This window comes from Eggerthella sp. BIOML-A4, assembly GCF_009875575.1.
GTDB classification, from domain to species: Bacteria; Actinomycetota; Coriobacteriia; order Coriobacteriales; family Eggerthellaceae; genus Eggerthella; species Eggerthella lenta.
In genome coordinates this window covers 1-115343 of record NZ_WWRX01000007.1, presented here as the reverse complement: position 1 = coordinate 115343, position 115343 = coordinate 1, and the positions used below count along the sequence as shown (strand labels likewise).

At 63.7% G+C, this 115343-nt stretch carries 98 protein-coding genes; 28 read left to right on the top strand and 70 right to left on the bottom strand.

Annotated features, from left to right (window positions below; all coding sequences use genetic code 11):
* Positions 1-25: 25 nt before the first annotated feature.
* The gene (locus tag GT613_RS08655) at positions 26-1504 is read right to left on the bottom strand and encodes a helix-turn-helix transcriptional regulator (RefSeq protein WP_226844383.1); all 1479 of its coding nucleotides are present in this window, start codon (positions 1502-1504) and stop codon (positions 26-28) included.
* Between the two features lie 283 nt (positions 1505-1787).
* Between GT613_RS08655 and GT613_RS08650 the strand changes: the two genes are divergently transcribed.
* Positions 1788-3284 (top strand): FAD-dependent oxidoreductase, encoded by a 1497-nt coding sequence (locus GT613_RS08650; RefSeq protein ID WP_009305188.1) that lies wholly within the window; start codon positions 1788-1790, stop codon positions 3282-3284.
* Between the two features lie 63 nt (positions 3285-3347).
* Here the strand turns inward: GT613_RS08650 and GT613_RS08645 are convergent, their stop codons facing one another.
* The 10 genes from GT613_RS08645 to GT613_RS08600 form a co-directional block, all read right to left on the bottom strand.
* Positions 3348-4979, bottom strand: coding sequence for an FAD-dependent oxidoreductase (locus GT613_RS08645; RefSeq protein WP_009305189.1), 1632 nt, complete (start codon positions 4977-4979; stop codon positions 3348-3350).
* 204 nt (positions 4980-5183) lie between these two features.
* The gene (locus GT613_RS08640; protein ID WP_009305190.1) at positions 5184-6719 is read right to left on the bottom strand and encodes an FAD-dependent oxidoreductase; all 1536 of its coding nucleotides are present in this window, start codon (positions 6717-6719) and stop codon (positions 5184-5186) included.
* Between the two features lie 159 nt (positions 6720-6878).
* Entirely contained in the window at positions 6879-7721 is an 843-nt protein-coding gene (gene nadE, locus GT613_RS08635; protein WP_009305191.1) for an NAD(+) synthase, read from the bottom strand.
* 197 nt (positions 7722-7918) lie between these two features.
* Positions 7919-8569 carry a hydrogenase nickel incorporation protein HypB gene (gene hypB, locus GT613_RS08630; protein ID WP_009305192.1) on the bottom strand — a complete coding sequence of 217 codons (651 nt, stop codon included), beginning with the start codon at positions 8567-8569 and terminating at the stop codon, positions 7919-7921.
* Between the two features lie 2 nt (positions 8570-8571).
* Positions 8572-8943, bottom strand: a complete 372-nt coding sequence (gene hypA / locus GT613_RS08625; RefSeq protein WP_009305193.1) for a hydrogenase maturation nickel metallochaperone HypA — start codon at positions 8941-8943, stop codon at positions 8572-8574.
* A gap of 156 nt (positions 8944-9099) precedes the next feature.
* Positions 9100-9930, bottom strand: coding sequence for a twin-arginine translocase subunit TatC (gene tatC, locus GT613_RS08620; RefSeq protein ID WP_009305194.1), 831 nt, complete (start codon positions 9928-9930; stop codon positions 9100-9102).
* A 3-nt stretch (positions 9931-9933) separates the two neighbouring features.
* Positions 9934-10671, bottom strand: coding sequence for a twin-arginine translocase TatA/TatE family subunit (locus GT613_RS08615; protein WP_009609086.1), 738 nt, complete (start codon positions 10669-10671; stop codon positions 9934-9936).
* 198 nt (positions 10672-10869) lie between these two features.
* The gene (locus tag GT613_RS08610; protein ID WP_009305196.1) at positions 10870-11070 is read right to left on the bottom strand and encodes a hypothetical protein; all 201 of its coding nucleotides are present in this window, start codon (positions 11068-11070) and stop codon (positions 10870-10872) included.
* Positions 11071-11073: 3 nt separating this feature from the next.
* The gene (locus GT613_RS08605) at positions 11074-12429 is read right to left on the bottom strand and encodes an amidohydrolase family protein (RefSeq protein ID WP_009305197.1); all 1356 of its coding nucleotides are present in this window, start codon (positions 12427-12429) and stop codon (positions 11074-11076) included.
* 137 nt (positions 12430-12566) lie between these two features.
* On the bottom strand, positions 12567-14717 hold the full coding sequence (locus GT613_RS08600; RefSeq protein WP_009305198.1) for a UvrD-helicase domain-containing protein: 2151 nt from the start codon (positions 14715-14717) through the stop codon (positions 12567-12569).
* Positions 14718-14871: 154 nt separating this feature from the next.
* On the opposite strand from GT613_RS08600, the gene GT613_RS08595 reads away from it, so the two are divergent.
* The 3 genes from GT613_RS08595 (at position 14872) to GT613_RS08585 (ending at position 16433) form a co-directional block, all read left to right on the top strand.
* Positions 14872-15618: a class I SAM-dependent methyltransferase gene (locus tag GT613_RS08595; protein ID WP_009305199.1), complete on the top strand. Its 747-nt coding sequence runs from the start codon at positions 14872-14874 to the stop codon at positions 15616-15618.
* Between the two features lie 237 nt (positions 15619-15855).
* Complete coding sequence (locus tag GT613_RS08590; RefSeq protein WP_226844386.1) at positions 15856-16143, top strand: GMP synthase; 288 nt, start codon at positions 15856-15858, stop codon at positions 16141-16143.
* On the top strand, positions 16131-16433 hold the full coding sequence (locus GT613_RS08585) for a hypothetical protein (protein WP_009305201.1): 303 nt from the start codon (positions 16131-16133) through the stop codon (positions 16431-16433). Before GT613_RS08590 ends, GT613_RS08585 begins: the two co-directional genes overlap by 13 nt.
* 52 nt (positions 16434-16485) lie before the next feature.
* Here GT613_RS08585 and GT613_RS08580 read toward each other — a convergent pair whose 3' ends face one another.
* Positions 16486-16851, bottom strand: coding sequence for a hypothetical protein (locus GT613_RS08580; protein WP_009305202.1), 366 nt, complete (start codon positions 16849-16851; stop codon positions 16486-16488).
* Positions 16848-17405 carry a helix-turn-helix transcriptional regulator gene (locus tag GT613_RS08575; RefSeq protein WP_226844389.1) on the bottom strand — a complete coding sequence of 186 codons (558 nt, stop codon included), beginning with the start codon at positions 17403-17405 and terminating at the stop codon, positions 16848-16850. Before GT613_RS08575 ends, GT613_RS08580 begins: the two co-directional genes overlap by 4 nt.
* 608 nt (positions 17406-18013) lie before the next feature.
* On the opposite strand from GT613_RS08575, the gene GT613_RS08570 reads away from it, so the two are divergent.
* On the top strand, positions 18014-19390 hold the full coding sequence (locus GT613_RS08570) for a helix-turn-helix domain-containing protein (protein ID WP_009305204.1): 1377 nt from the start codon (positions 18014-18016) through the stop codon (positions 19388-19390).
* 80 nt (positions 19391-19470) lie between these two features.
* Here the strand turns inward: GT613_RS08570 and GT613_RS08565 are convergent, their stop codons facing one another.
* The 9 genes from GT613_RS08565 to tsaE all read right to left on the bottom strand — a co-directional run bounded on the left by GT613_RS08565 (position 19471) and on the right by tsaE (position 31787).
* A complete protein-coding gene (locus GT613_RS08565) occupies positions 19471-20178 on the bottom strand; it encodes a response regulator (RefSeq protein ID WP_035584758.1) in 708 nt (235 codons plus the stop codon).
* Positions 20171-22951 carry a sensor histidine kinase KdpD gene (locus GT613_RS08560; protein ID WP_009305206.1) on the bottom strand — a complete coding sequence of 927 codons (2781 nt, stop codon included), beginning with the start codon at positions 22949-22951 and terminating at the stop codon, positions 20171-20173. Before GT613_RS08560 ends, GT613_RS08565 begins: the two co-directional genes overlap by 8 nt.
* Before the next feature lie 31 nt (positions 22952-22982).
* Positions 22983-23597, bottom strand: a complete 615-nt coding sequence (kdpC, locus tag GT613_RS08555; RefSeq protein ID WP_009305207.1) for a K(+)-transporting ATPase subunit C — start codon at positions 23595-23597, stop codon at positions 22983-22985.
* A 17-nt stretch (positions 23598-23614) separates the two neighbouring features.
* Positions 23615-25741: a potassium-transporting ATPase subunit KdpB gene (gene kdpB / locus GT613_RS08550; protein ID WP_114516497.1), complete on the bottom strand. Its 2127-nt coding sequence runs from the start codon at positions 25739-25741 to the stop codon at positions 23615-23617.
* A gap of 49 nt (positions 25742-25790) precedes the next feature.
* Entirely contained in the window at positions 25791-27566 is a 1776-nt protein-coding gene (gene kdpA, locus GT613_RS08545; protein ID WP_009305209.1) for a potassium-transporting ATPase subunit KdpA, read from the bottom strand.
* Positions 27567-27827: 261 nt separating this feature from the next.
* The gene (locus GT613_RS15760) at positions 27828-28151 is read right to left on the bottom strand and encodes a type II toxin-antitoxin system HicB family antitoxin (protein ID WP_009305210.1); all 324 of its coding nucleotides are present in this window, start codon (positions 28149-28151) and stop codon (positions 27828-27830) included.
* Between the two features lies 1 nt (position 28152).
* The gene (locus GT613_RS08535) at positions 28153-28401 is read right to left on the bottom strand and encodes a toxin-antitoxin system toxin component HicA family (RefSeq protein WP_021410031.1); all 249 of its coding nucleotides are present in this window, start codon (positions 28399-28401) and stop codon (positions 28153-28155) included.
* 219 nt (positions 28402-28620) lie between these two features.
* A complete protein-coding gene (gene tsaD, locus GT613_RS08530; RefSeq protein WP_009305212.1) occupies positions 28621-31296 on the bottom strand; it encodes a tRNA (adenosine(37)-N6)-threonylcarbamoyltransferase complex transferase subunit TsaD in 2676 nt (891 codons plus the stop codon).
* Positions 31293-31787, bottom strand: coding sequence for a tRNA (adenosine(37)-N6)-threonylcarbamoyltransferase complex ATPase subunit type 1 TsaE (tsaE, locus tag GT613_RS08525; protein WP_009305213.1), 495 nt, complete (start codon positions 31785-31787; stop codon positions 31293-31295). The genes tsaD and tsaE overlap by 4 nt, the downstream gene beginning before the upstream one ends.
* Positions 31788-31963: 176 nt before the next feature.
* Here tsaE and GT613_RS08520 point away from each other — a divergent pair, with 176 nt between their 5' ends.
* On the top strand, positions 31964-33040 hold the full coding sequence (locus GT613_RS08520; RefSeq protein WP_009305214.1) for a Xaa-Pro peptidase family protein: 1077 nt from the start codon (positions 31964-31966) through the stop codon (positions 33038-33040).
* Positions 33041-33432: 392 nt separating this feature from the next.
* On the opposite strand, the gene GT613_RS08515 is transcribed toward GT613_RS08520, so the two are convergent.
* The 9 genes from GT613_RS08515 to GT613_RS08475 all read right to left on the bottom strand — a co-directional run bounded on the left by GT613_RS08515 (position 33433) and on the right by GT613_RS08475 (position 42941).
* Positions 33433-33954 carry a 4Fe-4S dicluster domain-containing protein gene (locus GT613_RS08515; protein ID WP_009305215.1) on the bottom strand — a complete coding sequence of 174 codons (522 nt, stop codon included), beginning with the start codon at positions 33952-33954 and terminating at the stop codon, positions 33433-33435.
* Entirely contained in the window at positions 33954-34580 is a 627-nt protein-coding gene (locus GT613_RS08510; RefSeq protein WP_009305216.1) for a 4Fe-4S dicluster domain-containing protein, read from the bottom strand. The genes GT613_RS08515 and GT613_RS08510 overlap by 1 nt, the downstream gene beginning before the upstream one ends.
* Positions 34577-37003, bottom strand: coding sequence for a formate dehydrogenase subunit alpha (fdhF, locus tag GT613_RS08505; RefSeq protein WP_009305217.1), 2427 nt, complete (start codon positions 37001-37003; stop codon positions 34577-34579). The genes GT613_RS08510 and fdhF overlap by 4 nt, the downstream gene beginning before the upstream one ends.
* 4 nt (positions 37004-37007) lie before the next feature.
* Positions 37008-37649 carry a 4Fe-4S dicluster domain-containing protein gene (locus GT613_RS08500; RefSeq protein WP_015761434.1) on the bottom strand — a complete coding sequence of 214 codons (642 nt, stop codon included), beginning with the start codon at positions 37647-37649 and terminating at the stop codon, positions 37008-37010.
* Positions 37650-37652: 3 nt separating this feature from the next.
* On the bottom strand, positions 37653-38522 hold the full coding sequence (locus tag GT613_RS08495; RefSeq protein ID WP_009609033.1) for a bifunctional 5,10-methylenetetrahydrofolate dehydrogenase/5,10-methenyltetrahydrofolate cyclohydrolase: 870 nt from the start codon (positions 38520-38522) through the stop codon (positions 37653-37655).
* Between the two features lie 37 nt (positions 38523-38559).
* Positions 38560-39171, bottom strand: coding sequence for a cyclodeaminase/cyclohydrolase family protein (locus GT613_RS08490; protein ID WP_009609036.1), 612 nt, complete (start codon positions 39169-39171; stop codon positions 38560-38562).
* A gap of 128 nt (positions 39172-39299) precedes the next feature.
* A complete protein-coding gene (locus tag GT613_RS08485; protein ID WP_015761435.1) occupies positions 39300-39959 on the bottom strand; it encodes a hypothetical protein in 660 nt (219 codons plus the stop codon).
* A gap of 244 nt (positions 39960-40203) precedes the next feature.
* Complete coding sequence (locus GT613_RS08480) at positions 40204-41871, bottom strand: formate--tetrahydrofolate ligase (RefSeq protein ID WP_015761436.1); 1668 nt, start codon at positions 41869-41871, stop codon at positions 40204-40206.
* A 287-nt stretch (positions 41872-42158) separates the two neighbouring features.
* The gene (locus GT613_RS08475; protein ID WP_114516494.1) at positions 42159-42941 is read right to left on the bottom strand and encodes a type III pantothenate kinase; all 783 of its coding nucleotides are present in this window, start codon (positions 42939-42941) and stop codon (positions 42159-42161) included.
* Between the two features lie 124 nt (positions 42942-43065).
* Between GT613_RS08475 and GT613_RS08470 the strand changes: the two genes are divergently transcribed.
* Together GT613_RS08470 and GT613_RS08465 are read left to right on the top strand one after the other, a co-directional pair.
* Positions 43066-43761, top strand: a complete 696-nt coding sequence (locus GT613_RS08470) for a response regulator transcription factor (RefSeq protein WP_009305225.1) — start codon at positions 43066-43068, stop codon at positions 43759-43761.
* A 230-nt stretch (positions 43762-43991) separates the two neighbouring features.
* Positions 43992-44789: a cell wall metabolism sensor histidine kinase WalK gene (locus GT613_RS08465; RefSeq protein ID WP_226844391.1), complete on the top strand. Its 798-nt coding sequence runs from the start codon at positions 43992-43994 to the stop codon at positions 44787-44789.
* Between the two features lie 92 nt (positions 44790-44881).
* Here the strand turns inward: GT613_RS08465 and GT613_RS08460 are convergent, their stop codons facing one another.
* Entirely contained in the window at positions 44882-45373 is a 492-nt protein-coding gene (locus GT613_RS08460; protein ID WP_009305227.1) for an HsmA family protein, read from the bottom strand.
* A 191-nt stretch (positions 45374-45564) separates the two neighbouring features.
* On the opposite strand from GT613_RS08460, the gene GT613_RS08455 reads away from it, so the two are divergent.
* The 3 genes from GT613_RS08455 to GT613_RS08445 are packed head-to-tail and all read left to right on the top strand — an operon-like array spanning position 45565 to position 46789.
* Entirely contained in the window at positions 45565-46143 is a 579-nt protein-coding gene (locus GT613_RS08455) for a TetR/AcrR family transcriptional regulator (protein WP_114516493.1), read from the top strand.
* Positions 46144-46173: 30 nt separating this feature from the next.
* Positions 46174-46461, top strand: a complete 288-nt coding sequence (locus GT613_RS08450; RefSeq protein WP_009305229.1) for a nucleotidyltransferase family protein — start codon at positions 46174-46176, stop codon at positions 46459-46461.
* Positions 46451-46789: a DUF86 domain-containing protein gene (locus GT613_RS08445; RefSeq protein ID WP_009305231.1), complete on the top strand. Its 339-nt coding sequence runs from the start codon at positions 46451-46453 to the stop codon at positions 46787-46789. Before GT613_RS08450 ends, GT613_RS08445 begins: the two co-directional genes overlap by 11 nt.
* Before the next feature lie 81 nt (positions 46790-46870).
* On the opposite strand, the gene GT613_RS08440 is transcribed toward GT613_RS08445, so the two are convergent.
* The 4 genes from GT613_RS08440 to rpoN form a co-directional block, all read right to left on the bottom strand.
* Positions 46871-47788 carry an electron transfer flavoprotein subunit alpha/FixB family protein gene (locus GT613_RS08440; protein WP_114516492.1) on the bottom strand — a complete coding sequence of 306 codons (918 nt, stop codon included), beginning with the start codon at positions 47786-47788 and terminating at the stop codon, positions 46871-46873.
* A 10-nt stretch (positions 47789-47798) separates the two neighbouring features.
* On the bottom strand, positions 47799-48566 hold the full coding sequence (gene fixA, locus GT613_RS08435) for a putative electron transfer flavoprotein FixA (protein ID WP_009305235.1): 768 nt from the start codon (positions 48564-48566) through the stop codon (positions 47799-47801).
* Between the two features lie 78 nt (positions 48567-48644).
* Positions 48645-50687: a sigma-54-dependent Fis family transcriptional regulator gene (locus tag GT613_RS15755; RefSeq protein ID WP_015761437.1), complete on the bottom strand. Its 2043-nt coding sequence runs from the start codon at positions 50685-50687 to the stop codon at positions 48645-48647.
* A 30-nt stretch (positions 50688-50717) separates the two neighbouring features.
* Positions 50718-52142 (bottom strand): RNA polymerase factor sigma-54, encoded by a 1425-nt coding sequence (rpoN, locus tag GT613_RS08425; RefSeq protein ID WP_009609088.1) that lies wholly within the window; start codon positions 52140-52142, stop codon positions 50718-50720.
* A 196-nt stretch (positions 52143-52338) separates the two neighbouring features.
* On the opposite strand from rpoN, the gene GT613_RS08420 reads away from it, so the two are divergent.
* Positions 52339-52767 carry a GNAT family N-acetyltransferase gene (locus GT613_RS08420; protein ID WP_009609080.1) on the top strand — a complete coding sequence of 143 codons (429 nt, stop codon included), beginning with the start codon at positions 52339-52341 and terminating at the stop codon, positions 52765-52767.
* Positions 52768-52815: 48 nt separating this feature from the next.
* On the opposite strand, the gene GT613_RS08415 is transcribed toward GT613_RS08420, so the two are convergent.
* The 7 genes from GT613_RS08415 to GT613_RS08385 form a co-directional block, all read right to left on the bottom strand.
* Entirely contained in the window at positions 52816-53613 is a 798-nt protein-coding gene (locus GT613_RS08415) for a TIGR03084 family metal-binding protein (RefSeq protein ID WP_009609094.1), read from the bottom strand.
* A 13-nt stretch (positions 53614-53626) separates the two neighbouring features.
* Complete coding sequence (locus GT613_RS08410) at positions 53627-54802, bottom strand: acyl-CoA dehydrogenase (protein ID WP_009609067.1); 1176 nt, start codon at positions 54800-54802, stop codon at positions 53627-53629.
* A gap of 27 nt (positions 54803-54829) precedes the next feature.
* On the bottom strand, positions 54830-57418 hold the full coding sequence (locus GT613_RS08405; protein WP_009305241.1) for an AMP-binding protein: 2589 nt from the start codon (positions 57416-57418) through the stop codon (positions 54830-54832).
* Positions 57419-57439: 21 nt separating this feature from the next.
* Positions 57440-58294 (bottom strand): enoyl-CoA hydratase/isomerase family protein, encoded by an 855-nt coding sequence (locus tag GT613_RS08400; protein ID WP_009305242.1) that lies wholly within the window; start codon positions 58292-58294, stop codon positions 57440-57442.
* Between the two features lie 14 nt (positions 58295-58308).
* On the bottom strand, positions 58309-60405 hold the full coding sequence (locus GT613_RS08395) for an FAD-dependent oxidoreductase (protein WP_161172585.1): 2097 nt from the start codon (positions 60403-60405) through the stop codon (positions 58309-58311).
* A gap of 103 nt (positions 60406-60508) precedes the next feature.
* Positions 60509-61774 (bottom strand): MFS transporter, encoded by a 1266-nt coding sequence (locus GT613_RS08390; protein WP_009305244.1) that lies wholly within the window; start codon positions 61772-61774, stop codon positions 60509-60511.
* 223 nt (positions 61775-61997) lie between these two features.
* Positions 61998-63239 carry a CaiB/BaiF CoA-transferase family protein gene (locus GT613_RS08385; RefSeq protein WP_035584703.1) on the bottom strand — a complete coding sequence of 414 codons (1242 nt, stop codon included), beginning with the start codon at positions 63237-63239 and terminating at the stop codon, positions 61998-62000.
* A gap of 130 nt (positions 63240-63369) precedes the next feature.
* Between GT613_RS08385 and GT613_RS08380 the strand changes: the two genes are divergently transcribed.
* Positions 63370-64131: an Hsp70 family protein gene (locus GT613_RS08380; protein WP_009305246.1), complete on the top strand. Its 762-nt coding sequence runs from the start codon at positions 63370-63372 to the stop codon at positions 64129-64131.
* Between the two features lie 301 nt (positions 64132-64432).
* On the opposite strand, the gene GT613_RS08375 is transcribed toward GT613_RS08380, so the two are convergent.
* The gene (locus GT613_RS08375) at positions 64433-65707 is read right to left on the bottom strand and encodes an MFS transporter (protein ID WP_161170774.1); all 1275 of its coding nucleotides are present in this window, start codon (positions 65705-65707) and stop codon (positions 64433-64435) included.
* A 152-nt stretch (positions 65708-65859) separates the two neighbouring features.
* Complete coding sequence (locus tag GT613_RS08370) at positions 65860-67104, bottom strand: CoA transferase (protein ID WP_009609038.1); 1245 nt, start codon at positions 67102-67104, stop codon at positions 65860-65862.
* 258 nt (positions 67105-67362) lie between these two features.
* On the opposite strand from GT613_RS08370, the gene GT613_RS08365 reads away from it, so the two are divergent.
* Both GT613_RS08365 and GT613_RS08360 read left to right on the top strand, forming a co-directional pair.
* Positions 67363-68169 (top strand): gamma-glutamyl-gamma-aminobutyrate hydrolase family protein, encoded by an 807-nt coding sequence (locus GT613_RS08365; protein WP_021409991.1) that lies wholly within the window; start codon positions 67363-67365, stop codon positions 68167-68169.
* Positions 68170-68339: 170 nt separating this feature from the next.
* The gene (locus tag GT613_RS08360; RefSeq protein WP_009305250.1) at positions 68340-69452 is read left to right on the top strand and encodes a 3-oxoacyl-ACP synthase III family protein; all 1113 of its coding nucleotides are present in this window, start codon (positions 68340-68342) and stop codon (positions 69450-69452) included.
* Between the two features lie 113 nt (positions 69453-69565).
* Here GT613_RS08360 and GT613_RS08355 read toward each other — a convergent pair whose 3' ends face one another.
* Both GT613_RS08355 and GT613_RS08350 read right to left on the bottom strand, forming a co-directional pair.
* Positions 69566-70159 carry a biotin transporter BioY gene (locus tag GT613_RS08355; protein ID WP_009305251.1) on the bottom strand — a complete coding sequence of 198 codons (594 nt, stop codon included), beginning with the start codon at positions 70157-70159 and terminating at the stop codon, positions 69566-69568.
* A gap of 124 nt (positions 70160-70283) precedes the next feature.
* Positions 70284-71792: an MATE family efflux transporter gene (locus tag GT613_RS08350; protein WP_009305252.1), complete on the bottom strand. Its 1509-nt coding sequence runs from the start codon at positions 71790-71792 to the stop codon at positions 70284-70286.
* A gap of 162 nt (positions 71793-71954) precedes the next feature.
* On the opposite strand from GT613_RS08350, the gene GT613_RS08345 reads away from it, so the two are divergent.
* Positions 71955-72752, top strand: a complete 798-nt coding sequence (locus tag GT613_RS08345) for a MerR family transcriptional regulator (protein WP_086414262.1) — start codon at positions 71955-71957, stop codon at positions 72750-72752.
* 71 nt (positions 72753-72823) lie between these two features.
* On the opposite strand, the gene GT613_RS08340 is transcribed toward GT613_RS08345, so the two are convergent.
* From GT613_RS08340 to GT613_RS08310, 7 genes are all read right to left on the bottom strand, one after another.
* The gene (locus tag GT613_RS08340; RefSeq protein WP_009609084.1) at positions 72824-73192 is read right to left on the bottom strand and encodes a cytochrome c3 family protein; all 369 of its coding nucleotides are present in this window, start codon (positions 73190-73192) and stop codon (positions 72824-72826) included.
* Complete coding sequence (locus GT613_RS08335) at positions 73189-74919, bottom strand: FAD-binding protein (RefSeq protein WP_015761441.1); 1731 nt, start codon at positions 74917-74919, stop codon at positions 73189-73191. The genes GT613_RS08340 and GT613_RS08335 overlap by 4 nt, the downstream gene beginning before the upstream one ends.
* Before the next feature lie 130 nt (positions 74920-75049).
* Positions 75050-76063, bottom strand: coding sequence for a biotin--[acetyl-CoA-carboxylase] ligase (locus GT613_RS08330; protein ID WP_009609083.1), 1014 nt, complete (start codon positions 76061-76063; stop codon positions 75050-75052).
* A gap of 14 nt (positions 76064-76077) precedes the next feature.
* Positions 76078-77385, bottom strand: coding sequence for a dihydropteroate synthase (gene folP, locus GT613_RS08325; protein ID WP_015761443.1), 1308 nt, complete (start codon positions 77383-77385; stop codon positions 76078-76080).
* A complete protein-coding gene (gene ftsH, locus GT613_RS08320; protein ID WP_015761444.1) occupies positions 77382-79634 on the bottom strand; it encodes an ATP-dependent zinc metalloprotease FtsH in 2253 nt (750 codons plus the stop codon). Before ftsH ends, folP begins: the two co-directional genes overlap by 4 nt.
* 148 nt (positions 79635-79782) lie before the next feature.
* The gene (hpt, locus tag GT613_RS08315; RefSeq protein WP_009305259.1) at positions 79783-80325 is read right to left on the bottom strand and encodes a hypoxanthine phosphoribosyltransferase; all 543 of its coding nucleotides are present in this window, start codon (positions 80323-80325) and stop codon (positions 79783-79785) included.
* A 355-nt stretch (positions 80326-80680) separates the two neighbouring features.
* Positions 80681-81358 (bottom strand): nucleoside triphosphate pyrophosphatase, encoded by a 678-nt coding sequence (locus tag GT613_RS08310; protein ID WP_086414261.1) that lies wholly within the window; start codon positions 81356-81358, stop codon positions 80681-80683.
* 313 nt (positions 81359-81671) lie between these two features.
* On the opposite strand from GT613_RS08310, the gene GT613_RS08305 reads away from it, so the two are divergent.
* Both GT613_RS08305 and GT613_RS08300 read left to right on the top strand, forming a co-directional pair.
* Positions 81672-82055 carry a helix-turn-helix domain-containing protein gene (locus GT613_RS08305; RefSeq protein WP_009305261.1) on the top strand — a complete coding sequence of 128 codons (384 nt, stop codon included), beginning with the start codon at positions 81672-81674 and terminating at the stop codon, positions 82053-82055.
* Positions 82055-82669: a zeta toxin family protein gene (locus tag GT613_RS08300; protein WP_114551700.1), complete on the top strand. Its 615-nt coding sequence runs from the start codon at positions 82055-82057 to the stop codon at positions 82667-82669. Before GT613_RS08305 ends, GT613_RS08300 begins: the two co-directional genes overlap by 1 nt.
* 6 nt (positions 82670-82675) lie before the next feature.
* Here the strand turns inward: GT613_RS08300 and tilS are convergent, their stop codons facing one another.
* From tilS to GT613_RS08280, 4 genes are read right to left on the bottom strand one after another with little or no spacing between them, the layout of a single operon-like run.
* Positions 82676-83791, bottom strand: a complete 1116-nt coding sequence (tilS, locus tag GT613_RS08295) for a tRNA lysidine(34) synthetase TilS (RefSeq protein ID WP_114551709.1) — start codon at positions 83789-83791, stop codon at positions 82676-82678.
* Positions 83791-86448: an EAL domain-containing protein gene (locus GT613_RS08290; protein ID WP_009609097.1), complete on the bottom strand. Its 2658-nt coding sequence runs from the start codon at positions 86446-86448 to the stop codon at positions 83791-83793. The genes tilS and GT613_RS08290 overlap by 1 nt, the downstream gene beginning before the upstream one ends.
* Positions 86445-87761: a 23S rRNA (uracil(1939)-C(5))-methyltransferase RlmD gene (rlmD, locus tag GT613_RS08285; protein WP_057385074.1), complete on the bottom strand. Its 1317-nt coding sequence runs from the start codon at positions 87759-87761 to the stop codon at positions 86445-86447. The genes GT613_RS08290 and rlmD overlap by 4 nt, the downstream gene beginning before the upstream one ends.
* Entirely contained in the window at positions 87739-88389 is a 651-nt protein-coding gene (locus GT613_RS08280; protein ID WP_035584686.1) for a GntR family transcriptional regulator, read from the bottom strand. The genes rlmD and GT613_RS08280 overlap by 23 nt, the downstream gene beginning before the upstream one ends.
* Positions 88390-88690: 301 nt before the next feature.
* Between GT613_RS08280 and GT613_RS08275 the strand changes: the two genes are divergently transcribed.
* The 5 genes from GT613_RS08275 to GT613_RS08255 all read left to right on the top strand — a co-directional run bounded on the left by GT613_RS08275 (position 88691) and on the right by GT613_RS08255 (position 93182).
* The gene (locus GT613_RS08275) at positions 88691-89467 is read left to right on the top strand and encodes a dimethylarginine dimethylaminohydrolase family protein (protein ID WP_015761450.1); all 777 of its coding nucleotides are present in this window, start codon (positions 88691-88693) and stop codon (positions 89465-89467) included.
* 261 nt (positions 89468-89728) lie between these two features.
* Entirely contained in the window at positions 89729-91231 is a 1503-nt protein-coding gene (locus tag GT613_RS08270; protein WP_035584683.1) for a basic amino acid/polyamine antiporter, read from the top strand.
* A 153-nt stretch (positions 91232-91384) separates the two neighbouring features.
* Positions 91385-91753 (top strand): phage holin family protein, encoded by a 369-nt coding sequence (locus tag GT613_RS08265; protein WP_009305269.1) that lies wholly within the window; start codon positions 91385-91387, stop codon positions 91751-91753.
* A 221-nt stretch (positions 91754-91974) separates the two neighbouring features.
* A complete protein-coding gene (locus GT613_RS15650) occupies positions 91975-92478 on the top strand; it encodes a CidA/LrgA family protein (protein WP_009305270.1) in 504 nt (167 codons plus the stop codon).
* Positions 92479-92483: 5 nt separating this feature from the next.
* The gene (locus tag GT613_RS08255; protein WP_009305271.1) at positions 92484-93182 is read left to right on the top strand and encodes an LrgB family protein; all 699 of its coding nucleotides are present in this window, start codon (positions 92484-92486) and stop codon (positions 93180-93182) included.
* 570 nt (positions 93183-93752) lie between these two features.
* Here GT613_RS08255 and GT613_RS08250 read toward each other — a convergent pair.
* The 3 genes from GT613_RS08250 to GT613_RS08240 form a co-directional block, all read right to left on the bottom strand.
* The gene (locus GT613_RS08250; RefSeq protein ID WP_015761453.1) at positions 93753-94925 is read right to left on the bottom strand and encodes an iron-containing alcohol dehydrogenase; all 1173 of its coding nucleotides are present in this window, start codon (positions 94923-94925) and stop codon (positions 93753-93755) included.
* A 109-nt stretch (positions 94926-95034) separates the two neighbouring features.
* On the bottom strand, positions 95035-95829 hold the full coding sequence (locus GT613_RS08245; protein ID WP_009305273.1) for a ZIP family metal transporter: 795 nt from the start codon (positions 95827-95829) through the stop codon (positions 95035-95037).
* A 562-nt stretch (positions 95830-96391) separates the two neighbouring features.
* Positions 96392-98143, bottom strand: coding sequence for an FAD-dependent oxidoreductase (locus GT613_RS08240; protein WP_009305274.1), 1752 nt, complete (start codon positions 98141-98143; stop codon positions 96392-96394).
* A 201-nt stretch (positions 98144-98344) separates the two neighbouring features.
* On the opposite strand from GT613_RS08240, the gene GT613_RS08235 reads away from it, so the two are divergent.
* Positions 98345-99232: a LysR family transcriptional regulator gene (locus GT613_RS08235; protein WP_021410023.1), complete on the top strand. Its 888-nt coding sequence runs from the start codon at positions 98345-98347 to the stop codon at positions 99230-99232.
* A gap of 55 nt (positions 99233-99287) precedes the next feature.
* Here the strand turns inward: GT613_RS08235 and GT613_RS08230 are convergent, their stop codons facing one another.
* The 7 genes from GT613_RS08230 to GT613_RS08200 all read right to left on the bottom strand — a co-directional run bounded on the left by GT613_RS08230 (position 99288) and on the right by GT613_RS08200 (position 106616).
* On the bottom strand, positions 99288-99806 hold the full coding sequence (locus tag GT613_RS08230) for a ferritin (protein WP_009305276.1): 519 nt from the start codon (positions 99804-99806) through the stop codon (positions 99288-99290).
* A 150-nt stretch (positions 99807-99956) separates the two neighbouring features.
* Positions 99957-101153, bottom strand: a complete 1197-nt coding sequence (locus GT613_RS08225) for a hypothetical protein (RefSeq protein WP_009608431.1) — start codon at positions 101151-101153, stop codon at positions 99957-99959.
* 228 nt (positions 101154-101381) lie between these two features.
* Positions 101382-102275, bottom strand: a complete 894-nt coding sequence (nrfD, locus tag GT613_RS08220; RefSeq protein ID WP_009305278.1) for an NrfD/PsrC family molybdoenzyme membrane anchor subunit — start codon at positions 102273-102275, stop codon at positions 101382-101384.
* Positions 102276-102281: 6 nt separating this feature from the next.
* Complete coding sequence (locus GT613_RS08215; protein ID WP_161172584.1) at positions 102282-102824, bottom strand: 4Fe-4S dicluster domain-containing protein; 543 nt, start codon at positions 102822-102824, stop codon at positions 102282-102284.
* A complete protein-coding gene (locus tag GT613_RS08210) occupies positions 102824-105025 on the bottom strand; it encodes a molybdopterin-dependent oxidoreductase (protein ID WP_009608439.1) in 2202 nt (733 codons plus the stop codon). Before GT613_RS08210 ends, GT613_RS08215 begins: the two co-directional genes overlap by 1 nt.
* A gap of 14 nt (positions 105026-105039) precedes the next feature.
* Positions 105040-105774 carry a molecular chaperone TorD family protein gene (locus tag GT613_RS08205; protein WP_114548007.1) on the bottom strand — a complete coding sequence of 245 codons (735 nt, stop codon included), beginning with the start codon at positions 105772-105774 and terminating at the stop codon, positions 105040-105042.
* A gap of 80 nt (positions 105775-105854) precedes the next feature.
* Positions 105855-106616, bottom strand: a complete 762-nt coding sequence (locus GT613_RS08200) for a ferredoxin-like protein (RefSeq protein WP_009305282.1) — start codon at positions 106614-106616, stop codon at positions 105855-105857.
* A 382-nt stretch (positions 106617-106998) separates the two neighbouring features.
* On the opposite strand from GT613_RS08200, the gene GT613_RS08195 reads away from it, so the two are divergent.
* Entirely contained in the window at positions 106999-109128 is a 2130-nt protein-coding gene (locus tag GT613_RS08195) for an aldehyde ferredoxin oxidoreductase (protein WP_114519806.1), read from the top strand.
* A 242-nt stretch (positions 109129-109370) separates the two neighbouring features.
* On the opposite strand, the gene GT613_RS08190 is transcribed toward GT613_RS08195, so the two are convergent.
* Both GT613_RS08190 and GT613_RS08185 read right to left on the bottom strand, forming a co-directional pair.
* Positions 109371-109964 (bottom strand): iron-sulfur cluster assembly scaffold protein, encoded by a 594-nt coding sequence (locus tag GT613_RS08190; RefSeq protein WP_114519807.1) that lies wholly within the window; start codon positions 109962-109964, stop codon positions 109371-109373.
* A gap of 97 nt (positions 109965-110061) precedes the next feature.
* The gene (locus GT613_RS08185) at positions 110062-111060 is read right to left on the bottom strand and encodes a hypothetical protein (RefSeq protein ID WP_192935129.1); all 999 of its coding nucleotides are present in this window, start codon (positions 111058-111060) and stop codon (positions 110062-110064) included.
* A 396-nt stretch (positions 111061-111456) separates the two neighbouring features.
* On the opposite strand from GT613_RS08185, the gene GT613_RS08180 reads away from it, so the two are divergent.
* The 3 genes from GT613_RS08180 to GT613_RS08170 all read left to right on the top strand — a co-directional run bounded on the left by GT613_RS08180 (position 111457) and on the right by GT613_RS08170 (position 115259).
* On the top strand, positions 111457-112809 hold the full coding sequence (locus tag GT613_RS08180) for a helix-turn-helix transcriptional regulator (RefSeq protein ID WP_227111356.1): 1353 nt from the start codon (positions 111457-111459) through the stop codon (positions 112807-112809).
* Positions 112810-112887: 78 nt separating this feature from the next.
* The gene (locus GT613_RS08175; protein ID WP_240132876.1) at positions 112888-114153 is read left to right on the top strand and encodes a 4Fe-4S binding protein; all 1266 of its coding nucleotides are present in this window, start codon (positions 112888-112890) and stop codon (positions 114151-114153) included.
* A gap of 68 nt (positions 114154-114221) precedes the next feature.
* A complete protein-coding gene (locus tag GT613_RS08170) occupies positions 114222-115259 on the top strand; it encodes a low specificity L-threonine aldolase (RefSeq protein WP_015761460.1) in 1038 nt (345 codons plus the stop codon).
* Positions 115260-115343 lie beyond the last annotated feature (84 nt).

Here is a 115343-nt window from a genome sequence, read left to right as displayed (position 1 = left end):
TGTATGTTCGCCCGATGGCGACCTTTCAACGCTCCAGAAGGTCAAGCAGTTCCTGGCGCGTGTGCACGTCGAGCTTGGAATAGATGTTGCGCACATGGCTGCGCACCGTGTTCTCGGTGACGAACAGCGCGTCGGCGATGTACGCCTTCGTCCTGCCACGTGCAAGGTAGACGAGGATCTCGGCCTCACGCTCGGTCAAGCCCCCTTCCCGGGCGACGCTTGCACAGCACGCGTCAAGCGTCGAGTCGATCTCGGGCACCGAAACCGAATCGGTTCCAACCGCGCTCTCGTTCGGCGCATCGGCAGAAGCCTCTTCGGCGCGTCGTCGCTTGCGGTCGCGCGAGAAGAACACGAGCGCCATGCACAGAGCATACAGCACCACGACGATGATCACGAGATAGCGCATCGTATGCTCGGCCTCGTCGCCCGGACCGCCGCCGGCGACCCCGGCCGCGTACCCCGACAACAGCGTCACGGCCAGGCATACGCGCGCGACGCCCATGGCCACGCCCATCAGCACGTAGGGCGATACCTTGCGCGTCTGTGCCGCCTCGGCGATAAGATAGGTGATGAGCAGCGCGACGAAGTAGTAGCTGCCGAGCAACAGCATGGAGAACACCAGGTTGTAGCGCTCGCTGAGAAACGGCAGGAACACCAGCATGGCCGCGAGCACGGGCATGACCACACGCGATACCGTGGACACCTTGGGGATGCGATGCGCAACGAACACGATGAAGCAGAACACGACGATTGCGCCCACAATGGCCGCAGCCGACACAGCTCCCGAGCCCTCGAAATCGATGGATCCCGCCAGCATGAAGCTGTTGAGCAACCCGATGACGGCTTCCAGCACGAAAAACGCCACCAGCGAGTCGCCCAACTCCAAAAACGCATCGCGATACGCGCCCCATCGAGCCCGCAAGGAAGTTTTCGAAGAAAGCGCTTCGGCAGGTTCGGCGGATACCGTTTCGGCGATCGGCCGTTCGTTATGCGTTTCCACCTCGCAGGAAGCGGCCCGCAACCGACGGCGCACGAACCACGCGCACAGACCCGAAACGAGCAGCAAAACGCAGCTCGAACGCATCTGGACGTCTCCGGGCAACGGAGATAGCACCGAGGAAACCACCACGTTCAGCAACATGCCGAGCGCAATCTGCACCACGATGGAGCTGGGCCGGCTCGCCGAGAGCACCTCGATCCAGAACAGCGACAGCATGACGCTGCCCGCACCGTACAGCAAGCCGGGAACCAGCAGCGCTAGATCAGGCGGCAGCGACAAGACCACGCCCAGCAACGCAGCGAGGTTCCCCGCCAACAACAATGCCGTCGGCAGCACGTATGGCATGGTGTTCGCCTTGAGACGCCCCGTCCAGGCAAGGGTGACAGCGACGGCCGAGCACACGATGATGGAACATGCCACCACTACGTTGAAGAACAGATCGGGCACGAACATGAAGGGCGCCTTCACGAACGCGTATGCGGAGAGGTAGACGTTCGAATTCACGCCGCGATACAATCCGAAACCCAAAATGACCACGGCTGAGTATACAGCGGGATGAGCCCACGCGCGCGACGGCTGCTTTTGTCTGTTCCCTCCCGTTTCCCTCATAGGGGCATCATACCGGAAACGTCGGAAGCGCACGAAGCAAACATGCAGGATTCCGGCCTTCCACAGCAATTTAGTCCGAAACGGACGGTGACGATTCCCCAGATCGAACGTAGGGTGAACCAGTCGTCGCTCAACCGCGACGCAAAGGAGCCATCATGCGACAACAGGGAGGAACAGTATGGAATCAGCAATGAATCGCCGCAATTTCCTGAAGGCAGCCATCGCCTCGGGTGCGGTTATCGCCGCAGGCGGCGCACTGGCAGGATGCTCGCCGAACGGCGGCTCGACCGGCGGATCCGGCGAGGCCGAACAGGTGGTTGGCACCGCCCCCGTCTCGTTCAGCGAAGAAACCGACGTTCTCATTCTGGGCACGGGCATCGCCGGCATGTCGGCAGCCATGGATCCGGTCGAAGCCGGCCATAAAGTGATGCTCGTGGACAAGCTCGACCGCGTGGGCGGAGAGAGCTTCATCGCTTGCGGCGTCATGAACGTCGTTGGATCAAAAATGCAAAAAGACGCCGGCATCGAGGGCGACCCCGAGCAAATGTGGGAGAAGTTCCTGCCCGTGCTCGAGAAAAAGGGCGAGACCGATGACATGGACTACAAGCACAACGTCTACGTCTACCAAACCGAATGGGCGAACCGCGTGGCCGCCGACTACGGTTCGGTATTCCAGCCCATCACCGACTACATGAACACGGGCGCGCCCACGTCCATGCTGTTGCCCGGCAACGGCATCGGCGACATGCAGGCGGTGCTGACGCCGCTGCAGAAGGGCTTGGAGCAGAAAGGCGCCACGTACAAGCTGAACCTGCGCGCCACGAACTTCATCGTGGACGGAGAGGGAGCGCCCATCGGCGTGCGCTTCAACGACGAGAAGAACAACAAGACCGTCGATATCCGCGCAAAGAAGATCATCGTGGCCACGGGCGGTTTCTCCTGCAACCAGGAGATGGTGTCCACGTACTTGCCCAGCCAGGCTCGCTTGGGGCCGCTGACCGTGAACTCCATGGGCGAAGGCCACCAGCTGTGCAAGGCCATCGGCGGCGTGTACACCCACATGGACATGGAAGCGAACCGCATGAGCGACCTCGCTCAGGTGACGGTGTGGGGCTACTTCTCGCCGCAGGTCCAAGTAACCCCGCAGGGCCGCCGCTTCATCAAGGAGGATCAGAGCCACGACTCGCCCGACAAGGCCGTCGAGTTGGGCTTGGGCTTCTGGTGGACCATCTTCGACGATCAAGCCATCAACAGCAGCCAGAAATGGAACGTCGAGATGAACATGAAGAGCAACGCCGACCGCCTCGTGGGCCCGTGCAACTCGCTCGATGAGCTGGCGGCAGCGATGGATGTTCCGGCCGACACGCTGAAGGCCACGTTCGAGACCTACGACGCCATGGTGGCCGCAGGCGAGGACACCGAGTTCGGCAAGAAGCTGTTCCTGCAGTCGCTTTCCGCACCGTATTACGCGATGAAGCACTTCCCGTACCGCTACAAGACGCACGGCGGCATGAAGATCACGACCGACAGCCAGTTGACGGACAAGGACGGCAATCCCATCCCCAACGTCTACTGCGCCGGTTCGACCGTGGCCGATAGCGGCAGCGATCTCTCTCCGAACGCGGGCAGCGGCCTCATCTCCGGCAAAGCCGTAGTCGAAGCGCTGAAGGCGTAAAGCATCCTGCCCCCTCCCTCAACGCCGGAAGGCTCCCGCTCCGGGAGCCTTCCGGCGCATTCTCTACCGATCTAGATATTCCAACACGGCATTCGCCGCCTCGCGGCCGCTGTTCACTTGATGGCCGAACGCGACGCCCGGCATGTTGACGGTGTACACGTTGCGGTACAGCATATTGCCGTCGTTGCCGATGGCATAGAGACCCTCGATAGGGTTGCGGCGCCCGTCCAGCACGCGATGCCGCCCGTCGGTGGTGATGCCGCCAACCGAGAAGAAGTAGTTGTACGACAGTTTTGCCAGGTAGAACGGAGGCGTCTCGATGGGCACCATGAGGCCGGCCGCCTTGCCGAAGTCGCTGTCAGCCCCCTCTCCGCACAGTTCATTGTAGCAATCGACCGCAGCCTTGAGCGCATCGGCGTCGAGGTTGAATCTTCCGGCGAGATCGGCCAAGGAATCGCTCTGGTAGATGCTGCCTCCGCCGTTAGCCTTGATCGCGTCGTAGAAGGCTTTCTTCGCATCGTCGTTTTTACCGAAAAACCGATCGAAGATGGCCTGGTCGAAAACCACGTAATTCCCCTTGTTGCCCTTACCCGGAAGGCACTGCAACGCGAGGTTGTCGTTCGCGAGGTCCTCGCGCGTGTAGCGCCGGCACGCCTCGTTCACCCACAGCACGGGGCCGCCCGAGGCGATGCCGAAATAGCCGTAGAGCGGGTTTTCAGCCGCATCGTGGAAGTCGATGGGAGGAAAAGCCTCGATAGCGTACAGGATGGACTGAGCCGAATCGGCCATGAAGCTGCATGCGCCGTTGTCCATGGCTATGCGATAGCCGTCTCCTGCAGCGTTCGGCGAGCCCACGATGCGCATGCCATCGGTGTTCCAACCCTGCTCGGCGACGATCTCCTCGTTGCCGCCGAAGCCGCCGGTTGCGAGCACCACCGCCTTCGCGCTGTACCGCACCACGCCCTCGCCTCCGTCTGCGTAGGCGCCGATCACCCTGCCGTTCTTCATGACGAGGCCGTTCACTGCGGTTTTGAGATGCAGCTGCACGCTCAGCTCTTCGAGCCGCGCCTTCATCGGCTCAACGTATCCCACAGCCGCCTTTCCGTCTTTGAACCAGTGGAACGTGGGGAATAGGCCGACGCGATAGTCGTCCACCTTGCCGGAGTACATGACGCCCTGCTCTATGCACCAGGTGATGTTGTCGGCCGACTTGCTCACAAAATCGAGCCATACATCGCCGTTTTGGCGATGCTGACCGCGCGAGAGCTCGGCTTCCATTATATCGGCGGGCTGCATGTCGATGCCTTGCTCCAGCTGCAACGTGGAATTGACGGCGAACATGCCCTCGACGAAGTTCGCATTGCCGCCCACCTGGTTGCTCTTGTCCACAAGAATGAGATTCGTTCCGTTAAGAGCCGCCTGCACGGCGCACGCCAAGCCGCTGCCGCCTGCACCCACGATAAGCAGATCGGCGTCGTAGGTCTTGTCCACCTTGCTTGGCGCCTTGCTGACGGGCACCGCGCCCCCGTTCGCGCCAGAACCGGTTCCGCCGGCGCCGCCGGGGCCGGCGTCTTGCGGCGGCGCGCAGGCGTTCAGGCCGCCCACCATCGCCGCAGCTCCGGTAACGCACGCGCCCGCCAGGAACGCGCGACGGGATATGCCCGCACCACGTTCATCCTCGCTTTCCCCGAACATAGAAGTCCTTCCATCCGCGTCTACGGCCTCTCAAGCAGCACGGATGCGCGCCGCATGCGGCTTTAGTAGGTATGGGGACATTCTGTCATGAGTCTATAGAGACGCGGTATCCGCCGCTTTGCACCTTGGCAACCCGTCGGCAACGCAAAGCGACACCCTGGGACATTAGTCAAAACGAGAAAGAGGGACAGGGTTAACGTCTCTTTAGTCAGAAGCTTGCTTCGCAGCATCTTCGTCGTCGAGTGCGGCGGCGACCGCTTTGCCCGCCAGCATGCCGAACGCGCCGTTCGACGCGAGGCCTCCGATGCTTGACGCAGCTGCCGCACCGCAACAGTAGACGTTGGGAATGACGGCGCCGACGACGCTGAGCACCTGACCGGACTGATTTGTTTTCACGCCGCCGTTGGATCTGTACCGCTGCGGCAGCTGTTTAAGCGCGTAGTAGGGACCTTCCAACTCCTCCAAGAACAACGTGCGCCCGAAATCGCCGTCCTTGCCGTCTTTCACGAAGCCGTTGTAGCGGTCGAACGTGGCGTTCAGCACGTCCGGCGAAACGCCCATGCCCTCGGCAAGCTCGTCCAGGTCGTCGAACGGCCCGATAAGACGCTTTGCGTTCTTGCTGGCCACTTCCGCAACGCTGCGCGATTGGCTGCTCTCGGTCAGCTGCTTTCCGAACACCGTCCACCAGTAGCCGCGCTCCTCCGAGAAGCAGGCGCCCGCCGCAGCGTTCGCGTCGTCCTCGCGCGCGAAACGCTTCCCCAGCGCATCCACGATGACCGTGGGGCCGAACAAGCCCCAGGCGGTCGCCTGCGGCAAGCTGCCGGTAAGCGGCGCAGCCTTGTCCATGTTCACCAGCTGACCGCCCAAAAGCGCGCACAGCTGCTGACCCTCGCCCATGGAGGCGACGGTGTAGCACCCCACGCGCTCATAATCGGGCGTATGCTCATGCACGAGCGGCTGGCTGCTGGCGAACCCGCCTGTCGCGACAACGATGCGCCGAGCCCGCACGTCGAGCACCGATGCGCCCGACCCTGCATAGAAACGCATCCCGCACGCCGCGCCGTCCTCATCCAAAATGAACGCGACCGCCCGATGGCCCGTAGAAAACGTGGCGCCTTTCGCCGTGAGGGCGTCTCGCAGCGGCATCATAATGCTCTGCATGTCACCGAGGCCGTTCTTGGGCAGCATGATAGCCGCATTCACCTTGCCGTCCACGAAGGTTTTCGGATCGGCGAACTGCGCCCCGTAATCGGATGCCAGGCGATTCGCCCATTCGGTGGCCGCGAAGAACAGGGTCTTTGCGAAATCAAGATCATCGTCGCCTGCAGCGCTCAACTCCTTTTTGCGCGCCCCCCATGCCTCGTCAACCGTCGCATTCACGCCCGCATCCTGCTGCGCAGTCGTGCCGGCGATGCGCATAACGCCGTTCGACTCGTAGCTTTCGCCGCCCAACAGATCAAGTTTCTCGACCACCATAACGGAGCGCTTCGCCTCGAGCGGATCCATGGCGGCAGACAACCCCGCTACCCCGCTGCCCACGATCAACACATCCACGTCAGCATCGAAGGCGATGGGCGGCTGCCCCATTACGCTTGATTGACCAGCGGTTTCGTTGGCTTTGTTCGTCGCCGCCAGAGGATTGTCCGGCAGCTTTCCCGCCTCACATGCGCCGAGGGTTCCGCCCACGGCCAATACCGCAGCGGACAAGCCTGCAAGTTTGAAGAACGAACGACGCTCCACGACGGACGACCTCCTTTGCGACGGAAACGGAAACGAACGGCCTCAGAGTATAGTGACGCGAAAACGTTTTGTCGTGAGGCGCCGACATGCCGTCACGCAATCTGCGCAATGGAGACTGCGAAACGAGCCCAGCGTGCCAAGGGAGGTGCCAAGGGGACGCTACTCGTAGAACGTGGCGTCGGGGCACGGGGGCTCCAAAGCTCGCTTGAATGCGGTCGCGCGCACCGTTCGCAGCACGCGCTCGACGTCGGCCGCATCGAACCCTTCGGACACCAACGCTGCGGCATCCAAGCCGCGATCCACATGCGCTTTCAACAATCGATCGAGCGTCGGGTAATCGATGCCCATGCTCTTCTCGTCTTCCTGGTCGGGTGAGAGCTCGGCGCTGGGCGGCTTTACGAACACATGCTCGGGAATAGGCGGAACCTCGCCGGCGATCTCCGCTTGTCGATTACGCCAGCGGGCGACGGCGAACACGTCGGTTTTGTACAGGCCGCCGATAGGAGCGAACGCGCCGGCCGTGTCGCCGTACAGCGTGGAATACCCCATCATGGCCTCGCTCTTGTTGCCCGTGTTCACCAGCATCCAGCCGTATGCGTTCGACAGCGCCATGAGGCACACCATGCGGCAGCGCGCTTGCGTGTTCTCGGCCGCCAGACCCGAGAGCTTGCCGCCGCACGCCTCGGCAAGCGCGGCCTCGAACGCCCGATACGGTTCCGCGATGGAGACGGTGCGCGTCCGGATTCCGAGGTTGCGAGCCAGATCGAGCGCATCGTCCACCGAGTGGTCGGTGGAGTACGGGCCCGGCATGAGCACGCCGTGCACGCGATCCGCGCCCAGCGCGTCCGCACACATCACGGCGACCAAACTCGAGTCCATGCCGCCCGACAACCCGATGACGACGTCGGAGAATCCAGCGTCGTCCATGAAGCCTTTGAGCGCGTTCACGCAGAGACGATACCGTTCGCTATTCTCCACGACTCCCTCTTCCTCCATCATCATCTCGCAGATCCACCAATATCAGCGAGAAGCGCCAAGGTGCCCGAGATCGCCCGTTTCGCCAGCTGCGCCGCGCGAAGCGCAAGTCCCTTTAGGGAAGCGTGCTTTCGCACGTGAGGGAAAGCGGAAAAGGGGCGAGATCGGGCGCATTGGCGCTTCGCAGCGTCGACTTCGTTCCGACGGCTGACAAGCCGTCGGAACTAAACGGCGCGAATGCGGTTCGCCAGCCACTCGGCCCAGGCGTCCACGCCGTCGCCTTTCGTGGCGGCGATGGGGAAGATGGGAGCCTGCGGGTTGAGCTGCGTGACCGCCGCCTCGAAGGCCTCGCGGTCGAAGTTGAACACGGGCATGGTGTCCACCTTATTGAGCACCACGGCCTCGGCGACCTGGAACACGCCGGGGTACTTGAGCGGCTTGTCGTCGCCCTCAGGCACCGACAAGATCATCACCTTGGCGTTCTCGCCCAAATCGAAGTCGGTGGGGCACACGAGGTTGCCCACGTTTTCCACGATGATGAGGTCGAGGCGCTCGAGGTCCAGCACGTCCACCGCGCGCTTGATCATGGCGCTTTCCAGGTGGCACGCTCCACCCGTGTTGATTTGCACGGCGGCGATGCCCTGCGCCTTGATCTTCTCGGCATCCACGCTGCTGGCGATGTCGCCCTCGATAACGGCGATGTTGAACTCGTCGCGCAGCGCGTCGATGGTGGCCAGGATGGTGGACGTCTTGCCCGAACCGGGGCTGGCAAGCAGGTCGAGCACGAACACGTGGTTCTCGGCGAAACGCTCGCGCAGTTCGGAGGCGATCGCATCGTTCTTCTGGAGGATAGGCTGCTTCAGATCGATTTGCATGGTTAGTCCTCGTTCTCCTCGTCATCGTCGGGAATGTCCACTTCGATGCTGTCGATTTGCAGTTCGCGACCGGCGATGAGCTCGGTGGCGAAGCTGCCGCATTCCGGGCACAGCATATGGAAACGATCGTGCTCGTATTCGGCACCGCATTCCAAGCAGCGGCTTTTCGGCTTCACCATGGTGATTTGAAGCTCGGCGTCTTCGCAAAGCGTGCCTTCCGACAGAGCCTCGAACGCGAACATGAGCGCGTCTTCGATGGCCTCGGTCATCTCTCCAACCGACAGGCTCACCTTCAGCACGCGCGTCGCACCGGCCTGTTGCGCCGATGTCGTCACTGCATCCATCACGCCCGTCATGATTCCCAATTCGTGCATGGTGCTCCTTCGTGCCCGTTCCGCCTCTATCGTTCATGCTTATAGTAGCCCAAGAGTTATTCGCGCGAAGGTATCGATGCGTCAACGGCGCGAATGACTCCTAGAAAAAGCAAAAAGGCCCGTCGATCTCGACGGGCCTTCACCATCAGAATAAGGCTACTTCGATTTCTTGGCCTTCTTGATGCCGAGCTCGGCAGCGCGTTCCTCCGCCTCTTCCGCGTCAAGCTCCTCGTTCTGCTTCTTGATGCGGTTTCGCAGGACGACGCGGGCGATGAGCAAGCTGCCTTCGTACAGCACCAGCAACGCCGCGAACATGAGCAGCATGGTGATCGGCGAAGCGTCCGGCGTGGCCATAGCCGAGACGACCATGAGCACGACGTACACCGTGCGCCAGCTGCCGCGCAGCTTCTTGTACGGGACGATGTCGAAGATGACGAGGTAGAACACGATGAGCGGTAGCTCGAACGCAAAGCCGAAGCCCAGCTCGAACTTGATGATCATGTCGATATAGGTCGACGCTCGCGGCACCACTTCACCCAGACCTGCAGCCTGATCCGTCAGCCACTGAAACGCGGGATCGAGAATAATGAGATAGCAGAAGATCGTGCCGAATATAAACAAGCTCACGGCCGCGGCAAACGTGGGAACGAACCACTTGCGCTCGCTCGGCTTGAGCGCCGGCAGAAAGAACGCAAGAATCTGCCATAGGATAACGGGAGAACAAGCAACGACCGAGGTCCAGATCGATATCTTGAAACGAGTCGCAAACGCCTCGAACGGATCGAGCACGATCGTGCCCGCCAACAAACCATCGGTACCCTCCGGCAGATACGGAGAAATCGGCTGAAGCAAGAACTGGCTGATAATAGGCGTTGCCATGTAGAACACGACTACGGCGATGGCAAGGCAAGCGATGATGCGCACCAGGCGCATGCGGAGCTCGCCCAGGTGATCGAATAGGGGCATTCGTGCCGGTCCGACGGGCATGGCTTACTCCCCCTTCTCGTTCTTGTTGGCCTTGGCGGCCGCTTCGGCGGCTGCCTTCCTGTTCGCCGCGCGCGTTGCAGCGGCCTTCTTCGCCGCGGCAGAGCGTGCGGCAGCCTTCTCGGCATCGGTCTTGGCCGTAGGCTTCGCAGCGCTCTTGGAAGCGGCGGCGGCTTTCGCAGCCGTCGGCTTGGTAGCCGGCTTCTTAGCGGCGGGTTTCGTGCCGTACAGCTCGTCGGGCGACGGCTTCGGCTTCGCGGCGGTCGACTCAGGCTTGGCGGCCGGCTTCGCAGTCTCCGCAGCCTTCGGCTCTTCCGGCTTGGCGAACGATCCGTCGGGCTTGGCCACCGGCTTGGCAGCAGCGGCGGTCGCCGTAGCGGCTGCGGCCGTCGTCGCAGTCGTTTCGGCAGCACCGGCCTTCTCGGCTTCGGCGGCCTTCTTGGCTGCGCGCTCCTTGTCGTAGCGAGCCTTGCGCTCGGAGAAGCTCTCGGTCTTCTCCTCCTTGTCGTCTTTGCCGATCTCGCCGACCTTCGACAGCGCCTCCAGCGGGTTCTTGAACGGCTCATCGGACGTAGGGTCGTAGACCTCCGTCTTGAGCACCTTGTTCATTTCTTCCTGTGCGCTTCTGAACTTGTTGATAGCCTTGCCCAGCGTCTTAGCCATAGCAGGCAGCTTGTCGGGTCCGAAGATCAAAAACCCGAACAGCAGAATGAGGAATAGCTCGAATCCACCTATACCAAACAAAGCAAACCCCTTTGTGCGGTTACTCTACTCTCGACTCCGCGCCCCGTGCGCGGCAACGATTCATAGTATCACAAACACTCCCCGTCGACCCGAACGAGATAGCTCTACAGAAAAAGCATGACGGATTCTCACACGGGAAACGCGAAGGGCGTCCGCAAGCGGGAGACGCTGCGAACGCCCTTCGTCATCGGGCGGAAGCTAGGAGCCGTTCCCCAGGAAGGCGAGGGCTACGGTGGGGATGCCCAAAGCCAGCACGAGGATGACGCACACGACGATGGTGAATATCTTCTTCGTGCGCGCGGCCGCCTCGCGACGCTCCTTTTCCTTGCGCTCTCGCTCCTGAGCAGCGCGGATGCGCTCGCTTTTCTGCTGTGCCGTTAACTTCTGGTTCGTTCCCATAGATTACAACCTCAACTTACCGCGGATTTCGATGATGCGGGCGATGTTCCTGGCAACCTCGACGCCCACGTTCCATTTGTTCTTCTCGTACAGCGCGGTGCCGTTCACCATGGTCATGAGGATGTCGGCGCCGCTGCAGGTGTTGACCACGGCCGAAACCGGATCGGTGGTGGGCGTCTGATGCGATCCGGACAGATCGACCGCGATGATGTCGGCCAGCTTGCCTATTTCCAGGGAGCCGATCTTGTCGTCCAGCTTGAGCGCGCGAGCGCCGCCGATGGTGGCCATCTCCAGCATGGTGGCCGAATCCAGGAACTCGCCCACGTTCACCGCGCGCTGCACCAGCATACCGATGCGCATCTCGGTGAGCATGTCGGTGGAGTCGGTTGCGGCCGGCGAGTCGGTTCCCATGCCCAAGCGCAGGCCGGCGCGCATGAACTCGTTGATGGGAGCCACGCCCATGCCCAGCTGCGCGTTGCAGCGCGGGCACACGGCCACGGCTACATCGTACTCTTTCAGCTTCTGCACGTCTTTGTCATCCACGTGCACGCAGTGGATGGCCAGCACGTTGTCGGACTCGAACGCGCCCCAGTTCAAAGCGTAGCGCACGGGCGTCGTGCCGGTGGGCAGCCACGGCGGGATCTCCACGAAGCCGCGCTTCTGGTCCATCGTGTGCACCGAGAACGGCGACGAGCCGTACTTGATGAAGTTGTACTCTTCGCGGTTGCCGGCCACGTGCATGGCGACAGGCACGTTCTCGCGCCGAGCGAATTCGGACACCTTCGAGAACATGGACGGATGGCAGGCATACATAGCCGCGGGAGCCACGCCGATGGTGATGCGGTCGCCGTCAACCTCTTCGCGCCAATGCATGATGTCGTTCTCGGCGATGCGCATGGCGTAGTCGACGCGGCGCTTGTCCATGGCACCCACCTCGCGGTAGATGACGCTGCGCATGCCCAGCTTCTGCGTGGCGGTGCATGCAGCGCCGGTGGCAGTGATATCGGCGACGCAGGTAATGCCGCTGGACAGCGCTTCAAGACCCCCGAGGATAGCGGAGTCGTACCAGTCGCTCACGTCCATCTTTGCGCTTTTCTCCAACATGGACGTGACCCACGTGGTATAGGGCACATCGTGCACGATGCCGCGCATCACGGAGTTCTCGAGGTGCGTGTGCAGGTCGACGAGGCCCGGCATGATAGCCGCCTGGCCGAAATCGACCACTTCTTCGTCGGGATAGCGCAGCTTGAGCATCTCGGCCGTGCCGATGTCGCGGATGACGTTGTCGCGGACAAGCACCGCGCCCTTCTGAAACGGCTCGGACGTGATGGGAAGAATGTATTGTGCGCACAAAAGCATGTCTGTCCCGCCAATCTCTTAGAATAATCGCATGATGAGTATGATAGCATTCCCGACCCGCTCTTCGGGGAAAGCACACAGGGGAATCGGCAGGCGCATGGGCGGAGTCGCTTGCTCGCGCATTGCCGCCGCCCCCGCTACGCCCGCGCGGCCAGCAGCGGGGTAATCTCGCCTTGCGCGAGCAACGTGATGCCGCGGGTGGCACGGGAAACGGTGGTGTACAGGCGACGGCGCGACAGCGGGTCGTCGGGAAACGCGCGCTCGCTGGCGTCGGGGACGATGACGTGGTCGAACTCCAGTCCCTTCGCCAGCTTGAGTGGCACCAGCACTACGCCGCTGGCGGGCAGCGTGGCGGCCGCGTCGATGAGCGCGGGAGCCGCGTCCCCCAGCTTCTTCCGCAGCAGCTTGGCCTGATGCTTCTGCGGCACCACCACGGCAGTGAGGCCGTCGTCGCCGACCGCTTGAGCAAGAACGCGCCGCAACTCACGGTCGTAATCCTGCTCGCTTGCGCACGCGATGATCTCCGGCGCGGTGTCGGCGCGCTGGATGGACGAGATGCTCAGGCGCTCGTCATCGTCCAGCAGGCTGGCGAACAGCTGCGTGATCTCGGGGGTGGAGCGGTAGCTGGTCATGAGGCGGCACTCCTCCAGCGGGCCGCGCACCTCCCGGAACAGCGCGCGCACCTGGTCGAACGTGGCGGTGCCCGGAGCGATGGCCTGGTTCTGATCGCCCAGCAACAGGAAGTGCGCGCGCTTGAAGTAGCGCGCCAGCACGGCCAGCTGGGCCACCGTGTAGTCCTGCACCTCGTCGATCATCACGTACTTCGCATCTGCGTTGCCGAGGCCCGTCAGCGCCATCTTGAGGTACAGCCACTCGACCGGAACGAGGTTCTCCACGCCCAGAAGGCGCATGCCGATGCGGTCGATGCGCAGCCAGTCGTCGTTCTCGACGGCTCGGCGCGCGTCGGCGAACCGCAAATCGACGTACTGCTGCGCCACTTCGCGCACCTGGCTCTCGTCGTGCGGGTCGAACGTTTCGCGGAACAGCTCCACCTGCTGGTCGAGGGTAAGCATCGAGATCTCGTCGAGCACTTTGTCCGAGGCCGCCAGCTGCTTCAAGCGGCTGTCCAGACGCCGCAGCAGCTCCTCGCGCATGAGCGTGACCAGGTGGGGGCCAGCAGGGATGTTTCTGAACTTGGCCGCTACTTGGAGGATTTGTCCAACCGTGACCAGGCGCTCGCCGTTGCAGTGGATCTCCTTGAAATCATGCTGGTCGAACGAGAACGTCGCGCACGCTTCGTCGATGCGCTCGAACGCGTCCAGCGACGCAGGCGCCTGTCCGCCGGACCGTTCGGGCGGCATGAGGCCTCGCAGGAACTCATCCCACGTGAGGCATTCGGGATTGCGCTCCCCCAGGTCGGGAAGCACGCCTTCAATGTAGCGCTCGAACACCGGGTTCGGCGTGATGAGGAACACCTCGCTGGGATCGAGGCTCTCGCGCTGCTGGTAGAACAGATACGCGATGCGCTGCATGAGCACCGACGTCTTCCCGCTGCCGGCGATGCCGTTCACCAGCAAGGTGGGCGCGTCCGCGTGGCGGATGACCTGGTTCTGCTCTTTCTGGATGGTGGCGGTGATGGCCTGCATCTGCGCCGTGCGGCGCTTCGACAGCGACGCCAGCAGCATGGCGTCTTGGATGGCGACGGTCGTGTCGAAGTAGGCGTTCAGCCGATCGGCTTCGATGTCGAACTGGCGGCGCAGCTTGAGATCGACGCGGATGGTGCGGCCGTTGGCCTCGTAGGACGTGGGGCCGTTCTCCTGGTTGTAGTACACCTCGGCCACCGGCGAGCGCCAGTCCACCACAAGGCGGCGGTAGTTCTCGTCGGCGATGCCGGCGGTGCCGATGTAGAGCTCCTTCGGCTCCTGCCCAGGCTTCATCTGCAGAACCACCTTGGCGAAATAAGGTTGCTTGAGCAGCACCTGGATGCTGGTCAGCTTTTCCGCATCGACGGTTTGCGCCAGGTTGTACGCGTCGATGACGCGGTTCACCGTGGCGAAGTCGGCATAGGTTTCCATGGCGTCGGCGTAGCTGGCCAGGTTCACCGACAGCTCGTCGACCATGGCCAGCTTGTCGGCGGCCGCGTCTTTGCTGTTAGCCTCCATCTTCGCCAGCAGATCGCGACCCATGGTCTGCAGCTTGGCATAGGTTTCGGTCAGATGCTGCTGCTCTTCTTCGAATACGGGGTCGAATTCCTGATCGAGTTCGGGAGTTTCATGCTCGTGTTCCAAAGGTGCTCCTCAATCTCCTTCGTGGGCTCGGGAGATTATACGCTCGCCCTGCGGAAAAAAGGAGCCTGTTCTCGCCAGGTTCCTTTCCTGTATAATAAAGACGCGCCCGAGAGGCGCACCCTTCCAATCTTTCCTGATCAACGGAGCATCACCTGTGAGCATCGATACCGCTACCGGCAAGGAAGCGCCCGCGGACATCTCGTCCGAACGCGTGAAAGACATCTTCTCCACCATCGCGAAAAAATACGAGCGGTTCAACGCCGTCTCCAGCTTCGGCGCGTACAAGACATGGCTGGCGGGCATGATGCGCCAGGCGCCCATCGACGAGAACGCCGACGTGCTGGACATCGCAGGCGGCACCGGCGATGTGACGTTCACCGTGGCGCGCGCGAAGCATCCGCGCCATATCCAGTGCACCGATCTCGTGGACGAGATGCTGGACGTGGCCCGCATGCACTATGCGGACGGCAAGGCCGAGGGCGTACCGGTTGACTTCGAGGTGGTGGATGCACAGCATATCCCCTATGCCGACGAGTCGTACGACGCCATCACCATGGCGTACGGCATCCGCAACATGCCCGAGCGCGACCAGGCGCTTTCCGAAATGTTCCGCGTGCTCAAGCCCGGCGGAGCGCTGGTGTGCCTGGAGTTCTCAACGCCGCCGAACGCCGTATGGCGCGCGCTGTACGGCTTCTACCTCAAGCACCTCATCCCCTTCTGGGGCGGCCTGATCACGGGCGACCGCGAGGGCTTCGTGTACCTGTCGCGCTCCATCAAGGCCTTCCCTAACCAGCAAGGCCTGGCAGCCATGATGGAGAAAGCCGGGTTCGAGGATGTGACCTGGAAAAACTATACCGGCGGCATCGCCGCCGTCCACGTGGCGAAAAAGCCGAAGGCGTAGACGCGGAATCGCCGCAGGCTCCCCTATCAGGATTCCACCTCGGAAACAAGACTTACAAACAAATGTTCTGCTTGATAAAATGAACTCGTACACGAGCCAGTGCAAGCGCTGCGCATAAGCACAGTCCGAAGAGGCGAAGGTGTTTCCCTTCCGCCTGACGCAACGCTTGCAAGATCCTCGCAGCCAGGGAACGAGGGGGCCGACTTAGGAACTCGCGCCCGCAAGGTAGGAAGATATATGGCACGTATCATGCATGAACGCGTACCGCTTGCCGTAATCGAAGGAGGTGAGAACATGGCAGAATTTCAACCTGATCCGTTTTTAACGTCCCTTGGGATGTCGGTCGACCAGCAACGTGCATATGATGCGTACTGCGATGCGATTGTAGACGCCTCGGAAGCCGAGATGAAGCGCACGGGGGTTACGTACACCCTCGACGAGGTCTTCGAACATGCACACGAGGAAGTCGAGCGCCTTAAGCGTGAATATCCCCGAGAAGATTGGGGGCGGCCATGTTCCCAGTAAGAACCACCGCTCGCTTCGATGTGAACATTCGGCGGATAACGCAGAACTTGTACTTTTCAGGGATCGAAGATCCCGACCAAGGCTTGAAAACAAGTCTTGTCGCCGCGCTCGTCAATGTGCGCACGTTCCCGGAAGCCTATCCTCGCACGGGCAAGGCAAGGCGACGCTTCGTCTTCGAATTCCGTTCGATTCCCCACGTGGTATTGTACGCATTCGACGGCGAGCTGGTCGTGCTGCACGATATCCACTTCGCCCGTTCGGCGCAAACGGCACACTGGCTGAGCGAGTGATCGGACGCAGTGTTCCTTCACGGCTCTGCTCGCGGAGGAACACTGCGTGACTTTAACCGACGATCTCTGCGACGGACTTGATGTCGGCTATGCGGAACAGGCGCTGCGTGGCGCCCTTCGCGCCGAACGGGGCGGGACACTCGATGAGCACCCATTCGTCGTCGGAGTCGAGGATGATACCGCGTCCTTGCGTTGACGGAGACTCGTCAGCAAAAATGCGCCCTGGCGCCCAGAGAGTGAACGCACACGCGCAACCGTGCAACTTGCGAAGCTGGGAGGCGACGAACACGGCGTTCCCCTTCTGCTCGCGCTCGAAGCGATCGGATACGCTCTCTTTCGAGGAATCGTTTTTCTTGGGCAGCCTGCTCAAAACGAAGCCGAGCTGCACGATGACGATAACCAGCAAAAGCTCCGTCACGAGATCGCCTCCTCGCACGTTGCCGCATGCGGACTATCATCCTCGTTCGGCCAAGCCAGTACGCTGTCGATGATATCGATGTCGATAAGGCGCACTGCGGTTTCCTTCTTCGACCAGGGCGCACCGCCGCCCAGCTCGTGTTCGACGCGCAGCCAACCATCGCTGACATCGAGCACGCGCGCTTTCTCGGGCATCGAAACCGCTTTGAAGATGTCGATTTCATCATGCGTATACCGATAGCAGATGCGGCATTGCTTGCCTTCCAGATGGCGGAGCACATGCAGGTCACGCGGCTTTCCAGCGGCCTGATCGGGATCGGCCACTACCACTTCCACCTCGTCGGCCACCAGATCGTCCAGGCTCACGCCGCACAGACGGGCGAGATCGGCCGCCTTGTCGAGCGACGGAGCACCCTGATCGCATTCCCAATTGGAAACGGTCTGCCGCGTCACGCCCAGCGCGGACGCCACCTCCTGCTGGCTCATCCCCCGCTTCTTCCGCAGCTTCATAAGCTTCTCGCCCACCATGCGCTGTCCCTTTCCCAACGATTCCATCGTGCACTATTCTCGCTGATCAGGGACTTGCATTGAAGCAAATATTCCCGACATTTCGTCAAATTCGCTTGGCGGGACAAGCTCCTCGTCCCGTTTAATGGGCGGCATCACCATGCACATGACGAAAACCCGAGAATCCGACTCCCCGTTTAACGCATAATGCCGGATCGCGTTCTACGACCTCGCCTCCGGTGAAGGCATCGGCTGGAAAGATCCGCGCCGTCGCGTTCCCGACGCAGACGGGGGGGGCGTTCCCGCACGCCGACCCTTCCCTTGGCGAAAACACGTTCTGATGACGGTTTTGGTAGGGAAACCACCGGATCGGGTTCCCTTTCACCCGATCCGCGGAACGTTTTCCCAGTTCGAGAAACCTAAGCGGATGTCCGCAGGGGATTTTCTCTACCAAAACCGTCATCAGAACGTGTTTTGGTAGGAAGCTGGCGCGGCTCCGGGGGCGAGGAGCCTCTTCCGAGGATTATGCGCCAACCGGGGAGTCGGAATCGAGAAATCGAAAAGCGCCAAATCGCGCCAAATCGCGCCAAATCGCGCCAAATCGCGCCAAATGTTGTTATACTGAGTTTCCTCTGAATCACTCGGAAAGGGCGCCCATGGACGAAGCAGAATTGCGCAGCGACCTCGCAACCGGAGAGACCCCCTCCATCGAGTTCAAACGCTGCGGAAACTCGGTTGGAAGAGACACGTTCGAGACCATCTGCTCTTTCGCGAACAGCTTCGGGGGCAGCATCTACCTGGGAGTAGAAGACGATGGAAACGCAATCGGAATCCCCGAAGAGAATATCGTGCCCGTGAAAAGGAACGTGACCAACGTGGTTCACAATCCGAACGTTTTCGACCCGCCGGCCACCCTTGAGTTCGAAGACATCGTTTTCGAGGGCTCGTCGCTTGTTCGGATATGGATTCCTCCCAGTCCGTCGATCCACCGATACAAAGGGAGGATATTCGAGCGCATCGAGGACGCCGACGTTGTCGTGAGCACCGAAAGCCAGCTTACGGCTTTGTGCGTACGCAAGCAGAACATCTACACCGAGCAGCGGGTGTTCCCGTATGTGGAAGCAAGTGATTTGCGCATGGATTTGCTTCCCGCCATCCGAACGATGGCCACGGGAAAACGAACCCGACACCCTTGGAACGGCATGACCGACGAAGACCTCTTGCATTCGGCAGGGCTTTTCGGCAAGAACTTCGTCACGGGCGAAAAAGGATTCAACCTTGCAGCCGTCTTGTTGTTGGGCGATGCCGACGTCATTCGGTCGCTGTGCCCTTCCTATAAAACGGATGCCGTTGTCAGGATAAGCGACCAGGATCGATACGACGATCGCGTCATCGTCACAAGCAATCTGATAGAAGCCTTCGACCAACTCACCGGCTTTTGCACGAAGCATCTGCCGGATCGGTTCCACCTTGAAGGCTCCGTTCGCGTGAGCCCTCGCGACATCATCGTTCGCGAGGTAATCTCGAACATGCTCGTGCATCGCGAATACACGAGCCCGTTTCCTGCAAAACTCATCATCGACAATGAAAGGTTGCGCACGGAAAATGCAAGTCGCGCCCCTTTCATGGGTCGAATCACGCTGAGCGATTTCAATCCTATCCCAAAGAACCCCCTGATAGGCGCATTCTTCAACAACATCGGGCTGGCGGAAGAGCTGGGTTCCGGCACACGGAACCTGTACAAATACACCAAAGTCTACTCTGGGGCGGAACCGGTTCTCAACGAGGGAGCGATTTTCACAACGACGGTCCCCCTGCACGTCGAGAACGTCGAACCCGTCGCGGAGCGTCCTCACGATATGCTTTCTCTTGCAAGACAAATCGCCTTGGATCGTGGATATGCAACGGTTTCCGATCTCGAGCGCAAGGGAGTCGCCCGCAGAACCGCTCAGCGCGAACTGGCAGCACTCGCCCAACAGGGGACGCTGCAAGCGAAAGGAAACGGTCGGGCCCGAAAATATTTCCTGCCTTAAAACCCTATTCGACGATCGACCGAAAGAAGAAGAAGAAGAAGAAGGAGAGAGAGGGGGGGGGTCGTAAGCTCGAAGCGCTCCTATTCCACGCGCATCATGCGATACCCTACCCCTACGTGGGTTTGGATGTAGCGAGGGTTCGCAGGATCAGGCTCGATCTTCTTGCGAAGCGTGGCCATGAACACGCGAAGCGACGAGCGATCGGACGCGAGCATGGTGCCCCACACCTCTTTGAGCAGGTAGTTGTGCGTGAGCACCTTGCCGGTATTGCGCGCCAGCAGACAGAGGAGCTTGTATTCGAACGGCGTGAGGTGAATCTCCTCGTCGTCGCGCCACACGCTGCCTGCCGCATAATCGATGCGGAGGCTCCCGTTGCGGTAGACGGCTTCGTCCGCATCCCCCTGCATCGCTCGCTCCCGATCCAATCGGCGCAGCGCCACGCGCACGCGAGCCAGCAGCTCCTCGACCGAGAACGGTTTCACCAGGTAATCGTCCGCTCCGGCATCGAGCGCTTCCACTTTGTCGGCATCCTCCAAACGCGCCGATAGCACGATGACCGGCAGCGACGACCACCCGCGCAGCGTGCGAATGACCTCCACCCCGTCTCCGTCGGGCAAACCGAGATCGAGGATAGCCAGATCGGGCGGCTGCGACGACAGTTCGAGCAGCGCCTGCGACGCCGTACGGGCTTCCCGGTACGCATATCCGTGCAAATCGAGCGTGGTCGTCACAAGGCGCCGCACCGCCGCGTCGTCCTCTACCACCAGTATCCGGTACCCATCAGCCACGCGCTTCCTCCGTCGATCGCGCCACCACGTCCCCGGCCTCCACCGCTGCCAGCGTGAACGAGAACTCGCTACCGTGCGGGTTCACATTGCGCACGTCTAAAGTGCCGCCGTGCACTTCGACGATGGAACGGCATAGCGACAAGCCCAAGCCCATGCCGCGCTTGAAATCGCCGCTCTTTCCGCCCCGCCGGCCGGTGGAGCCATTGTAGAACATGTCGAAGATATGCTTGCGATCTTCCTCGGAAATGCCCGGGCCTTCGTCGGCAACCGCGATGCGCACCCGCGGACGATCGTGCTCCACGACCCGCCGCGCGCTCACGACTATGCGCCCGTCGGCCGGCGTGTACGATACCGCGTTGTTCACCAGGTTGATGATCACCTGCACGATCAAACGCGCATCCATGTCGGCCATAAGCAGCTCGTCTTCCAACTCCACGTCGACGCGGCGTCTCCCAGCGCGGCGATCGACGTGCTGGAGAGCCTCCCTCACGACATCCGCCACCAGCTCGGGCTGTTCGGCCAGCTGCAGCGTGCCGTTGTCGATACGCGTGATGGACAGCAGGTTCTCCACGAGCGTGACCAGCCAGCACGCGTCGTCGTGAATGTCGCGGTACAAGTGCTCCTTCTGCTGCGCCGACAGCGCGCCGCGATCGTGCAAAAGCATGTCCGCGTCGCCCGAAATGCTGGTCAACGGTGTACGCAGGTCGTGCGAGATGGTGCGCAGCAGATTCGCCCGCAGCGTTTCCTTCTCCATGCGCATCTCCATGCGCCGCCTATCCTCGGCGAAGACGATCTGCTCGGTAGTCTGACCGCATTCGTCCAGGATGGCCAGCAAAAGGTTCTTCTCGAAAGCCCCGAAGTCCTCCTCCCCGTCGATGTCGTCCATCGCGATGCCGGCTACTCCGAACACAGCGTCCTTCGAATGGATGGGCAGGTACAGGCATTGCGAATCGGCGAGCGTGTCGGTAGTGGCTCCGGCACGCTCGTTGTTCGCCGCAGACCATGCGGCGACCGCGGACTCTTCGGGCGATGCGAGCGCGCAGGCGCCGGCATCGCCGCCCAGCGTCCCAGGGACGTCGTGCACCACGGGCTTCGCAAGACGACCGTCGATGCCCAAGCGGTACATGACCACCGGGCGGTTCAGCAGCTTGATGACCTGCTCGGCCGCAAGCCGGAAGCACTCGTCCGCATTGCGGGCACCCTGCAGCTTTCGGCTGGATTCCAACAGCACTTCCATGCGATACGCACGGCGCGCGGTGCTCTCGGCCTGACGCTTCATGCGGATGGCCAGCGATGATGCAGCGAATGTGCCCACGAGCAGAAACGCGAAGATGATGGGATAGTTCAGCCCTACCGCATGAAGCGTGAACCGCGGGATGGTGAAAAAGAAGTTGTATGCAAACACGCTGCCCATCGACACGAACAGCGCATAGAAGAAGCCGTCGGCGCGCGTAGCGATGAGCAGGGCCACGATGAGGTAGAGCATGAGCACGACGGAACCGGCCAACCCAAGGGAATAGATGGCCAGTCCGATAGCCGTGGCGATGGCGACCGACGCGAGCGCACGCCAAACGTCAGCGCCTGTCAGGCGAAACCCTGTGGCTTCGGACAGCCGGCCATATTGCGCAGGCAAGTCCTTCGTCGGCACGACGTCGACCACGGCCCCATGCGCGAGCTTCATCAGCCGGCTCACCAGGCTCTCGCGCAGCAGGGAACGCACCGACAGGCCACCCGTGGCGTTGCCCACCACGATATGAGTCGCGCCGGCCGTCACCGCGTACTGCGCCAGCTGCTGGGCTATATCGTCACCGAACAGCGTGACTACGTGCGCACCCAGCTCTTCGGCCAGATCGATGTTGGCGCGCAGTCGTCCGCGCTGGTCGGAATCGAACTTCTTGCTCTGCGACGACTCGACCACCACCGCAGTGAGCGCCCCATGGTAGGACTCCGCCATATTCGCAGCGGCCCGGATGGCTTTCACGTTGCCCGTATTGTGCGTTACGTACACCAGCACGTCCTCGCCGGCCTCCACACGCGCGCCCGCCTCGGTGCATTCGGCCTTGCGCGTCAGCCGATCGGCCATGCGGCGCAGCGCGATCTCGCGCAACGCCGCCAGGTTCTTCCGGGAGAAGAAGTTGCCGAGCGCCGTGCGGGCGCGATCGGGAAGGTATATCTTTCCCGCCTCCAAGCGCTCGATCAGATCGTCTGGCTCGATATCGACGAGCTCGACCGATGCAGCCTGGTCGAAGATACGGTCGGGAATGCGCTCGGCTACGCTCACGTGCGTGATGGCGGCGATCTTGTCATTGAGCCCTTCGAGGTGCTGGACGTTCACGGTGGTGAACACGTTGATACCTGCGCGCAGCAGCTCCTCGACGTCCTGGTAGCGCTTCCGATGCCGGCAACCCGGGGCGTTCGTGTGGGCCAATTCGTCCACCAGCACGATCTGGGGATGGCGCGCCAGCACGGCGTCCAGGTCGAACTCGCGCAGAGAGATGCCTCTATGCTGAACCGTCGATGGGGAGATCTGCTCCAGTCCGTCGACAAGCGCCATCGTATCGGCCCGCGTGTGGGGTTCGACGTAACCGACGACCACGTCGAACCCCTTTTCCAGCACGGCGTGGGCCTCCTCGAGCATGGCGTAGGTCTTACCCACGCCCGCCGCATAGCCGAAGAATATCTTGAGCTTGCCGCGCGTATCGCCCTCGGCAGCCTCCTCCTCGACGATTTGCCGCAGGATCGCATCGGGGTCGCGCCTTGCTTCGTAGTCCATAATCACACTCGCAGTCGTATCGGTGCCGCCATCATAGCACGCCGTCGAGCATCAGGTTCACTTTCAGCACGTTCACGCGCGCATCCCCCAGAAAACCGAACTGGGGCTGCTCGGTGCATTGCTTGATGATGTCGCGGATCTCGGACGCGCTCTTGCCGGTTGTCCTCGCCAAACGGTCCACCTGGTATTCGGCGGCAGCCGGCGAGATGTGCGGATCGAACCCGCTGCCGGAGTTCGTCACGAGGTCGCTGGGGATGGGCTTGTTCCCCATCTCGGGATGAGCCGCGCGGATCTGCTCGACGCGATCCTGCACCGCCGTCGCGAACTCGTCGCCCGCAGGGCTGAGATTGGACGGGGCGTACCACAGCACGTCGTTTCCCTCGGCATCGGTGAACGTGCCCGTGCTGGGGTTCATGGCGCGGCCCCACAGGTGCTTCTCGTCGGTGAACCGCTGGCCCACCAGCTCGCTTCCGTACTTCGTTCCGTCGACTTCGATGATGGAGCCGTTCGCCTGGTGCGGAAAGAAAAGCTGCGCCAAACCCGTGCACGCCGCCGTGTAGATCACGCCGCACAGCACCGTGGTGACGAGGAAGAACAACGCCGCACTTCCCCAGGTCTTCGCTTGGTTTCCCAATTTGAACGTCATGATGGATCCTTTCCTTCCTACGCGACGCCCAGCGCCGTCAGGCCCATGTCCAGCAGTTTGATGGCGGCGAACGGCAAGACGATGCCGCCCAGGCCGTACACGGCCAGGTTGCGCTTGAGCAGGCTCTGGGACGTGGCCTCGCGGTACTTCACGCCTTTAAGAGCCAACGGGATGAGCGCCACGATGATGAGCGCGTTGTATATGACGGCCGCCAAGATGGCGGTGGTGGGGCTGGTCAGGCGCATGATGTTGAGCGCCTCGAGCGCGGGGTACAACGGCACGAACAACGCCGGGATGATGGCGAAGTACTTCGCCACGTCGTTGGCGATTGAGAACGTGGTCAGGCTGCCGCGCGTCATGAGCAGCTGTTTGCCGATGCGCACGATGTCGATGAGCTTCGTGGGGCTGGAATCGAGGTCCACCATGTTGCCGGCCTCTTTCGCCGCCTGGGTGCCGCTGTTCATGGCCACGGCCACATCGGCCTGCGCGAGCGCCGGCGCGTCGTTCGTGCCGTCGCCCGTCATGGCCACCATGTGGCCCTCGGCCTGATACTGCCGGATGGCGGCCAGCTTCGTCTCGGGCGTTGCCTCGGCGATGAAGTCGTCCACGCCGGCCTCGGCGGCGATGGCGGCGGCCGTCAGCGGGTTGTCGCCCGTGATCATGACGGTTTTGATGCCCATCGTGCGCAAGTCGGCGAAATTCTCCTTGATGCCCTGCTTGACGATGTCCTTCAGATAGACGACGCCCAGAATACGATGATCGCGAGCAACAAGCAGCGGAGTGCCGCCTGCGCGCGAGACATGCTCAACCGCTGAGGCGCACTGAGCGCTGTACGTGCCGCCGCACGACTCCACATAACTCTTGACGGCATCGGCCGCCCCCTTCCGAATCTCGTGGCCCTCGAAGTCCACGCCGCTCATGCGCGTCTGCGCCGTGAACGGGATGGTCGTCATGCCCGACCCTTCCAGCACGCGGGCGCGGATGTCGAACAGCTCCTTCGCCAGCACCACGATGCTGCGACCCTCCGGCGTCTCGTCGGTGAGGCTTGCCAGTTGCGCCGCGTCGGCAACCTCGCGCTCGCTTGCGCCGTCGACCGGGATGAACTCGGCCGCCTGGCGGTTGCCCAGCGTGATGGTGCCCGTCTTGTCCAGCAGCAGCACGTCCACGTCGCCAGCCGCCTCCACGGCGCGGCCGCTCATGGCCAGCACGTTCGCCTGGTTGAGGCGGCTCATGCCTGCGATGCCGATGGCGCTCAGCAGCGCGCCGATGGTGGTAGGCGCCAAGCACACGAACAGCGCGACGAGCGAGGCGATGGTGGTGGGATTCGCGATGCCCTCCTGGCTGGCGCCGAACCCGCTGAACGCGAACAGCGACACGGACACGACCAAGAACACGATGGTCAGCGCGATGAGCAGGATCTCGAGCGCGATCTCGTTCGGCGTCTTCTTACGCGCGGCCGATTCCACCATGGCGATCATCTGGTCGAGGAAGCTGTGACCGGCATCGGCCGTCACGCGCACCACCAGCCAGTCGGACAGCACCGTGGTGCCCCCGGTGACGGCCGAGCGATCGCCGCCGGCCTCGCGGATGACCGGGGCGGACTCGCCCGTGATGGCGCTTTCGTCAACCGACGCGGCTCCCATGACTATTTCGCCGTCGGCGGGAATCTGTTCGTTCGCCGTCACGAAGAACAGGTCCTTCTTCTTGAGGACGGCCGAACTCACCTCCTCGGCGTTGAGCCGGAAGAACTCGGCCGGGTCGTCCGCATGGGTGCCTTTGGCCACAAGGCCTTCGTTCAGCTTATGGGCGTCGATGTCGCGCTTCGCGGCGCGCAACGAGTCGGCTTGAGCCTTGCCGCGTCCCTCGGCGAGCGCCTCCGCGAAGTTCGCGAACAGCACCGTGAGCCACAGCACCGCCGATACGGCGAAGATGAAAGCGGGATGCGCATCGGCGACGCCGAACAGCGACAGCGCGAACAGGCCGAGCGTCAGGATAGCCGAAATATACACCATGAGCATGACCGGGTTCTTCGCCTGCTCGCGCGGCGTGAGCTTCGCGAACGAGTCGATCACGGCGCGCTTGGCCAACGCGCTCATCGACGCCTTGCGCCCGGCGCGCTTGCCACCTTGCGGGCTTGCGCCCATAGGAGTTTCGTTCATTGCAGTAGTCGTCATCTTTCTTTCGCCCGCCTTCCTAGAGCACCATCATCAGCTGTTCGGCCACGGGACCCAGCGCAAGCGCGGGGAACATCGTGAGCGCGCCGATCAGCAGCACCATGAGTACGAGCAGGAACACGAACAGCGCGTTGCTGGTGGACAGCGTGCCGGCGCTCGTCGCCACCTTGGGACGTACGGCCAGGCTGCCGGCCAGCACGCACACCGCCGCGATGGGGATGAAGCGGTTCGCCAACATCTCGAATCCCAGCACCAGGTTGATCAGAGGCGTGTTGCCGTTGAATCCCGCGAAGGCCGAACCGTTGTTGCCTCCTGCGGACGTGGCAGCGTACAGCACTTCCGAAAACCCGTGCACGCCGGGATTGTTCAGGCTGTTCGCCGTCGCCGGGTCGAGGCTCATGATGCCCGCGCCGACTAGGATGAGCAGCGGCGTGGTGATGCACAGGATCACGGCCATGCGCATCTCCTTCGGGCCGATTTTCTTGCCCAGGTACTCGGGCGTGCGGCCCACCATGAGCCCGGCGATGAACACCGTGAGGATGACGAAGCCCAGCATGCCGTACAAGCCGCAGCCGACGCCTCCGAACACCACCTCTCCCAGCGCCATCAACACGATGGGCACCATGCCGCCGATAGGCGTGAAGCTGTCGTGCATGGCGTTGACCGAACCGTTCGAGGCGGCCGTGGTGAACGCGGCCCACAGCGACGAGTCGGTCACGCCGAAGCGCGTCTCCTTGCCTTCCATGTTGCCGCCGGATTGCCCGCTGGCGCCCATGTACACCTGCCCGTCGGCCGCCAGCTGGGGCGTGCCCATCTGCTCGAACACCGCGATGGCCACGAGCGCGCCTACCAGCAAGATGAACATGGCCGCGAACACGGCGCGCCCCTGGCGGCGATCCATGACGAAGCGGCCGAAGCTGAACACGCACGCCACGGGGATGAGCAGCAGCGACAGGCATTGCACCAGGTTGGTGAGGGGCGTGGGGTTCTCGAGCGCGCTTGCGGAGTTCACGCCGTTGTAGCCGCCGCCGTTCGTGCCCAGCTGCTTGATGGCGACCTGGCTGGCCTGCGGGCCCATCGGCACCGTCGCCTGGTCGATGGTTTCCACGGCGGCCGGATCGTCGGCATCGACGATGCTGCCATCAGCGGTCACGCCGACCGGCTCCAGCAGCTGCACCGTCTCGTACTCGTTGAAATTCTGCGGCGAGCCCTGCTGCACGTCGATCATCGTCACCACAAGCGACAGCGGGATGAGCACGAACAGCACCGCGCGCGTCACATCGACCCAGAAGTTTCCGAGGCCCGGATTCCCTTCGCTCACGATGCCGCGGAACAGCGCGAACAAAACGCCCAAGCCCACGGCGGGCGTGACGAAGTTCTGCACCGTCAGGCCGATCGCCTGGGAGAAGTAGCTGAGCGCGCTCTCGCCGCTGTACGCCTGCCAGTTCGTGTTCGTGACGAAGCTGACGGCGGTGTTGAACGCGAGATCCCAGGACAGCCCGGGAAGCCCTTCGGGGTTGAACGGCAGCAGACCTTGCAGCATGAGAATGGCGAACAGCCCGACCAGGCAGATCGCCGAAAACGCGAACGCGCTCACAAGATAGCGCTTCCACCCCATGTCCTCGGACTTGTCTACGCGGATGCAGCGGTAGACCGCGTTCTCCACCGGAACCAGCACCCGCGAGAGCACGGTCTTCTGACCGGCCATGACCTTGTTGAGGTACGCGCTCAGCGGGATGGCCAAAGCCACCAGCAGCGCCAGGTACACGCCGTATTCGAACAGCTCGTCTATCACCGTTCGTCACCGCCCCTGAGAAGCTTGTAGAACAGGTAGAGCGCAAGGAAGATGCTCAACCCTCCTACGAAGCCTGCTACGAATTCCATCTCGATCCTTTCCTATCGGTCCTTTTGCGTGGCGGCGCATACGACAGCACCGCCACGAACCCAGCATAGGAAGAACCGCATGAGCACGGCGTAAAGATGGAGGGTGCGGGCGTTAAGATGAGGTTAAGACGGAGGTCGGCCGGAACGTCAGCACTGACCCGGAGAGGCGGTGCTACGCCAAGCGCGCCGCAACAAGGCGATTGAGGGACACTCGCTCCTCTGCGGCCTCCATCGCAAGCCTACGATGGAGTTCGGGAGGGATGCGCACTTGGAACTTCCCAGAGTACGCCCGGCTCGCAATCGGGGCGGGCGCGGCTTCTCCCAAGGCTTCCATATCGGCAACGGCTTCGACGGCAAGCGACCGAATGCCGTCGAACGCCTTTTCGGGCGTGTCCGCAAGCCACGAAAGCGAAGGCATCTCGGCAACCGTCCCGACGTATTCCCCATCCTCCTGTGACCACACGACCCGATACGCGTATCGATCTGCATCGTTCACGTCACTGCACCTCCGATACCATGTCTATCGCTTTAAGGACCTGCCTTACCTGATAAGGCTTCGCTTTGCCGCGATCGTTCTGGATATTGATGCGCGGATCGCCGCTCCAAGGCGTACGGTACACGCGATGCGACGTCCCTTTCTGGCGCGGCTCGCCGAAATACGTCTCGCAAACGTACGCGAGATCCGAGAAAGCGACGTTGCAGGGATTTTGCCGCATCGCCCCGACGATGCGCTCCAATCTACTCATGAATAGTATCACTATCGATACCATACAACAAGATGCGCAGACGAGCCATGCGTGACCCCTTCCCTCCGTGGCGCTTCGGACCGAAGGGTGCAGCAAAGCACAACGCCGTTTTTCCTTACCCTCTCAGTATAAAGAAAAACGAACTTATGTTCTAGTATTGACTTTGTTCAGCCTCTTGTTCAACGAGTACGCATAAGGGCGTAGCGACGCCTCGACTCGTCAGTACGGCTCGTCGAGGTTGGCGTGGGCTTGGGCGTCGGCTTCCAGGGTGAAGAACTTGCCCTGGTTGTGGCGGTCGAGGGCCACCAGCGCGATCATGCCGGCGTTGTCGCCGCAAGCGCTCAAGGGCGGCAGGGTGAGGCGCACGTGCAGACGCTCGCACAGCTGCTCGTACGCGTCGCGCAGCGCGGGGTTCGCAGCCACGCCGCCGCCGAGGCAGAACGTGCGCGCGCCCGTCTGCTCGAGCGCCATTTCGGCCTTCTTCACCTGCACGTCCACCACCGCCTGCTGGAAACTGGCGCAGATGTTCGGCACGTTCAGCTCGCGGCCGGCGGCGCGTTCGTTGTTGATATAGGTGACCACCGCGGTTTTCAGACCCGACAACGAGAAGCGCAGGTCGCCCGAGTGCATCATGGCACGCGGGAACGGGATGGCGTTCGGGTCGCCCTTGGCCGCCTCGCGCGAGATGACGGGACCGCCCGGATAGCCCAGGCCCAGCGCCTTCGCCACCTTGTCGAACGCCTCGCCCACCGCGTCGTCGATGGTAGCGCCCAGCGTTTCGTAGTCGCCCCAGCCCTTCATATGCACGAGCAGCGTGTTGCCGCCCGACACGAGCGACACCACCGCGGGCGGCTGGAAATCGGGCGCGCCGATCTTGTTCGCGTACAGGTGGCCTTCCAGATGGTTCACGCCGATGAACGGCTTGCCGGCCGCCCACGCGGCGCCCTTCGCGAACGCAACGCCCACCACGAGCGCACCCACGAGCCCCGGCGCGTACGTCACGGCAATGGAATCCAGATCGCGCCAGGTCAGACGTTCGATGCCCAGCGCGGAAGCAGCCACGTCGAAGCACTCGTCGCACACGCCGCAGATAGCCTCGATGTGCTTGCGGCTAGCGATCTCGGGCACCACGCCGCCGAAGCGCGCATGGAAGTCGATCTGCGAGGCCACGACGTCGGCGATAAGCGTGCCGTTGCCGTCGACGATGGCGGCCGCCGTCTCGTCGCAGGACGATTCGATGGCGAGGATGAGGGGGCGGCGTTCGGATGTTTCGCGTGAAACATCCGTTTGCACTTCGTCACGGAGGGAGCGGGCATCGTCGCTGGCAGCGCCCACCACCAGCTCCATGCCGGCCACATCGTGCCTGGCCAACGGCAGAGGGCCCTCCATGATGACGGCGTCCTCGCCGTCGGAGTAGTAACGCGGGCGCACACCCAGCGAACGGAAGCCGAGCGCGGCGTACAACTCCTGCGCACCGACATTCCCCGCCCGCACCTCGAGCGAGCAACGGGACGCGCCCAGGTCGCGCGCATCGGCCGCCACGTGCGCCAACAGCTCGCGCGCGATGCCGCGTCGCCGCATGGCCGGGTCGACGCCCACCTTGAGGATCTGCACCTGCCCGTCGACGATCCACCCGCCGGCGTAACCCGCAAGCGCTTCCCCTTCGTAAGCTGCCCACCACACGCGGTCGGCGCGGGGGAGTTCGTCGGCCACGAGCGCTTCGCTCCAAGCGTCTGATCCCATGACTAGGGACTCCAACGTCGCGACAGCGCCTGCATGGGCGGCATCGAGCGGCTTGTACGTGATGCCATGCTCGTCGGGCTGTGCGTTCAGGATGGCGGTATCGTGCATGGTCGCGCGCTGGTCGGCCCGCTTCGCCACGTCCTGCACGCCGGTCGCAAGGTTCTTCGGATCGTTCTTCGCCAGGCGGATGCGCTCGTTCTCCTCCGCATCCGATAGGCGCGTGTACACCGGCAGCGCGAACGCAGGGTCATGGCGACGCGCATCGAGCGGGTCGGCCTCGCCCGCCCGCCACGCCGCCTGCAGCGCCAGCAACAGCCCGCGACCCGTCGGCATCCACAACTCGGCAGGCAGCGCCGCCCCGCAGCCCTCAAATAACTCCCCATATTTCTTCAGCGCATCGCCGCAAAGAAGACGTGCGGAAACCTGCGGCCACGCGTCCCCCTCGGCAGGGTCGGCGTCTGCGATGGCGCCCACCAAGCGAGTCTCCCCTTCGGGGACTTGCTCCGCTTCGCTCCGCGGCGCCGCGCCCGTCGAGCCGAAACGTCCTGCGGACGTTTCGTGCGAGCCAGGACTGTCCGAGCGACTGGGCACCGTCGCAGACGCCGACCCGGACAGGTCGCCCTCAGCAGCAAGTTCCCGCGCGGCGTCTTCGGCCTTCACCACGCGGTCGGCCTCCAACCGCTCGATGCCCGTATCGTTCAGCAGATAGCGCACCGGGTACACTTCCTTGCGCATGGCGTCGGCCACCACGGACAGCGGCCCGCGCTCGCCCGCCGCCCATGCGTTCCACGCCACCGCATCAAGCGACGATACGCCAACCAGCGGCACCTCGAGTGCTGACGCGATGCCCTTCGCCGTAGCCATCGCGATGCGCACGCCCGTGAACGATCCCGGGCCGCGGCCCACCGCCACGCACGCGATGTCCTCGCGTGCCACGCCGTGTTCGGCCAACGCTGCGTCGATGCGGGGCAGCAGCTGGGTGTTCGACGCGCGTCGAGCCTCGGCTTCCACGGAAGCCGTCAACTCGATCATACGCGACGACGCATGCAGCACGCCCAACCCGATAGCGATGATTTCGTTGGCAGTATCGAAGGCGAGCACGTACCGTGCCCGCTCGGACGCCCCTTCGGGACGCAAATTCATGTCGCTCACGCAGTTCCTCCCGCGCACTTCATCAGCCGCGATTTCGAATCCTTCGCCCACACGAACAGCAACCGACGTGCACGGTCGCCGTAAGCGTGGGTCCGCACGGAGCGGTTGCCCTCGTCGTCCACCCTGATGGATATCTCCAGATAACCGTACGGAAGCGCCTCAGGGAACTTCTCACCCCACTCGACGAACGACGCGCCGTCGCCGTCGATGGTCTCGTAATAGCCGATGTCCTCGAGCTCGTCCGCCTCTTCGAGTCGGTACAGATCGAAGTGGTACAACGGCAGCGAGCCGGCAGGGTACGTCAGCAAGATGTTGAACGTGGGGCTGGTCACCTGGTCGCGCACGCCGAGCCCTGCCGCCACGCCCTGCACGAACTGCGTCTTGCCCGCACCTAGATCGCCCGACAGCACGATGACGTCGCCCGCCTGCAAGTAGGGCGCAAGCGTGGCCGCCAGCTGTTTCGTCGCCTCGGACGAGGTGGTTTTGCGCATGTATGTAAGTCCGTTTGCCATGCTTCGTATCATACGCTAAACGCGCCTGCGCGAACCAGCCCTCCCGAATATCCCCGCATTCGAGGGAAGATGCGCCGCGCGTAGCGCTCGATGAGCTATCATCGCAGCAAACAAACCCGTCCGACCTTGTCGGCGACAACGTAAGGAGCCACGCCATGTACGAACAGCGCATCAAAACCGTGAGGCGCAACCTCGCGAACCGAGGTCTCGAGCAGATGCTCGTATGCGATCCCCGTTCCATCCACTATCTCACCGGAGCGTTCATCGAGCCGGGCGAGCGCTTCCTCGGGCTGATCGTCGGATCGGACGCTCGACCCACCCTCGTGCTGAATGCGCTGTTCGCCGCGCCGGCCGACGCCGCCTGCACCGTGCGCTCGTTCACCGACACCGACGATCCGCTGGCCATCGTCGAAGGGCTGTGCGATGCCGACAAGCCGCTGGGCTGCGACAAGAACCTGCCTGCCCGCTTCCTGCTGCCGCTCATGGAGCGCGGCGCGGCGAGCGGCTTCGTGCTGGCCTCTGATGCGGTAGACGACGCGCGCGCCATCAAGGACGATACCGAGCGCGAGCTTATGCGCGCCGCCAGCGCCGCGAACGATGCCGCCATGGACCGTTTCCGCCGGCTCGTGCACGAGGGCGTCACCGAGGCCGACGTGGCCGGCCAGCTGGAGGCGATCTACCGCGAACTGGGCGCGCAGGGCCACTCGTTCACCCCCATCGTCAGCTTCGGCGCGAACGCGGCCGATCCGCACCACGAGCCCGACGACACGCCGCTGGCCAGCGGTGACGTGGTCCTGTTCGACGTGGGTTGCCGCAAGGGCGAGTACTGCTCCGACATGACGCGCACCTTCGTGTTCGGCGAGCCCAGCGAAAAACTGCGCGAGGTGCACGACACCGTGCGGCGCGCGAACGAGGCGGCGCGCAAGCTGGTAGCTCCCGGCGTGCGCTTCTGCGACATCGACGCCGCAGCTCGCTCAATCATCGAAGAGGCGGGCTACGGCTCCTACTTCACGCATCGCCTGGGACACCAGATCGGCCTCGACGTGCACGAGCCCGGCGACGTGTCGGCCGCGCACGACGCGCCGGTGCAAGCGGGCATGGTGTTCTCCATCGAGCCGGGCATCTACCTGCCCGGCGAGTTCGGCGTGCGCATCGAGGACCTCGTGCTGGTCACCGAAGACGGCTGCGAAGTGCTCAACAGCTACCCCCGCGAGCTGGTTTCGATCGGCTAGCGCAAAGAAGTCACCGGGGTGGTTTCTCCAACGCGAATGCGGGCGTTTCGCATGAAACGCCCGCGAGTTGCTTGCCGGTTGCAGGTTAATATTAGCCGAAAAGTCATGGACAAAACGGGGCACTTTTCAGTATTCTCTGCCTAGGATGAAGCCAACGAAAGCTTTCTCACCTGGCATTTCTTCGAATTGTCTTGACCAAGCACTCCGATTCGCTGCTGAAAACTACCGAAAAGCGGCATGTTTTGTCCATGATGATTTTCATCATATATATGAATGGCGAAGCTTGCAGCTCCTTTGACGCCGAGCGCCGGCTAACAGGGCTACGCTCAGATGCAGGGAATGAAGGCACCCACACCGCGTCAGAGGCTGGGTGCTTGCGTTGATTTGGGAGGTTATCCGCGCTTCATGCCGCTTCTCCTGGCGGCGGCTTTCGCATCGTGCAGGCGCTTGCAGTCGGGGCAGATGGACGTGAGCGCGCGAGCGCGAGCGGCATCGGCGTGCTCCTCCTGCTCGAGCAGCTCGTTCGCGAACGCCACCTCCTTGTTCGTTGCGTAGTAACGGCCGCACGACTCGCACTCGGCCAACGCGAACAGGCAGCGCTTGGGCGGCTCCGGGTCGTCGGCGAACTCCGCGCCCTCGATGAGGCCCATCGCGCCGGTGGGGCACACGGGCACGCAGCGACCGCACTGCGTGCAATCGTACAGGTCGAGCGTCCACACCAGCAGGCCTTCGTCCTCGTCGATGAAGATGCGGATAGCGCCCGCATCGCATGCCACCGCGCAGGCTGCGCAAGCGATGCAGCGCTCGAAGTCGTGGCGAGGCTTTCCTTTGACCGGCTCGTGGACGCGGCGCGCCGACGAAGCGGGCCGTCCCGCCGAGATGGCGTTCGGCACGCGCGGCTTGATCGTCCCCATCAGGCATCCCCTTCCCTGTCGAACAACGCATCGACCCGAACGGCCAGGTCAGCTCCCAAAGCGCCGCGCATGGCGATGTCGGTCATCTCGATGGCCTCGATGCGTCGCGTGCGACCCAAAGCCTCCAGCATGCCCTCGTCCACCAGCGCGAGCGCCTTCGTAGGGCAGGCCTCCACGCAACGCGGGCCGTTCGGCGACTTCGCGCACAGGTCGCACATCACCACCGACGTGTAGGCGCCCGTCTCCTTCTGGCGCAGCAACCCGGCCGAGCGCGCCGACGAAGCGCGGCTGTACGGCGCCGCCTTGACGTGCGCGGTCGAGGGCGCCGACGGGTACACCGCCCCGAACGGGCACACGAGCGCGCACAGCAAACACCCTGTGCAGCGGCTTTCGTCCACGTGCAGGCGATCGCGCTCCTGTACGATGGCGCCCTCGGGGCACACCGTCATGCAAGGCGCGCCTTCGCACTGATGGCACGTCACGGCGGCCGACACCGTGCGCGTCTTCACGAGCGAGATGCGCGAGGCGGGCCGCAGGGCGCGGCGGCGATGGCTTTCCGTGCAGGTGACGCGGCAGGCGCTGCAGCCGATGCACCGCGACGGGTCGGATACGACGAAGCGGTTCATACGAGCGTCTCTTCCTCGCCGTTCGCGTACAGCGCGCGGCCCGCCACCTCGGCCTCGTGCGGCGCGAACGCGCGGGGCGGCTCGGCGGCGGCAACCGATGGGACGCCTGCTGCCCCCGAAACTCCTCCTGCTAACGCCGCGCGGGATCCTTCGACTCCGGCGGCTTCGCCGCCTTCGGTCGCTCCGCCCGGAACGGCGGGAACGACATCGGCCACTTCGCTCGAAGCGGCCGAAATCTCGGTCTCGGGCTGCGGGTTTTGCCGGTCGGCCTCGGCTGCCAGCTGCGCCTTCAGCTCGGCGTAGCGCTCCACAAGGTACGTTTCGGCCCACGCCTGATCGGGAATGGCCTCCACCTGGCAGGCGCTGTACTTGTCTTCGGGCGTGCCCGATTCGCCGTCGGTGGCGTGCAGGGTCAGCTCGTTGCACTTGCCGATCCACCACTGGTAGGTCATGTACACGGCGCCGTCGTTGATGCGCTCGTCCACCGCCGCGCGCGCCAGCACCTTGCCACGGCGCGACGCGACCCACACGAGCTGCTCCTCGTCGATACCGCGCGCGTCGGCGTCGACCGGGCTGATGCTCACGTAGCCCGGCTCGTCGGCCAGCGCTGCCAGCGCTTTGCAGTTGCCGGTCATCGAACGGCACGAGTAGTGACCCACCTCGCGCACCGTGCACAGCACGAGCGGATAGCGCTCGTCGGGCTGCTCGGTGGGCGGACGCCACGCAGCCGCCTCGAGGCGACCCTTTCCGTCGGGCGTGGTGAAGATGCCGCCCGCGAACAGCTCGGCCGTGCCGTGGTTGTCGGGATCGTCCGCGGCCTCGGCGAAGATGGGCCACTGAGCGTAGCCCGTGCCGGCCATCTTCTCGTACGTCGCACCGGCGAACTGGGGGCACAGGCTGCGCACTTCGTCCCAGATTTCCTGGGTGTCGCGGTAGTGCATTGGATAGCCCATGCGCGTGGACAGGTCGGCGAAAATCTGCCAGTCGTGGCGGCACTCGCCCTTCGGCGGCAGCGCGGCGGTGGTGCGCTGGAACGAGCGGTCCGACGCGGTGTACACGGCGTCGTGCTCGGCCCACGACGTGGCGGGCAGCACCACGTCGGCCAGCGCCGTGGTCTGGGTCATGAAGATGTCCTGGCTGATCAGCAGGTCGAGGCCTTCCAGCGTGGCGCGCATCTGCGCCGTGTCGGGCTCGGTTTGCAGCGGGTCTTCACCGAAGTTGTAGAACGCGCGGATCGTGCCCTCGGCCACGCCGTGCGGCAGGTCGGTGAGTTTGAAACCCTCCTTGAGCGACAGGCGTTCCTCGTCGACACCCCAGGCCGCTGCGAACTTCGCGCGCACCGCAGGGTCGCTCACGCGCTGGTAGCCGGGATACAGGCTGGGCCACATGCCCATGTCGCAGCTGCCTTGCACGTTGTTCTGGCCGCGCACCGGCGCAAGCCCGCTCGCATGCGTGCCGATATGCCCGGTGATCATGGCCAACGCCGCGATGGCGCGCACGGTCTGCACGCCTTGCGCCTGCTGTGTCACGCCCATCCCCCAGCCGATGACAGCCGTATCGGCGTTGGCGTAGCGGCGCGCCGCCTGGCGGATGGTTTCGGACGGAAGACCCGTGACCTCTTCCACATCCTCGGGCGCGTAGTCCTGCACGACCTCCCACCAGACATCGAAGCCCGTCGTGTGCTCGTCGATGAAATCCCAGTCGGCAAGCTCCTCGTCGATGATCGCATACGCGAACGCGTTCAGCAACGCCAGGTTCGACCCGTTCTTCAGCGGCAGGTACATATCCGCGATGCGTGCCGACTCGATGACGCGCGGATCGCACACGATGAGATCGGCCCCGCGCTCCTTCGCGTTCACGATGCGGCGCGCCACTATTGGATGGCTGGCCGCCGGGTTGTAGCCGAACAGCAAGATGCAGTCCGTCTCCTCCAACGTGGGGATGCTCACGCTCATGGCACCCGATCCGACGACTTCCATGAGCCCGATGACGCTGGCCGCATGACAGGTGCGCGCGCAGTTGTCGATGTTGTTCGTGCCCAGACAGGCTCGCGTGAACTTCTGCATCACGTAGTTGGCCTCGTTACCCGCGCCGCGCGACGAACCGGTGAGCATCACGGATTCCGCACCATGCTCCTCAATTATGGCGCGGAGCCGCTCGGCCGTGAAATCGAGCGCCTCGTCCCAGGTGACGCGCTCGAGCGGCGCGCCTTTCGTGCGGCGGATCATAGGATGGTAGATGCGCGGCGTGAGGATTTTCGTGTCGTTGACGAAATCGTAGCCGTACATGCCCTTCAGGCACAGCTCGCCTTCATTCGTGATACCGGGAAGGCCTTCCGCATCGATGACCTGGCCGTTTTCCACCACGAGGTTCATCTTGCAACCGGCGCCGCAGTACGGGCACACCGCCATATGCTTTTCCATGAGCCTACTCCCCCTCGTCCAGAGCCGCGTTGAGCTTCATGCTGGCGAACGACGCGGACGCTCGCGCCGCCGCCTTGCGCTTGTTCTGCCGCGCGCGCTCCATGAACTGCGCATCGATGAGCCGCAGCGCCTTGGTGGGACACGCCGCCGCGCACGCCGGGCCGCCGGCGCGATCGAGGCACAGGTCGCACTTCACCACGGTCGATTTCGTGCGCTTGCGCTTCTTCGCGCGAGCCCGCGCGCGGGCGCCCTTGTCATCCTGAGCGGAAGCCGCCGCAGCCTCGGTGCCGGACGCGGCTTCCGGTTCGGGCGGCAGCTTTTCGGTTACGATTTCCACCGCGCCGTACGGGCAGGCCAGCACGCAGTTGCGACAGCCGATGCACTTGTCCGGATGCACGCCCACATGCTCGTCGTCGGTGAACAGGCACCCCGTGGGGCACGCGTCCACGCACGGGGCCTCGGCGCAATGGTGGCAGCCGACAGGCGCCGAGATGGTGCGCGTAGTGACCAGCGTAAGACGCGGAACGGCCACGTCGTTCGGCACATCGTGGCGATGAAAACACGCAGCCATGCACGTCTTACAGCCGATGCAGGTAGCAGGATCGGCAATGACGAACTTGCGGCCCATCGGGGAAGAGGCTCGCACCGTCTAGCGCCTCCCGGTGCGCGCGGCCAGCGCCGCTTCGGCAGCGGCCACCGTATGCGCCATCGTCACCGACGTGGTGACCGTGCCGATACCGCCCGGCACCGGCGTGATAGCCGCCACAACCGGCTCGACCTCGGCGAAGTCCACGTCGCCACACAGGTTTCCCTGCGTGTCGAAGTTGATGCCCACGTCAAGTACCGTCTGACCCGGGCCGAAGAACTGTGCGCCGAACGTCCGAGCGCGACCGGTGGCGCAGATGACCACGTCGGCCGAACGCATGATGTCGGCTAGGTTCTCGGTCTTGCTGTGACAGATGGTCACGCTAGCGTTGCGGCGCAGCAGCATCATGGACACGGGCTTGCCCACGACGAGGCTGCGTCCCACCACCACGACGTGCTTGCCCTGGAGCGGCACCTGGTAATGATCGAGCAGCTGAATGCACGCGGCCGCCGTCGCGGGCGGGTAGCCCGCGTGGCCATCGGTGAACACCGAGGCCAGCGATGCCAGCGTGATGCCGTCGATATCCTTCTTCGGATCGAGCAGCTCGCACATGTGCGACTCGTCCACGAACGACGGCAGCGGCCGGAACAACAGGCAGCCGTGCACGTTTTCGTCGCGGTTCACCTCGTGGATGGCCGCCTCGATGGCCGCTTGGGGGGCGAACTCGTCCAACTCGTACGGCCTGATGGCGATGCCGAGCGATTCGGCACGTTTACGGGCCGTGCGTTCGTAGGACAGGTCGTCGGGACGCTGGCCTACGCGCACGAGCGCGAGCGCGGGCACGACCTTCGCGCGGCCGAGCGCCTCGATGCGCGCGCGTAGATCGAGCGCCATGCTGTCGACAACGGGCTTCCCCTTCAGTAGCTCAGCCATGTCTGCCTTTCTGGTTCGCGTCGTGAAACTGGCGATGTTACCGTATCGCGTCCATGGTGTAGGCGAGAATTCCGTCGGCGCGCTCGTTCGCCTCGGCGATAAGCCGATCGGCTTCGGCGCGATAGCGATCGGCGCGCGCTTCGTCGTCCATCGAGGCCGCGTTGATGTAGACGTTCATGCTGGCCGCCACCACGGCCGCGCGTGCCAGCACCGCCGCCGCACCCGCGTCCGAAACGGCCAGCTTGCTGCCGTTACGCGCGAGGAAATCGGCATGGTCGATGACCTCGGCGCACGTGCGCATGATGATCAGCGGCACATCGCACGCGGGTCCCAGCGCCAGCTGCAGCGCCGCCTGCTTCGCCGCCGCCTCCTCGGGCGTGGCCTTCGGCATGCGGTACGACGCGGCCAAAGGCTCGAACGCCTGCGCGTCCGACTCGATGAGCGCGAGCAGCTTGTTGCGCAGGAGCGCGAGCCGTTCGAGGGTCGCGCGCACGTCGTCTTCCACCGCCGCATACGTCTTCTTGCCCACGGTCAGGTTGCCCACCATGGACGCGAGCGCGGATGCCACAGCCCCCACGTAGGATGCCGCGCCACCTCCGCCAGGCGTGGGAGCCGCGCTCGCCAATTCGTCGATAAAGGTGGTGTCCAAGAAGATCCTCCTCGTCGCCGCGCTTATTGGTACCTGCATGATACGACAAGCCGACCGAAACGCGCGGAATCCTGAGATAATCCGCACGCTTCGGTCGGCAACCACCGCTTGGACGGTCAGCCCTCTTGCTACACGCTAAACGGAACGGGATCCTGATGCTCGGGGAAATCGATTTGGGAGATCATCTCCGATGTGATTCCAACCGATTCCAGCGTTACCGTTTCAGGTGCGGGAGGAGGCTCGGGAGGTTCGCCGGGAAAGGAAGGGCCCGGGTCGAAGACTTCTACGGCTTCACTCGAATGAGGCGTCACGTACAGCGCGCCGGAAGAATCGCAAGGCTGCAAGAGCGCACAGGTGCCAGGATCGCTCAGCATGTTCTGAACAACCTCGAGCCCGACGTTCGACATGGTGGTACCACCAGTAACGGCACCGGGATCGCACTTATAGATCCCGAACAACGCCACCACCTTGCCGTTGGAGTAGACCGCGTATCCTTCGCTCTCATCGCGCACTACGTCTCCGTTTTGGCGCGCGCTATACATTGGGATTACCTGGCTGAGCGCGAGGTTGTCGAAGTCGATGTCATCTGCGAATTGCAGCGCGCCCGTATAGACCTCGCCACTTTTCACTTGGGACATGTGCATCTTCGCAATATCCAGAACTTCCTGCTGCTTGAAGAACTTCTTTACCGGATTGTCCGAAAGCGCAATGCCGACAAGGACGACCGCGAGAAAGAGGGCGAAAGCGACCGCAAAGACCGCTTTCGCACCGTTGCTAACAGGTTTCATATCCTTCGACCCCTTTCACGGATCTAGCGCGAAACAGACGCGGATCTAGCGCGAATTCTCAGGGAGGGAACCAGGGAGAAGCTGAGATAGCAAAGCCCGGGCGTGAACCCGGGCTCCCACATTAACCTGCGCCGCCCGAAGGGGATCGTGTAGCCACCTAAACTCACATCCTGGGCACAGCCGGTAGGCGTAGTATACGACAGGAGCGCCCCCGATTTCAACCGAAATCGGGGGCGCTCCAAGCTTAGAACAGGCCGGAGATCTTGCCGGTTTCGTCGACGTCGATGCGCTCGGCGGCGGGCACCTTCGGCAGGCCCGGCATGGTCATGATGTCGCCGGTCAGCGCCACCACGAAGCCGGCGCCGGCCGACACCTTCGCGTTGCGCACCGTGATGCGGAAGCCGCGCGGCGCGCCCAGCTTCTTCTGATCGTCCGAGAAGCTGTACTGCGTCTTCGCCATGCACACCGGCATGCCGCCGAAGCCCAGGTCCTCGAGCTTCTTGAGCTCGGCCATGGCCTTCGGCTCGAAGTCCACACCGTCGGCATGGTACACGCGCGTGGCGATGGCCTCGATCTTCTCGGCCAGCGACAGGTCGTCGCCGTAGGCGAACTGGAAGTCGTTCGGCTCTTCGCACAGGCGCACCACTTCGTCGGCCAGGGCCAGGCCGCCCTCGCCGCCCTTCGCCCACACCTCGGACAACGCCACGTTCACGCCCAGCTCGCGGCACTTGTCCTCCACCAGCTTGAGCTCGGCTTCCGTGTCCGTGGGGAAGCGGTTGATGGCCACGACGCACGGCAGCTGGTACACCTTCGTGATGTTCTCCACGTGCTGCAGCAGGTTCGGCAGACCCGCCTCCAACGCCTCGAGGTTCTCGTCGTTGAGATCGGCCTTCGCCACGCCGCCGTGGTTCTTCAGCGCGCGCACCGTGGCCACGACGACCACCGCGTCGGGATTGAGGCCCGCAAGGCGGCACTTGATGTCGAGGAACTTCTCCGCGCCCAGGTCGGCGCCGAAGCCGGCCTCCGTCACGCAGTAGTCGCCCAGCGCCATGGCCATGCGCGTGGCCATGATGGAGTTGCAGCCGTGCGCGATGTTGGCGAAGGGGCCGCCGTGCACGAACGCCGGCGTGCCTTCCAGCGTTTGCACGAGGTTCGGCTTGAGGGCGTCCTTCAGCAGCGCGGCCATGGCGCCCTGCGCCTTGAGGTCGCCGGCCGTGACGGGCTTGTCGTCGCGCGTGTAGCCCACGACGATGCGGGCCAGGCGCTCTTTGAGGTCGGTGATGGAGGTGGACAGGCAGAAGATGGCCATGATCTCGCTGGCAACCGTGATGTCGAAGCCGTCCTCGCGCGGCACGCCGTGGGCCTTGCCGCCCATGCCGTCCACCACGTTGCGCAGCTGGCGGTCGTTCATGTCCACCACGCGCTTCCAGGTGATCTTGCGCACGTCGATGCCCAGCTCGTTGCCCTGCTGGATGTGGTTGTCCAGCATGGCGGCCAGGAGGTTGTTGGCGGCGCCGATGGCGTGGAAGTCGCCGGTGAAGTGCAGGTTGATGTCCTCCATAGGGATGACCTGGGCGTATCCGCCGCCTGCAGCGCCGCCCTTCACGCCGAACACGGGGCCCAGGCTGGGCTCGCGCAGCGCAACGACCACGTTCTTGCCCTGGCGAGCCAGCGCGTCGGCCAAGCCCACCGTCGTGGTGGTCTTGCCCTCGCCGGCGGGCGTCGGGTTGATGGCCGTCACCAGGATGAGCTTGCCGGGCGCGTGCTCCTCGTCGGTGAGCAGGTTGTAGTCCACCTTCGCCTTGTTCGTACCGTACAGCTCGAGATACGACTCCGGCACGCCCGCCTTCTCGGCGATCGCGCTGATGTGCTGGGGTTTCGTCGCCTGGGCAATTTCAATGTCGCTCAACACGTCGGGCCCTTCCTTTCGTTCCCGCCCGCTCATTGCAGACGGCGCGGCTTTTCTGATAGAAGCATTCTACCCGCCGAACGCAACGGGAACGAGAAGCATTCCTCCAACAGCGCAAGAAAGCCAACGTTGCGGCAAATAGGCCGCGACGCATGAAGCTCCGTCGGGCCACATCGAACCCGCCGTCGCACCGAACCCTACGAGACGACCCCGCGTCAATGATGGTCTGAAGCAGCTGCGTCGGCGAAACGGCTCGGCGCGAAACAGGGTAGGGCAACGCATCGCGCGCCTTAAACGCTGGCGGCGCCTTCCTGCGCTTCGTACACGAGACGCAATCCCTCGAGGGTCAACTCGGGGTTGATGGCGGTGATGGTCTGCGACTGGGCCGCCACGCGCGAGGCCAGGCCGCCCGTCGCCACCACAGGAGTCTCGTAGCCCAGCTGCGCGAAGATGCGGCGGATGATGCCGTCCACGCGATCGGCCTCGCCGTACACGATGCCCGCCTGGATGGCCTCTTCCGTGTTGCGCCCGATGGCAGTATGAGGGTCGATCAAGTCGATGGCGCCCAGCTTCGTGGCGTGCGAGAACAGCGCAGAAGCCGACGTTTCCACGCCCGGCGCGATGACGCCGCCGATGAAGCGCCCGTCCGCGTCGACGACTTCCATGTTGGTGGCCGTGCCGAAATCCACCACGATCACGGGGGCGCCGTACAGCGCCTTCGCGGCCACGGCGTCGGCCACGCGGTCGGCCCCGATTTCATGAGGGTTGGGATAGTCGGCCTCGAACAGCGCGCCCGCCGTCTCCGCCGAGCACACGAGCGCGTCCTTCCCGATCATGCGATACGCGGCCGCGCACCATGCCATGGTGAGCGCGGGCACCACCGAGGCCAGCGCCACGCCGCGAACATCATCGAGCTTCAAGCCCTCGGACGCCAGCAACGGCACCAGTTTCACACGGAGCTCGTCGGAGGTATGGCTTTTGTTCGTGGCCACACGCCACCGATATTGCAGGCTCCCGTCCTGGTAGATCCCCACTACGGTTTGCGTATTTCCCACGTCGATGGCAAGTAACATGTTCCTGACAGTCTCCCTCGGTCGCACCCCGAATGCTTATAGTTGCTCTCGACATTATAACAACCCGCCCACGCGCATCTGTCAGGCACCGGCAACGGGAGTCCATCTGATAGAAAGGCAACACATGAACGACACCCCGCATCGCATTCTCGTTGTTGACGACGAGCCCTCCATTACCGAATTCGTCAGTTACGCCCTCAAGAAGGAGGGGTTCTTCACCGACGTGGTGGACAACGGCGAAGACGCGCTGGCGTTGGCCACGAAGAACTCGTACGATCTGTTCGTGCTCGACATCATGCTGCCCGGCATGGACGGCTACGAGCTGTGCCGCCGCCTGCGCTCGAAGACGACCGTACCCGTGTTGTTCCTGTCGGCTCGCGACACCGAGCTGGACAAGGTGGTGGGCCTGGAAATCGGCGGCGATGACTACTTGGCGAAGCCCTTCGGCGTGCGAGAGCTCATCGCACGCGTCCGCGCCCTGCTGCGCCGCGGATCGGGCGGCGACTTCCCCGGCGCTAACCACGCCGTCACCGCCAGCGGTATCACGCTTGACGAGGACGCCCACACGGCGTCGGGCGCGAACGGCGAGATCGACCTCACACCGCGCGAGTTCGAGTTGCTTGCCAGCCTCATGAAGAACGCCGGCAAGGTGGTTTCGCGCGAAGATCTGCTGCGCGACGCCTGGGGTTGGGAATACTTGACGGAAACCAAGACCGTCGACACCCACATCAAGCGTCTGCGTGATAAGATTGAGTCCGCCGGGTACGATCCCGGCTTGGTGGAAACGGTTCGCGGCTACGGATACAGGTTCAAGCAATAAAAAGACTGCAAACATACTTCTCGCTGCTGGCAACGCTGCTTTCGCTTCTCGCCGGCGCGGTTCTGGTTCTGATTTGCTTCCTCGCCTTCGACACTCCGTCGAAGGCGTTTTTGCTGCTTGCTCCCGTCGGTCTTGTGGTGTTCACGTTCAGCCTTATTATCGGACATTTCATATCTGAACCGCTACGCCTCTTGGCAAAGAAAACCGCCGCCTATCGCACGGGAACCGATGTGCCGTTCGAACCCGACGGCCGCCTGTACGAGGCCGACCAACTGTCGGCCGATTTCAAGGCGCTCGTGCAGACCACGAAGTCGCAGCAGCACGACCTGGTGCTGAAGGAGCGCCGCCAAGCAGCATTCATCAGCGATGTGGCGCACGAGCTGCGCACCCCGCTCACTGCCATCCGCGGCAACGCCGAGATGCTGGAAGATCCGGATCTACCGCCCGAGCTGCACGAGAAGTTCTGCTCGATCATCATCGCCGAAAGCGAGCGCCTGAGCCGTCTTACCCACGACTTGCTGACGCTGCAGCGCATCGACGACAACGCCATGCCCATGGAGCTATCGCGCGTGAACCTGCGCGAGCTGGCCACCGGCGTGCTCGACGCCCTGGAGCCCATTCTGCGCGACCGCCATGCGAACACCGAGATCGTCGGCGAGGCGCCCGACGTGCTGGGCGACCCCGATCGCCTCAAGCAGGCCGTGACGAACCTCGTGGAGAACGCGAGCCGCTTCATCGAACCGGACGGCCACATCACCATCGAGCTGTTCGGCCTGAAGGGCAACTCCATCCTGGCCGTGAAGGACGACGGCACCGGGTTCGGCGACATCGACCCCCAGCTGCTGTTCGACCGCTTCTACCGCACCGATGCGTCACGAAGCCGAGGCACGGGCGGCACGGGGCTGGGGCTGGCCATCGTGAAATCGGTGGTGGAATCGCACGATGGCACGGTGGAAGCCATCAACCTGCCTGATGGAGGGGCGTGCTTCATCATCGCGCTACCGTCCATCCTGCCCGGCGAACGCTAGCATCCTCAAACACGCAAATCCGGGATCGCCCGATCGCGATCCCGGATTTGATAGCGAGCGCGCATGCCGCTCGCGACTCTGAAAGCCAACGCCTAGTGCGCGGCGGTATGCGCATGACCCTTCCCGCCGCGGAACAGCACGAACGCCAGCACGGCAACCACCACGACGCTGGTGCCGATGGCGCACACCGCCTGCAGATGGATCATCGGGATACCCACCAGCATGCCGATGATGTACGGGACGAGCCACGCAAGCCACACGAACGTGCTGAACGTGTGGAATCGATGCATCCCCCGCTCGTTATGACGCACGTACGTGACCGTGGCCCAAACGGCATGCACGAGCATCAGCACGATAGCAAGCAGACCGGTGACCGCGTGGATCCCGAATCCTCCTGCGGACGATTGCTGCGCGATGTTCGACATGATCATCGTGCCGGTGGTATCGCACACGAGGCCGCCCCAAAACAGCAGCACATGGCGCAGCGACAACGTTCCCGAACGACGCTCCCCGAACACTCCGAAGGTGTACAGAACCAGCGCGCAGGTGATGGCGACACTCGCCACGATCAATTCGATGCTCATCGTTGCGCTCCTTTCTTCTTTGCTAATATGAACTAAGTTCATTAATGAACAACGTTCATATTAGAGAGGCCTGCGCTCGGAGGCAATGACGGACGAAAATCAACCACCATTTCTTCACGAGCTACGCATGAGTCTTCCTCTACAATGAGGGAAACGACCGGATCCCGAGCTTCCGCACGCGGGAGGTGCGCATGGGCAACAAACCCGTCATCAGCAAACAGCAGATCCTCGACACCGCCTTCGCGATTGCCAGCGAATCGGGTCTTTCCGGGCTGAGCATCCGCGAGGTCGCGCGCGCATGCAATGTAGCCGTGGGCACCGTGTACAACTCCTACCCCACCAAATACGACCTGGTCAACGACGTGGTAGGACGATTCTGGAACGAAGCGCTGGCCGACAGCATGCCCGGAGCCATTGCCGGCGATGACTTCATCGGCTTCTGCGAGGGGCTTGCGCTCCAGCTGTCGGGAGCGCTGGCGAGGTTCCGCGACGACTGGCTGACGGAAGTCGCCGCGCTCGACGCGAAGGGCTTGGCATCGGCGCGCAAGCGCGAGGAGGCGTGCTTCGCGCACATCCGCCGCGGCCTCGTGGTGGCGCTCGAACGCGATCCGAACGTGGCGCACGACCGCCTGCTGGGAGCGCTGGCCCCCGAACCGCTGTGCGCGTTCGTCTGGGGCAGCATGCTTTCGTCCATCAAGCGAGGCGACCCTCGATGCGAAACCCTGTTCGCCCTGTTGCGCCGCACGCTGTACGAGCCCCCATTCGCATGAGATAATGCAACAATACGAAAGGAGGCCAACATGCTCGATATAGCCACCATCTCCGAAAGCGTGAACAATGCCGCGCATGAATTTCCGATCAAAAGGGTCGACCTTTTCGGATCGTATGCGGAAGAACGTCAGACCGAAAAAAGCGACGTCGATCTATTAATCGAATTCACCTCGATAGCCGTTTCGCTCCTCCTGCTTGCATCGCTGCGCGATCGGCTGGAGAAGGATCTTGGCACATCGGTCGACATCGTGCATGCGCCCATTCCCGATGGCTCTATATTGGATGTGGGAAAAACGGTAACGCTCTATGAACAATAGAGATCGAACCGTCGTCGGCAAAGTGCTCGACGAAATAGCCATCGCCGAATCGCTCATGCAGAACGAGGATCTCGCTTCATTCCTCGAAGATGAGAAGCTCAAGCGTGCCGTATGCATGACGGTTATCAACATAGGGGAACTCGTTAAAAATCTTACCGAGAGCTTTCGCCTTATACACGCCCAGGTGCCCTGGAAAGCCATTGCCGGCTTTCGCGACATAGCTGCGCACAAGTATCAAACGTTGCGCATGGAAGACGTATACGCAACCGTCTCGGACGACTTTCCGTCGCTTCGCACGATGCTAGAAGCCATACTGGAAAACGAATAGCGATCACATTCAGTCCCCTGCCATCCCGGGAAAAGGACGACAGGGGACCACTTTCGCTACAATGGGAGGCTAACGGGTCGTTTAGAGAGCTGCGAGCACGGGGAGCACTTTTTCCAGGTCGGCTACGAGGCCGAGGTCGCAGTGCTTCATGATCGGAGCGTTCTTGTCCTTGTTGACGGCCACCACGAACTGCGATTCCGCCATGCCCACGGTGTGCTGCACCTGGCCCGACACGCCGAGGCCGATGTACACGTCGGGCTTCACGACGGCACCCGAAACGCCCAGGTAGCGACCGTGCGCCATCCAACCCTCGCCCTCGGCGATGGGGCGCGTGCAAGCCGTCTCGCCGCCGATGCGCGCCGCGTACTCCTGCGCCTTGCCTAGGTTCTGCTTGTTCTGGATGCCGCGGCCCACGCACACCACGACCTTCGCGGAGCCGAGGTCGACCACCTCCTCCTGCTTCTCCTGGCGCCCGACCAGCTTGATGGGACCGGGCTCGATCGACGCCGCCGCGCGCTCCACCGTGCCGGCAGCCGGCGCTTCGTCGATCTCGAACACGCCGGAGCCCACGAGCACGATCGCCATCCCCCGCGCATGCTCGACGCGCTCGGCCGCACCGCCGTACGCCATGTGCGCCGCCTCGACGCCCTCGTCGTCAAGCTTCACGCGCGACGCGTCGGTGACCACCGGCACGCCCAGACGCACGGCAAGGCGGCCCGCCACGCACTGCGTGCGCTTCGACATGCGCGCCAGGATCAACGTCGGCTGCTCGGCTTGGACGACCTCCTGGAACGCGGGAACGCAGTCCTCGTACAGCGCACCCTCGGGAACGGCGCCGACGTGCATCACGCGCGCACCCCACGCCGCGATGCGCTGCGCGTCGGCCTCGTCGCCGGCCCACAGCGCAACCGGCCTCCCTCCCAGCGCCCGCGCCCCGCTGCACAGCTCCTCGTACGCTTCCGCCGTGTCGGCGAACACCGCAATCGTCTTATCGCTCATGGATGCCTCCTTACAGCCGCTCGCGCACGCGTGCCGCGAACGCCTGGATCGTCTCGTCGTCATCGCCTTCGAGGATCTCGCACGCGCGATCGCGCTGCTCGGGCGCAAGCGTGCTCACCACGTCGATGGCCTCGTCAAAGCCGTCGAAGCCCACATCTTCGAAGGAAAGAACGCGCGAGGGCTTCTTGCCCGCGCCCAGGATGTCCTTCATCGAGGGGATGCGCGGGGTGTTCATGTCGGCGACCACCGACAGCACGGCCGGAAGCGGCACGTCGAGGCGCTCGACCACCGCGCCCACCGTGCGCTCGACATGCGCGACGCCGTCGTCGAGCTCGATGGAGCTGACGGCGTTGACGGTAGGAAGCCCCAGCAGCTCGCCCAGCTGCACGCCTACCTGCTGCGCATAGCGGTCGGCCGACCCCTCGCCGCACAGCACCAAGCTCACGTCGTCCAGCTGCTTGACGGCCGCTGCGAGCACCCGCGCCGTCACCGCCGATCCGGCCTCGGGCAGCGACGCGTCTTTCACCGCCACGTTCTCGTGCGGCCCGCGCGCGAGGATGGCTTTCTTCAACTTCGAGTCCTCCACCGGATCGCCCCCGGCGGTCAGGCTGACAAGCGACGCGCCGGAAGCCGACGCCAGCTGCGCGCCGGCTTCCACGGCGTTGAGGTCGTAATCGCCGATTTTGAGCGCAGCGCGCTCGAACGACAGCGTGCGATCGGCCTGCACGACCGCGTCCTGCTCGTCGGGCACGATCTTGTAGCACACAACGATGTTCATGAATCACTCCTTTTGCTTCTCGGGAATGCGGTTCCGCACCTTCGAAAAGCAAAAAGCGTGCCAGCCTGCCCAAGCGCTCTAGAACGCGTCGTCCATGCTTTCGAGCACCACGCGAACGCGCAGGTGAAGGCGGTTGAGCAGCTCGGAGAGCTCTTCGTGCGTCAATCCGAGCTGCCGCCCCACCGCCGCGAGGTCGCCTTCGTGCTGCGCGAGCAGCGCCTGCACAAGATGGCGCTCCTCCGACACCGCATCGTCCTCGACGCCCTCCCGCATCGCCCCCGCATCCTGCTGCACGGCCACGGCGGCGTGGGCTACCGGGCCGTCCGGCATGGCGTTCGCCGCATTCGCGATATGGGGCGGCAGCGAATCCACGGTGACGTTGGCGCCCTGGCCCTGCATGATCAGGCAGCGCTCCACGATGTTGCGCAGTTCGCGCACGTTGCCCGGCCAGCTGTAAGCCTGCAGCGCCTCGATGGTCTCGGCGGGGAAGGGCGTGCACGGCACCTCGAGCACCGAGGAAAGCTGCCCGTTGAAATAATCCACCAGCGGCGGGATGTCGGCGGAGCGCCGCCGCAGCTGAGGCAGGCGGATCTCCACAAGGCTCAAACGGTAGTACAGGTCGCTGCGGAACTTCTTCTCGGAGATCAGACGCTCGATGTTCTGGTTCGTCGCGGCGATCACGCGCACGTCGAGCGTCTTCGCGGTGTTCGATCCCAGCTTCGTGACGCTCTGCTCCTGCAGCACGCGCAGCAGGCTCACCTGCATGTCCACCGGCATCTCGCCGATCTCGTCGAGGAACAGCGTGCCGCCGTCCGCGAACTCGAACTTCCCCACCGCGCCCGTCTCGCGCGCCCCGGTGAACGCCCCGCCCTCGTAGCCGAACAGCTCGGTGGCCAGCAAGTCGCGCGGCAGGGCGCCGCAGTTGATGGCCACGAACTCGCCGGTGCGTCCGCTGCGACGATGCAGCGCGCGGGCCACCACTTCCTTGCCGGTGCCCGTCTCGCCCAACAGCAGCACGTTCGTCTTGATGGGCGCGACCTTCTGCACCATGCGGTCGATCTTCTTCCACTCCTCGGTTTCCCCGATGTAGTCCACCTTGTCGCCGGTCGGCATGACTGCGGCGTCGCTGCGCCGGCCGGTTGCGCTGCGGGCGTTGCGCTCGGCTTCGTTGCCGTCTTCGAACACGAGCATGACGAACGGCTCCTGTCCTTCGACCTCCACCTTGCCGTGCCGCACGAGGTTGAGCTCGTGCACCGCGCGCGAGCGCCCCTTCTTGAATCGGATGGGCAGCGGTGCCTCCAGCTTGTCCGGCAGATCGAGCACGTCCTGCACGGAGAAGTCCTTTCCCAGATAGGCGCCGAGCGATTGCGAGCCGTACGAATACTGCTCCCAGCCCGGGCAATATGCGCGCATGCCCGCGTTGCCGCCCAGGATGCGGCCGTTGGGGTCGATCAGAAGCACCGGGTGCTCGTAGGCCAGCATAAGCGGTTTGAAGAAGTCGACCGTGGACAGCAAAGCGCCCGCCTTCGCACCGGCGCGATGCAAGTCGTTCGTCAACGAGACGCCGATGCGGCACAGCTCGAGCGCGCTTTGCGGCAAGACGGCGAACGGGCTGTTGATGTTCATCGCGCCGTAGTACTTTCCCGCGGCATCGAGGTAGGGAACCGACACGCCCGAATATGTTTGCACGATGGCGCGATAATGCTCGAACCCGTCGACGCGCACCGGCTTCTTCTCGTAGGCCACCAGGGTGGCGTTGCCGGTGCCCACCTCCTCTTCGCGCGTGAACGTGCCGAACGTGCGCGGATACACCGCCAAGGGCGACATCAGCTCGAACACGAAGTTCTCGCCGTCCATCAACGACACGTTGCAGCCCAGCATCTCCTTCAGAAACTTCATCACCGGAGCGGTCGATTTGAGCGATGCCGCGAAACGCTGCCGCTTCTCTTCCAGCAGCGCGACGTTCTGCTCGGTGAAATCGCTCGACCATGGGTTCACGCCGGCGGCGCGGCATCGAAGCCATGAGCGAGCTATTTCGGGGCGCACCTTGTCTTCGAGGATGGTGCCCGTGCTGACGAACGTCTTCCAGGCCTCTATCGCGTGTTCTTTTCGATATACCACGTACGCTCCCCTCCCTTTCGATCGAGTACCTTACCGTCTTCGCTGCGACTGCCGGCCGATGCCCAGCGCCTCGCGGTACTTCGCCACGGTTCGCCGTTTGATGTCCACGCCCTCGCCGTTCAGGATGGCGGTGATCGTCGCGTCGCTCAAAGGCGTGCGACGGTCCTCTTGGGCCACCAGGTCTTTGATGCGGTCTTTGATGGCAAGCGACGACAGCGCATGGCGGCGCTCCTCGGCCGTGCAGGCGACCGAACTTGAGAAGAAGTGCTTGAGCGGGAACACGCCCCACGGGGTGAGGGCGTACTTGTCCTGCACCGTGCGGCTGATGGTGGACACATGCACGCCCAGCGCATCGGCGGCCTGCTGCATGGTGAGCGGGCGCATCCGCGCCTCGCCGCCCATGAAGAAATCGTATTGGACCTCGGCCAGATACACGCCGAACCGATGGAGCGTCTGGCGCCGTTGGTCGATGTTCGCCAGCGCTGCATCCGCCTCGGCGCGCTTCTCGTGCAGCCACTCCCGCGCCTCGTCGTCCATGCCCCCGCGCTGCTCCATGCGGTCGTAGGATCCGTTGAGCACCAGCGTTTCCGACAGCTCGCCGGTAACCTGCACCGAGAAGGCCGTGCCATCGCGCCTGATGGTGATGTCGGGGATGACGTACACGGTGCCCTTGCGCTGCGAGAAAGACGAGCCCGGGCGAGGGTCGAGCGTGCAGATGACCTCGCGGATGGCGGCAAGGTCGTCGATGGTCAAATGGTAGACGCGCATGAGCTTCGTCGTGCGGTTTTCGGCGAGGTCGTCCAGCCCGGTGCGCAGCATGTCGCGAATCACGTCCGCATAGGGAAGGCCGTCGTCGATTTGCAGCGCAAGGCATTCGGCCAGATCGCGCGCGCCCACGCCGCGAGGCGACAGCTGCTGCACGAGCTCGAGCAGCCGCTGGCCGTCCTCTATCGAGCGCCCCGCTTCGGCGCAGAGCGCATGCATGCTGCCGGAGAAGTACCCGTCGTCGTCGATGTTCTCGATAAGGGCGTCGAGCAGAGCGCGGTCCTCTTCGCCGACGCGCACGCCCGTCAGCTGCATGCGCACATGGCTGTGCAGCGTTTCCGTTTGAGAGCACTCGTCGCGCAGACGGGCCAGGTCGAACCCGCGGGCATCCCAGGCGATCGCCGACGGCGGGCGCGCATCGAACCCCTCGGCAGCCGTTTCGGCATCGGCCGCAGCGTCGCCGTCCTCCTCGTCGGGCAGCTCCTCGAACGAGAGGGAACCGTGATCGTAGTCGAAATCGAGCAAGGGGTTGCGCTCCACCAGGTCGCGCACGTACGCGTCCAGGCGCGCGACCGGCAGCGACAGCACCTCGAGGCCCTGGATGGCCGTGGGAGCGAAATGCTGCTTGGTCCGCACCGAGACGTTGGAGCGCGCCTCCATGCGTACGGCTTGGCTCGGACAATCCGACATGCAACCCCCTTGCTGCGACGCGCTTCGGCCGCTTCCCCTCGACAGCCGCGCGATTTCACCGACGAGCGGTGCTCATGCTCTCATTTTAAGATGATTCCGTGAAATTTTCAACCAATTATGCGATATTATAAACTCTAGCACGATTTTTGCTAATTGTTTTACTAATCTATGGAGAAAGCTCAGGAAGGACCCCTTCATGACGTGCGATCCATCAACCCCCACCATCCGCGAAGCTACCCAGCAGGACGCCGCCGCCATCGCGCGCCTGGCCGAAGACGCCGGCATGGGCACGCTCACCCCGCGCGGAACGTCGTACGTCGCGCTGGACGGGGACCGCATCGTCGGGTTCATCCGCATCGTCGAAGCCGAAGGCGATCGGTACGTCAGCCCCATCGTGGTGGACCCGCAGGCGCGCAGGCTGGGCGTGGGACGCGCGCTCATGCAGGACGCTCGGACACGCTACGGCGCGCTGCTGTTCGTCGCACGCGGCCCGGCGGTTCCGTTCTACACGGCGCTGGGATGCGAGCAGGTAGAGCGCGAGCGCATTTCGCCCGACCTCGGCGAAGACTGCGACACCTGCCCCGATTTCGCCGCCTGCCGCCCCGTCCCCATGATCTACCGGTAACGTCCTGAAGGGGGTCGCCCCCCCCCTCAGGACGGTTTTGCGAACGACCTAGCGCGGGTTCTTCGCTTGCGGCGCGGGATCGGCGGGGCCGGCGTAGGTCTGCACGATGCCCGCGTAGGTGCGCGCCTCGTCGCCGACCACTTCGAGGCCGGTGTCCATCCAGTTGCGGCGGCGGATGGCCACGAGCGCCCAATCCTTCGCCGAGCCCTTGATGTAGTTCTTATCGTTCGGCTCGCCCTTCGTCCACAGCTCGCCCGACGGAAGCGTCAGCTCCAGGTACATCGGGATCTCGGAATCGAACGCGAGCCCGTTCACGTTGTACATGTTAGGACGGCCCTGCCACGAAAGGAACAGCGTGGACGTGATGCGTTCCTTCACCACAGGGTCGATGCCGAGCGCATCGTAGAGGTCCACGCTGTGCGCCCACAGCTCCATGAGGCGCGCCGACGCGAGCGACCGCACGGACATGTGCGGGATGCCTGCCGCCCACGGCACGCGGCCCTTCGGGCCCAGCTCCAGGAAGGATGCCGTCATGAGCGTGCGCTGCTCGCGCCACCAGTTCAGGATGTCGGCGCCGCTTCGGTCGCGAAACGCCATGACGTGGTAGTGCTCGTCCTGCTCGGATGCCGCATCGGCCACGGCATTCACGCTCTCGCCGCGCCCGGCCAGCAGCTCCACCGCGCAGTAGTCGAAGAACGCGATATGGCAGATGACGTCCTTGAACGTCCAGGTGGTGCAGTACGACGCCATGCGGTTCCAGTCGTCCTCGGTGAAGTCCGCCACGAGGGCGTCGACCAGCGCCTGCTCGGCGATAAGGTCGTCCACGGGATTGAAGATTTCAGGCATGATGAAGTCCTTTCTATTCCTGGAATTGCTTCTGGATCGCTCGGCCGGCGATGTGGATCATGATCTCGTCGGTGCCGGCTCCGATGCGGTAGACGCGCTGGTCGCGCCACAGGCGCGAGATGCGGCAGTCCTTCGTGTAGCCGATGCCGCCCATCACCTGCAGCGCGGTGTCGCACACCTCGAAGGCGGCGCGGCCGCAGTACAGCTTCGCCACGGCGGAATCGATCTGCACCGACTCGCCGTTGTCGATCTTCCAGGCCGTCTTGTACACCCAGTTGCGCATGTTCTCGATCTTCAGGTACATGTCGGTGATGTGCTCTTGGATGAGCTGGTTCTTGCCGATGGGCTTGCCGAACTGGATGCGCTGGGTGGCGTAGCGCACCGCGTCCTCGAAGGCGCACTGGGCCGCGCCGAGCGATTGGGCGCATGCGATGAGGCGCTCCACCTCGAAGTTCACCATGGCCTGCATGAAGCCGTTGCCCTCGACGCCCACGAGGTCCTTCTCCTCCAGCTCCACGTCCTGCATGTGCAGCTCGCAGGTGTTGCCCATGTTCCAGCCGATCTTCTCCAACGGCTCGATGGAGATGCCCTGAGCCAGGTTGCCCTCGTCGTCGTGCAGCGGCACCCACCACATGGAGAAGCGGGAGCGGTTGGCGCGATCCTCGGGATCGTCGTCGGCATCGCGCGCCACGCATAGCATGTACTTGGAGTTCACGGCGTTCGTCATGAACGATTTGCTGCCGTTCAGGTACACCTTGCCGTCGCGGCGCTGGTACGTGCTGGCCAGCGACGAGCTGTCGGAGCCCGCGCCCGGCTCGGTGAAGCCCAGCACGAAACCGGGCTTGCCTACCATGACCTCGGCGAAGCACTGCTCCTGCTGTTCGGGCGTGCCGTACTCCGTCATGTCCTTGAGCGCGCACAGGTTGCCGTACACGTAGATGGGCGCGCCGTTCTTGCAGATGCGCTCGGACACCAGCATGAGCGTGGTCACGTCCACCGGGGTGCCGCCGAACTTCTCGTCGACGCCCAGCATCTGGAAGCCGTTCTCCAGCAGCGCGTCGGTGAACTCCTGGGGCCACACGTGCTTCTCGTCGCACTCCTTGAAATACTGCTCGGTGCCGTAGCGCTCCATGAGCTCGTCGACGCTGTCGAGCAGCAGCTGCTGCTCATCGGTCAAGCTGAAATCCATCCCGTCGTTCCTTTCCTTCGGTTCTCCCTAGCGTTGCTCCATGAAATACCGGTAGGCATCCCCGGCGCGCTCCCTGCGCACCCTGCCTTCGCCCATCAGATGGTCGAGGTGGGCCAGCGTTTCGCACACGACGATCCACCGCTGGATGATGGGTATCTCCTCCCAAGCGGCATGCGGAATGTTCCACGTGATGGACTTAGCAAGTTCCGTGCCAGTCATGCCGGGGCGCTCCTCGAGCTGCGCGGCGATCTCGTCGAGCCGCTGCCGATGATGCCGCTGCAGCCAGGCGATGCGCTCGGGCATGGCCTCGGCCTGGCGCCGCGGGTCGACGAACCCGTGCCCCATGCAGGCGAACTCCACGGGCAGCTGCGCCACCTTGTCCAAGCTGCGCAGGTAGTCGCCCAGGGAATCCGCCTCGCCGGGGAACGGCGCCATGTTGGGCGAGCTGTTCATCAGCAGGTGGTCGCCGTAGAACATGACCTTCTGATCGGGCAGGTACAGGCATTGGTGGCCCGGCGTGTGCCCCGGCGTGTCGACGGCGCGCATCCGGTAGCCGCCGTAGCGCAGCTCGTCCCCGTCGGCCAGGTTCGCGAAACGCTCCGGCATGGGCCACTCCACGCGCGGGATGAGGCTGGCGTCGGTGCGTTCCAGCTCGTCCAGCTCGTCCGGCGGAAACCCCTCGCACGAAAGCCGCGCCTTCACCGTGCCGCGATACGAGCTGGCACCGCGGCCGCGGAACAGCTCTTCGTCGCGCGCGCTCAGGTATACACGCGTGTCTTCGTGCGCGATGGCCGCGATCAGGCCCAGATGGTCGATGTGGAAGTGTGTGGCGAACACGTCGGTGCGCGCCATGTCAACGCGCAGATCCTGCAGCGCCGAGCGCAGCACCTCGTACGACGCCTCATGGCTGACGCCGGTATCGACCAGCAGGTTGCGCTCGTCGGTGGCGATGAGGTAGGCGTTCGTGTAGCCGATGGGCGTGCCGCCCGAGTAGGGCACCTGGATGAGGTAGATGTCGGGATCGCTGCGAAGCTTCTCGTGGTGGCGCGGCGCGGCCTGCTCCTTGCGCTCGTCGAAGTACGCCACGATATCCTGCTTGCGCACCTTGCCCGCGCTGTCGCGCTTCATGTCGTCCATGAACACCACGTAGCGGGGCTTCTTATAACTGGAAATATGGTTCTTGCAGTGCGTTTGCACCTCGGCGGCCGTGAGGTTCGAGCCCTCGCGCGGCTGGATGACGGCGGCCACGGCCTCCCCCATCACCGGGTCGCTCGTGCCGAACACGAGGCAGTCGTCGATGGCGGGGTGCGTGCGCAGCACGTTCTCCACCTCGGCGACGAACACGTTCTCGCCGCCCGATTTGATCATATCCTTCTTGCGCGACCGCACGTAGTAGTACCCATCCGCATCGCGCATCATGAGGTCGCCCGTGCGCAGCCAGCCGTCGGGCGTGAACGCCTCGTCGGTCAGGTCGGGCTGGCCGTAGTAGCCCTGCATCACCGACCGCGACCGGAACAGAGCCTCCCCCACTTCGCCGTCGGGCACCTCGTTGCCGTCCTCGTCCACCACCTTCATCTCCACGTGCTTCATCGGCCGCCCCACGCTCTCCAGCAGGGGCGAATCGGCCTCTAACATGGCCCGTGTGATCTTCAGGCTGCTGCCGGCGCCGCTTTCCGACTGTCCCCAGCCGTAGTTGAGCACCGCGTTGGGGAACTTGTCGTAGATGGCTTGGATGATGGGCTTCGTGGTGGCTCCGGCCGCGCTTTGCACGAGCCGCACCGAGCTGAGATCGCACTGGTCGATGGTGGGGCACCGCAGAAGGCGCAGGTACGTGGTAGGCGGCAGCAAGATCATGTACGTCACGCGGTAGAACTCGATGAAATGGAGGATCTGCTCGGCGTTGAACGCCTCGCAGATGACCAGCGTCGCCCCGGCCGCGAACGCGATGGTGAACCAGCTGTGGCCGCCGTGGTGCTCCAGCGGGCACTGGATGAGCACCACGTTGTCGGGATCGTCGCCGATGCCGTTGGAATCCATGATGGCGTCGAGCTCCACGAGGTCGGCTCCGTGGGTGCGTGCGGCTCCTTTCGGCAGGCCCGTGGAGCCGCCCGTGTACTGGATGCGCGACAATGCGTCGGGGTAGCGGAACAGCGGGGGCTCGGCGGTGCTGCGGCCGGCGCGCGCCCGCTCCAGATCGAGCGCGCCGGACACCTCCCCGCCTGCGCTGACCAGCGCCACGTCGGACGTGAACGATTGCGCCGCCTCGGCAACCGACGCGGCGAACTGGCTGGCGAACACGAGCACCTCGGCCCCGCTGGCATTCACCAGATAGGCGACCTCGCGCGGGATGAGCTTGTAGTTCAGCGGCACGGCCACCGCCCCGATCTTCTGGACAGCGTAGTACAGCTCAAGGAGCTCGGGGCAGTTCGGCAGCAGGTAGGCCACGCGATCGCCCGGCCGCACGCCCAAATCGCAGGTGAGCACGCCGGCCATCTGGTTGATGCGATCGTTCATGGCGCGGTAGGTGATCTCGCGTCCGTCGAACACGACGGCCGTTTTATCGGGATGCGCCCGAACGCTCGCCAAGAACGGTTCCGCTACGTTGTACTGGGCCATATCGTCTCACCTTCGCAGGGTTCAGCGGGCAAATTTCTCCATGGTGGCGGCGTACGCCTTCGTGGTCGTGCAGAACGGCGACGCCGTCGATTCGGCTTCCAGGCACGCTTCCAGGTTGCCGTCGGCCAGCGCGTTCATGATGTTCTTCGTAAGGTGGATGGACGCGTCGGGCATCCCCGCCAGCTGGCGCGCGAACCACAGCGTGTCGGCTTCGAGCGTTTCCGTCGGGAACACGCGGTTCACCACGCCCCAGTCGTACAGCTGGAGCGCGGGGATCTTGCCGCCGAAGAACAGCAGCTCCTTAGCGCGCTGCGGCCCCACCAGGTCGGGCAGCAGCTTCATCATGCCCATCTCGGGCACGATGCCGATCTGGCAGAACGCCGGCACGAACAGCGCGCGCTCGGACGCGCATACGAGGTCGGAGGCGCACACGAGCGCGAACGCCCCGCCCACGGCGTAGCCGTCCACCATCGCGACCACCGGCTTCGACATCGTGCGGATGGTGCGAACCACGGCCAAGTACCGGCGCAGCGTCTTGCGCGCGCCCTCGGGGCCCGGTTCGAGGGCGGGCCCCTGGTCGAGATCGCCGCCGCTCGAGAAATCGTCGCCCGCGCCGCGCAGCACCACCACGCGCACGCCGTCGTCGACGTCCGCCGCGCGCAGCAGCGCGTCCAGCTTGGTCATCATCTCGCCGGACAGGGCGTTCTTCTTGCGCGGCTGGTTCAGATAGACGACCTCGATGCCGCCTTCGAGACGCTCGGCGTACACGACGTCGCGCTCGGGAGCGCAGGCGAAGGACGCGTCGGATCCGACGGCTTCGGCTGCTTCGCTTGGGATGACGGGTCGATTGACGGGTCGTTCGGTTATGACACTCACTCGCGTTTCCTCTCCTACAGCGCGCATGCCGCGCGATAGCCCATCTTCGTCGCGTCGGCGATGCGCCCCGGCGTCTCGCAATCGCCCACGAGGTACACCTCGTCCACAAGCGGCTTGCACGCCTCGCCCAAATCGTGGTTCTCGGCAAGCCCCAGCGTGATGGCCACGGTCTTGGCGGGGATGAACAGCTCCATGTCGCCCTCCGGCGTGGTCTGCACGGCCCCCACGCCCTCCTCGGTGATGGCCGTGACGCGCGTGAGCGGGTACATCTCCACGTTCTCCGCCTGCTTGAAGCTGCTGATCAGCCCGAAACGATCGGACCCGCCCACGTCGAAGCCCACCTTCTTGCGCTCCTCGATGATGGCGGTGGTGCGGCCCGTCTCCATGCACAGGTGGCCGAACTCGCAGCCCGGCAGGCCGCCGCCGATGATGGCGACGTTGCGGCTGATGGGCCACGGCGACTTCTCGGTCATCGTGCGCGCGAACGACGGCGTGTAGTACATGCTGAGGAACAGCGACCCCGCGCCCCACATGAAGCTGTTGAACGCGCCCCTCTTCCCTGCGGGCTTATGGCCGTTGATCATCTCGAGGAAGTCGTGCGACGAGACGACGTTCTTGCCGTCGGCGCCCGGCACGTCCAACCCCAGGGGCTTGCCGCCCACGGCAACGATGGCCGCGTCGGGCTTGGCCTGCCGCACCGTTTCGGGCGTGACCTTCGTCTTGAGATGCACGGTGATCTGGGGATGCTGCTTCACCTGCGTGAGGAGGTAGTCCAGGTAGCGCTCGTGGTAGGGGCTGAAGATGCTGCTCATCTTCACGCACCCGCCGAGGCGCGGCCCTTCCTCGTAGAGGTCGACGGCGTGCCCGCGCTGCGCCGCGGTCAGCGCGGCGTTGATGCCCGCCGGGCCCGAGCCCACCACCATGACCTTCTTGCGCTTCGACGCCTGCGGGAACGCTTCATGGTCGAGCTCCTCGCCCAAACGCGGGTTGACGCCGCAGTAGTTGAGCGGCTTGCCCTGGCTCACCACGTCGTCCAGACAGCGGCAGCACACGATGCACAGGCGCATGTCGCAGGTGCGGTCTTCCATCACCTTGCGGGGCAGCGCCGGGTCGGCGATGCTGTAGCGCAGCCCGGCGACCACGTCCATCTTGCCGTCTTGGAGGTTCTGCTCCATCACGCGCGGATCGGTGTTGCGATACCCCTGCGCCACCGGTTTCTTCGCCACGGTCTTGATCTGCTGCGAGACGAACGTCCAGTGGCCGTCCTCGATGGCCTTCGTGGTGAGCGGCTCGCTGGTCTCGTGCCAGCCCACGGAAAGGTCGTGCAGGTCGCAGCCCGCTTCCTCCAGCATGGGGGCGATGCGCAGCGCATCCTCCATGGACAGGCCCGGACCCGCGGGGCTCTTGATGAAGTCGATGGGCGACCAGCGCACGACGATGGGGAACTTAGGTCCCACGACCTCGCGCACGCCGCGGATCACCTCGAGCGTCAGCTTCACGCGGTTCTCCAGGCTGCCGCCGTACTCGTCGGTGCGGTTGTTGGTGGCCAGCGCCATGAAGCGCGACAGGATGCCGCCCACGCCCGCCATGACCTCGATGGCGTCGAAGCCGGCTTCCTTGCACACGCGCGCCGCGTTGAAGTACTGCTGCTTGAACGCCTCGATCTGCTCGAGCGTCATGGCGCGAAAGCCGCCCATGAACTTGAGGATGGCGATGTCGGACGGGCCGTAGGGGCCTTCCGGCGTTTCGGCGTCGGGCTTCCAGTCGTGCACGTAGTACGGCTGCGCGCAGATGAGGCCGCCGTGCTTGTGCACCGGCTCGATCATGTAGCGCTGCAGGTCGGGGATGCAGCTTTCGTCGTAGCAGCTGGGAAGCTCGTGGATGTGATCGGGATCGATGTCGTTGCGCTTCCACGGGCAGATGGTCTGGATGATGAGGGCCGTCTGCCCTTCGGCGCGCTCCTCCAGGTAGTTCGCCAAACGCTGCGTGGGACGGTTGTCCTTGGTCACGTATCCCGCGCCCGGCGACATGGACGTGGTGATCATGCGGTTCTTCAAGGTGATGCCGTTCACCTGCAACGGCGATCCCAGGACGGGGTACTGCGTGCTCATGCGTTCGAATCCTCTCTTCGTTCGTGTAGATGCCGATGCAGCGTGCGGGCGCCGACAGGGGTGGCGGCGCCCACGTCGCGATCGTGGGTGACAGGTGCGATGCCTACTTTCCGCGGCGCTTCCAAGCTTTCTGCGACACCGCCAGCGTGACGGGAACCAGCACGACGGCCAGCACGTACATGCCGATGACCAGGATGAAGCACAGGTCGAACGAGCCCGTGGTGTCGTAGATCATGCCGTACACCAAGAACGATACGGCCGTTGCGATGAAGATGCCCGTGGATACCCAGCTGTAGATTTGCGAGTAGTTGAGCGATCCGAAGGCCGCGCGCGCCAGCATGGGCGCGATGACCGTGAGGCCCGCGTACCCGCCGCCGAACACCACCATGCCCGCGTAGAACAGGGCCACGTTCTCGCCCGCGATGTAGGCCAGCAGGATGCCGATGGCGCCGCACGATGCGGCGATGATGCCCGTGTACTTCACGCCGATCTTGTCGTTGAGCGCGCCCAGCACCAGCTTGAACACCACGCCGCCCACCATGATGATGGACACGGCCATGGCGCCTGCGCTCGCGCCCAGCGCACCGTGCGCGGCGAACGCGGGGATCTGCTGGAAGAAGGCGGCGCACATGACGAAGATGCAGGCCACGAGGATGAGCAGGTAGAGGCCGGGCGACTTGATGGCCTGCGCCACCGTGGCGCCCTCGTCGGGCTCGGGGGCTGCGGACTGGTTGGCCGCATCGTCTTGCTCTCCCGCGCCGAACGGAAGCAGGCCCATGACCGTGGGGCTCTTGCGCACGAACGCCACCGTCAGCACCACCGACAGCACGGTGGTCACGATGGACAGCGCCGCGCGCGCCGTCTGCCAGCCGAACTGGTTGATCAGCTCCTGGCCGATGGGGCTGGCAACGGCCGCCAAGATGGACAGCGTCGCCGCCGTGATGCTGATGGCCAAACCTGCGCTCTTCTTGAACCAGGCGTTGATCAGCACCGGAGCCGCCAGGTACATGTAGAACGCCGACGTCACGCCGTACACCACGCCGTAGAGGTTCCACTGCCACAGCTCGGTGGCGTAGGCGCTCGCCCACGATGCCAGGCCGAAGGCCGCCGAAACCGCCGCGAGGATCCAGCGCGGGTTGTACTTCTCCATCAGCTTGCCGGCTATCGGCGCGCACACGGCGGCCACCAGCGGCTGGATGGTGCGGTACATGGTGGTGTCGGTTTGCGTCCAGCCGAACTGGTCCATCACCGGAGCCACGAAAATGCCCGAGGTGTTGCCGATAATGCCGGTTGGGATGGAATAGAACCCGATGCACCCGATAACGACGAGCCAAGCCCACACGGCTCCTTTGGTACGCGCAGTGCCCATGTCCTCATCTCCTTGTCTCAAATCCCCTGAAACTTCCGATGAAAGACGTGGAGCAAATACCGTGCCAAGCTGACGCGATCATGGGATGGAACGAGACCGGGAAGGTGCCGCCTCGCTCGATGGGGCAAGGGGCGGGACTACCGTCTTATTCGATCGGCCGCTCGGAAAAGCGAAGGGACGGGGGACAAGACATCGATCCCCGTCCCTTTGTCCCGTTCCTCGTTTAGCCGAAGGGGCCGTTCTCCTTCTTGAGGAGCTGCTCGTCGTAGAGGCTGGCGACATCGTCGGGCGTGGCGCCCAGCTCTTCGAGGATGTCCTCGTTGTCGGCGCCGACCAGCGGCATGCCGCGCCAAATCTGCCCCGGGTTGTTCTTCATGCGCGGCACCACGTTCACGCCGCGGATCGACTCGTCGTCGTAGGAGTTCTTCCACTCGGTGAAGCTTTCGCGCGCCTGGTAGTGCGGGTCGCGCTCCGCCATCTCGTAGGTGTAGATGCGGCTGCACGGCACGCCGGCTTCCAGCATGAGCCGCTCGGCCTCCTCGGCGGTGTGCGATCCGAAGAACGCCTCCATCGCCTCCTCCAGCACGTTGCCCGCCTCGCTTCCGAACGAGATGACCGGCGTGCCCTCGGGGAACAGTTCGCTGCCGTACTCGAGGCCGAACAGCGGCAGCGCCGCGCGCACCACGCCGGGACCCAGGATGAGCGTGTAGATGGGCACGCCGTCCTGGCAGATGTACGTGCCGTAGCCGGCGCTCGACGTGCTGTGCGAACCCTCGCGCACAGGCAGCGCGCCCGTGTTCAGGTAGTTCAGCGCGTAGAAGCCCTCGCAGCGCAGCATGGCCTCGTACTGAGCCACGTCCACGCTGTCGCCCTTGCCCGTGCGCTGCGCGTTGATGTAGCCGGCCAACGCGCCGATGCTGGCCATGAAGCCCGCGTAGTAGTCCGACACCTGGGGAAACGCGAGCACCGGCAAGCGGTCGGGATACCCGTTCATTTCCATGAAGCACCCGTAGGCCTGGCCGATGCCGTCGAACGAGGCGCGCGACACGTACGCCGGGTCGCCCGTCTGGCCGAAGCCCGAGATGTGCGCGATGGTCAGCTTCGGGTTGACCTCCCACAGCGCCTCGTCGGTCATGCCCCACTTCGCCATCTGGCCGCCGCGGAAGCCGTCCACGAGGATGTCCGCCTGCTTCAGCAGCTCGAAGAACCAGGCGCGGCCCGCGCCGTCCTTCACGTTCATGCACAGCGAGCGCGTGTTGCGGCGCTCCATCTGCGTGCCCCAGCCCTGCAACGCTTGGTTCGTGGGGCGCGAGGTGTCGCGGCCGCGCGGGCTTTCCACGCCGATGACCTCGGCGCCCAGGTCGGCTAGCAGGCTGCAGGCGAACGGCCCGGCGATGGCCATGGTGAGGTTGACCACCTTCACCCCTTGCAGCGGACCGAACTTCGGGCAATCTTGAGCTTTCATACGGTTCCTCCTTCTCGACAGCGCCGCCTCCGGGCGACTGCAAGGTTCACCTGCAAATTTGATGCCAACATGGCATGATATTTGCGAGTGGTTGATCGAGACGTACCCGACCGATGCAGAAGGAGCCGTCATGGCGAACAAGGATTCCGACGTCTACAAGAACTTGGTGCGCATCGAAGAGCCGGAGGCGCGCATCCACGTCGATGCGCCCGACGGCGTCCTGCCTTTGGCGCTCAACGTGGAGCTGCCCGGCGGATACGTGTCCGAAGCGGTTCCCAGCGGCGTGCGCCTGCCTCATACCGCAACCGCTATGTTCTCCACGGCCGACTCGTTCCAGCTGGCCGCCGAGTTCCACATCCTCATGGGAAACCGTCCGCTCGCCTGCGACAACATCCCGCTGTGCCGCATCCGCGTGCGCAACATCAAGTGGAGCGGCGCAGGCGTGCCCCAAATCGAGCTTCGCTTCGATATCGACGAAGCGGGCATGCTGACCGTATCGGCCGCGAACCTCGACCGCAGCAACGCCGAGATCGTCGTGTTCACGGCCGGAGACGAAGTGGCCCATGACGACGTCCGGCGGGCGCTGGCCGACGCGGACGAGCATAAGGCCGACGACCAGGCCACGCGCGACCTCATCCAGAAGATGCTCGATTGCTACGCGCTCATCGGCGCGACGAACGACTATTACAGCGCGGCGAAGAAGAAGATGGGGCACGGCGCGAAAAGCGCGTACAAGCAGGCGCGCAAGCGCCTGGAACAGGCCCTGAGCGTGGACGTGGCCGATGCGACCGACGACACGACGACCGAGTTGCACGCCGCCGAAGCCGCCTTCCGCGACCAGCGCCAGCAGATCCTCCCCCTCTACAAGCAGGTCATGGACTGGTACCGGTAAGGCGTCCGGCGCCTCATAAATCGGGCATGCGAGAACGTCCTGGAAGGGAATCCCATTCCAGGACGTTTTTCCAATTGTGAGACTTGAGGGTTTTTCGTTGTGAGACTTGAGGACTTTTCATTGTGAGACTTGAGGGTTTCGCATCATCCTAAGCAAGCCCAGCGGAAGCATTGTCGCCCCAAAAACACAGAATTGTCGACGAAACCGTGTTTTTGGGGCGACAATGTTCGCTACACGCCCCCGCAACGCAAGCGGGCCGCCCGAGGGCGGCCCGCTGTGCGATTCGCGTTTGCGGTCGAGCTTACTTCTTCGCCCAGGAGCGACGGCCCATGGGGACGATCACGAGCGAGCAGATGAGCGTCACCACGTAGAAGCCGATGATGAGGTAGAAGCAGCCGGCGAACGATCCGGTGATGTCGAAGATCTGCGCGTAGATGAGCGCCGAGAAGCCGGAGAACACGTTGAGGCCGGTGGCCACCATCGAGAAGATGTTGGCGTAGTCCTTCTGGCCGAACGCCTGGCGGCACGCCATGGGCGGCACGATGTTGAGCGCGGCGAAGCCGATGCCGAACAGGAACACGCCCACGTAGAACATCATGGCGTTATCGACGCTGAACAGCACGATGGCGATGCCGGCGGCGCCGAAGATGCTGGCGACCACGCCGGAGACGCGGGCGCCCGTATGGTCGCACAGCCACCCCAGACCGAACTTGCCGAACAGCTGGCCGATCATGCACACGGTCACGCCCATGGCGCCCACGGCCGCGCCCAGCGCGCCGGTGGAAGCGTAGGACGAGAACTGCTGCATCATGCCGGCGGCGATGACGAAGAAGCCCGCCATGACGATGAGCAGCCACAGCGCCGGGTTCTTGCGAGCCTGCGCGGCCGTAGCGCCTTCGTCAGCAGCGACGTCGATGACGGACTTGGCCTCGGACTTCGCGGACGCAACCTCGGCGGCGCCGTAGCCCCAGGGCAGCACGCCCATCTTCTCGGGAGACTCGCGCAGCAGCGCGGCGGTCAGCACGACGGACGCGATGAGCGCGATCAAGCTGATGATGATACGGGCGGTATGCCAGCCATAGCCGCTGATCCAGCCCTGGATGACCGGGCTCATGAACGCGCCCAGCAGCGACGCGCACACGCCGATGACGCCGATGACGGTGCCGTTGCTCTTAGCGAACCAACGGTTGATGAACGTCGGCGTGGCGATGTACATCCAGAACGCGGCGGACGCGCCGTACAGCACGCCGTACACGTTCCACTGCCACGGCTCGGTGAACCAAGCACAGGCCAGCGAAGCCAAGCCGAAGACGGCGGCCGCGGCGGTCATCACCCAGCGAGGGTTGAACCTGGAGATGAGCTTGCCGGCGAACGGCGTGCAGATAGCCGCCACCCACGGCTGGATGGACATGTACAGCGTCGCGTCGGTGCGCGACCAGCCGAACTCTTCCATGACGGGCGATGCGAACAAACCGGCCTGGTTCGCCACGACGCCCAAGGGGATGGCGTAGAAGGCTACGCAGGCGACGGCGATCGCCCATGCGTAGTTGCTGCCCTTCATTGTTTCAGTTCCCATAGTGCCTCCTTTGTTTTACCTGAGAATCCCCAACGCCATAGCGATATGCAAAATCCGTGCCATCGTTAGGGCGCCAGAGGGTTCCCCTCTCTTTTCTCGCGGCGACGCGGCCCCGGTTCGAACGCGCCGGGGCCGCGCCGTCCGCCGTCGAGCTACTCGCCCTTGCGCAGCACCCCCTTCTCGTACAGCAACTCGATCTCCTTTTCCGAATAGCCGAATTCCTCGAGCACGTCCTGCGTGTCGGCGTCGTACTTCGCCCCTCCGCGCACGATCTTGCCGGGATGCTTCTTGAAGCGCGGGATCATGTTCACCTGCTTGACCGTCTTCTGCGTGATCTCGTCGTAGCAGTCGACGAACACCTCGCGCGCCTGGTAATGCGGGTCGTTCAGCATCATCTCGTAGGTCATATGGGGGCTCACCGCCACGCCCATCTGGCCGAAGATGCGGTTGACCTCCTCAACCGTGTGCTTCTCGCACCAGCTGTCCAGCGCGGCGCGGAACTTCGCAGCGCGGTCGGGCAGCGGCTCGTCCAGGCTCTTGCAGCCGGGCTTGCGCGTGACGGAGGGGTAGGTACCCAGCGGCTGGAAGTCGGGATCGTCGGCGAACCCGAAGAACTCGACGAGCTTCTTCACCGGGCCGGCGCCGCCCACGGCCACCTGGCAGTAGCCGTCCTTGCACTTCTGCGCGCCGGCGCACGCGCCCACGAGGTCTTCGTTGCCGATGCGCATGGGCTGGATGCCGTGGTTGATGCCGTCGGACAGCGTGGCGCCCTGCAGACGCACGAGCGCCTCGAACTGGCAGCAGTCGATGGACTCGCCTTCGCCCGTCTCGCGCGCGCGGATGACAGCGGCAAGCGTGGCCCAAGCGCCCATGAGACCGGTCATGAAGTCGCCGGTGAAAGGCTTCGTCACGCTGGGCGGGCTGTCGGGAAAGCCGTTGAGGTTCGAGTAGCCCGAGAACGCCTGGCCGATGGGGTCGAACGACGCCTTGCGCACGTAGTCCGGGTCGCCCCAGTTGCCGAAACCGGAAATATGCAGGATGACCAGCGCGGGGTTCGCCTCCCACAGCACCTCGTCGGTAAGGCCCCACTTCTCCCAGGTGCCGCCCTTCGACGACTCCACCAGCACGTCGGCCCACTTCACCATCTGCAGCAGGATCTCCTTGCCCTCGGGCGAGGGGATGTTCAGCGTGATCATGCGCTGGTTGCGACGGTCGACCGACCATGCGTCGCCGTACATGCGGTACATGTCGGGCGCCACCGTGCTTTCCAGCTCGATGACGTCGGCGCCTTGCTCGGCGAACAGCTCGCAGACGAACGGCGCCGCGATGACCGCGCCGGCGTTGAGCACCTTCAAGTTCTGCAAGTTGCCGAACTTGGGGCGATCCGATGACTTCATATGCGTTCCTCCTTGTGTCCTGATCCCGTATCGTGCGTCGTCCGCGCGGGGCGGGGCGACAACCGTCTCTGGCCTTCGACTTAGCAACTAGCGTGCCAATCTTTCGCTGCCGCTGTTCTCTTCTTACGCCGCCGGCATCCCGCTATCCTCGCCCCCTACCCTTTGCTTTTACTTTTGTGGATTCCTCGCGCGTCGACTCTCGACGGGACGCTTTTTCGTATGCTGCTGGCAGGAAGACGACGACCGGAGGCGAGCGACATGATCATCGGCATCACCACCACGTACGTTGAAGAGGAGCAGAAGGACGAGATCGTCCCCGTCGAGCGCGTGACGGTGGAATACGTGCGACGAGTGGCCGCCGCCGGCGCCGTGCCCGTGCTGCTGCCGCCCGTGGAGGGCGGCGCGGATGCGAACCGTCGAGCGGCGCGAGAACTGGTAGAGCGCCTGGACGGCCTGGTGCTGGCCGGCGGCGGGGATCTCAACCCGGCGACGTACGGCGACGAAGCGCGCCTGGCTGAAACCGTGAACGTATTCGATGGGCGCGATGCTCTGGAGCTGGAGCTGGCGCGCCTTGCCCACGAGCGCGATCTGCCCACGCTGGGCATCTGCCGCGGCATGCAGGTGCTCAACGTGGCGCTGGGCGGCACGTTGTACCAGGACGTGCACGCCTGCGGGCTCACCGACGCGGCGCATCAGCAGAAGCCTCCCTACGACGTCGTGCGCCAGCGCGTCGACATCGCGCCGGGCAGCGTGCTGGACCGGGTGCTGTGCGACGGCGCGGGCGAGGGCATGGTACCAGGCTGCAAGGCGGGATGGCCCGCATCGCTCGAGACGAGTTGGGAGGGCCTCGCGCCTGCGCCGCATTCGCTGCTGGTGAACACGATGCACCACCAGGCGATCGCCTGCGTGGCCGACCCGCTGCAGGTGAGCGCGGTCAGCGGCGACGGTCTGGTCGAGGGTTTGGAGGACCCATCGCGGCGCTTCTACCTCGGCGTGCAGTGGCATCCTGAGTACCTCGACAACAACGTTCCGCTGTTCGAAGCCCTGGTTGCCGCCGCGAAGTAGCACGCCCACGTCGGCGCACCGCCCATCCATGCTTGGCACGCATCGCCCGCCCTTTGTGAAGGTCGCTTGGGTTTCGCACACGGGATGGCGGGCGCTTGCTATAATCCATTTAGTTTGATTATCAAAGCATTGAAGGCGCGCCTCGAAAGCGCGGCCAAGGACGGAGCAGCATGGGCAGCACGATCATCGGATGCGGAAAGTCCCTCCCGAAGCTGGAAGTGGCCAACGACGAGCTGAAAGCGCTCGTCGACACGAACGACGAATGGATCAGCACGCGCACGGGCATCAGATCGCGCCACGTTGCCGTCGAGGAAACCGCTACCGATCTGGCCGAAGCCGCTGCCCGCCAAGCGCTGGGTCTTGCCGACGGCGGCTGGCGCGAGGGCGACGAGGCCATCGACCCCGCTTCCATCGACCTCGTCATCTACGCCACCATCACGCCCGACGTGCTGGTGCCTTCGGCCGCCGGGCTGCTGCGCCGCCGCCTTGGTCTCGAGAACGCCATTGCGTTCGACCTGAACGCCGCCTGCACGGGCTTCGTGTACGGCCTGACCGTGGCCGAGTGCATGATGGCCGGTTCGACCGCCGGAGCGCCCGGTGCCGCGGGCCGCAACCCCGTTCGCCGCGCGCTCGTGGTGGGAGCCGAGCGCCTGACGCGCGTGACGGGCTGGAGCGACCGCAACACCTGCGTGCTGTTCGGCGACGGCGCTGGCGCGGCGGTGCTGGAGTGGAACGAGAACCGACCTGGCATCATGAGCAGCTTCATCACGAACGCCGACGACGACACGAACGCGCTCACCTGCTCGTTTGCCTACGACGCCCCGTTGCCGTTCGACATCGACGGCGCGTCGCCCGAAGCCCCCGAAGACGCATCGCTCTCCCGTATCGATGCCGAGCTGGGCATTACCGAATTCGTCGACGCGGGCGAACCGCGCCAGGTATTGCGCATGGACGGCCCCAAGGTGTTCAAGTTCGCCGCCGAGGCCATGACCACGGCCGTGCACGAGGCGCTCGACCGCGCAAACCTCACGCTGGATGACGTCGCCTGCATCGTGCCCCACCAGGCGAACGAGCGCATCATCAAGTACGCCGCCAAGAAGCTGGGGCGCCCGATGGATTTCTTCCAGCTGTCCATCGACCACACCGGCAACACGTCGGCCGCCAGCCTGCCTATGGCTCTATGCGACGCGTACAACGCCGGCCGCATCAGGCGCGGCGACAAGGTGGTGCTCGTCGCATTCGGCGGCGGCTTCACCTCCGGCGCGGTGCTGCTGGAAGCGTAAATCAGCAAGCGAGCATGGCAGAGGGATGAGATATCGACCACGTCCCTCTGCCATCGATCACCAAACGAAACGGGCGCCCGAAGGCGCCCGTTTCGTTTGGTGATCGATGTTTCCTACCGCTTGGGCAGAGCTCGAAGCACAGCGCGAGCGCATAGCACAGCGGCCACCGCCTTCAGCAAGTCGGGCACGGCGAAGGGCGCGATGGTCACCATGAAAGCTGCCGCCAAATCGACGCCTACCACAGCAGCGTACTGGAAGCATCCGCACACGTACGTCACGATGATGAACGCCAAGCAGGCCACCATGTCGACCACGATCGCCATCGGACCCGAAACCCCCTTCTCGCCTATCGCACGCCTCAGACCCTCGCGAACGAGCAGCGCAACCGCCGCAGCCAGCAGAAATCCCCACAGGTATCCGCCCGTCGGTCCCATCAACATGCCGATACCGCCGCGCATGCCTGAGAACATCGGCAAACCGATAGCTCCTAGCGCCAGGTAGCCGGCGATAGAAGCCATGCACTGCTTCGGCGTGAGCACCATAATTGCGAACATGACCGCGAACATCTGCAGCGTCAGCATCACCGGCCCGATCGGGATGGACACCCATGCGGACACGCCCAAGAGGGCGATAGTCAACGCGACGAACGCGATCGAGCGCGTGCGCGATGTCCCCATAGAACCCTGTTTCACCTTGTTTGCTTCCATGCTCCGCTCCTCTTCCAGGACGATCCTTCGTTTTCAGCAGCCTCGCACTATAAGCAAACCCCGCAGTTTTGTGAACCGCGGGGTTTAAGCAAGGGTGACAATCTGGATGCGCGATACGAGCGGCTTAGAACTTCGCTTTCAGTTCTCCGCTCTCGAGCTTCTTCAAGCGTCCCATCTCTAAGACGATGAACACCACCGTGGTGAAGATGGCCAGGAAGTCGGCCGCGGGGGTGGCGAAGTACAGCGCGTCGAGGCTGACGAACTGCGGGAACCAGCTGGGCAGCACCATCGGCAGCACGATGAGCAGCGGCACCAGGAACAGTATCTGGCGCGTCAGCGACAAGAAGATGGACTTGAGCGGCTGCCCGGTTGCCTGGAAGTAATTCGAGCCCACGATCTGGAAGCCGATGAAGGGCAGCATGAGCAGTTGCACCTTGAGGGCGAACACCGTGAAGTCGCGCAGCGATTCGTTCGTGATGCCGAAGAACCCGACGATTTGCTCGGGGAATAGATGCACGAGCGCCCACAGCGCCAAACCGATGCCCGTCGCCCCGAAGATGCCGTACCATAGCGTCTTCTTCACGCGCTCGAACAGGTGCGCGCCGTAGTTGAAGCCCAGCAGCGGTTGGATGGCGATGGACACGCCGATCAGCGGCAGCACCGCGAACATGGCCACGCGCTGCACCACGCCGATAGACGCGAGCGCCCCCTCGGCCCCCAGCGGGCTCATGGCGCCGTACATGTTCAGCAGATTGTTCAGCACGAAGTTCACCACGGCCATGCCCGCCTGTACGGCGAAGCTGGCCAGACCCAGCGACAGAATCAGCCGCACCGTGCGCAGATGCAGCGGCAGGTAGTGCAGATGCAGCTTCATGGGCACGTTCTTCGTAACGATGAAGTACCACAGCACCGTGGCGCACGAGATGGCCTGGCCGCACACCGTGGCCAGCGCGCTGCCCTGCACGCCCCAGCCCAGCACCATGACGAACAGGAAGTTGAACACCGTGCACGATACCGCGCCGATGATCATGGTGCCCAGCGCGCGGTTCGGTGCGCCGGCCGTACGGATGAAGTTGTTCACGCCCATGCCGATGCACTGGAACACGAAGCCCAGCGAGATGATCTGGATGAACGAGCGAGCGTACTCCCAATCCTCCGCCGTGGCGCCCGACACGCCGAGCAGCGCATTGACGCAGGCGGGAATATGCATGAGCACGGCCACGATCACCGCGAACACGAGAGACAAGCACACCGTGTTGCCCAGGCTGCGCTCGGCCTCCACCCGGTTGCCCTCGCCCATGCGCAGCGCCGCCAGCGCGTTGCCGCCGTTGCCCACGAGCATGGCGATAGCCATGAACACCGTCATGATGGGCATGGCCACCGTGGCGGTGGCAAGGCCGATCTCTCCCATGGCCTGCCCCAGGAAGACGGAGTCGATGACGTTGTACGCACCGTTGACCAGCATGCCCAGGATAGAAGGGATGGCGAATTCCACGATAAGCCGCGGAATGGACGCCGTACCCATGCGGCTGACTTTATCGTCGCGGCCCGTGCGCTTCGGATCTTTGCCGATCGGCGCTCCGGCACGTTCTTCACTGAGGTCGAGAGAGGGGTTCGTTGCTTCTGATTCCATGAGTTCGCCGCTGCCTTTCGAGCTTCTCCAATTTCGAGGAACGGCACATTGTAACCCATCTTTTCGCCGCCGCACAGCCTGGAAATCGGATACACCGTAAAGCCGCACCGCGTATGCTATATTTGAGCAACATCGCCACGTTACATGGAGAACAGGGGAAGCATGTACCGGATGAAGGAATTCTCGGCCATGACAGGCCTGCCGCAATCGAAGATCCGTTTCTACGAGAAGCACGGCTTGATTCTCTCGGATCGTCAGGAAAACGGTTACCGAGTATTCACCCCCGAAGATGCCTTCAAATCAAACGCATTTCGTGTGCTGCTGCAATACGGGTTCAGCATCGATGAAGCGGTCGCTATGCTCGACGCGAAACAAGGCACAGAAGAGTTCGAGCGGTCACTGCTGCATCAACAAGAAAAGCTCATGCACGAAGCCGACCTGATCGCGTACCGACTAAGACGGCTTGAAAGCACCCTTGGCGCGATACAGTCTGAACCTGGTTTAGAGTTCGAACTGGTGGATGCCGCCGATCAGGTGTACATCAACTCTTCATACGGACGAGACTTCCATGTCTCGCTCGAGCACGAGAAAACGATCTCGCAGTATTACAACCTTCTGAGCATCACCAGCTGTGCACGCATCATCAAGCGAGACGACCTGCTGGACAACCGCCCAACGATCAACCCCGACTATGTCATGACCATGCCCGAACACGAGAGCTACCGCCTTGACGAAGGGGCGCGAAAGCAGGTAAAGCGCCTCTGCTTGGGAAAATGCATTCGCTTTAGAAGACAAGCGACCCGAACGGAAAGCGTGCAGAAGGAAACGTTCACGAGCCTGTTCGAACACCTCGACAGCCACGGTTATCGAGTGAGGAACGACATCATCCTCTTCCCCTCCTTCCTCAATCTCGACGGATTCGGAAGCGACATCGAAACTCTGTACGTGCCCGTCAGCTGAAGTGCATAAGGAAAGGGCTTCGGCGCAGCGAACGCGACGAAGCCCTTCAAGGGAGGGAAAGAACCGCGTTGCTAGTACAGCACCTCTTCGTCAGGCGCGTACACATGGCAGTTCTCGCAGTAGTTGAACGTGATCTCTTTGTCCTTCTCGTGGCAGTTCACGCATGCATTGTAGCCGCCGTGCAGGGAATCATGCGGATTCCAATCACCCAGGTCAGCAGTGCGCTCGGCAAGCGCTTCGTAGCTACCGCCATGGCAGCTGAGACACTGCTCGTCGGAAACGTAGGCGCCCGCCTCGCTCGACACCGTTTGGGTCTTCGTACCCTCGCTCGACCCGGAATCGGCCTGTTGCGGCGCACAACCCGCTATCGCGAACACCGCCACCAACGCAACCGCCACGAGGGCAATCATAATGTCCAGACGCAAGGTAGACCGACTCATGCCTGGCCTCCTTTCAACATATGCTCTACCGCCACGTAGCCGAACGTCGCCGCACGACCCACCGACGTGCCGGGAATATGGCGCGGGTAGTTGCCTGCGTAGAAGTTGCCCGACACGTTGCCCGTGGCATAGAGTCCTTCAATAACCTTGCCGTCCTTGTCCAGCACCTGGGTGTCGCCGTTGATGGTGAGGCCGCCCACCGTGGCAAGGATGACGCTGTTCGTGACCAAGGCATAGTACGTCTCACCCGTGAAAGGCTTGTTGTTGCCCGTGTAACGGTAGTAGTCGGGGTCGCGCTCCAAGCCGTCCTCGAAGAAGCTGTTGTAGCGCGCCACCGTTTCCTCAAGGGCGGCGGCGTCGATGCCCGCCTTAGACGCTAGCTCGCCCAAGGACGAAGCGCGGAACAGATGGCCCTTGGCCTCGTCGCGCTCAAGCTGTTTCTCGGCGCTCGGCTCCTTCTCCAACGCAGAGGCGATCATAGCCTGGTCGAAGATATGGAAACACTGATGGCCGCGGCGCTTCTGCACGTTGATGGCGTTCGACATGTACTGGCGCGCTTGGTTCTCGTTCACAAAGCGCTTGCCCTCTTCGGTGACGATGATCGAGTAGTTCATAGCGCCGGGGAAGTACACGCGCTTCTCGACGAACGTGGACGGGGTGGCGTTGCTGAAGTTCATGACCGGATGCGGCAATGAGTCCATGTCCGCGCCGATACTGAGGCCCATCATGTGGCCGTCGCCTGTGGTTCCCCAGCTGGGATTCCACCACACAGAGGACTCGTAGTCTTCAGGGCGCACCCACGCTTGCATCATCTCAGGGTTCGCGTCGTAGCCGCCCGTGGCCAGCAACACGCCCTTGGATGCGTTGATGCGCACGTATCCGTCGCCGTTCTTAGCGATGCAGCCGATCACACGACCGCCGTCTTCGCGGATGAGCTGCACGGCGGGCATCTCATAGCGAATCTCCAGGTTGTCGTAGGTTTCGGCAACCGCGCGCAGCTCCTTGCACACGTACAGGCCGAACAGCCACGTAGTGCTGATACCCTCGGGCATCTTGAAGTTGACGTAGCTGTCGATGACGGGGAAACCGTTGTAGTTCGGCGCCTGGTCGAACTTGTACAGCTGCCAACCCGAACCACCCTTGTCGAGCATATCCTGCCAGAAATCGGCTACTTCGCCCGACCGGTTCACGTACGTTTCGATGGAGCAGGGGTCGACGCGCCAATCCGCAGCACGGTAGATCTCATCGCGCAGCTGAGCAGGATCGATATCAATCCCCTGCTCCTTTTGGAACTTCGCGCCCACCGCGCCGAAACTCTCCCACGCCGAGCGTCCCTCGGTCATCTTCTCCAACGTGATGACCTTCGCGCCCTCCTCGGCCGCCTTCAAACTGCCCATCAGCCCGCCGATGCCGGCGCCGATGATGAGAACCTCGCACTCCTCGGTAGAGCTGATCTCAGATTCGGCGATATCACGATCCTCGAACGCGATCGGCCCGCGCGGACCGGGAAAATCAGCCTTGCGCAGAGGGCACAGCGACGCATCGTCACCCAGAGCCTTGGAATACTCGTTGCCTGAATCCGTCGCCTCCGTTGATTGCGCATCGGCAGCCCCGTCGTCCGCAAACGCCTTGCCTGCTCCGGGAAACGCGAGCATGCCCGCTGCCGCAGCTCCGGTTAACCCCGCTCCTCTGAGAAAGTCTCGCCGTGACAATCTGGCTTGTTCCATCTCTCCTCCTTTACGTACGTTCCCTCTTGACGCCGCTCAGGGCGCAGGGACAACGGTAGACCCTGAACCATGTCGAGGGTCAAGCAGGAGATTCAAAGAGAACGACGGGCTTTTCGACAGAACGAGCGTGCTACACGAGGTGCGCTTCGCCGGAGGAGATTGCGGTTTCGATGCCGGATTCGCTACGCAGCACGAGACGGCCTTGAGCGTCGACGCCCACAACCGCCCCTTCCGCCAGCAGATTGTCCGCACGATCGACCATGCGAACGTTTTGTCCGTTCAAGCTGGAGTAGGCGTTGAACTCGTCCACAAGCGGTGCGAAGCCGTTGCGCCGCCATACACCGTACAGCGGCGCGAAGGCGGCGAGGAGCGCTTCGAGCACTGCTTCGACAGCGACGGCCGGCGCGGCAACGGAATCCGCGAGGTCGGCCACGTACGCAGGACGATTCTTGCCTCCCACGTCGGGGCGCTTGTCGGGCGGCAGTACGTTCACGCCCACGCCCACGCACACGCCGCCGCCGTGCGCCTCGAGCGAGATGCCGCAAAGCTTCGCGAAATCAGGCGCTCGGCCGTCTCGCGCACTGCAAGCATCGCCTTCGTTGGCACAAAATAACCGCTGTGCACGATTTTTCTGCCCTAATTCCTTCCCAGATTCGGAAAACCCCAGGTCGCGAATTTCGGTTGCTTCAGGAAATCGTGCATAGCGCGCCTTTTGTGCCAGCACCACATCGTTGGGCCATTTGATGCGCACGGCCTCCTCAGCCCGCGCGCCCGCCAGCGCAACGAGTGCGCGGCGCACCGCCATGCCCACAACCAGGCTCAACGTGGGAAGTTCGCGCGGCGCCACCTGGGGGCGCAACAACAGCGAGCAATACAGTCCGCCTTCCGGGCTGGTCCACGAACGACCCTGCCGGCCGTAACCGGAAACCTGGCGAAGCGCGCGGACGACGAGGCCTTCCGGCTCTCCCGCCTCCAACGCGCGCTTGACTTCGTCGTTCGTCGATGCAACTTCCTCGTGCAGAGCGATGCGAAACGGGAAGCCGCTCGGCGAACCGCCTTCCCCCTCGTTGCCGAATCCAAATTCCGAAACACGCGCATCGCCTTTCCGGAGCGACGAAGAGCCGTCGACGCAAAACGAGGGCACAGAGCGCCCCTTGCTCACAGCCGCACGCTCTTCCCCACCGTAACCCCATCGACGCTAACCGGCACGTCATTGGCAAGCACGTGGCCAGGGAGCAGCTCCAACAGGGGCTGCACTACGAAATCGCGTTCCAGCAGGCGCGGATGCGGCAACGTGAGCACATCGGCATCCACGACGTACAGCTGGTAGTCGAGGATATCGAGGTCGCACGTGCGCGGCCCGTTCCGAACCTCGCGCACACGACCCAGGCTGTTCTCCACCGCATGCAGGTAGCCCAGAAGCTCTTTCGGCGGAATACCTGTGCGCAAAAGCACCACGGCGTTCACGAACGAATCTTGGTCGAGGTAGTAGGCCGGCTCGCTCTCGTAAAAGCTGGAGATGTCGACGATCTGCGAGTCGGGCAGCGAACACAGCTCGGTGATGGCCTGGTTGAGCATGGCGATCTTGCCCTCGCGCTCCTCGCCGGGCGAGGCCACAAGCGGGACGTTGCAGCCCATGCCGATGAGCGCGTAGGGCCGCAGCCCTTCGAGCGCGGCAACCGTGGCCGCCACGTTGTGCGCGCGCACCACGCTGGCTCCCAGCTCGCAGGCCATGAGCGCCTCGGCAGCCGAAACCTCGTCGCGCGCAGAAGGTTCGTCGATGCCGTACGCCCAGCCCAAGAAGCTCTTGCGCGACACCGCCACCATCACTGGGTAGCCCAGACGCACGAACTCTTGGAAGTTGCGCACCAGCTCCAGCGTCTGCGACGGCGTCTTGCCGAAGCCGGGACCGGGGTCAATGCAGATGCGGTCGTGCGCGACGCCCGCAGCCTCCAAAGCGGCAGCCCGGTCGCGCAGCCACTCGCGCACGTCGGCCACCACGTCGTCATACGAAGGCGCGTTCTGCATGGTCGAGGGGTCGCCCTGCATGTGCATGACCACCAGCCCGCAATCGCTGTCGCGCACCGCATCCACCATGGCGGGGTCGCGGAAGCCGGACACGTCGTTCACGATGGCCGCGCCCGCTTCCAAGCACGCGCGCGCAACTTCGGCGTGGCGCGTATCGATGCTCACGCACACATCGCGCTGCGCCAATGCGCGCACCACCGGCAGCACGCGCGCCAGCTCCTCGTCCACGGACACCGGCGCGGCGCCGGGCCGCGTGGACTCGCCGCCCACATCGATTATGCGGGCTCCCTCCTCCGCCATGCGCTCGGCATGAGCCAGCGCGGCATCGAAGCCGTCGTGCTGGCCTCCGTCGGAGAAGGAGTCGGGGGTAACGTTGAGAATGCCCATGACGATGGGCATTCTCGTATCGAACTCATAGGTTGCGCAGCGCCAGATCATCGTTCGGTGCCGTCGCCTTTCTGCTCAGGGGCTTGCGGAGCCGGAGCGTCGACAGGCGCCTCGTCCGACGTCGACGAAGCAGATGCGGGCGCATCGTCGCCGTCGCCCTCCGCAGGCTCGCGGTACGGCGGATTCGGATCCTGGTCGCCCGGCTCGACCGGCTCTTCCTTCCAGTTCGGGTCGGCCAGATGCTCGTCGCGGGCGCGCGCGGCGGCCTCCTCGGCCTCCTTGGCCGCGATGATCTCGTCCTCGTGCTTGAGGTACTCGTCCCACGTGTTGTCCAGCAGGGCAAGGCACGCCTCGCCTTCCACCGTTTCGCGCTCAAGCAGCACGTTGGCCATGAGATCCATCTGCTCGCGATGGCTTGCCAGAATCTCATAGGCGCGATCATGCGCGTCCTTCATGATGCGGGCGACCTCGTCATCGATGCGCTTCGCCGTCTCCTCCGAGTAGTCCTGCGTGTTGCCGTAGTCGCGGCCCAGGAACACTTCGTGGTTCGGCTGGCCAAACACCTGCGTGCCCAGCTCGGCGCTCATGCCGTACTGCGTGACGATGGCGCGGGCCATCTTCGTGGCGCGCTCGAGGTCGTTCGATGCGCCCGTGGTGATGTCGTCGCAGAAGATCTCCTCCGCCACGCGACCGCCCATGAACACGGCCAACTCGTCGCGCATCTCGCCGAGCGAGTTGAGCACCTTGTCCTCCTTGGGGATGGACAGCGTGTAGCCCAGCGCTCGGCCGCGCGAGATGATCGAAATCTTGTGCACGGGATCGGCGTGCGGAAGCAGGTGACCGACCAGGGCGTGACCGCTCTCGTGGTACGCGATGGTGTGCTTCGTCTGTTCGTCCAGCACGCGACCCTTGCGCTCGGGCCCGGCGATGACGCGCTCCATGGACTCGGACACTTCCTGCTGCGTGATGATCTTCTTGCCGCGACGCGCGGTGAGCAGCGCCGACTCGTTCATGAGGTTGGCCAGGTCGGCACCCGTGAAGCCCGGCGTGAGCTTGGCCACCTTCGACAGGTCGACGTCGCTGCCGATGGGCTTGTCCTTCGAGTGCACCTGCAGGATCTTCTCGCGGCCCTTCACGTCGGGCGCGTCCACCACGATCTGGCGATCGAAGCGGCCGGGGCGCAGCAGCGCCGGGTCCAGAACGTCGGCGCGGTTCGTAGCGGCGATCAGCACCACCGAGTCGTTGCTCTCGAAGCCGTCCATCTCCACCAGGAGCTGGTTCAGCGTCTGTTCGCGCTCGTCGTGGCCGCCGCCGAGGCCCGTGCCGCGCTGGCGGCCGACAGCGTCGATCTCGTCGATGAAGATAATGGCCGGGCTGGCATCCTTCGCCTGCTGGAACAAGTCGCGCACGCGAGACGCGCCCACGCCGACGAACATCTCGACGAAGTCGGAGCCGGAAATGCTGAAGAACGGCACGCCCGCCTCGCCGGCGACGGCGCGCGCGAGCAGGGTTTTACCAGTGCCCGGAGGGCCCACCAAGAGGCAGCCGCGCGGGATCTTCGCGCCCATGGACTGGTACTTCGCCGGGTTCGCCAAGAAGTCCTTGATCTCCTGCATCTCCTCGACGGCCTCGTCGACGCCGGCCACGTCGGAGAACTTCACGTCGGGGCGCTCCTCGATGGACTTCTTCGTCTTGGCCTTGCCGAAGCTCATCTGCGAGTTGTTCGCCTTCTGCATCTGGTTGAAGAAGAAGAACAGGATGAGGCCGATGATGATGAAGGGCAGCAGCGTGCCGAGCAGCTCCACGAACGGGCTGGGCAGCGCCACCTCGTACGGCACGTTGGGATGCGCCGCCATGAGGTCGCCGAGCGAGCCGCCGTAATAGGTGGACGTGAAGTTGCGCTCCACGCCCAGCGTGGCCCCGTTGATGTCGGTGGTGCCCACGCCGCCGAGCGCCTTGCCCGTCTCGGGGTTCTTCAGCGTGGCCATGCGCGCGTTGAGCGCCTGGAAGGCTTCGTTGAACGCATCGGCGCCGGTGGAGCCCGCCGTGATGGCGGGATAGTACGAGCCCGACACCGTGTAGTCGCCGGCGTTGTACACCACCTTCGTCGCGCGATCCTGCTCGACGGCCTGCACGAACTCGGACGTGATCAGGCGGTCGGTGGGCTTGGCGCCCGCGGACGACATATTCAGGAACTGCTGGCCCACGAAGAAGGCCACCAGCATGAACAGAACCACCGAGATGATGGTCGTCCTCGGGCTGGGCTGCTGGAACTGCGATTGTTTGTTTTGCTGTGCCATAGCGTCTAACTTTCCTTTTCTCACCGACTCGCGCTGCGAGACGGACAGACCCGCGTGCCCGCCCGTCATCGCATGCGGCCGATGCCGCATACCCTTAGCACGACGCGACTCGGCAACGCCGAACCGGTCGACCGCCAAGGTAGCTTCGCTAGTAAATCTCCGGCTTCAAGATGCCGATGTAGGGCAGGTTGCGATACCGCTCCGCATAGTCCAACCCGTAACCCACGATGAACTCATCGGGGCACTCGAAACCGATATATTTGCAATCGATCTTCGCCTGCGCAAGCGTCTTCTTCCGAAGAAGCGTGGCTACCTCGATGGAAGCCGGTTGACGCGACGACAGGTTTTTCAGCAAGTACGTCAGGGTAAGACCGGAGTCGAGGATATCCTCGGCCACGATGACGTGACGCCCTTCGATTTGAGACGAGAGGTCTTTCAGGATACGCACCACGCCGGAGCTCTTGGCGCCGTTTCCGTACGACGAGATGGCCATGTAGTCCATTTCGAGCGGAAGCTCGATCTTGCGCGCCAGATCCGCCATGAAGATAGCGGCACCGCGCAGAACCGAGATCAGGATGATGCCCTCGTCGGCAACGTCGGCGTAATCGCTCGTAATGGCTGCGCCTATCTCGCCTACGCGATCGGCGAGCTGCTTTTCGGTGAACAGGATCTCCGAAATGTCGTTGTGCACGTTCCTAACCTCTATCGTCGCATTTCGCTTCTGCTATCGCCCCTGATCAATCTGCGAGATCAATGGGCGAGAGCGTCACGCTTACCTTGAATTCAGCTAGTGTACCATTGCCTCTCCGGGAAAAGGAGACGATACGGTAACGCCAGCCTGCCTGTCACGATTTTTACATTTCGCAATGGGAACTGGGACGATAGGTTGAAAATGCCATAGGCTGGCGCAGCAAGTCAGCAAGGGCGGTTGCGGCGCGCGGGATCGTGGGGAGAGCGCAGGCGAAGCGCATCTCAATGTGCGAGCCCTCGACTCGACTGAGAGATCGGGCGGCGCAGCCGCCCAGCGTCGAGTCGTTCGCCGTCCGTCAGGACGCCGAACCCGCGAAGTCCGGGAACTCCTCCAGCAAACGACCTACGGGCAGGCCGATGACGGTGTCCATCGCGCCGTCGACGCGCGCCACCAGATCGGCTCCGGCCCCCTGCACGGCATAGGCGCCGGCCTTGTCGAACGACTCGCCCTTGCGCAGATAGTCGACGATCTCTTCGTCGGTCAGCTCGCGGAACGTCACAGCCGAGCGATCGACGAACGTGCGGAAGCCCAGCGAGATGTTCTCGGGCTCGGGCGCGGCCACCATCCATACGGATACAGCCGTCAGCACTTCATGCGTGCGACCCGACAGGCAGCGCAGCATACGCTTCGCGTCGGACAGGCTGACGGGCTTGCCGAATATCTCCCCTTCGCACACCACCATGGTGTCGGCGCCGATGACGGCGGCCATGCCTGTGTAGTCTTCGGCCAGCACCTCCTGCACCACGGCGCCGGCTTTGCGCTCGGCCAGCTTCTTGCACGCCTCGGGCGGATCGGCCAGGAGGTCGGGCTCCAAGGTCTCGTCCACCTCGGACGCGTGCACGACGAAGCGCACGCCGGCGTCTTCGAGCAGCTGCTTGCGGCGCGGCGACGCGCTGGCCAGCACGATGTCGAGGGCGGGCGTTACGGGGTCGGCAGACGAAGCGGCCGATGAAGTGTTCTGTTCGTTTTCCATGCGCGGTATTGTAGCGCAGCGGGCGCAAGCGTTGCACCAAGAGCACGCAGGTTCCACGCGAAGCGCCCAGACGCAAGCGCGGGCAACTCTGACCCCGACCGCAAACTCCTCCCCGATTCTCCCTGCTACACATCTCACCGAATTGTTTCACGTGAAACAATCGTCGCGATGCGCTGCGATAAGAGAACGCGCGTACGCGATATCGTTGAGAACGCATAAGCCGTCCCTCATCGATTTCAATAATCATTGCGATATCGCAATGATTATTCTATACTCGGATCATATGCCGCTCGCGCAGAACCAAGGAGGTTGCATGCTGTCGGTCGTCGAAAGCGCCGAAATCCTACAGGTCACGCCAACGCGGGTGCGGGCGCTCATCGCACAAGGAGCATTGCCGGCGCAGAAAGTCGGACGCACGTGGACGCTCCGGGAGGAGGACGTGATGCAGCGTGCCGCAACCCGGCCGTCCGCAGGCCGTCCGCGCAAGGCGGACGTTCCGTCCCCTGCAGACGACAGCAAGCCGCACGCAGCAGCAAGCGAGCTCTATCGCGCATGCAAAGACCATCTGGCAGCGTGCCCGAGCGCTGCCGAGATAGCGGCGATCGACGACCCCGAGCAGGCCGCGTTCCGCATCGCCGTCGCCGACTTCTTCCTCCAACGCAAACAGTCGGAGCTCGTTCGCCAAGGGGTCTTCTGATGAGCGAGCAACCGTTCTACGTGGTGTTCGCCGGCGTGAACGGAGCAGGCAAATCCACCCTGTTCCGCAGCGATTTCTGGCGCACGGGAGGGATGCCCGCCACCATGGCGCGCGTGAACCCCGACGAAATCCTCCGAGAGCAAGGCGGGGACTGGTCGAACGGCCAGGATCAAGTGGCCGCAGGCAGGATCGCGCTGCGCAGCGTGGACGAGCATCTGGCGGCACGACGCTCGTTCAATCAGGAAACAACGCTGGCCGGCCATCGAGCCCTGCGCACCATGGCCGAAGCACGCGAGAAGGGATACCGCGTGTTCCTGTTCTACATCGGCCTTGCAAACGAAGGCATAGCCCTGCAACGCATCGAACGCCGCGTGCAGGCGGGAGGTCACGATATAGATGAGGCGCTCGTTCGAAAACGGTACCGGGCGTCGCTTGCGAGTCTGAGCAAAGCGCTACCCTACTGCGAGGAGGCGCACGTATTGGACAACACCGTCGCGTTCAAGCGCATCGCCCTGTGGCACCGCAACACGCTCGCTTGGTGGGGCGCGTCGAAGTCAGTGGGAGCATGGCTTCCCGAAGCCATCGCCGACGAATCGCTTTGGAGACGATCGTAGCGCGACCTACCCGCGCTTTCGGCGGGCGCGGTAGGCGGCCATGGGCTCTATGCGGACGCCGCGCTTGTTCGCGCTGACGGCGAGATCGCCTTGGATGTTGGCCACGTAGCCGCTGCGAGGCTTGCCGCCCGTCTCGTCGTCGAACGCGGCCAGCACGGCCTCCACCGAGGCCGTCTCCACGCGGGCGTCGCGACCCAGCATCAGCTGCAGCGCGCGCATCACGGCGCGCCGGCGCAGGGGCAACGGCTCGGCGCCGAATGCGGGCGCCAGCACGCAACCTGCGTCGTACTCGTCGCCGAGCGCTTCGACGTGGCCCGCCATCAGCCCATCCACCATGCGCTCCAGCATATCGTCCTCGTCGGCAATGAGGTTCATGGTGCGGCCGAGCACCTCCAGAAGCTGCGGGTTGCGCTCTTTCGCACGCGGGACGATCTCATGGCGCACGTAGGCCCGGAACCGGTCGGTGTGCGCGTTCGTCGCGTCCTCGCGCCACAAGTTGCCTTCGTCGTCGCAGGCCGCCGGCGCACCATCCTGCTCGCGGCGCACGATGTAGGCGCGCAGCTCCTCGCGGCTCGCATCCAGCAGGGGGCGCACCACCGGCCCGTTGCGGTGCTTCATGGCGCGGAACCCACCCGGCCCCGTGCCCACGATGGAGCGCATGTAGAAGCTCTCCACGCGATCGTCGGCCGTGTGCGCCGTCAGGATGCGTCCATCGGCAAGCGGTGTCGCCGCATGCAAGCAGAGGCTTTCGAGCGCTTCGTTGGCCGCCAGGTAACGCTCACGCCTGGCCACCGCCTCCACGTTCTCGCCCGTGCGCTGCGCCTCTCCCGCTATGTCTATGTCGCACGAGAACAGCGGAACGTCCAGCAGCTCGGCCAACTGAGCGACGAAGCGAGCGTCCTCGTCGGCATCCTCGCCCCGAAGCCGGTGGTTGACGTGCAGCATGGCAAGCTGCCCCAGCGCCCCGCGTTCCCGCAACTCGCAGGCGATATACGCGAGCGCCGTCGAATCCGACCCGCCCGACACCATCAGCAGCGCCGGCGTATCGGCATCGGCCAAGCGGCGTGCCGAGAGCACCGCCGCCGCCCGATCGACCAGCGTTTCCGTTTGCACAGCAGCCATCATGCCCTCCCCTCCAAGAACCTCCGCTCGAACTCTTCTTCTGGCAGAGGACGACCGAACAGGAAGCCTTGGATATAATCGAGACCCATGCCGCCCACTACTTCGTATTCTTCGTTGGTCTCCACGCCTTCGAGGCACACGCTGATGCCCACGGCGTGGCACAATTCCACCACGAACTTGATGAACGTGGCATCGAACGTGCTCGTCTGGATATCGCGGATGAACGCGCGGTCGATTTTCACGATGTCGGCAGGCGACGTCTTCAACACGCCCAACGACGAGTAGCCCGTACCGAAATCGTCCATAGCCACGCGCACGCCTTGCATGCGCAGCTGATCGAACAGCTCATGAGTGACCTGGGCGTCGTCGGCGAAACGGCTTTCGGTCATCTCCACGACGAGGCTCTCAGGAGGCAGCTCCGCCTCTCGCAACGTGTCCACGATAAGAGGAACCAGACCGTCCTCGTCAAGTTGGCGATACGACAGGTTCACGCTCATGGTAAACGAGGGGATCGCCTTCCTCCATCGTTTACAGGTGTCCACAGCATGTTGCAGAACCCACGTGCCCACAGGAACGATAAGACCGCTCTCTTCGAGCAGCGGGATAAACTCGAGCGGCGACAAGTCGCCATACTCGTCGCAACGCCAACGCGCAAGCGCCTCGGCTCCCACGACGCAACCCGTTGCAGCTTCCACCTGAGGCTGGTAGCACAGGCTGAATCCCTTGAAGCCGTTCTCCACGCTGTCCCGTAGCAGCTCCATCAGCTCGAGCTCGCGCACGCGCTCGGCCAGAATAGGCTGCGAGAAGTTTACGCAGCGCTTCTTCCCATGCCCTTTCGCGTGTTCCAACGCGTAATTGGCGTACTTCACGAGGCTCTCGTACGTTTCGGCATCGCCGGGATATTGCGCGATGCCGCCGGACAGCGTGCAATAGAACTTGCGGCCCTCATGATCGTGCTGTCGCTGAAACATACCGCCTAGCTGCGCGTATGCGCTGCGCAGCACGTCGACATCGTCATCGACGATCACGGCGAACTCGTCGCCGTCCAGACGGTACACGCGCGCGTCCTCGGGCAGCGAGCTTTGGATGCGCTGCGCCACGAACCGAATGACCTCATCGCCGAATGCACGGTCGTAGCGGTCGTTGATGTGCCGCAAGTCGTCGATACCCAGCACCATGAGGCTGATCCGCGCGCTCTGCATCGTCTCCATACGACGACGCACGTCGTCCTCGAACTCGAACTTGTTGAAAAGACCGGTCAGCGGGTCGACCTTGCTCTTCTTTCCCAGGTTCGTGATGAACCCGGCGAACAGCAGCGGCTTTCCCTTCGCGTCGAGGATGAGCCGGCCGCGGCATCGCAGACGCACCCATTCGCCTTTGCGGTTGATGGCGCGATACTCCACCCAATGGCGCGTCGTGCGCGCATCGGCGACTTCCTGGTTCGATTCGAGGAACGCCTGCTTGTCGTCAGGATGCACCTTCGAACCCCACACGGCCGCCGCGTTTTCCACCACCTCGGAGGGAAGGTCGAACTCTTCCACCATAGCGCGCGGGTAGCGGAACACGCCGGTTCTCATGTTGCATACGTACAGATAATCGTCGGTGCTCTCGACCAGCGCGTCGTACAGCTTGCTTTCATCGTACGAGAACGAGCACGGATCGACCGACACCCCCCTGCCCGATCGTTCAGCGCTGATCAGGGCGTTGATGTTGCGATCTATATGAAAACGTCGCTTCTCCTCGTACATACGCCGGTCCGCCAAGGCCAGCACCTCGTACAACTCCAGCGGCGCTTCGGGGTCCGCCTCTGCGATGCCGAAGCAGAAACCCATCTCGTAGGGAGGCTCGGTACGGCGCGGAGTCGCGGAGAGCGCAGCGCGTGCGCGCTCGATCTTGACGCGCGTGGAAGCCGCGTCGCCTAGGAATACGCACACGAACTCGTCGCCGCTCAAGCGGAACCCGTAATCGTTGGGACCGAATTCGCATCGTACGGCGTTCGCAGCCGAACGGATCAGGTAATCTCCCTCGGCATGGCCATGAAGATCGTTCACATCCTTCAGCCGGTTGATGTCGTATAGAACGACGGACACCTGCTCGCCCTCGACCGCAGCCCGCGCAAGCGAGATGCCCAGCCGCTCCTTACCGGCTCGGCGCGACAGCATCCCGGTCAGTTCGTCGGTGTTCGCAGAAACGAGCGCCGTGATGTCCACCGACTGCTGCAAATGCACACGCGACCCGTCGACCCAGGTCACCAGGCTGTCGTAGTTGCGGTACGTGCGCCCCGTCATGGGGCTTTCCTCGTCCCACTCCACCAATGGAACTTCGTCGCCGCAGCTTAGAAGCTCGTCAACCGGGCAGAAGGCGCATCGCTCGGTCAAGCCGCGCTGCAGCACCTGCCAGCACACCTTGCCCTCCGGATCCTCCACGCCGTAATCGTGCTTCATGAACCCGTTCATATAAAGAATGCGATCCGTCTTCGGATCAGTCACGTAGATGCTCGTGCGCATGCCTTCGAGAACCGTATCGAACACGAAGCTGCGCAGATCGGTGGAGCCGCCATGGCTCCCGTCGACCGCGAGCGGCGCGTCGTGCCGCATCCTCGGAACCGCTTCGTCAGGCTCATCGTTCGACGACTGACGAATATCGCAATCGCTCATCGGTCGCTCCTTTCAAAGAAGCCCTCGACGCGCTCCACCAGCGCGATCGTCTCGATGTGATCCGTATGAGGGAACATGTCGACCGGCTGCACCGTGCGAACGGCATAGCCGCGCTGGCGCAAAAAGGCCAGGTCGCGCACCTGCGTAGTCGGGTTGCACGAGATGTAGACGATGCGCCGGGGCGCCAGCGTCACTGCGGCCGCGAGGAACTCCTCGCTCGACCCGGCGCGCGGCGGATCCATCAGCAGCACGTCCACAGCATCGCCTGCGGCGGCGCGCTCGCGCATGAACGCCCCTGCATCGCCCACCGCGAACCGAGCGTTCTCCACGCCGTTGTGCTTCGCGTTCTCGCGCGCGTCGCGCACGGCCGACGCCACCGTGTCCACGCCGATCACCTGGCGCGCGCCGCGCTTGGCGGCCACCAGACCAATGGTGCCGGTGCCGCAGTAGGCGTCGATGGCCGTTTCAGAGCCGGTGAAGCCGGCCAGGTCGATGGCGCGCTCGTACAGCACCTCGGTCTGCACGGCATTCACCTGGTAGAACGACTGCGACGAGATGCGAAAGCTCAGCCCGCACAGCTTGTCCAGGATGAAGCCCGGACCGTACAGCGTCTGCTCGCGCTCGCCGAGAATTACGTTGGTCTGGCGCTCGTTCACGTTCTGCACGACCGACGTGATGCGAGGGCAGCGGCGCACCAGCTCTCGGCAGAACGCGCGCGATGCGGGGAAAGCGCGGCCGTTCGTGACCAGCGTGACCAGGATCTCGCCGCTGGTATGTCCCACGCGCACCACGGCGTGGCGCAGGAAGCCCGTGCCGGAATCCTCGCGGTACGGCTCGATACCGAAGCGCGGCATGAGGTCGCGGACCGTGCGGATGATGCGCTTGGCCTCTTCGTTCTCGATGAGACAGCCGTCGGTGGGGACGATGCGGTGCGATCCGGCCGCGTACATGCCGCAGAGGATCTCGCGGCGCGGCTTCTGGGCGCGCTTGCCGTCGCGGCCGCCGCGCGCGTCGCGCCCCTTCCCCGCCCGAGCGTTCGCGGAGCCTTGCAGCTTGCGGCCGGGCGCGTAGGGGGACACCACCTTGTTGCGATAGTAGTACGGCTCGTCCATGCCCAGGATGGGCCGCAACGCGGACGCGTCGGCCACGTCGGCGAACAGCTCGGCCACACGCGTGTCCTTGCTTGCGAGCTGCTGCGCGTACGGAACGCCCACGTGCTGGCAGGCGCCGCACTCGCGCTCGACGGGACAGACGGGCGCTTTCTGCGTGGAACGCTGCGCGGGTTGGGCGCTACCAGACGAGGAACTTGGCATTGTCGATGCTCCAATGTACGTCGCGAATAAACCGTTGCAGCTCTTCGCCGTCGCGCAGCTCGAAGAGCCTGACGATTTCCGCATGCTCTTCGTTGGCCTTGCGCAGCAGGCCGTCCAGCTCGTCGGCGCCCACGTTGGCGTACTCCCGCTTCATGAAGTAGCGGTTCATCTGGTGAATCAGCCCTACCAGGCGCGAATTGCCGCACTTGCACACATAGCAGTCGTGGAAGTCGTGCTGCAGGTCGTCGTATTTCTTGTAGAGGCCCTTCTCGATGGCCAGCTGCATGGAACCGTGCAAGAACTGCAGCTGCGCGATGTCGTCGTCGGTCATGTCGCCCACGGCCAACAGCGCGGCGCGGCCGTCCAGCGGGCCGATGATCTCCACGATTTCGCGGGCGCTGTCCTCCGTCACGCGCTTGACGTAGAAGCCCTTGCGCGGCACGTTCTCCAAGTAACCGTCGGCGGCCAGCTGGATGAGCGCCTCGCGCACAGGCGTGCGGCTGACGCCGAGCGCATCGCATATCTGCTGCTCGCTGATCTTGTGATCGTCGGCCAGGGTTCCGCCGTCGATCAGGTCGACGATGTGGTTGTATACATGGTCTTTGAGGGAACGGTATTCGTTCGTCATTTCATCCGCCTGTCGTACGGCCTTCGTGTATGCCAATATACCACAAGCACTACGGCGCATTCGCGCGCTTGCCCCGCATGCACGGAGGTTCTGCCGCATTCGCGCTCGCATTCCGACACGCATCATCGCCCGAGGGAATTCGAGGGCCGGCGTGCCCCTCGCCGTCGCCAAATGAGACCCACCATCCCCTTTTCAACAACTCCGAAAAACTTCCCGTTTCCTCTTGATTGTATACAATATACAGAATACAATATGCGCCATAGGAAGCAAACGGAAATGATCTCTCACGAAAGGATCCGTCATGACCAAGTTCTCCAACGTCATCGTCCGCCGCCCCGCCAAGTCCATGGTCGAGGGCATCACCTCCGCGCCCGAACTCGGCAAGCCTGATTACGAGAAAGCCCTCAAGCAGCATGACGACTACATCGCGGCCCTCAAGGAGTGCGGCGTCGAAGTGACCGTCCTGCCCGCCCTCGAGCAGTTCCCCGACTCCTGCTTCGTCGAGGATCCCGCAGTCATCACGCGCTGCGGTGCCATCATCACGAACCCGGGCGCCGACAGCCGCAACGGCGAGAAGGACGAGATCGAGCCTGCCGTGCGCCAGTTCTTCGACGACGAGCACGTGAAGCGCATCGTGAGCCCGGGCACGCTGGACGGCGGCGACGTCATGATGGTGGGCGACCATTTCTACGTGGGCCAGTCCGCCCGCACGAACGAAGAGGGCATCCGCCAGTTCTGCGAGATCCTGGAAGGCTGGGGCCTCGAGGGTTCCGAAGTGAAGCTGGAGAAGGTCCTGCACCTGAAGACCGGCGTGAACTACCTGGAGGACGGCAACATGCTGGTGTCCGGCGAGTTCGTGACGAAGCCCGACTTCGAGCAGTACAACCGCATCGAGATCCCCGAGGACGAGGCGTACGCCGCGAACTGCATCTGGGTGAACGGCACCGTCATCGTGCCCGAGGGCTATCCCACCGTGCTGAAGGCCGTGCAAGACGCCGGCTACGAGACGATCACCGTCGATACGTCCGAGTACCGCAAGCTGGACGGCGGCCTGAGCTGCCTGTCGCTGCGCTTCTAACCTGGGGGCTTTCGCACCCGGCCCCCGACCGCTCGGCCGGGAAAAGCGCTAGCGAACAATTCACTGGATTGTTCGCTAGCTCAAACCCCCAGAACCTTCACGGCTATCCGACTCGTCACAAACAGCTCGTCTCCTCCGTTTTTACATCGCCGCATACGGCGCGCTGCGGCACTTGCCCGGCGCGCCGTTGCATTTCCGACGCTCGCACCTTGCCGTGCCCTGCGTCAGCATTCCCTTCGACCCCCAGATAAAGGAGGGGCTATGTCGAACGCTGCCTCTGAAACCCTCGACGGGAGCCTCGCCGCCAGCGCAGGAGCCTCCCGCGACAAAGGTCAGATCATCGACCCGAACGGCCTCGATCTGTTCCGCCTCACCATGATGGTGATCACGGCCAGCATCTGCGGAGGCATCTTCGCGCTGGCCGGCGACATGGCCGCCGGAGGCGCCAGCACCGGCGCCGTGCTCATCAGCTGGGCCATCTGCTTCGTGGGCGTGTTCTCGCTCATGATGTGCTTCAACGGGCTGTCGCAGGCCCGCCCCGATCTCACCGGCGGCATCTACGCCTACGCGGCAGCCGGATTCGGCGACTTCGTCGGGTTCAACTCCGCATGGGGCTACTGGGTGTCGGCGTGCCTGTCGAGCGTGTCGTTCGCCATCCTGCTGTTCTCGGCGCTGGGGTACTTCTTCCATCCGTTTGAAAGCGGCAACAACCTGCTGTCGTGCGTGTGCGCGTCGGCGTTTCTGTGGCTGCTCGTGTGGCTCGTGTCGCGCGGCGTGAAGGAAGCGGCCGGCATCAACGTCATCGTCACCATCGCGAAGCTCGTGCCGCTTGCGCTGTTCGTGCTGTCCATCGCGCTGCTGGGCAAGTTCGACCCCGCCATCTTCATGGAGAACTTCTGGGGCGAAGCGGGCGGGCCCGACCTTGGCACGCAAATCGTGTCCACCATGATCGCGCTCGTGTGGGTGTTCACCGGCATCGAAGGCGCCGTGGTCATCTCGGGTCGCGCGAAATACGCCCGCGACGTGGGCCGCGCCACAGTCATCGGCTTCATCTCGGTGTTCGTGCTGTACCTCATCATCTCGCTGGAGAGCATGGGCGTCATGCCGCGCGCGCAGATGGCCGAGCTGGCCACCCCGTCGATGGCGGGCATCCTCGAACATGCCATCGGGCCTGTCGGCGCGAGCATCGTGAACCTCGGCGTGGTGCTGTCGCTTCTGGGCGCGATGCTGGGCTACGTGATCATCGCCGCCGAGACGCCGTTCGAAGCCGCGCGCCAGGGCGTGTTCCCGAAGTCGTTCGCGCGCACGAACAAGAACGGAGCGCCCATCGTCACCGTGCTCATCTCGGCCGGCATCACGCAGCTGTTCCTGATCGTGTCGGTGTTCTCGTCGTCCACGTACCAATTCTTCTACGCGTGCGCCGTGTCCACCATCCTCATCCCCTACGTGTGCTCGGCGGCCTACTACATGAAGATCGCCTGGAAGCGCGAGCACCTGACGCCCGAGCAGGTGAAGAAAGCCCGCGTGTTCGGCACCGTCGGCTTCGTGTACACGGTGTTCCTCGTGTGGGCGGCCGGGCTGGTGGGAATCATGATCACCACTATCCTGTTCGCTCCCGGCATCATCGTATATGCCATGGGCCAGCGCGAACGCGGCGAGAAGATACTGCCAAACATGGCGGACAAGGCGATAGCCGCCGTCATCGTGGTGCTCATGGCGGTATCGATCGCCCTCATGGCCACCGGGACGATACAGGTGCTGTAGCTCCCACTGCGCCGCCTGCTCGCTCGCGCAGGCGGCGCATACGCGCGGGTCGGCGCCGTTCGTTGGGTTACGGCTCCATGACCGATGTTTTCCGTCTCGCTTTCAGCGTGCTACAGTGATACGGATATATCGTCGCACGTCAAGGAGCGTCCCATGAACTTCATCATCCGCTGGCTCGTCACCGCTATCGCCGTGGGCGTTGCGGTGTGGATCGTTCCGGGCATGGATCTGCTCGGCGGCACCGACGCGTGGGTGGGCATCGCCATCTTCGGCTTGATCCTGTCGCTGATCAACATCAGCATCAAGCCCATCATGCAGGTGCTCAGCCTTCCCATCAGCGTGATCACGCTGGGCATCTTCTACCTGGTGGTGAACACGCTCATGCTGTACATCGCGGCATGGCTGGCCAACGGGATCTTCCAAGTGGGACTGGTCATCGACTCGTTCGGCAGCGCGTTCGTGGCCTCCATCGTCATCAGCATCGTATCGGCGCTGGTGAACGCATTGGTAGGCAAGGACTAGCATCCGGATCGCAACCACCTGCAAGCGGCACCGTCGGTTTCGGCGGTGCCGCTTTCTTTGGTTCGAGAGCGCTCCGAAACGATCGGAAGGGTCGTTTGCGTGAATTCTGAGCGCAGATCGCACGCAAACACGACAACCGCCGTACAATGGGCGCGGCAAAAATTGGGCAGGCGCACAAGCAAAGCGGCGCGTGCGCCCGCATACACGTGAGGATTGGAATCGTGAAACAGCAGACCGACGCCGTCTCAGGCGTCTCCGGGTGCGCGTCCGCACCTGCTCATGGCGATGTCTCTTGGCGCGCGAAAGCAGGACGGGCGGGCAAGCGAGGAGCGCGCTTCGCCGCGCAGCTCGCCCTGGTGGTTGCCGTGTACGGTGCGGGATGCGCGATCGCAAGCGTGCTTCCTGTCCGACTTCCGGGCAACATCGTGGGCATGGTGCTGCTGTTGGTACTGCTGGGCACGGGTCTGCTGAAAGCGCGGCATGTGGGCGACGCCTGCGACTGCCTGCTGGACAACATGTCGCTGTTCTTCATTCCCGCCGGCGTGGCCATCATGGGCTGCGTCTCCCTTTTGGAGGGCAACGCGCTGAAGTTCGCGCTCGTATGCGTAATCACCACGGTGATCGTGTTCTTGGCCACGTCGTACACGGTGATGCTCGTGTCTCGGCTGACGGCGAAGCGCGTCGATGCGACAGGCGTCGCCCGCGTCGCCGACGAGGAGGCGTAGGCGCGATGGACGGCATAGCGCAACTCGCACTGACACTCGCAGTGGGAACCGTCGCCTCGTTCGCAGTGTTCAAGCTTTCCGTGCTGCTGTACGAGCGCGTGAAGTCGCCGCTGCTCAATCCCCTGCTGGTTACCGTCGCGTTCATCATCGCGGCGCTCGTGGCGCTGCGCATCCCCCTGGATTCCTACGAGCAGAGCGTGCAGCTCATCTCGTTTCTGTTAGGACCGGCCACCGTGGCGCTGGCATACTCGGTGTACCGGCAGCGCCAGACGCTCAAGGAGCACTTCGTTCCCATCTTCGCGGGCTGCCTTGTAGGCTCGGTGGTGTCCATGGCTAGCGCCTACGCGCTGTGCAAGCTGCTGGGGCTCGACGATGCGCTTGCGCTGTCGTTCATCCCGAAGTCGGTGACCACACCCATCGCCATCGCGGTATCGCAGCAGCTGGGCGGCATCACGTCCATCACGGTGGCCGCCGTCATCGTCACCGGCATCCTGGGCGCCATCACCGCGCCGCTCATGGCGCGTCTGTTCCGCGTGCGCGACGGCATCGCCAAGGGCGTGGCCATCGGAACGTGCAGCCACGCGGTGGGAACGACGAAGGCCCTTGAGATGGGCGAGCTCGAAGGCGCCATGAGCGGCGTCTCCATCGCCGTGTCAGGTCTGCTGACCACCGCCATCGTCATCGTCGCAAGCTGTTTTCTATAGGAAGACGCCACCTCTCCGCGGCAAGCGGCACGAATGCTTCGCGTGAGACGCCCTTTCGTTTTCGCAGATGAACGCCTCGCTTGCGAACTTTGCGCGCAACCGCTTCGTATATGAGCTAGCCTCGCATCGCATTCGCGTGGAAACCGCGTCGGAAACGCCGGCGAGAAACGTGGAATCCGCGTGGCAAGCGCGTCGGACGCGCGCGAGATCGAGGAAGATCCGCGCTGGATGCGCGCCATCTGCGCATGATACGCGGTCGCTATACTAAGAGGTACGAAGCGCAGAGGCGGCGCGGCACCACACCCCTTTCCACCAGATGCTCCCGAGCGAGGGACCGCACGGAGGGAGGTGGACGCCATGACCGTTTTGGCCTTGATAGCGGCGATCCTTGAGTTCGCTTCCAGCTTGCTGGGGTTCTTGACAGCAATAGCGGAACGGCTCCCGATCCGCAAGGACAAGGAGCCGTAACCAAGTAGCCAAACCGCCGAAGCGATTCGAGAGCCGTGGGGAGTTAGAGCTCCCTGCGGCTCGCCTCTATTATACGAACGGGCGGCGCAAAAGCAAGCGCCGTTACAACGCGATCCTATAGATCTCGCGGGCATCGTCCATGGTGAGCTTCTTGAAGCTGCCGAAGGGCTCGCCCTTGTTCTCTTTGAGCGTGGGGATGAGCTTCTCGATGTCGTCTTCCTCCACGTCGAGCTCCGCGAGCGTGATAGGCATGCCGAGCGAGGCGAAGAACGAGCGCGTCTCGTCGATGGCCGACAGCGCGTCGGCGTTCACGTCGCCCGTAGGCGCCAGTCCGAACACCTCGCGACCGTAGTAGGCGAAGCGCGCCGGGTTCGCATCGTAGACGAACTCCATCCAGGCCGGGAACATGACGGCCAAGCCTGCGCCGTGCGTGATCTCGGGATAGAGGGCCGACAATTCGTGCTCCAGGCCGTGCGTCGCCCAGTCCTCGTGACGGCCGACGCCGGCGAGGCCCTGGTGGCACAACATGCCGGCCCACATCACGTTCGCGCGCGCATCGTAGTTCTCGGGATCCACCATGACGCGCGGCGCCTCGGCGCGCACCGTCTTCATAAGCGACAGGCACAGGTTGTCCGTCACCGGCACCGCGCCCACGTCGTCGAAGAAGCGCTCCAGCAGATGGCAGAACATGTCGGTAAGGCCCGCAGCAGTCTGGAACGGAGGCAACGTGAACGTGAGCTCGGGATTCATGAACGCCAGCTTCGGGCGCTGGGCGTTGTTCGCGTAGCCCGACTTCATCTGCAAGGCGTCGTTCGACACCACCGTGTTCTTCGACGCCTCGCTGCCGGCAGCCGGGATGGTGAGCACCACGGCGATGGGCAGCACGTCGTCCGTCGGCCGCTTCGTCTCGAAGAAATCCCACACGTCCCCGTCGTAGTGCGCGCCCACGGCGATGGCCTTCGCCGAGTCGATGACCGAGCCTCCGCCCACGGCCAGCACCCAGTCGACATCGTGCTCCTTGCACAGCGCGATGCCTTCGCGAGCAAGCGTGATCTCGGGGTTCGGACGCACGCCGCCCAGCTCCACGTGCTTGATGCCCTGTGCATCCAACGATGCCTTCACGCGGTCGATCAGGCCGCTTTTCACGGCGCTCTGGCCGCCGAAGTGCAGCAGCACCGTACGCGCACCGCACTCGGCCAGCTTGCTTCCCACCTGCTCTTCAGCGCCCTTTCCGAACACGAAGTGGGTCGGCGACACGAATTCGAAGTTCTCCATAGACGTTCCTTTCCGCCATGCGTTCACGTCATGTTGATTGTTCGTGGTGCAACGTATCACATAGTACTACCAGCAGCGTCTCCAAGAAAGAGCATCCTGCACCGCGCCTCTAGCCCAGCGCCACGTCCAGGATCATCATGACCAGGAAGCCGGCCATCACGCCCAGCGTGCCGGCGTTGGAGTGCTCGCCCAGATGCGCCTCGGGGATAAGCTCCTCCACCACAACGTACATCATGGCACCGGCTGAGAACGCCAGCATCCACGGCATGTACGGCGAGATGAGCCCGGCGAACAGCACCACGAGGATGCCGAACACCGGCTCAGCCAAACCCGACAGCGCTCCCAATGCGAACGCCTTCGGTGCGCTCATGCCCTCCTGCAGCATGGGCAGCGCCACTGCTGCGCCCTCGGGCACGTTCTGGATACCGATGCCGATAGCCAGCGCCACGGCCATGCCGAACATGGCGGGGTCGCCGCCGTTCTGGGCAGCCATGGCGAACAGTAGGCCAACGCTCATGCCTTCGGGGATATTATGCAACGTGACGGCCGTGAACAGGAGCGTGGGACGATCCCATTTGCTGGGCAGGCCCTCGGGCTTGCTCTCGCCCGGATGCAGGTGCGGCAACAGCTGGTGCAGCACCATGAGGAACGCCACGCCGATGGCGAATCCACCCGCAGCGGGAATCCACCCGACCTGCCCCGCTTCCTCCGCGCGCTCGATGGCGGGAATCAGCAACGACCACACAGACGCCGCTATCATTACGCCAGCCGCGAATCCTAGGAATATCCGCTGAAACACCATGCTGTTGCGCTTGCGAAACAGAAAAACCGACGCAGCGCCCAACGTGGTCATCAAGAAGGTGAAGCCGGTCCCGCCGGCAGCCCACAGCAAAGCAGTTTGCATGCTTGCTCCTATCGTATTCACTCGTTCGTGTCCATCGGCGCGTCGCACGGAATCGGGGAAACCGACGGCATCGCGCAGAGCCGTGTCCTTGTATCAATCCACAGTGTACGACAATAATCGATCGCGCACGCGATGCTTTCCCTCAGCGTCAACTTGAAGCTGCCAGCGCACGGGACCCCATCATCGCCCGAAAAACACGCCTCAGCGCGTGGAGCGTGTTTTTCGGGCGATGATGGGGGGGCTTGCAGCGGAGCCCCCCCCCGACGCAACGAGGCCGGGGATGCTCCCCGGCCTCATCGAAAGGAATACCGACAGTACCGCTTGGCTGAAAGCCTACTAGCCCACCGCTCACACGATGTTCGTAGCAATACCTCACGAGACTGTTTACTTGGCGAAGATAGTCTTTATTCGTTCGTATTGCGATTTTTTTATCAACTGTCGGACAACGCCGATTGTACGCTCTTTTGTTCGGTTTGCGAACCCTCAGAAGCGTTTTTGTGCAGGTGAACAACCAAATCGTTGCCAATCGTCACCGCGTTGTCACGCCTCCGTTTCTGGTCGGCTACGCAAACTTCCCGGCCGCAAGGTCACGCCCGAGCAGATACCCGAACGTGAGGCAGTTGATGCCGTAGCTGTTACCCGGTATAGCGAAGTTGTACGTGTTGGCGTACATATCGCCCACCATAGCGCCGACGTTGAACAAGCCGGGGATGGGCTGGTCGTTCTCGTCGCACACCTCCATGTCCTTGCTCGTTCGCAGACCGCCCATAACAGTCATGAACATCGCGTAGTTCTGCGCCGCGTAGAAGGGGCCCGCCTCGTCTATCTTCACGAGGAAGTCGGGATTCTTGTAGAAGTCCTCGTCCACGCCCTTGTCGCACAGCTCGTTGTAGCGCGCGACCACCTCTTTGAGCTTCGCAGCGTCCAAGCCCAACTGCTTAGCCAGATCGTCCAACGTGTCGGCCTTGAAGTACGCTCCCGTCTCCACACCTGCGTCCCACATGGCCACCAACTCGTCGGGAGTAAGCGGGGGCAAGGTGTAATCCATGCCGAACGAATACCACTCGTGCCCCTTGTCCAGGATGGCTTGCGGATAATTCGCCGTCCAGATGCCATACGCTACGTTGCCCGGCTGAGACAACAGGTGATTCGAGCTGTAAGGCGCCGAAATATCCTCGCGCTGGTAACGCTCGGTGTTCATGTTCACATTCAAACCCATGTGGAAGCCGCACGGCTCGTGGCTGCCGCCCCAGGCGCCCTGCATCATGGGCGCGTTCGGATACGCATGCTGCCACGCCGCACCAACCCACAGGCCCATCTTCTGACCGTCGCCGCCGTAGATGCCGGTGAGGTTGAAGCTGGTGTTGTAGTCGATCTCTCCCTGCTCGTAACCCACTAGCGGCAGCACCATCGGGCAGTACGCGGCCAGCATCTCCTTGTCGTTGGAGAAGTCGCCCGTGGCCAGCACCACAGCCTGCTTCGCGACGAACTTCACATAGCTGCCGTCGGCCATCTTCGAAGCGATAACGCCCGTCACGCGGCCCTTGTTGTCGTCCTCCCGGATGAGCTGCTCGGCCTTCGTGTCGTAGATAATCTCCACGCCCAGCTTCTGCGCCTTTGCTTCGAGCGCCTCCACGGCGCCCTGCTGGCCCGTCGACACCATGGCGCTGTTGCCCTCGGTGGAGAAGGCGTGCGCGTAGTTCGGCCCCAGGTCGAACGTGTTGTCGCGCTCCATGATGACCTGCAGGCCGCTCTCGCGGGCGATGTCGATCATCCAGTTCATAGCCTCTTCGGACTCGTTATAGCCGCGCATCCACTTCTGCTGGTCGACGGCGAACGAGGCGGCACGCATCTCGTGATAGTAGAACGGCACTGGATCGAACGGCTCGATGCCCAGCTCTTCCATCACCTTCGAGTTCTTCGCGTAGTTCGAGCCGCCGCGAGAGATAGGAGCGCTGGCCGCCGAGAACAGCGTCACCTTCGCGCCCTGCTCGGCCGCCGACACAGCCGTGGTGAAGCCGGACATGCCGCCGCCCACCACGATGATGTCGTTCTCCACCGTCTCGGTGATCTGATCATCGGGAACGGGCTCAGGCGGAATCATGAACGACCACTTCGGCATGCCGTCGGTCAGCTTGAGCACCGCGTCGGACGAGTTGATCGCGCCGTCCATTGCGGGCGATGCAGCCTTCGCCTCGTCGGTCGCGCCGCCGCTGGGCGTGCAGCCCACGATGCCCGCTGCCGCTGCTCCGGCCGCACCCACCGCTCCGAACTTCAGAAAATCACGACGCGAGAATCTTTGTTGCTTTCCCATGATGTGCTCCCTCCTGGTTAGATACCTGCCCCTTGCAGGCATCCCCATCTTACGTACCGAGCCGCATCGCAAGAAAGCAGCTTCGAGTTGCCCACCCGCAACTGTTTTCTGCTTGCGCTCCGATCATGATCGGAGGTATCAAGAAGGCGTCGGCATGCGCTATGCTGGGAGCCGACACGAAACGGCTTCTGGGAGGGGACCGTGGATATTCGGCAACTGGATTACTTCATCGTCGTGGCACAGCTGGGGAGTTTCACCAAGGCGGCCGACGAGCTTTTTCTGTCGCGCCAGGCGCTCAGCAAGGCCGTGCGCAACCTTGAGCACGAACTGGGGCAACCGCTACTGGCGAATCGCGACAACCATCTGGAGCTGACGGATGCCGGGCGCACGCTGCTCGACGATGCCGCTCCGGTTGTGGAAGCTTTCAAACAGCTGGAGCGCCGCCACGTCGGCTGCGTCGGCGCCCCTGCGCTGCGCCGGACGCTTTCGGTGGCCATGGCGCACGGCACGGCGCTCTCCATGCCTGATCGAGCCATCGACGCATTTCGGGAAGAGCATCCCGACATCGTGTTGTCGGTGGAGGAGGTGACCACGGAAACAGCCATCGACATGGTGCGCACGGGCGAATCCGACATCAGCCTCGTGGGATCGGCTCCGCAGTACCTCGAGGAATTCGACCCCATGCTGGTGGTGGAGACGGGCGTGTACGCGTTCGTCCCCGAAGACAACCCGCTCTCCGCGCGCAAAGAGCTGGAGCTGAGCGACCTCGACGGGCAGCCGTTCGTGACGTTCGGCAAGCGAAACCACCTGCACCGCTACTTCGTCGAGGCGTGCGAGGCGGCAGGCGCGCATCCAGATATCCTCATGACCACGTCCGACGCCGAACTACTCGTCCGAAGCGCCACGCAACAGCATGCGCTGTATTTCGGGTTTCCACCCCACGTGCTCAACGACCCGAAGGAGGGGCGAGCACTCGTGCGCATCGCCGTGCCGCATGCCAGTGCGTTCGGTACCTACGGCATAAAACGCAAAGGAGCGCCACTCTCGTCGTCGGCACGGCTTTTCTGGCAGTACCTGGGTTCGCTGTAAACGAAAAAACGCCCCCGCATGGGCGGGGGCGCGATAGCTCGGAGATGCTTGCGGGCTATTCCGCAGCAGCCAGCGGAGACGGCACGGAGTACACGCGGGCGGCGTTCTCCTGATCGAGGTCGTACAGGGCCTTCGCATCGGAGCCGAACAGCTTCATGCGCGTGATCATCTTGTCGGCGTTGTCCTCTTCCTCCTGCTGCTCCTCGATGAACCAGTCGAGGAACTTCATGGTGCGGTAGTCCTTCACCTCGGCAGCGGCGGCGTAGATGTCGTTGATGAGGCTGGTCACGTACTTCTCGTGCTCGAGCGCGGCCTCCAACGGCTCCAGGAACGTGGTGAATTCCTTGTCGGGCTGATCGATGGCCAGCAGCTTCACCTTGCAACCGTTCTCGTGCAGGTAGTTGCGGAAGATAAGAGCATGGTCGCGTTCTTCCTTGGCCTGGATCTCGTACCAGTTGGCAAAGCCCTCGAGACCCTCCTCCTCGTAGTAGTCGGCGAAGGACAGATACAGATACGAAGAGTACAGCTCCTTGTTGATCTGATCGTTCAGCAATTCGTACACGCGTGCGTCCATGAGCATCTCCTTCTTGGGTCGTACGGGGGTGTAAACAGGTTGGGCACCCCGTTTCATCTGCGTATATGATAAACCTCATAAGGCTTTCCGACGAGGTTCGCGCGCACGCTCGCGCCAAATCAACACAGCGGCCAACCGGATACCAGATGCTTATTCGACCTCTTCGGCCAAGTCGAGCAGCTCGCCCTCTTCACTCGCCCTCCGCGCGGGTTCGCCCGCCGCATGGAGCCGCCCTATGGCCGCCACCACCTCGCTCAGCACTACAGCCACGATGTAGATCGATAGGACGCTCGACCACAGCAACTGGGCGTGAGCGCCGAACAGCTGAAATACGGTCATGCCGACCGCCACGCTGGCCGCACAGCTTGCGCAAAACGCAGCGAACACTTTGGAGAATCCCACGTCGGAGCTCTTCGCCATCCACAACAGAACCACGAGGCCCAGCACGTTCATCAACGCCACGCCCAAATAGGAGATGGTGGAGAACAGCATCAGCCCCGATAAGGCGCCGGTAACGTTGGCGATCGGGCACACAAGCATGAGAGCCGCCGCAACGGGAAGCGCTATACGGTAGAACGCTTGAAGAATGCCGCCTCGCGCGCGGTACGCGTGCGCAACTACCCACCATACCACTATGGCTAGCAGCAGATACGCCATCGGCTTGTACGCGACGTCCCCGGACTCGACACCGATCCGATCGGACCATAGCGTCAAACCGATCGTGAAGAAGTTGAACATGAGACCGGCAACCGCCGCCCATCCCTTCTGCATGACTTCGCGCATGGTTTCGAGCGGCTTTACCGCGACGACGCTGCGCAAGCCGGCCTTGATTTCGTCGGCCTGCACGATCTGGCTCGCCAGCAAGGGCAGCGCCCCGCACGATACCAAGACGAGCATTCCAAGGCAGAACAGAAACGGCGTGCCGGCATGCGACACCACGAACCACCAGCACGAGGCCGCCAAGAATGCCAGCATCGTGTTGAGCAGTGCCCCTTGGTAGGAAAACAGACGATAGTAGCGACCCCATTGACGCAGCAGGCAGGTCAGGCCGAAGCCCAGGAACAAACCAGCGCCCGCAGCGCTCACCGGAGTAGGCAAAACCTGGTAGAGCAACGCACACAGTACGCCCGCGATCGATGCGAGCAACCCTACGCCGATGGACCAGCGTCGCTTCTCGCCGTCGTGCGCTGAAACGAACACGACGACGCACAACGCCACAACGCCCACAAGGAAAGAATGGATGAACAGATCCGCCGCGCCTTCGAGCGCATAGGCGCCCAGCAGCAGATTATCGGCATGCAGGCATAGCGCGAATCCGGCAAGAACGCAGGACAGCGCCAAGCCCATGGGCGACCACTCGCGAGCATATTTCGTGATACCGTTGATCAGATTACCTTTCCATGAAGCGATCTATTATAGTGCAAAAGCACGTAAACGCAGGTAACAGATACCAGATCGGCCGCGTGAGAAGTCCTTGATCCCAGCGTTGCGCAGCGAAAACGCTCGGCAGCCCGCAAACGCACGCGCGCCGCCCCGGAGGAGCGGCGCGCGGAACATCAGGCTGGGCGATGCCCGTTACAACATGGGCACCACCATGGTCAGCGGCAGGGCCGCGACCACCACCAGGTAGCGCAGCAGGAAGCCGCCCACCAGCACGCCCGCGTCGGACGCGGCGCTGATCCAGTGAGCTTTGCGGCTCTCCTCGAACTCCTTCGGGCTGAAGAACAGAAGCCACGTCTCCAGCGCTGTGGGCAGCACGAGGCCGATGAGCACGAGCCCGATCCAGAACAGCGGCGCGTATCCGCCGACCAGCAGCGACATCACCGAGTTCCAGCCGGCCGTGGAATTCGTGCACGTGATGAACATGAGCGCAGCGATCAGCACAAGCTCGATGACGGGCAGGCAGAAGTGGAACTTCTTGAGCACGCCCACGCGGTTGAACTCGTCAGCGTGCCTGAAGATGCCGATGAGCAGCACCGACGCCGCACCGGTGGACATGGCCGACACGAGGAACAGGATGGGCAGCAGCGCGTTGTTCCACAGCGGGAACGTCTTGCACACGCCCAGCAGGGCGCCCGTGTACATGGCCACGGCCACGCCGAACACCACGCCGGCGATATCGAGCCACACCGGCACGCGCTTCTTCATGAAGTCGAGGACCACCACGACCAGCGATATCACCGTGAAGCCGCCGAGGAACACGACGCCCCAGGTCATGACCGATCCGAAGTTCGTCAGCAGCAGGGCGAAGCGCAGCGGGTTCATGAGGCCCGCCTTCGCATCGAACATCAGCAAGCACAGGCCGATGATCACCACGATAGGCGCCACCAGATGCCCGATCTTGCGCATCGACACGGCCTCGGGATGTCGCCACCCCAGAAAAGCCGAGGTCACGAACGCGCCGCCGCCGAGACCGGCGAGGAACAGATACCATGCGATGATGGCACCCCAAATAGGTTCAAACGTCATCGTTCATCACCTCACGTAAAATACTTTGGACTTGGTCAGGTCGCCCGCGATAGGCTGCGCGTTCGTCGCGACGATCTCCTTCGAGATGTCGCTGTCCGGGTCGTCCAGATCGCCGAACATACGCGCCCCCGTCAGGCAAGCCTCCACGCACGAGCACATCTTCGTGCCCGTCGTCTCGGCCGACACCGTGCAGAAGCGGCACTTGTCCACCGCGCCCGTCTCCTCGTTGCGCACGCGCACCTGGTAGGGGCACGCCGCCATGCAGTACAAACAGCCGATGCAGCGGCCGTGGTCCACGCCCACGATGCCGTCCGCGCCGATATAGGCGGCGCCGGTGGGGCACACCGCCACGCAGGGGGCGTCCTCGCAGTGCATGCACTGCAAAGGCACCGTCTCCACGCGCACGTTGGGATACGTTCCCACCTCGTGCTCCTCGTAACGGATGAAGTCCTCGGTGGGCAACAGGTTGTTCTGGCGTTGGCAGGCCACGCGGCAGGCGTAGCAGCCGATGCACTTCTTCGTGTTGATGAGCATTCCGTAGCAAGCCATTACGCACCTGCCTTCTTAACGTTGACGACCGTCTCCTGCGTGCAGGCCGACCCGTAGCCCGGCTCCATGCGGAAGGGCACGTAGTCCATCTGGCGCAGGCCCACCTCGTAGGCGGTGTGCTGGTCGGGCGACGAGCAACCGTAGTGACTGGGCATGTACAACGCCGTCGGGTTGATGCGCTGCGTGACCTTCACGCGCACGCGACCCGTGTGCTGGCCGTTGGACACCTCCACCTCGTCGCCGTCGGCGATGCCGCGGCGGGCGGCCGTGTCGGCGCTCATCCACACGCGCGTGAGGTCGTAGTCCTTCGTGATCTGCATGAGGTCCTCGATGTTGGCCGTCTGGGTGTGGCTGTGGATGGCCTGCTTGCCGCCGATCAAGCGCAGCTCGTCGCCCATGGGCATGACGGCCGGTTCGACCCACACCGGATAGGGCGACAGCCCCGCCTTCTCGCACGCCTCGCTGGCGAACTGCACCTTCTCGGTGGGCGTCTTCCACTTCGGCGTGGAGCCGTAGGAGAACTCCTTTTCGGGGAAGTGCGCCGTGCCCGTCTTCTTCAGCGTTTCCAGCGACAGGCCCACGGTTTGGAGCTGCGCGTCGGCCAGCTCGTCCACGCTGAACTGGAAGTACTCGCCCACGCCGCACGCCTCGGCCAGCTCGGAGAAGATCTGGTCCACCGGACGCGTGTTGGGATGCACCTTCTCCAGCACCTGGTCGCGCAGCGCGACAGCCGGCACCTTGCCACCGATGAACTCCGGCAGCTCGAGGCGCTCGAGGTAGCTGGTATCGGGCAGCACGTAGTCGGCCAACAGGGCCGTCTCGGACATCTGCACGTCCACGACCACCATGAGGTCCAGCTGCGACAGCGCTTCAGCCAAGTACGCCGTGTTCGAATAGCCGGCGGCCATGTTCGAGTTGTAGAAGAACATGCCCTTGATGTCGCCGTTCTTGGCCTGCTCGGCGGCGAAGAGGTTCGTGCCCATGCTGGTCAGCGCCAGCGGGTACTCCTCGGTGCCGGCGATCTTGGCCTCGGGCTTCGGCACGCTGGGGAACTTCTCCTTGTCCACATCACCCGCAGACACGCTGGGCGTGAAGATGGCGCCGCCCTCCTGGTTCCAGCAGCCCAGCAGCGTGTTGAACAGGCATACTGCGCGCGCCGTCTCGCCGGAGTTCGCGTACGAGCAGCCGAAAGCGCCGCGCCAGCTGGGCTCGATGGACGCCGCGGGGGCGGCTTCGGCGAACTCCACGGCCAAACGCGCGATGGTGGTTGCGGGGATGCCGGTGATCTTCTCGGCCCATTCGGGCGTGCAGTCGGCCAGCGACGCGGCCCAATCCTCGAAACCCACCGCGTTATCGGCCACATACTGCTTGTCGTACAGGCCGCGCGTCACCAACACGTTCGACATGGCCAGCAGGAAGGCCAAGTCGGTACCGGGGTTGATGGGCACCCATTCGTCGGCGAACGCGATGGAGTTGTTGCAGCGCGGATCCACCAGCACGATATGCGCGCCGTTTTCGTGGGCGCGCTGCAGCTCTGCCACCGAGCTGGGGCGAATGGCGTCGGCGTAGCTGCGGCCGATGAACATCGTCATCTTGGAGTTCTCCATGTCGGACGCATAGCTGGCCGCGCCGATGGCCTGGGTGAAACCGCTTTCCTTCGACAGGTTGCAGGCAGCGCCGTGCGTGTACACGTTCGCCGAGCCCAGCGCGTTCATGAAGCGCTTCGTGTAGTACTTGCCCGACGGGCGCGGATCCTGCACCATGGCAAGCGCCTGCGGCCCCCTGTCGGCGATGATGGCCTTCACCTTCTCGGCGATCTCGCTGTAGGCCTGATCCCACGAGATTGCCTCGAATGCGCCCTTGTCGTTCTTCTTGAGCGGGTCGGTGAGACGATCCTTCGAATAGGCGATCTGGGAATAGCCGTAGCCACGGGCGCAGAGCTTGCCCTGGGCGTACGGATGGTCCTCGTCGCCGATAAGCTTCGTCAGGCGCCCGTCGACGACGTACGCCGTGAAACCGCATTTGCTCGAGCAGGCGTTGCACAGCGAATGGACGGTCTTGGTTTCTCCCCCTTGGGCTCCGTCATCAGCGTGCGCCTGCTCCCAAGCGTCGAAGCTCACATAGCCGGCCGCCGCCGTGAGCGCGACCGCTCCGGCGCTGCCAGCCAGGAAGCTCCGCCTGGTTATAGCGTGTTCTGACATAGCTGCTTCCTCTCTTATATGCATGCGTGTAAACGATTGCGTTCGGCACGCGCATCCGCGTCGATCCCTTGCTCGCCAGCACCCGACGTCAACGCCAGATGCTCCCGCATGCCCACGAGCACGTCGACCAGCCCGATGTAGAACCGGGCGTCGTCGGCAAGCTCCAGCAGGCGCATGCGATACGCGGTGAGCCACGAGAACCGCTCCAAAACGAATTGGCGGGCGGCATCTCGCATCCCCGACCGCAGCAGCACGGCTGCAAGGTCGAGCTCGAGCGCAAGATGATCCGGGCACGCCGAAAATTCCGGCGGCACCCGCATGCCCATGCGCTCCACGAGATCGCGCATATAGCGCGCCGAATCTCCCTGGTACATGCCCTCGGCTTTCGAGAACGGAGACGGCAGCGACCCGTTCGACCACGTCGTGTACAACGACTCTGCCGGCACTGCCGATTCCGGCAGCCCTCCCGTGAAGTGGCGTGCGGCGAACAGCCGCTTCTCGTCGTACGTCGGCGGCGTGAACAGCGCCTTCACCTCGCCGGCGGAAAGGAACTCCTGAAGCGGGCAGCGGCTGCGGACGCGGGCTATCGGGCTGGTCGGCTCGCCGAGCGCGTCGTCGTCCTGCAAGCCGCGCCGAGCGGCGTCAAGAAAATCCGACCAGAGCGGGCCGTCTACCAGCTGCTTCCACTCGTCTTGCCCGACGGGCGCGAAACACATCGACAGCACCGTGAACATCTCGTCGTATTCCATGGCTTTTGCCTCCTTTCCGCATCTCTTCGGATCGGCCGCGCTTTCAGCGGGCCGAAACCGGACATGTCCAGCGATCACGCCTACGCTTGCACGAGGGTCGTCGTCCTCACGACGCCCTGGTCGATGACCTTCTGCGCGATATCCTCCCAATCGATGAACTTGATGGCGCCGTTCGGGCACTGCTCGGCGCAGCGTCCGCACGAAATGCACTTCGTGGATACGCCGGTCTCGCTGTCGACGCGCGGCATGTTCCACGGGCACGCCTGGCTGCACATGCCGCAGCCGATGCACTTCTTCGTGTCCACCGTGCGCGCACCGGACTCTTCGTCGGCGTAGATCGCGTGGACCGGGCAGTAGTTCATGCATGCCGGGTCGGCGCACTGCTTGCAGTGCTCGACAGTGAACTCGCAGTTATCGTAGATGCCGTCCTTGGTATCGACGCTGGCACCGAAGTTGTAGTTCGGCCACACGCGCACGCGGGCTATGTGCTGGCACACGCGACCGTCGTTCTTCAGCGTGCACATCATCTCGCATCGCTGGCAGCCCGAGCAGCGGGCACGGTCGGTCACGATCATCTTCGTGGGCGTGGTGCGTATCTCGATGCGCCCCGAAGCGATCGAGGCCGACGTGACGCCCCACGACGCCAGCACGCCGCCGACCACGAGGCCGGCAACGCCGCAGCCGGCCATTGCCAGCACCGTGCGGCGCGTAAAGGTTTTCTGCTTGGGCTCCTCTTCGGGCCCGGCGCTCTGAGGCGCGGGCGCGGATGCGTTCGTCTCCGGCGCAGCGGCCGGGAAGCTCGTATCCTCGGAGGTGTTCTGGTTCAGATTGGAATCTGACATAGCCTAGTGCTCCCTCCCTCACATAGGTACGGTGAGTGTCGTTTTCCTCGTCCCGTCGTCGCGCGAGTGTTCGATGCCCCTTTTAGGGGAACCGCCCCGAATGGAACGTTCGCGGCGACGGCTTGCGCTCGATATCGCTCCGCGCGCAGCCCCACACAACGCACGAAAGTATAGGATGGCCCCGTGCACGGCCCCTCCCCTCTTTGAGGTACTTTTTACCGCTGATCGGCTAGTTCCTCAAAATACCCTCAAAGAGGGGATGCCTCGTCCGCCTCTGTCGGCATACTGGCGAACGACGATTGTTGTCAGCGCTCGCATCGCCCACGCAGGTTCCCACACAACACCGAACCTCAGTAATCTATCCAAGATTTGGAGATGCAACATGGCTGACGAAACATCGTATGGATGGGCCGGTAAGATCCTCCGCGTCAATCTGAGCACGGGCTCGATCACGACGCAGCCGACCGACCCCTACAAGGAGTACATCGGCGGCATGGGCTTGGCCAACAAGATCATGTACGACGAAGTGCCCGCCGGCACCGACCCCTTCTCCCCCGAGAACAAGCTCATCTTCGCCGTAGGACCGCTGACGGCTTCCGGCGTGCCCCTGGCCGGCCGCACCACCATCTGCTCGCTGTCCACGTTCACGAAGGACCACCTAGTGGTGGACGCCCACTGCGGCGGCATGATCGGCGCGAAGATCAAGCTGGCCGGCTGGGACGCCGTGGTTCTGGAGGGTGCATCCGACCACCCCGTATACCTGAACATCGTCGACGACAAGGTGGAGATCAAGGACGCCGGCTTCGTGTGGGGCATGGGCACCCGTGAGACCACCGAGATGCTGTGCCGCAAGGAAGGCGTCGAGGCGTGCGTGGCCGCCATCGGCCCCGCCGGCGAGAACCTGCTTCCGTACGCGTGCATCATCAACGCGCGCAACCACTCCGCCGGCGCCGGCACGGGCTCGGTGATGGGATCGAAGAACGTCAAGGCGCTGGTGGTGCAGGGCAACGGCAGCGTGAACGTGAAGGACCCGCAAGCCGTAGCCGACCTGTCCGACTACATGCTGCGCGAGGTCATCGGCTCCAACAACAACCACGTGGTTCCGCAGACGCAGCAGGAATGGGCCGAATTCTACGACAAGGGATCCCGCTGGTCCGCCCGTAGCGGTCTGACCTGGGGTATGGCCGAAGACGGACCCATCGACACGGGCGAGCCGAAGCCGGGCGAGCTGAACACGGTGGGCTATCGCTGCATGAAGTCGGTGTACGACCTGGGCGAGGTGGCCGAGAAGTACACCATCAAGATGGACGGCTGCCACGGCTGCCCCATCCACTGCTACTCCGACCTGCGCACCGAGCGCACCGGAGAACTGGGCGGCAAGACCACGTCGGGAAACACCTGCGCGGCCAACTTCCCGTTCAAGTACATGGAGGGCATCCTCAAGACGGGCATCGCCGAGGACAGCGAGTCGGGCATTGTATGGAACACGCTGATCGGCACCACCATTGACGAGCTGGGACTGTGGTGCAACTACGCGCAGCTGTGGCGCGACCTGGCGCACTGCATCAAGGCTGGCGTGTTCGACCGCGTACTTCCCGAAGAGGAGAAGGCGAAGTACGACTGGCAGCGCATCTACAACGACGACCCCACCATCATGGTGGAGCTGCTGAACGACATCGCCCAGAACGACTCCGAGATCGCCCACATCGCCTACGGCCCGTACCACTGGACCGAGCGCTGGGACGACAAGGGCTGGTTCGATCAGCAGCCCAGCCAGCTGATCAACTACCGCGGCTGGCCCGTGCACCACGCCATCGAGTGCTTCGGCCAGGTGGGCGGCGTGTACAACATGATGTTCAACCGCGACGACATGATCCACTCGGCCGTGAACTTCCAAGGCTGCGGCCTGCCCTTCGAGCTGAAGCAGGAAATCGCCGAAGAGGTGTGGGGCGGCAAGGACGCCATCGACCAGAACAAGAACTACACACCCATGAACGAACGCAAGGCGAACTTCGCCTGGTGGAGCGTGGTCACCGACGTGCTGCACGACTCGCTGACGCTGTGCAACTGGACGTGGCCCATGACCATGAGCCCCACGAAGGCGCGCAACTACCGCGGCGACCTGGACCTGGAGGCCAAGTTCTTCAAGGCCGTCACCGGCGAGGACGTGACCACCGACGACCTGTACCAGGCCGGCGCCAGAATCATGACGCTGCAGCGCGCCAACACCGTGCGCGGCATGACGAAGGACGACGGCACCAGGGGCGAGAACGACATGCGCAACGTCCATGATGTGATGTGCGCCTGGACGTTCGATATCGACCCGGACAAAAAGCCTTTCACCGAGGGCACCATCAAGATGGACCGCGACGACTTCCAAACCGCCCTGGGCATGGTGTACGACACATTCGGCTGGGATCACGAGAAGGGCTGCCCGACAGCCGCCTGCCTCGACCAGTACGGCATGGCCGACGTGAAGGAAGAGCTGGACAGCCTGGGTCTGCTGCCGTAGAGCAATCCTCCGCAGGGCCGCAACCCCTCTGCGGCTCTCGCCCCCTACGAGAACGCCCCGAATCCGGGGCGTTCTCTTTTCCGGCAGGAACCGGGGGCGCAGCAGGTTGTCATCCCGAACGCAGCGCGTCAGCGCGAAGTCGAAGGATCCCATGCAACGATAGCCACGGCGTTTTCCGCTGGCGCCGCGCGGGATCCTTCGACTCAGCTCCCTACGGTCGCTGCGCTCAGGATGACGGGGCTCTACGCATTCGCCATCTTCAACTCCACTCTCGTGGATCTCAAAGAACAGTGCTCGCAGATCATGCAGGGGACGCTCAGGGAGTTGCAGGGGACGACTGCGTCAAGCTCTTCGAGGGAGGCCCCTTGGCGAACGAGATAATCGCCGATGAGGGCGCGGACGGCCTCGATGGCGAAATGGAGCGTGTACACCTTGTCCACGGGAACCCCGTCGAGCGCCGTCTTCACGTCGTCGGTCGTGATGGCCAGCGCCTCGTCGAACGTGCATCCTTCGAGCATGGAGCACACCACGCTGGCGCACCCCGTGACGGCCAGGCAGCCGCGCGTTTTGAAGCCGGCGCGCACGAACGTCCGCGTGTCGGGGTCGATCACGGCGAACAGGCGCAGCGCCACCTCTCCGCGCTTCGACTTGCCCACCATGCTCTGGGCGTTGAACCCTTCGGGGGCGCCGCCGTTGCGGAAGTTCGCAACCACGGACAGCAGCGTGTCGGAGTAGCCCGTCACGCCGTCCTCGATCTCGGTTTGGTACACGTCGGCCGTGCGCAGCACATGGCGATCCTGCACCTCGCGGTACACGTTGCGAGCTTCGTCTTCCATGGAAAACCTCTCTTTCTAGCAAGATCCTGCAACTCCGCGCCTGCAGCGCTTCGCTCAGGACGACTAATGCAAGTACGCCGAACGGGCGCGATAGCGTTTACAGAAACATGTCGCGCTCGACGGAGTTCCACTCTGCGAGCGACTTGGCGTAGGCGGGCGTCAGGTACTCGGTGGAGAAGTAGTACACGTCGCCGTTCGACGCAGCGACGGTATCGAGGTCCGGATAGGCGCCGCTGTCGCGCACGGTGCGCCACAACTCGTCGATTTCATCGGCCGACAGGTTGAACGGCTCGTTGGACAGCGACGACGCCTCCATGGGGCGCGGGTACTTCCGCGATTCGTCGCGCACGCACTCCACGAACGTGAGCACGCGATCGTCCTCGCTGGCGAGGAACGACCACCGCGCGTACGCATCGGTCATGCGCTCGGTGGAGTACAGGTAGTAGCTGTGCTTGCCGACGAGCGCAACGATATCGTCGCAGGGAACGCACGGAGGATCGGCCAGAGTTTCGGCATCCTGTGCGCTATCGCGCCGCTCGGGATCCTTCGACTCCGCGCCTTCGGCGCTGCGCTCAGGATGACGGAGCTCCTCTGAGGCTTCGGAGCTGCGCTCGGGCTGGCGGGGCTCTTCTGCGCCCTTCGCCGTCGCAGCGCCTTCCGACTCGGGCTCCTCCTCCGTGCGCAGAATGCGGGGAACGCCCACCGCACGGGTCGCCGTGCGAACGGGGGTCGCGGAAGCCGCAACGACGCGCGCGTCGCGCTCAGCCCTGCGATCCTCAAGGTACTCGTACACGAACATCTCCCAGTCTTCGGCCGAGAAATGCGCCGGTACGAGGCCCGCCTTCAACCACTGCGACGGCTGAACAAGCTTGGCATCCGCAGACTGCGCGCGCACGTCATCGAATACCGCCGTCAGAAACAGACGCTCGACCTCTTCGTCGCTCAATTGCGCCTCGGCAGCTTCCCCCTCGCGACTATCGGCAGCCGTTTCGGCAACACGCTCCCATGCGGGCATCGCTATAGGCGCGCTGACGCTTTCCGCTTCGTCGGGAACCTTCAAACCGAGCGATTCGATATCTTCTCCTTGTTCAGCCATAGCCCGGATCACTTCGTCTCGAATTCGCTGAGCTTCTAAGTCAACCACCGCATCGCTCCTTTCCCCTGCGTTGTTTTTCGTATGGTATGATGACCCACGGCGCGCATCCGCCATCCCCTCTTTGAGGATAAATCGAGGTGAATGGAGGACGCGTCCGCGTCGACTACGTACCAAGCACGGGGAGGGAGTGTACGGTTGGGCGCACGCACGACAACAGCACCGACTCCAACAGGCGCCGAGCAAAACCAGGCCCGCAACGGACTCGAGGGGGCGGCACATCGCTTCGCGCCGCTCTGGCCGCTTATCCTTGGTCTGGCTTTCGGGCGGGCCGGACTGATCGTCGCCAGCCATGGAAGCTACACCAGCACCGACGAAGGTATTTTCACCGACGGCGCCATGCTGGTGGCATTAGTCGTCTTGGCTTTGTTCCTGGTCTTCATCGTCCTCAGCAAACGAACGATCAGCAAGCACGTCACCAACGTGATCATGCGCACATGCGTCGCACTGGAAGCGTTTGTGCTGATGGCTCTCGCCGTATTCGACCTTTTCGGCATCGGCGACGAAATCGAGCGCTTCGCGCTGAGCTCGCTGTGCACCCTCGTGTCGTCAGGCGCCATCTATTATTGGCTGCGCCGCGCCCGCGGAACGAGCACGACCACGGCTGCCGTCTTCGTGTTCGCCGCGCTCATCATCAGCGAAGTGGAGATTTATCTGTGCACGCTGCTGCCCGTATTCGCGGGAAACTTCGTTGCCGCCGCGCTCGTGCTGCTGCAATATCCCTGCATAATATGGGCGCGCAGGCAACGCCAACCGCATGACATCGTCTCGCCAACGCAGGCCAACGATTACTTCGGATTCTCAAAAACCATGTTGCAAAGCAAGCAGTTCCTCACTGCCACTGCACTGGGCATCGGATGCCTGTCTATCGTAATCGGCTTGCTGCGCGGCTACCCCGACGGCACCTCCATCGCGTTCACGCCCGCTACGCGCATCGCGTACGCTGCGCTGACCATCGGCGTGAGCGCCGCGTTGATCGTATTGGTGCTGAAGCGGCGAGAACGCGTCATGACCGTAGGGATTTTCGTGATCATGGAGCTGCTGGCCTGCTTCGCGCTGATCGCCTATGCCGGATTTCCCGACATGCTGGACATAGGAGCGGTATTCACCACCACGCTCAACGCGCTCATGGTGGGATTCACCTGGTACGTCATCATCGCGTTCATGAGCTACGGATGGCGCGACCCGTACTATTACGCCATCGCAGGATGGCTGGTGTGGCTAGGCTGCCGCGCCGTAGCGCGTATCGCGTTGCTGGCGGCTCACGAGCTGTTCTCCAACGACATGCTCATGAGCGCCGCGATGGGTACCATGGTGGTCCTCTCCACGCAAGTGGTGTTCGTGCAATTCCTCAATATCACGCGTCGCAACGCCGAGGAACAGGAGGAGCAGAGCGCACGACGACAGAGCATGCTCAAGATCATGGGACTCGACGAACACGAAAGCCTTGCGGACATGCGACAGGCCTCCATGAAGCACAACGCCGAAGAGATGGGCAAGCAGTTCCTGTTGTCCGATCGGGAGATCGAGGTGATGGCGCTGTATGCGCTCGGCTACACGCAGAAGCGCGTGGCCGAAGAGCTGTTCATCACGCAGGGCACGGCGCATGCCCACATCAAGCGAATCTACGCTAAAACCGGCTTGCACTCCCGTCAGGAGATCCTCGACTATCTTGAACAGTACGCGTCGTAGAATAGGATGCCGGCGCTCGCCGCGCATACGGCATGCGTCGGCAGACGAAGAGACGAAAGAAGACCCTGGGGGAACGGGATGCCGAATCTCATCGACATAGCGCAACGCCTGGCCGAGCGACCGATGGTGGCGCTGCTGCATGAAGAGCGCTGTCTGCCGGAGCGCGATCTGGGCTCCACCTGCACGCGCTGTGCCGAAGCGTGCCCGGTCGACGCGATCGCCGTCGGGTTGGAGCGCGATACGGAGGCGTCGCCCGCCGCCGCATACGGGTCCGTGGCGAAAAACGGCCCGGCCGGACCGCGCATCGACGATGACGCCTGCGTGCGCTGCGGCCGATGCGTCACGGCGTGCCCCACCGCCGCGCTTTTGGCGACAGCGCCGCTCGACGACGATGCGCTGCTGGAAGCGAGCGCGCGGGCGGGAGCCGCGGCGGCGAAGCGGGCGGCGGGTTTTGCGGTGGAAGAGGCCGAGGGTCAGGGAGATTCGATCGGGACGCGCGATGCGGAAGCCCAGGTCGAGGCTCCGCAAGCCGCAGTCGCTCCCGCTTGCGCTGGATTCGCGTGCGAGCGCGCCCTGCGCGCGGGTCGCATCGATGCCGAGCGCACGGTCGCCCTTCCCTGTCTGGCGTGGGTGGACGAGGCGCTCATCGTGCACATGGCGCGCGCGGGCGCGCGGCGCATCCTGCTGCTGACGGCTCCGTGCGCCTCGTGCGAGCACGCCAAAGCCGTCGTCGACTTGCCGAAAACGGTGCGCTCGGCTCAGCGCATCCTCGACACGTGGCAGCTCGACGCCGCTGCGAGCATCGTCGAAACCGTCGACGATGTAGCCGCGTCCGAGGACGAGGACGCCGCTGGCGAAGTGTCGCGGCGCGGCCTGTTCTCGCAAGCGCGCTCGGCGCTGGTGGAAGCGGCCACCGATGCAGCGTCGGCGCAGATGGACGCGCTGACGGGCCGAAGCGCGACCGACGCCCCCGCGCCCGAGCCCGACCGCCGCCGCTGGCAGCTGCTGGACGACCTGCACGCCGCGGGCCTCCCGGCTGGCGATGCCGTCGTGCCGCGCGCGCTTGCGCCGCGCGTGGACATCGATCCCGAGCGCTGCTCGGGCTGCGCGCTATGCGCGGGCTTCTGCCTCACGAAGGCGCTGCGCAAGGCCGGCAAAGCGCCAGGCGGGCGCACCCTGCTGGAATTCGATGCCGCGCTCTGCCGCGATTGCGGCACCTGCACCGACACCTGCCGCTACGGCGCCATCTCCCGCGAGGAGACGCTCACCGTATCCGAGCTGTTCGCGCTCGAACCGCGCGCTATCGTCATACCCAAGCGCCGCGTGCTGCCCAGCCGCCGCTGACCGCGGACGATTCGCAACACCGCCCACCTGCTACCATACCCCCTCATCAGAAAGGAACCGACACCACGATGCTCCACTTCGACAGCGACTACATGGAGGGTGCCCATCCCGCTATCCTCGAACGCCTGGCCGCCACCAACTTCGACCAGACTTCCGGCTACGGCACCGACGAGGTGTGCGCCGCCGCCCGCGAGCGCATCCGCGAAGCGTGCGCGTGCCCTCACGCGAGCGTGTACTTTCTGGTGGGAGGCACACAGGCCAACGCCGCCGCGGCCGACCAGATCCTGCGGCCCTGGGAGGGCATCGTGTCGGCGACCACCGGCCACATCACCGCGCACGAAGCCGGCGCGGTGGAGGCGTGCGGCCGCAAGACGCTGCCGCTGCCCCAGCACGACGGCAAGCTGGACGCCGACGAGGTAAGAGCGCTGTGCGAGGCGTACTGGGGCGACGAGAACCGCGAGCACATCGTGGCACCGGGCGCCGTGTACATCTCGCACCCCACCGAGTACGGCACCGTGTACTCGCTGGCCGAGCTGGAGGCGTTGGCGCAGGTGTGCCGCGACTTCGACATGAGGCTGTTCATGGACGGGGCGCGCCTGGGCTACGGCCTGGCCGCCGTGGGCGCCGACGTCACGCTGGCCGACATCGCACGCTTGTGCGACGCGTTCTACATCGGCGGCACGAAGGTGGGCGCGTTCTGCGGCGAGGCCGTGGTGTTCACGAAGCCGGGGCTGGACGACCACTTCTTCACGCTCATGAAGAAGCGCGGGGCGCTGCTGGCGAAGGGCCGCTTTCTGGGTTTGCAGTTCGACGTGCTGTTCGACCAGGAGGACGGCGAGCTGCGCTACCAGCGCATCGGGCGTCACGCCGTCGAGCTGGCGCAGCGCATCGCCGAGGGCTTCCGCGCGAAGGGCTACGAGCTGGCCATCGACTCGCCGACGAACCAGCAGTTCGTGGTGCTGGATGACGAAACGAAGGCGCGCCTGGCCGAACATGCGTCGTTCGGTTTCTGGGAGCGCACGCCCGACGGCCGCACCGTCGTGCGCTTCGCCACCAGCTGGGCGACGCGCCCCGAAAGCGTGGACGAGCTGCTGGCGCTGCTGTAGAGCCGCTTGTCATCCTATGGGACGATAGATGCGTCTCCCGATGGCGAAGCGTATCATCGGGAGAGAAGCCCCGCCCCGCCGGCC

Coding starts and splice junctions, on each gene's coding strand:
- GT613_RS08650 (WP_009305188.1), top strand. CDS start 1,788: ATGGAATCAGCAATGAATCGCCGCAATTTCCTGAAGGCAGCCATCGCC.
- GT613_RS08645 (WP_009305189.1), bottom strand. CDS start 4,979: ATGTTCGGGGAAAGCGAGGATGAACGTGGTGCGGGCATATCCCGTCGC.
- nadE (WP_009305191.1), bottom strand. CDS start 7,721: ATGATGATGGAGGAAGAGGGAGTCGTGGAGAATAGCGAACGGTATCGT.
- hypB (WP_009305192.1), bottom strand. CDS start 8,569: ATGCAAATCGATCTGAAGCAGCCTATCCTCCAGAAGAACGATGCGATC.
- hypA (WP_009305193.1), bottom strand. CDS start 8,943: ATGCACGAATTGGGAATCATGACGGGCGTGATGGATGCAGTGACGACA.
- tatC (WP_009305194.1), bottom strand. CDS start 9,930: ATGCCCGTCGGACCGGCACGAATGCCCCTATTCGATCACCTGGGCGAG.
- GT613_RS08610 (WP_009305196.1), bottom strand. CDS start 11,070: ATGGGAACGAACCAGAAGTTAACGGCACAGCAGAAAAGCGAGCGCATC.
- GT613_RS08605 (WP_009305197.1), bottom strand. CDS start 12,429: ATGCTTTTGTGCGCACAATACATTCTTCCCATCACGTCCGAGCCGTTT.
- GT613_RS08590 (WP_226844386.1), top strand. CDS start 15,856: ATGGCACGTATCATGCATGAACGCGTACCGCTTGCCGTAATCGAAGGA.
- GT613_RS08585 (WP_009305201.1), top strand. CDS start 16,131: ATGTTCCCAGTAAGAACCACCGCTCGCTTCGATGTGAACATTCGGCGG.
- GT613_RS08575 (WP_226844389.1), bottom strand. CDS start 17,405: ATGGAATCGTTGGGAAAGGGACAGCGCATGGTGGGCGAGAAGCTTATG.
- GT613_RS08570 (WP_009305204.1), top strand. CDS start 18,014: ATGGACGAAGCAGAATTGCGCAGCGACCTCGCAACCGGAGAGACCCCC.
- GT613_RS08560 (WP_009305206.1), bottom strand. CDS start 22,951: ATGGACTACGAAGCAAGGCGCGACCCCGATGCGATCCTGCGGCAAATC.
- kdpC (WP_009305207.1), bottom strand. CDS start 23,597: ATGACGTTCAAATTGGGAAACCAAGCGAAGACCTGGGGAAGTGCGGCG.
- kdpB (WP_114516497.1), bottom strand. CDS start 25,741: ATGGGCGCAAGCCCGCAAGGTGGCAAGCGCGCCGGGCGCAAGGCGTCG.
- GT613_RS08535 (WP_021410031.1), bottom strand. CDS start 28,401: ATGAGTAGATTGGAGCGCATCGTCGGGGCGATGCGGCAAAATCCCTGC.
- tsaE (WP_009305213.1), bottom strand. CDS start 31,787: ATGCGCAAAACCACCTCGTCCGAGGCGACGAAACAGCTGGCGGCCACG.
- GT613_RS08520 (WP_009305214.1), top strand. CDS start 31,964: ATGTACGAACAGCGCATCAAAACCGTGAGGCGCAACCTCGCGAACCGA.
- GT613_RS08515 (WP_009305215.1), bottom strand. CDS start 33,954: ATGGGGACGATCAAGCCGCGCGTGCCGAACGCCATCTCGGCGGGACGG.
- GT613_RS08510 (WP_009305216.1), bottom strand. CDS start 34,580: ATGAACCGCTTCGTCGTATCCGACCCGTCGCGGTGCATCGGCTGCAGC.
- fdhF (WP_009305217.1), bottom strand. CDS start 37,003: ATGGAAAAGCATATGGCGGTGTGCCCGTACTGCGGCGCCGGTTGCAAG.
- GT613_RS08495 (WP_009609033.1), bottom strand. CDS start 38,522: ATGGCTGAGCTACTGAAGGGGAAGCCCGTTGTCGACAGCATGGCGCTC.
- GT613_RS08485 (WP_015761435.1), bottom strand. CDS start 39,959: ATGAAACCTGTTAGCAACGGTGCGAAAGCGGTCTTTGCGGTCGCTTTC.
- GT613_RS08475 (WP_114516494.1), bottom strand. CDS start 42,941: ATGTTACTTGCCATCGACGTGGGAAATACGCAAACCGTAGTGGGGATC.
- GT613_RS08470 (WP_009305225.1), top strand. CDS start 43,066: ATGAACGACACCCCGCATCGCATTCTCGTTGTTGACGACGAGCCCTCC.
- GT613_RS08460 (WP_009305227.1), bottom strand. CDS start 45,373: ATGAGCATCGAATTGATCGTGGCGAGTGTCGCCATCACCTGCGCGCTG.
- GT613_RS08455 (WP_114516493.1), top strand. CDS start 45,565: ATGGGCAACAAACCCGTCATCAGCAAACAGCAGATCCTCGACACCGCC.
- GT613_RS08450 (WP_009305229.1), top strand. CDS start 46,174: ATGCTCGATATAGCCACCATCTCCGAAAGCGTGAACAATGCCGCGCAT.
- GT613_RS08445 (WP_009305231.1), top strand. CDS start 46,451: ATGAACAATAGAGATCGAACCGTCGTCGGCAAAGTGCTCGACGAAATA.
- GT613_RS08440 (WP_114516492.1), bottom strand. CDS start 47,788: ATGAGCGATAAGACGATTGCGGTGTTCGCCGACACGGCGGAAGCGTAC.
- fixA (WP_009305235.1), bottom strand. CDS start 48,566: ATGAACATCGTTGTGTGCTACAAGATCGTGCCCGACGAGCAGGACGCG.
- rpoN (WP_009609088.1), bottom strand. CDS start 52,142: ATGTCGGATTGTCCGAGCCAAGCCGTACGCATGGAGGCGCGCTCCAAC.
- GT613_RS08420 (WP_009609080.1), top strand. CDS start 52,339: ATGACGTGCGATCCATCAACCCCCACCATCCGCGAAGCTACCCAGCAG.
- GT613_RS08415 (WP_009609094.1), bottom strand. CDS start 53,613: ATGCCTGAAATCTTCAATCCCGTGGACGACCTTATCGCCGAGCAGGCG.
- GT613_RS08410 (WP_009609067.1), bottom strand. CDS start 54,802: ATGGATTTCAGCTTGACCGATGAGCAGCAGCTGCTGCTCGACAGCGTC.
- GT613_RS08405 (WP_009305241.1), bottom strand. CDS start 57,418: ATGGCCCAGTACAACGTAGCGGAACCGTTCTTGGCGAGCGTTCGGGCG.
- GT613_RS08395 (WP_161172585.1), bottom strand. CDS start 60,405: ATGAGCACGCAGTACCCCGTCCTGGGATCGCCGTTGCAGGTGAACGGC.
- GT613_RS08390 (WP_009305244.1), bottom strand. CDS start 61,774: ATGGGCACTGCGCGTACCAAAGGAGCCGTGTGGGCTTGGCTCGTCGTT.
- GT613_RS08385 (WP_035584703.1), bottom strand. CDS start 63,239: ATGAAAGCTCAAGATTGCCCGAAGTTCGGTCCGCTGCAAGGGGTGAAG.
- GT613_RS08380 (WP_009305246.1), top strand. CDS start 63,370: ATGGCGAACAAGGATTCCGACGTCTACAAGAACTTGGTGCGCATCGAA.
- GT613_RS08375 (WP_161170774.1), bottom strand. CDS start 65,707: ATGGGAACTGAAACAATGAAGGGCAGCAACTACGCATGGGCGATCGCC.
- GT613_RS08370 (WP_009609038.1), bottom strand. CDS start 67,104: ATGAAGTCATCGGATCGCCCCAAGTTCGGCAACTTGCAGAACTTGAAG.
- GT613_RS08365 (WP_021409991.1), top strand. CDS start 67,363: ATGATCATCGGCATCACCACCACGTACGTTGAAGAGGAGCAGAAGGAC.
- GT613_RS08360 (WP_009305250.1), top strand. CDS start 68,340: ATGGGCAGCACGATCATCGGATGCGGAAAGTCCCTCCCGAAGCTGGAA.
- GT613_RS08355 (WP_009305251.1), bottom strand. CDS start 70,159: ATGGAAGCAAACAAGGTGAAACAGGGTTCTATGGGGACATCGCGCACG.
- GT613_RS08350 (WP_009305252.1), bottom strand. CDS start 71,792: ATGGAATCAGAAGCAACGAACCCCTCTCTCGACCTCAGTGAAGAACGT.
- GT613_RS08345 (WP_086414262.1), top strand. CDS start 71,955: ATGTACCGGATGAAGGAATTCTCGGCCATGACAGGCCTGCCGCAATCG.
- GT613_RS08340 (WP_009609084.1), bottom strand. CDS start 73,192: ATGAGTCGGTCTACCTTGCGTCTGGACATTATGATTGCCCTCGTGGCG.
- GT613_RS08335 (WP_015761441.1), bottom strand. CDS start 74,919: ATGGAACAAGCCAGATTGTCACGGCGAGACTTTCTCAGAGGAGCGGGG.
- folP (WP_015761443.1), bottom strand. CDS start 77,385: ATGATCTGGCGCTGCGCAACCTATGAGTTCGATACGAGAATGCCCATC.
- ftsH (WP_015761444.1), bottom strand. CDS start 79,634: ATGGCACAGCAAAACAAACAATCGCAGTTCCAGCAGCCCAGCCCGAGG.
- GT613_RS08310 (WP_086414261.1), bottom strand. CDS start 81,358: ATGGAAAACGAACAGAACACTTCATCGGCCGCTTCGTCTGCCGACCCC.
- GT613_RS08305 (WP_009305261.1), top strand. CDS start 81,672: ATGCTGTCGGTCGTCGAAAGCGCCGAAATCCTACAGGTCACGCCAACG.
- GT613_RS08300 (WP_114551700.1), top strand. CDS start 82,055: ATGAGCGAGCAACCGTTCTACGTGGTGTTCGCCGGCGTGAACGGAGCA.
- tilS (WP_114551709.1), bottom strand. CDS start 83,791: ATGGCTGCTGTGCAAACGGAAACGCTGGTCGATCGGGCGGCGGCGGTG.
- GT613_RS08290 (WP_009609097.1), bottom strand. CDS start 86,448: ATGAGCGATTGCGATATTCGTCAGTCGTCGAACGATGAGCCTGACGAA.
- rlmD (WP_057385074.1), bottom strand. CDS start 87,761: ATGCCAAGTTCCTCGTCTGGTAGCGCCCAACCCGCGCAGCGTTCCACG.
- GT613_RS08280 (WP_035584686.1), bottom strand. CDS start 88,389: ATGACGAACGAATACCGTTCCCTCAAAGACCATGTATACAACCACATC.
- GT613_RS08275 (WP_015761450.1), top strand. CDS start 88,691: ATGACCAAGTTCTCCAACGTCATCGTCCGCCGCCCCGCCAAGTCCATG.
- GT613_RS08270 (WP_035584683.1), top strand. CDS start 89,729: ATGTCGAACGCTGCCTCTGAAACCCTCGACGGGAGCCTCGCCGCCAGC.
- GT613_RS08265 (WP_009305269.1), top strand. CDS start 91,385: ATGAACTTCATCATCCGCTGGCTCGTCACCGCTATCGCCGTGGGCGTT.
- GT613_RS08255 (WP_009305271.1), top strand. CDS start 92,484: ATGGACGGCATAGCGCAACTCGCACTGACACTCGCAGTGGGAACCGTC.
- GT613_RS08250 (WP_015761453.1), bottom strand. CDS start 94,925: ATGGAGAACTTCGAATTCGTGTCGCCGACCCACTTCGTGTTCGGAAAG.
- GT613_RS08245 (WP_009305273.1), bottom strand. CDS start 95,829: ATGCAAACTGCTTTGCTGTGGGCTGCCGGCGGGACCGGCTTCACCTTC.
- GT613_RS08240 (WP_009305274.1), bottom strand. CDS start 98,143: ATGGGAAAGCAACAAAGATTCTCGCGTCGTGATTTTCTGAAGTTCGGA.
- GT613_RS08230 (WP_009305276.1), bottom strand. CDS start 99,806: ATGGACGCACGCGTGTACGAATTGCTGAACGATCAGATCAACAAGGAG.
- GT613_RS08225 (WP_009608431.1), bottom strand. CDS start 101,153: ATGGGCTTGGCGCTGTCCTGCGTTCTTGCCGGATTCGCGCTATGCCTG.
- nrfD (WP_009305278.1), bottom strand. CDS start 102,275: ATGACGTTTGAACCTATTTGGGGTGCCATCATCGCATGGTATCTGTTC.
- GT613_RS08215 (WP_161172584.1), bottom strand. CDS start 102,824: ATGGCTTGCTACGGAATGCTCATCAACACGAAGAAGTGCATCGGCTGC.
- GT613_RS08210 (WP_009608439.1), bottom strand. CDS start 105,025: ATGTCAGAACACGCTATAACCAGGCGGAGCTTCCTGGCTGGCAGCGCC.
- GT613_RS08205 (WP_114548007.1), bottom strand. CDS start 105,774: ATGGAATACGACGAGATGTTCACGGTGCTGTCGATGTGTTTCGCGCCC.
- GT613_RS08200 (WP_009305282.1), bottom strand. CDS start 106,616: ATGTCAGATTCCAATCTGAACCAGAACACCTCCGAGGATACGAGCTTC.
- GT613_RS08195 (WP_114519806.1), top strand. CDS start 106,999: ATGGCTGACGAAACATCGTATGGATGGGCCGGTAAGATCCTCCGCGTC.
- GT613_RS08190 (WP_114519807.1), bottom strand. CDS start 109,964: ATGGAAGACGAAGCTCGCAACGTGTACCGCGAGGTGCAGGATCGCCAT.
- GT613_RS08185 (WP_192935129.1), bottom strand. CDS start 111,060: ATGGCTGAACAAGGAGAAGATATCGAATCGCTCGGTTTGAAGGTTCCC.
- GT613_RS08180 (WP_227111356.1), top strand. CDS start 111,457: ATGCTGGTGGCATTAGTCGTCTTGGCTTTGTTCCTGGTCTTCATCGTC.
- GT613_RS08175 (WP_240132876.1), top strand. CDS start 112,888: ATGCCGAATCTCATCGACATAGCGCAACGCCTGGCCGAGCGACCGATG.
- GT613_RS08170 (WP_015761460.1), top strand. CDS start 114,222: ATGCTCCACTTCGACAGCGACTACATGGAGGGTGCCCATCCCGCTATC.